The organism is Bifidobacterium subtile, from assembly GCF_000741775.1.
Classification (GTDB): Bacteria; Actinomycetota; Actinomycetes; order Actinomycetales; family Bifidobacteriaceae; genus Bifidobacterium; species Bifidobacterium subtile.
In genome coordinates, this window is the sequence record NZ_JGZR01000003.1 from 1 (window position 1) to 115343 (window position 115343).

Sequence of the window (115343 nt, forward strand, 5' to 3'; positions counted from 1 at the left end):
CTGGGGAGCCTGCCCGTTCGTGGGAACATGCTGACCTTGCTGGGGAGCATGGCCGAATTGCGGTCCTGCCGGCTGGAAAGCATTCGCACCGTATGCAGCCGTCGCCGGCTGGGAGGGTTGCTGTGGCTGTTCAGACGGCGTCTGTCCGAACGGAACCTGCGCAGGGCCGGAATCACCTGTCGGGTTCTCGTTATCGAATCGCGTCTAGTCCGTATCCGATGTCTGGTTTTCGTCGCTCATGGAAAGCTCCTTTCTTGATTGACATCTGCCCGCCTTGGCACCACATACAAGGCCCCCTTGCCAAGGAACTGCAACAATGCCGCTGCAAATATCTCTTCAACCCTATCAAACGGGGCACACTGCGTCAGCAACCGTCCCATAATGCAGCGCTTCTCGCACCGATTAGGTTTGCGGTGCCGAGCTGCGGTTTCGTGTAAAACTCAATCGCTTCAACCGCTATTCATGGCTGAACAACGATCTGTTCGCTCCCCGTTCCGCAAACGCCATGACTTATCCTATGGGAGCCTTGGTATGCATATGCCGCACGCTCGAAGACGTGCGGCATATGCATACCAACTTTGCTCATTGCCTGATATACCGCGACCTTACTGCTGGTCATCCTGTTCGTAGATGGCTTCGGTGATTCGCTCGCGCAGCTCTACGAAACGGGGATCAGAACGTACCTTCTCCATATCTTCCTGATTCGCCGTATCGCGAGGAATGTCGATGGGGATGTCCATTTTGATGGTTCCTGGATGCGCGCTCATAACGATGACCCGTGTGGCGAGGAAAATCGCCTCGTCGACGCTATGAGTGATGAAGAACACCGTGTTCTTATGATCCTCCCAGATGCGCAGCAACTCATTCTGCAGGCGCTCGCGAGTCAATGCGTCCAAGGCACCGTACGGCTCGTCCATGAGGATGAGATCCGGGTCGGTGGCGAGCACTCTGGCGATTTGCGCACGTTGCTGCATGCCTCCGGAGAGTTCGTAAGGACGACGATCGGCAGCATCTTTGAGACCGACCAGCTCGAGATACTGTTCGGCTCGCTCCTTCCGCTCATCCTGCTTCACATTCTGCATTTTCATGCCGAACTCCACGTTTCCGCGCACGGTGAGCCACGGATAGAGAGGCGGCTTCTGGAATACCACGCCGCGACGGGGGCTTGGCCCTTCGACCTTGGCGCCGCGGAAGATGATTTCTCCCTCAGTTGGCTTCTCGAATCCGGCCAAGGCGTTGAGCAATGTGGTTTTGCCGCAACCGGATCGTCCTACGACGCAGATGAAGTCGTGCTCTTTGATCTGCAGATTGATGTCGTGCAGCGCAATAACTTCATCTCCTTCCTGTGTGGTGAATCTCTGTTGGAGCCCTCGGATATCGGCAGCGATTCCTTGCTTGCTCATCGCAGTTCGCTCGGTCAGCTCGTCCCAAGCCATCGTCTGTTCACTCATCGTGACACTCCTTTCGTGCTGTGCGAATGCAGTCCTACTGCTTCGCCACCGCGTCGATCGCCGTTGTGTAGAGCGCTGGCGCGTAGTCCGCATTTACAGCGTCAAGATCGCCTTGGCCTTTGAGGAACTGCGCAGTCGCCTTGAAAATGCCGGGCAGTTGGTCGGAGAATATCTTGGACTGCTCGGCAGCGTCCGGGTAGGAATATCCCTTGAACTGAACTTTGACGTCCTTCGGGCTGTTACCGAGTTGCGCCGATATCGAGTCCGCGGCGTTATCGGGATCGCTGGCGATGAGGCCGATCGCGTAGTTCTCAACCGCAGTCCAAGTTTCGACGGCGCTGGGATTGGCTTTGATGAAGTCATCCGAAACCAGTTCCATGTCGAAGGTCGCAGCGCCGTTCTTCGCCGTTGCCGCGCTCGAAGTCACGACCGAACCACCGTCCGCTTTGAGTTTGGAAAGCACCGGGTCCCACACCCATGCCGCGTCTATCTCGCCACGCCCCCAAGCCGCAGCCATCTTATCAGGGTCGAGGTTGATGAGGTGGACGCTTGAAGAGTCCATGCCGGCCTGGCTGAGCGCGGACAGCAAGCTGAAGTGCGAAGTGGAACCGAATGGCACGGCAATGTTCTTACCAGCGAGATCCTTGATCGATTTGGCCGACGAGTTGTGGGCCACCAAGGATTCCGCCTCGCCGATGATGTCATGGATCCACAGAACCTTGACCTTCAGATTCAACGGAGCCGATACCGATTTCACGGCCGGGCTTGATCCGGCCAGCCCGATGTCGACAGAGCGCGAGCCGAACGCCTGCACCACATCGCCTCCGGAATTGAACTGATTCCATTGGATGGTTGCATTCGGTATGCAGGCCTCGAGCAGCTTGCGGTCTTTGACGACGAGATCGGCATTCGCAATGGCCTGCCAGGCGATGCGAATGGTGCCTTTGGCTTCCTTATTGACGGTGACGGGGCATTTCTCAGACGAAGCATTTGAAGCGCCGGAAAGCTGGTCGGCCTTTTGCATCGCTCCACATGCTCCAAGCGATCCGACGAGCATGGCACTCACCGCTACCGCGATGCCTTTGATCCATGCGCTGCGTGAATTCGCGAATAATATTGTCTTGCGTTTCATGATTGTGCCCTTTTTGAATCGATGAATAAACTGGTTTCGTTGGCCTGTTCCTTATTCCCTTCCGACCCATGGCGTGACCATCCGCGTGAGCAGCACGATCAGACCATCGAGGGCAAAAGCAGCGATGCCGATGACGATGATGCAGGCAATGGTCAGTGGCGTATTGAGCTGAGTGCCAGACAAATAGGCAAGTGCACCGATGCCTGGAATGCCGTTATTCAGCTCAGCTGCAACGACCGTAGTCCATGTGAATCCGACAGCCAGCCTGATGCCGCTCATAATCGACGGCAGTGTGCTGGGAAATACCACGTGTACAAAAGCCTGCAATGTGCCGGCACCCAATGACTTCGCCGAATTGACGCGATCAGTACTCACCCCGGAGATTCCCTCCACCGTTGCCAGCACGATGGGCGGGCATGCCGCAAGGAACAGCAGCCATATCTTTGAAGTATCGCCGATGCCGAACCAGACGATCAGCAGACCGATGTAGCCTAGCGGCGGCAGTGCTCGAATGAAATTTACATACGGCATGATGATGCGATTAAGCCAGGTCACCGATGCGAGAATAAATCCAAGCAGCACTCCGGCGATAATCGCGAATCCCATGCCGACGCCGATACGCTGCAGGCTGGCCAGCAAGTGCTGCCAGAGGAAATATTCCTGCTCGCCGCAGACGATTTTGTTGGATCCTTGAGTGATGGGATGACAATTGTTTGCCTTGACCAGCGCATTCCATACAGAGCCTGGACTTGGCAGGTAGAGAGGGTTCACCAGTTTCGCGGCAGTGACCGCCCACCAGACGACAATAAGCAGAATCAGCGAAAAAATCGACTGAAGCCTACGTGAACCATTTGCAATCGTTGATAGCATTCGCTGTTTCATTGTTCCCGTCTTTCTCATTGGATTGCTTCCTGTAAGATCGCCGGGCCGCTTGTTTCCTATCCCGGCAATCGGAGTTAACCGATGCCGGCCAAGCTGCGATACATTGCGTCAAGCATGTCATCGCTGATTTCAACCGGATTGTTGTACAAGTTAGGATGTCTGCTGATGCGCACCAGCTCGGCTATCTGCTCGTCGCCAAGGGACAAGTCGCTCAGATCGGTGCGCAGGCCCAGACTCGCCTTGAGCTTGTAGATTGCATCCGCCATGGCACTGGCGTTCGCAAAGCCGAGCGCCCGGGCGAATTCCTGTACTCGGCCGCCTTGGGCGTCCTGATTGATTCTGGCGAAATAATCCAGCGTCAGGGCGCAGGCCTCGCCGTGCGGGATGCCGTAGAGGTTCGTGAGTGGGAAGGAACAGGCGTGCGAGGATGTGGTCTTGGGAAGTGTGAATGCCAGGCCGGCGATGATCGAGGCCTCGCACATCTTCTCCCGCGCCTCTATGTATGCAGCCTCGTCGTCGGGATGAGCGGCGGCGATGGGCAGATACTGGAACACAAGTTTGGCCGCATGCAGCGCACAGGCGTCGCATATCGGCTGGTGGCCTTTGCTCCAGAATCCTTCGATCGCTTGGCTGAGCACGTCCATGCCCGTGCACGCCGTGACGTATGGCGGCACGGAATAGGTGAGCTCGGGGTCGACGATCGCCACGCTGGGGTAGAACCCGTCTGAGACGATCGGCGCCTTCTTGCCCAGCGCGCGGTCGGTGAGCACGGATACGCAGGTGACTTCGCTTCCCGTTCCCGCCGTGGTAGGCAGGGCAATCAATGGCAAATGCTCGCCCGGCAAGGTCTTGCCGGTGCCGTGGTATTGCGCAATGGACTCATCGCCCATGCAGATGCTGGCCGCCGCCTTGGCGAGGTCCATCGCGCTGCCGCCGCCCAGAGCGACCACGAATTCGCAGCCGTTGGCCTTGATCGCCGTGGCGCAGGCGTCGACTTCCGTGACATCGGGGTTAGGCGAGAACTGTGAGAACACCGTGGTCAGCATGCCATCGCGGGCGTCGACCAAACGCTGCGCCTGGCCGTTGCGCACGAAGGATGGCGTGGTCACCAGCAGACCATTATGCAGCCCCATCGAAGCGGCCACATCGTTGACTTCCGTGGCGCGGCCCTTGCCGAAACGGATGGCCACCGGCTGTGCATAGTCCCAGTTCATCATCTCACCTCCTTAGTTGTGGTGATCTCAACGTTGTCGTTGCTATTGGCCGTCAGTTGCACAGGTTCTCGTCGACCCATGTGAGCACTTCGTCCAGCTTGGGAAGCTCCTCGCGCAGCTGCTCCTCGGTGATGGTCAGCGGCGGGCAGATGTTGATGTTGCTTTCACGCCCGAAGGTGGCGAATCCTTTTTCCATGAGCTTGCCCATGATGGTGGGCATCACCGAATGCGCGTCGTGATACGGCGACATCAGCTCGCGGGTCTCCTTGTTCTTCACGATGGTGAGCGCCGCGAACAATCCGATGCAGCGAGCCTCGCCTACGCAGCGGTGCTTGGCCTGCATGCTTTCGAGGTAGGGCTTCAAGATGGCTTCCATCTCCAAGACATGCGCACACACATCGTGCTCAGCGTAGTAGTCCATCGTGGCGACTCCTGCGGCACAGGCCAGCGTATGCCCGGAGTAGGTCAGGCCGCATTGCAGCACGTTGTCGCAGAAGTAGTCGGAGATGGCCTTGGAGACCACCACTCCGCCCAACGGCACATAACCGCAGGTCACGCCTTTGGCGAAGCTGAACATGTCGGGCTGAATGTCGAAGTTCTGCCAGGCGAACATTTTGCCTGTGCGGGCGAAGCCGGACATGACTTCATCGCAGATCATCAGGATGCCGTACTTGTCGCACAGTGCGCGGATGCCTTCCAGATATCCCTTCGGCGGCAGAATCACGCCATTGGCGCCCACCACGCTTTCCAGGATGATCGCAGCGACGCTCGTCGGGCCTTCGTACTGCAGCTGCTCTTCGAGACGCTGCAGATAGTCGGCGGTCACCTCCGCATCATCGACGCCGCGCGTGTAGCCGTTCTCGTACATGTTCGCATTCATGAAGTGTACGAACCCCGGCAGCGATCCGCCCGTCTCGGCGGCGAAGCGACGCCAGTCGCCCGAAGCGTTCGATGCGGCATACGTGGCGCCGTGGTAGCTGCGGTAGCAGCTCAGGATCTTCGCGCGCCCGGTGACCATGCGGGCCATTTTGATGGCGTTCTCGTTCGCGTCCGCGCCGCCGTTGGTGAAGAACACGCGCTGGTAGAAGTCGGCTCCCGCCACTTCGACCAGTTTTTCGGCCAGACGGGATTTCGGCTCGGTGGCGTATGCAGGCGACATGAAGCACATCCGGTCGGCTTGTGCTTTTATGGCGTCGACGATCTCGGGCAGCTCATGGCCCAGATTCGAGCACACCAGCAGCGAGGACATGTCGGCGTAGCGCTTTCCCGCATAATCCCAGAAGTAGATGCCGTCGGCTTTGGAGATCGCCGTGACATCGCCTCCCTGCTTATGCCAGGGCTGCATCACATGCTCGCGGTGCAGCTGGGCCACCTGTTCTCCTGTCAGTTCCTCCATTGCGTTCCTTCCTTGCGAGAGCGGGCCGCGCCATCAACGAATATGTTGCCGATGCGCGAATGCAGTCCGTGCGAAGCGGTTGTCATCTGACCGTGAGGAGCTTGTGTTGCTTGCCTCCGTGGGTCTTATCTAGCAGTCTATGGAGGCGATGCTCAGCCAGCAATGCGCCAGCGCACGAGACTCTTTGTGCTCCAGCATAAAGAAACGAACGGTGCCACAGAGCTGGCAGCGGTCATGGTTGCCGCTCTGATTGCGGCTTTGGCTGCGCCCCTGAAGGCGGTTGCACGGGTCTGGAATGAAAGGAACGAGAAGGCTTGCGGCAGCTCCATTCAGCGGTCGTCTGCAGCTTGCGTTCAGGCTTTTTGGCTTATTTCAGCCGTTCCCGCCTGCTCTCAGCAGTCGAGCAGCTCCTTGACGTGCAGCCCGATGAGCAGCTCCATGCGCACCGAGAAATCGGAGAGGTTCACGCCCAGAAGATCCTGTATCTTGCTGATCTTGTAGTTCACGGTGTTTCTGTGCACGAACATGCGTTCGCTGGTTTCCTTGATGCTGCCGCTCGAACTCAGATAGTTGTTCAGCACCTGCGTCAGATCGCCGTCGTTCACCCGGTCATACTCAATGAGCGGGCCGATGCTGTTGATGTAGTAGTCCTCGAGGATCTCCTGATCATCGATTGAGAGCAGCAGCCTGTCGACGCCCGCCTCGTCATAGAGCAGCGGATCGCGCGGCTTGCCTCGATGCCTCTGCAGCCTGTCGAGCATAAGCCCCTGATGATAGCTTTTGCCGATGCACCGCGCGGAATGCGTGACCTTGCCGACCCCTGCGAAGATCTGCTCGTTCTTTGCAAGCGATTCGACGCAGAGCGCAAGTATCTCATGCACCATCGCGGCGGCAGCGTCAATCGCGTATCGCGCGAACACGAGCACGATGCGATGCTCGATCGTGAGCACCACCGAGCGCCATTGCCGCATCGTCATCAGGGATTCAATCCGGCGCACGAAAGCATCGAGCCGCGAATCGGGCACATAAGCCCCGGTAGCGACGCCACGCGCCACGGCGCATACGTCGAACACGGCGACGCAGTAGTTCCAGTCCTTGCCGAAACCGTCCTGCTCCATGTACTCCATGTACATCTCTTCGCGCGCGGGCCAGAAGATGGCGTTCTCCAAAGCCGCGGCAAGTTCGATGCTATGCTTCTCGCTCATCGTGATGTCGAGGCTGAACTGGTGCATGATCTGCGCCATATGCTCGCTCCACGGGACCCGGAACAGCGGAAAGTCGCGCTCCTTGCAAAATTGGATGACGTCGGGGCCTATCGAGTGGATGAACGGTCCGAGATTAATCACGATGCCGCTGGCCCCGCAGTGGTAGGCGCTGGCGACCAGCTCCTTAAGACCTGCCTGCGATTCCAAGCCGATGCCGGTGGTGAAAGCGATCTCCTGTCCTTCCAGGAAGCCGGCGATCTCCTCGTTCTCCACCATATGCACCCATCGCACCGGGCGCTCCAGCCCTTTCGAGCCGGTCACCAGCACGATGTCATGGCCCTGCGCCAGCGCCTGCTCGTACAATTCCTTCAATCGGACCGTCATAGCCAGATGCTCCTTTCATGCTCTTTTCGATGCTCTTGCCTGTCCTCCACCCGGCAAACGCTTTGCCGGCGCAAGGCACAGTCACGCACGTCTGCGTGCCTTCATATGCCGACTATTTCACACCTCGATGTACTGCTCATTACGATGCATTCCCGTATTCCTCCATGCCCCGCAGACAGGCACATTGCGCTCTCTTGCTGCCGCCCATCGCGCTATCTCATCCGTAGCACCCTACTCACAGCACACTCGCTTGCAGTGCGCTTCAACTTCCTGTGCGCAATCACATCACAATCGCTCACACCACAATCGCTCACACCACAATCGCTCACACCACAATCGAAATGCCGGAAACGATAAGCAGCACATAGGTCAGCAGCAGAAATGCGCGCTGGCTGATGCGCCGCTGCAGCCGATTGCCCACGACGATCGACACCGCAAGCAATGGCAGGCCTAACGCCGCCAGCACCAACGCATGTGGGGTCCATTCACCAGCTACGACCTGTTGCGCACCCATGAATATGTTCAGCGCAACCCACACGCAGGAGACCGTCGCTCGGAACTCGTCCTTGTCGCGCAGCACCGCTGTGGCATACACCACGAGCAGCGCCCCGCCGGACACGAACAGGCCGTGCACGACGCCCGCCATCAGCAGCACCGCAATCAGCACCCACTGGGGAGGATTGCTGTGCGCAGGGAAGAACAGACCATATAGTGCCACGAGGATGATGAAGATTCCGTATGCTTTCTGCAGCGGGGCGATGGGCAGCAGACCGTAGAGCATGATGCCCGCGACCATGCCGATAGCCATGAACCCGACCATGCGGGCAAGCTCATGCCAGCGAATATGCCGACGGTTCTGCACGCCAATCCACAGGCAGGATGCGAACGCCATCGCGTTGAGCACCACGCGGGCCTCGCCCGTGCCGATCAGCAGCATCGAGGCGGGCATGGCCAGCACCGTTCCCGCGAATCCCGTGATCGCCTGAATGACATTGGTAACAAACAACACCGCCAGGAACAACGCGTCGCGCATCGTCTCGCTCACATCCACCTCCTTTCATGGGGTTGTCCGCAGCCCTGTCTGCCCACGAAATCTCATTCGCAAACCCTTGGCCTTAGCCGGAAACGATGGCGGAATCTGCAGAAAACAGCAAGAGCCTTCGCTGTGAGGCCGCTTGCATGGCTACTCGCACACTTGCCCGCAAACTGCCTGCAAGCGGATTAGGCAGTCTCTCATGTCCGCCGTATCCATTGCGCCTCTCACAAGCCTCCTGCACGAATACGCACGATACAGACCCAATGTAAAAACGTGATTACGAGATAGCAGGCGTCTTCGTCTGCTTGTCTGCATACGCTCTGTGTGTCGCGGCGTACGCCCCTATGGCACCAAACATATGCACCTAGCGTCCTTAGAAGTACAAACAGCCCGCGAGATCAACCATGGCGCCGGACACATGTACATCTACAGTTCTCCCGTCTCGATGTATTCGAGCACTGTGCCGTCGGGATGCCCGAGCGATCAGCCGGGCGCCATTAGGCCCGGAAGCTGGCCCTTCCACAAGCTCGCCGCCTGCGGCCCGAATGGCGTCGACCACCGGTCGAATATCGCGGACATTCACTGTGACCGCATGGGAGCGAACCTCGTCCGACGCGCCCTGAACAAGCAGGAAAACGCCCACCTTCGCCAGCCGAACCTCGCCAAAATCGAAACGATGCGGAGCTTCGCCGTCAGCCAATTGCTCATATAATGGCAGCGCCTTCTCGATGTCGTCCACATAGATGCGCGCAAGCACGCTGACGATATTGCTGCGGTTCATGGTCGGCTTCTTTTCTCGAGCATTGTTGTAGGTTAGATCCGACATTCAGCATAGCGATAGTCCTAAATCCAAAAGTTTTACCAGTCTACTGATAGAACTTTCCGAATCAGAGAGGTTTTACCAGTAGACTGATAGAACTTTCCGATTGATGGCGCGCACAAGAGGATTGATGATTCAGGTCCGGATGGATGTGATAGCGTGTCGCCATGCATGAGAACTGGATTGAATACCGGCGCGAAGGCGACCATGAGCGCTTGGGATGGATTGTGTCGGAAGGCGATGGCTTCGTCGCCATTGATCTGCTGGGCGAGCGCCGAACCTGGCCTGTGGACTGGATGGCGGCCGAGCGGTGTCTTGACGAACTCGGCCTGTCGTATCTGTTCGAGCCATATGAAATGCTGACCGAGGCAGGCGCATGGGTTCCCGTTCGTATCGTCAACGCCTCCCCCAGCGCAATCGAGGTCAAATCCGAGGACTACGGTGCCATCGATGCGCCATCCACCGCATGGAAGTTGCCGTTCCCGAAACCAGCTGTGTTGCGCCCGACTGCGGGTACTCAGTGATATGCCGAGACGAACAATATGCCAAGATGAACGGTCCGTTTGCCTATATCGCGAAGAAAAATTCCGAATTTCGGACTCACGCGGACGCATCTCGCTTATGTGAGGCGTTATTAAGGTGCTGCGGAGGTCTATCTGCGTTATGTGAGGCGCTATTTCTTAAAGGGCCGAGTATCAGGAGGCCGGGAACCGCCGTTTTGGGCCATTGATACTTGGGGTGCCGTGGGATTAACGCCTCACATAAGCGAGATAGCCGCAATTATCAGGACTTCTTGTATCAATGTCGACAGCTCGCACCCGATATGCTTAAATTCGCTGCGAGGCGAACATACTAAAGCACTCCCCGATTCAGCAACAACGCAGCGGTATGCTTGTGAAGTTAACGTGTTGAAGTATGTCCACCCAAGGAAAGGCGGCATTGCATGGCGGACGTCTACGTGGTTCACGGCTTCGAATCGAATCCTCAAGCCAACTGGTTCCCCTGGCTCAAGCAGGATGTCGGCACGGCATTGGGGCTTGATGTCAAGGTGCTGAATCTGCCCGATCCTTTCCATCCGACGCCGCAAGCATGGGATGTGGCATGCGACGAGCAAATTCAGCGATCCGATGGGTTCACCATCGTCGGCCACAGCCTCGGCTGCATCCAGACCGTGCGGTTCGTGGAGCAGCATGACCTGCACGACGTCAACCTCATTCTGGTGTCGGGCTTCGACGAACCCTTGAGCACCATTCCAGCCCTCGACGATTTCACCAAGACGCCCATCGACTACGCCAAGGTGCTGCCGAAGCTCGCCCGCGCGGTGGTAGTCAGCGCCATGGATGACGACGAAGTGCCGTTCGTCTACACGCAGACGCTCGCTCGCCATCTGCACGCGGCCTTCATGCTGCTGCCCGAAGGCAAGCATCTGAACTGGGAGCAAGGCTACACAAAGCTTCCCATCGTCGAAACGATTCTGCGAGAGTTTATGACCGTTTCGGACGGGCAATAAGCAGCCGTACATTCACTGGGTTCGGCATCCTTCTCTTCGTCCGGAGGCTGCCGTTTCCCAAGCAGCCTCTCGTGGATAGCCGCACACAGCTAATCCCAATTTCGCATGGCACAATGGCCCTATGATATTCGCTATCCTTCAAAGCGCAGGCTCCCAGCTGGATGCCATGCTGCAGGCGATATGGGCCTCCTCAACGACCCGGCTGCCGCCGCTAGACGTGCGCGGAATCATGCTGTGTGCACTCATCGCGCTTGCTGCAGTGCTGCCCGGCCCGGTATGGCATGTGACGAGAAACGCCATCACCATCGCGCATGAAGGCGGGCACGCGCTTATAGCCGTGCTGACCGGCCGCAGGCTCGAATCGATTCGTTTGCACGCCGACACCTCGGGTGCCACCGTCAGCGCAGGCAGAAACCGTGGCCTCGGTCTGATGCTGACGACCTTCGCGGGCTACATCGCCCCTGCGCTCTGGGGATTGGGCTGCGCGGCGCTAGTCGCGAACAGATACGCGAGCGCCGCGCTGTGGCTGCTCGTGGTACTGCTGGCCTTCATGATCGTGCGGATCCGCAACGGGTATGGCTTCGCTGCCATCATCGTCGCGCTGGCATTGACCATCGTCATATCGTGGTGGGGTGCCGCAGCGTTGCGCATCTACGCAGGTTATACGCTGGCCTGGTTCCTGTGCTTCGGGGCGATTCGCCCCTTGTTCGAACTGTATCGCCAAAGAGCGATGCATGGCGCCCGCGATTCCGATGCCGATATGCTGGCGCAAAGCACCGGCGTCCCCGCCCTACTGTGGATGCTGTTGTGGCTCGTTCTCGATCTCGGTGCCCTGTGGCTCGCCACGCACTGGATGATACAGGATGCCGGCGGCATTGGCGCTGTGTTCTCCCCAACCGGATTCTGGAATCACTGAACGGGCCGGAGCAAAGCATTCAACGCTGATTATGCCGTCTGCTGCAGTAAATCGCATAAGGAAAGGTCCCGAAAAGAGCAGGAAATTGGGGGTATGGAACAGTAGGCTTTCTCATGACCTTTGCTTCATGTCATGAATTTGAACGATAATCCTACGACAAATCAAATCATCCACAGAACTCTCAAAAAAATATGGACATCGTCTGCGGCGATGACTATGCCCAGCGACGCACGCTCGTACATTGTATGCTGCTACAAACAGCCCACCGGACTTTCAAAAAAATGGAAACAGCCTGCGGCTGCCACATTGTTTAGCGACGTGCGCTCGTCAATCGCGCACTGCTACAAACAGCCCACCGGGCTTTCAAAAAAAACGGAGACAGCCTGCGGCTGCCACATTGTTTAGCGACGTGCGCTCGTCAATCGCGCACTGCTACAAACAGCCCACCGGGCTGTTTGTCGGGCTGACAGGATTTGAACCTGCGACATCCTGCTCCCAAAGCAGGCGCGCTACCAAGCTGCGCTACAGCCCGAATGCCCAAGGGCACAGCTATCTATTGTATAGCAACCTTGGACCGGCTATGACGCACGTGTTCTCTTGCACGAGGCCGTTCATGAGACGCATCCTCACCTGCTCGTACATACCGGCCGGATACAATGGGCACGCGAACGGGGGCAGCACGGCGATTCGCACCGCTGAACGCCCTGTCCGCGAACAAAAAAGAAAACGACCACAGGCACAACGGCAACGGCAGCGGCGACAAACTAAAAACACGGAACAGCACCACTATCCCGAAACAGCATAGAAAGACACGGAAAGAACGACTATGGGACGGCATCAGCATGCGGAATCGGCGGGACTTATGTCTTTCCTGTGCTGCGCCCTGATCGGCGGCATCGCCATGACGCTGTATCTGCAGCTGGCACCGGCGATCTGGCAAGTAAGCCGCAGGCTGTTCACCGTGTCCTCGGGCATCGTGGCCGCGTGCGGCGTCGTGTCGTTCATCGTGGCGTATGCTGGCAAATCGCGCTCGCTGAAGGGACGGAGCAGTTGGCTTATCGTCACGCGCAGAATCATCGAGATCCTCGCCTTGTCGGTCGTCTATGCCTCCACGCTGTTCCTGGTCACATTCATGGTGCTCGGCGTCATCAACGAGCTGATGGGGCGCTCGTTCATCAGCTACATCGCCGCGCTATGCGCCGGATTCGCTGGCGTGTCGGGCTATGTGACCTTTGTGCAGGCCTCGCTGATGGATGCCAAAACCATCGCCTCGCTGCTGCCCTTCTTCGTCGTCTCGGGCGTGAGCACAGCGGGGCTGACCAGCGATGACCCGTACTGGTACAACAATAATTTCTCGCAGCTGGGCGACCGCACGACCTTCGCGGCCCAGATGTTCAATTCGACGCTGATGCTGGCCGGCATCTGCATCGTCATCATCAGCTACTTCTCAATCTCCGAGCTGGTGACCACTTACCGGATGCGACGGCTCTGGCCGGACGGTCACGCCCCCGGGCATACGGAAAATATCAGCCATTTCAAGGTGCGCATTGGATGCTTGGCCGCTCTGCTCACGCTTTCGGGCATCGCCTTCGTGGGAGTTGGACTGTTCCGCTACACGCCGCATCCGATCATCCACAACATCTTCGCGCGCGGACTGCCCGGCATTATGACGGTGCTGCTCGTGGGTCTGCCATGGATCGCGCCGCAGCTTTCGCGCGCCATGTATCTGGTTTCCGATCTGGCGATCGTGGTATGCGCCGGCGCGGGAATCGAATGGTTGCGCGCGGACAACACGCTGACCAACGTCGAGGCTTTGGCTGGACTGCTGTTTCTGGGCTGGTTCATCGTCTTCTCGCGCCAGATCGCCGCCATCGAGGCCGACCGCATCCAGACGCAGCTGCTGCATCATCAAACGGACAACGCGCTCCCGGCCATCGCCTCATCAGCGCCGAGGCCGGAATCGCGGACAGAGCCAACTGCTGCGCAATCATCCGGCAACGACACGCCTGCACGGAACGACGAACTCGAGCCGAAGCCTTCGGCGAATCGCTGAACTCTTGTGAGTTCGCCTCGATAACGCGCGGCATCTGCGTTGCATGTAGCGCTATCGAGTGTTGCAGAGGTCTCTCTAACGTCATGTGTTAGCTGATTCGGGTTGCTGCTAGCCCGTGAATCAGCTAGCGGCAACCCGATCGCACGCGCAGCAGCGGCTCTATAGCCCCGTCTCTCAGAAGTTGAGCGGCGACTTGGGCTTCTTGGCGCTCATGAGCAGCAGGAAGCTGCGCGACTGCGCGGTGATGGAGAATCCCGCTTCATAGCTCAGCTCCGGACCCTTGGGGTTGTGCGTGTCCACGATCAGCTGCCATTTGCTGCCGTACTGCTCGTCGGGCAGCGTGAACATGATCGGCTCGTAGTGGGCGTTGAAGATGAGAATGAAATCGTTGTCGACCATCCGATTGCCATACCAGTCGGTTTCGGGGATGTCCGAGCCGTTGAGGAACAGCATCACCGAGAAGGCGTGCGTATTCGACCAGTCATCGATATCCATGATCGAACCAGTGTGGTCGAACCACTCCGCCTGCGGAATCGTGGAGCTGTCGTCGTTGGGGCCACGGCCGGTGAAGAATCGGCGCCGGTGCAGAACCGGATGCTCAAGACGCAGATGAACGAGCTTGGAGACGAATTCGAGCAGATCCTGCCGCGATGAATCAAGGTCCCAGTCCGTCCAGGAGATCTCATTGTCCTGGCAGTAGGCATTGTTGTTGCCCTGCTGGGTGCGCGCCACCTCGTCGCCGCCGCTGATCATCGGAATGCCCTGGCTGACCAGAAGAGTCGAGAACATATTGCGCATCTGGCGCTGGCGCAGCTCCTTGACGTCATTGATGTTGGTCGGCCCTTCGACCCCGCAGTTCCACGAGCGGTTGTTGCTCTCGCCGTCGCGGTTGTCCTCGCCATTGGCCTCGTTGTGCTTGGAGTTGTAGCTCACCAGATCGTTCATGGTGAAGCCGTCGTGCGCGGTGATGAAGTTCACCGATGCCACCGGTCGACGCCCATTCACTTGGTAGAGATCGGAGCTGCCCATCAGTCTGCTGGTGAATTCGGGCAGCGTGGAGGGCTGCGAGCGCCAGAAATCGCGCACGCAGTCGCGGTAGCGCCCGTTCCATTCGGACCAGCTTGGGGGGAAGCCGCCGACCTGGTAGCCGCCGGACCCCACATCCCAAGGTTCCGCGATCAGTTTGACGCGCGAGATGACCGGATCCTGCTCCACGATGTCGAAGAAGGCCGAAAGCTTGTCGACCTCCTGGAACTGGCGGGCGAGCGTGGCCGCCAGATCGAAGCGGAAGCCGTCGACGTGCATTTCGGTGACCCAGTAGCGCAGCGAATCCGTGATGAGCTGCAGGGCGTGCGGCGAGCGCATGAGCAGCGAGTTGCCGGTGCCGGTCGTATCGAAATAATGCCGTTTGTCATTGTCGACAAGGCGGTAGTAGGACTCGTTGTCGATGCCCCTGAAGCTCAGCGTCGGTCCCTTGTCATTGCCTTCAGCGGTGTGGTTGTAGACCACGTCGAGGATGACTTCCATGCCGGCGCGATGATAGGCCTTGACCAGGGATTTGAATTCGTTGACCTGCTCGCCGCGCTGGCCCGAGCTGGAATAGGAGTTTTGGGGCGCGAAGAAGCCGATGGTGTTGTAGCCCCAGTAGTTGCTCAGGCCCTTCTGCTGCAGGAAGGGATCGTTGACGAACTGGTGGATCGGCATGAGTTCGATGGCGGTGACGCCGAGCTTCTTGAGGTATTCGACGACGCTGGGATAGCCGAGGCCGGCATAGGTGCCGCGCAGATCCGGAGGAACATTGGGGTTGAGGTTGGTGATTCCGCGCACATGCGCCTCGTAGATGACCGAATCGTGATACGGGATGTCCGGCAGCTGGTCGCTGCCCCAATCGAAGTACGGGTTGACGACGGCGGCCTTCATCGTATGGTCGGCCGAGTCGAGCGTATTCATCGTCGCCAGATCGTCGGGATGATCGAAGGAATACGAGTACAGGCTTTCGTCGCCGTCGACGTTGCCTTCGATCGCCTTCGCGTAAGGGTCGAGAAGAAGCTTGTGCGGGTTGCAGCGCAGCCCGTTGGCCGGATCGTACGGCCCGTAGACGCGGTAGCCATAGCGCTGCCCCGGCTGGATGCCGGGAATGTAGTTGTGCCAGATATAGGAATTCTGTTCGGTCATCTCGACGCGAGTCTCGTTGTTGTTCTCGTCGAACAAGCACAGTTCGACTTTCTCAGCTACCTCAGAGAACAATGCGAAGTTTACGCCGGCACCGTCATAGCTTGCGCCAAGCGGATACATGGAACCTGGTCTGATTTGCATAGACACTAGTATGGCACAAGCCGCTGCTCCGCGTTCGAGGTTGCCTGATAAATCCCGGATTTTCGCCATTTCTTAACGTTGCCGCGTTAAGCCGACAGCGGCTTGGGCGAGCCGGCTCGTGCCTTGCGCTCCCCCACGGTCATGCGACGAGCCGCGGCTGGCCTGCCGGGACGAGATAGGCGGGAAAGCAAATAAGACTTGGCCTCCGCCCTTCGCCTTCAGCCTTTGCTTGAGGTTTCCTCGCGCAGGCGACGCAGCTCCTCGTGCTGGATCGCGATGACCGGATTCGACGAGGTGATGGGCAGACGGGAGAGCTCTCTCCAGCTCACCCAGGCTGATTCCACGTATTCATCGGCGTCGAAGTGGCGTTCCACGCTGTGCCAGCGGTCCAGATGCAGCACCATGACATGCGCGATTTCGTCGCACATCCCCTCGGAAGAGTGGAAGGCGCCGACGTGATCGATCCGAACGGCGCCCGCTTCAGGCTCCACGCCGGTCTCCTCGCGCAGCTCGCGCAAAGCGGCCTTCTCCATGTCCTCGCCCGGGTCGATCAACCCGGCAGGTATGCCGTAGGCGAAGACGTTCGACCCAGCACGATACTCGCGTTCGGCCAAATACCGGTCGTTTGCCGTGTCGTGCACCAGCATCACGACGCTGGGGGCATGGCATACCACCTGCCTGCGGAGGGCCACCGGCTCGCCCTCATGCGTGGAAAGCAGCACCGCGCGATCCTCAACCGAGAAGATGGCCCCCTGATAGACCTTCTTCGTGCCTATGATCTGCGCCGGCTTGTCCATATCGATGCGCGTGCCCTGCACCGCCTCGTCATCGTGGGCGGCTCCAAGCGCAGAATGACGCCCTTTTCTGGCCTCGACGTGCTTCATGTCGTCGTTCCCCTTTGCTGTTGTGGCCGGCTTGTTGTTCGACTCGACGGCGTCGCGAAGGATGGCAGACCGCGCCCCTCGCCGGGTCCGCTCGTAGGAAACCCTCTGCCCATCGAAAGACGGCATGTCAGAAGCGTGCTTATCGGAAGCGAGATCATCGTACGATATCGACAGCTCCCAAGGGTCGGTGCTGCGTTCGATGCGCCGCACTTCGTCGAAGCCCTGTGCGCCGCTGCGTTCCATGGCTTTCGGCACGTCTTCGATGGCGTAGCGCAGCCAGAGCGATTCGATGGCGCTGTGCGCGGTGTTGATCAGCGCGGGCCGGCCGGAGGAATTCCCCCGTCCCGCTGCAATCCCATCGGCGCGAAGCGAGGCCTCATAGCGCATCTGCTGCAGCGTGTCGGTCGCAGGGTGGTGACGCAGATCGCTGGTCACATACACGTCGGCGGCGCACTCGCGCACCTCGTCGAACATGGAGTCGCCGGAGCCGGGCAGCACGGCGACGCTGCTGACCAGCGCCGACGGATCGCCGCCCACCTGCACGCCCAGCTTCGTGGGCGGCAAGGCTGCGGCAACTCGGCGCGCGAATTCCTCCAGGCGCAATGGTTGCTCAAGCCGTCCGATGCGGCCCAAGCCCACCGGCTGCTTCGCCTCTGAGTCGGCCACCGGAATGAGGGGGCGCTGCTCGATCAGGCCAAAGGCATCAGCGGCTGCCTGCGCGACCCCGCGGTACGCGCAGTCGGCGTTGGTATGCCCGACCCACAGCGCACAATGGCCCCCATGCAATTCACCGACGATCGCACCGCGAAAATCAAGTCCGGAGACGGCGTGCACCGGGCGGAAGAACAGCGGATGATGGCATATCAGCAGGTCGGCGGACATGGCCAGGGCCTCGCGCACGACCTCCATGGTCGGGTCGACCGCGAAGGCGACGCGGCGCACCGGCGCATGCAAGTCGCCGACGATCAGCCGGGTGCGTCCCATTCCTCGGCGTATCGAAGCGGATACAGGTCTTCCAGCACATCAACGACTTGCTTGAGCGTAGGCATATGGGCGTCCTTTCTCGAGACTTGATGATGTCGGCGGCTGGAACTTGGGCTAGCGTGAGACGGAAGGCGCTGACGGCCGGTCGGCGATCAGTGGGCGGCGAGCTGCCAGTCCGCGCCGATGCCGATCGAGACATCCAACGGAACGGCGAGGTTCACGGCGTGCTCCATGGAGTCCCTGACGAGGTCGCTCACCTGTTCGGCCTCGCCCGGCGCGACTTCGATGACCAGTTCGTCATGAATCTGCAAAATGATGCGGCTGGCGACCCCGGCCTCGCGCAGGAGACGCTCGGCGCGTATCATCGCGAGCTTCATGATGTCGGCGGCGGAGCCTTGAATCGGAGCGTTCAGCGCACCGCGCTCGGCGGCGTCCCGCGCCACTCGGTTGGCTGACTTGAGCGCCGGGAAGTAGCGCCGCCTCCCGAAGATGGTTTCGGTGTATCCCTTGCGTTTGGCGGTCTGGACCAGCGATTCGAGATAGTCATGGACCTTGCCGAAGGTCGCGAAGTACTTCTCTTTGAGCACATCGGCCGCCGCAGGGCTGATCTTGAGCTGGTGCGCCAGACCATAGGTGCTCAGCCCGTAGGCCAGACCGTAGCTCATGGCCTTCACGTGACTGCGTTGGTCCGAGGATATATCAGCCACAGGCAGGTCGTAGACCAGACTCGCCACGTACTTGTGGAAATCCGTGCCGGAGCGGAAAGCCTCGATAAGCGCCTCGTCACCGGACAGGTCGGCCATGATGCGCAGTTCGACCTGCGAATAGTCGCAGCTGAGCAGCGATTCGTAGCCTTCTCCCGGCACGAAGGCGGAGCGGATCTCACGCCCTGCGGCATTGCGGTTGGGGATGTTCTGCAGATTCGGATCCACCGAGCTCAAGCGCCCCGTGGCGGCCACGGTCTGCTCGAAAGTCGTATGCACCCGCATATCGCGCTGGTTGGTGGCGTCGATAAGCGTCTGCACGATCTGCTTGAGCTTGTTGGTCTCGCGGTGGCGCAGCAGTGCGCCGAGGAAGGCGTTCGCCCGTTCGTTATTAATTGACTTGACGTAAAGATCCTGCAAGGAGGCGGCGTTGGTGGTGTAGGAGCCGGATTTGGTGCGACGCGTGGGTTTCAGGCCCATATCGTCGAACAGCACCGTCTGCAGCTGCTTGGGGCTTTGCAGGTTGACTTCGGTGCCGGCGGCCTGCCACGCGATCTCCTGTGCCTGGTTGGCTTCGGCGGAGAACTGGTCGCGCATCTCAGCCAGTCGCCGCACATCCACATGGGCGCCAGCGTGCTCCATGCCGTGCAGCACATCGGAAACAGGCATTTCGATGGAGCGCAGCAGCCCGAACTGCCGACGTTCGTCGAGTTGCGGCGCCAGCGTGTCAGCAAGTAGCCGCACGATGGCCGACTGCTCGATCACGCTGTCGAATTCGCCGCGTTCCGGCTGATCGTCATCCAAGTCGAGCTGGCCTTGAGCCACTGCATCGGACGTCTCCACCCGGATGTCGAGGAAGTGCTCCGCGGCCTGTTCGAGCCTGTCTGCATGGAAATCCGGGTGGACGAGGTATCCGGCCAGCTTCGTGTCGAAATATGGGGCGCTCAGACTGAGACCCGCCGCACCGAGGATATGCTTGTGCTCCTTGTATCCATGCATGACCAAGGAATTATGACGCTCGTCGAGAAGCGCCTGAAGCGCGTCATGGAGTTCATCGCCCATATCGCCATGCAGCACCGCCGCATGGCTGTCAGCCAGCAATACGATCATGTCCAGCGAGGCATGGCCCGGCTTGGGCGATCCCGAGGCATGCAGCACCCATGTCGCCGCCATGCCGGAAACGCATCGGACGGTGCCGTCTACGATCTTTTGGAAGTCCTCGGGCGATTCAGCCGACGCCTCGCGCGACGCGCCGTTTGGCGCCTTATCCGGCATGCCCGCCGGCTCAGGCGACTGCGATCTGGCAGCAGGCGTCTCGCCACTGCCTTCTTCGCCGACGGAGGCTGCCGGGCAATACCGCTGGACCCAGTGGCGCAGCGCTTCGGCGCCTTCGATAAGCTCCGTCTGCGGCTGCACAGGCAGCTGCGGCGCATCCTCGGCATCAGGGGAACTGGGAGTCCCGGAGCCGAGCGCGCCGAAGGTCCTAAGCACTCGCTGTTTGGTGCGCGCGCCGAATTCGAGTTGGGTAAACAGCTTGTCGAGCGCAAGCGCATCGACCTGGCCGAAGGTGCAGTCCTCGATTTTCACGCCGAGATCGAGATCGCGCACCAGCGCGTTGACCTTGCGGTTGAGCCTGACCTGGTCCAGATTGGCGCGCAGGGATTCGCCCTTCTTGCCGGAGATATCCGCCGCGTGCTCGATGATGTCTTCGAGTGAGCCGAACTGGTTGATCCATTTGGCCGCGAAACCGTCGCCCACGCCCGGCACGCCAGGGATGTTATCAGCGGTCTCGCCGCGCAGCGCGGCCAGATCGGGATATTGCTGCGGCGTGACATGGTATTTCTCCACGATCGCGTCGGATGTCATATGCTTGAGGTCCTTGAAATGATGCCCCGGATACAGCACGGTGATTGCATCATCGACCAGTTGGAAGGCGTCCCTGTCGCCCGAGAGCACCAGCGTGCGATACCCCCGCCGCTCCCCCATCGTCGCCAGCGTGCCGATCACATCGTCGCCCTCGTATCCGGGCTTTTCGATATATGTGACGCCCAGCGCGGCAAGCATGTCCTGAATGAGCGGAAGCTGGCTGAGCAGCTCCTCGGGCGCGGCGTCACGCGTGCCTTTGTACTGCGGCAGCATCGTGTTGCGGAAAGTGCCGCCCGCGACGTCAAAGGCGACGGCAAGATGATTGGGCTTCTCCGCCTCGATCACTTGGGCGAGCATGGTGGCGAAGCCCCATACCGCATTGGTGGGCTGGCCTGATGACGTCGAAAAATTCTCGACGGGCAGGGCAAAGTACGCACGGAACGCAAGCGAATGCCCATCGACGACCAGTAATGTCCCCTCCGGACTCTTTTCTTCGCTCATGTCCTGCCTATCGCTTGCCTATCGGACTTTGCCTTCCACGCTATCACGCGCGGATTTTCACTCGCTGGCCTCAGGCTTTTCGTCGCCGTATTTGGCGATGATGGCCATGGCCAAGCGCTTCTTCGGAATGCGCTGATCCATCGAGGTCTTCTGGATCCAGCGGAAGGCTCCCTGCTCCGAGAAGTCGGCCTTATCCATCAGGAGTCCTTTGGCACGATCGACGAACTTGCGCTCTTCGAGCGTGTCCTCAGCCTTCTTGAGCTTCTCTTCGGTCTTCTTGAGCTCGTCCTGCGCCTCCTGAAGGCGACCTTCGCTGCGCTCCACGCTGTCGAGCAGATCGTTGATCTCCGCGAAGCGCCCCATGGCGACCTCGAGGGCCGGCAGCAGCTTGGATTCCTCGTAGGGCTTGGTGACATAGGCCATCGCGCCCGCGCCCGTCGCCTGCTTGACCAGATCAGGCTGCGAGTAAGCCGTCAGCATCACCACCGGGGCGATGTTCTCGTCGCAGATGGTGCCTGCGGCGACGATGCCGTCCATGCGGGGCATCTTGACATCCATGCACACCACGTCAGGGCGGAATTTACGGGTGAGCTCGATGGCTTCTTCGCCGTTCGCAGCCTCGCCCAGCACTTGGTAGCCATTGTCTTCGAGCATCGCGACCAAGTCCATGCGGTTCACGGATTCGTCTTCGGCCACTACGACAGTGGGCTTGTGAGGCTTCTGTTCGCTTTCGGCGGATTTTTCGCTCGCTGCAGCCACATCGCCCTGCGCTACAGCCTTGAGTTCCTCGTCGGTGAGCACGGGTTCGGTGACATCGGACGCTTCCGTCCCCTTCTTCTTTGTAACCATCTGAAGCCTCTTTCCACAATCCATTGTCGCCCGGAATCCATCCATGATTCATTGCATCGAATACGGCTTGACCGGCCTGACGTGCCCTTGGTGGGACTCGAACCCACACTGCACAGATTTTGAGGCTGTTTCCTCTACCAATTGGGATACAAGGGCGTTGCATCGTTGGGCGCGACGCTATTCGCGTCTCACTGCCACATGGAAATTTACCATACTCAGGCGACCACGCAAATCGTGTGTCGCCGATCTGCCCAAAGAGACAGCTGCGAGAACGGCTGATGCTGCGAATGCCGGATAGCCTGCTATATGAAACAGGCTATCCGGCATTCGCAGCATCAGCCATCAGCTATGCCAGAAAAGGCTGGAAGAGCCGATATCAGTCGCAGGAGCCGACGGTGTGCACGTAGATGGAATCGGTGCTGCCCGACTGATGCGATCCCTGAGCGGAGCTGAGGACGACGATCTTATCGCCATCGGTGACCTTGCCGGCATCGCGCAGCGTCTTGTCGGTGAAGACCATGAGATCGGTACGGCTCATATCATGGTAATCGCCCGGCAGCAGGAACGCCTCGGTGCCCCAGCTCAGCGCGAGCCAATGATAGGTGTGCTCGCTGTTGGTCAGGCCGTAGATCGGCGCGACCGGACGCTCGCGCGAGACGCGCTGCGCAGTGTGACCGGTCTGGGTGTAGGCCACGATTGCCTTGGCGTTGAGCTTGTCGGCCAGATCAACGGCAGCCGAGGAAACGGCGCCGGTGCTCGACATGTCGAGGACCTTGAGCTTGGGGATGCGGTCGTATCCATGCTCGGTGGCATAGCCTGAAATGCGGCTCATGGTATCCACCGTCTCGGTGGGATAGCTGCCCACGGCCGTCTCGTTCGACGTCATCGTGGCATCGGCGCCATCGAGAATCGCGTTGGCGCAGTCGGAAGCCTCGGCGCGTGAAGGCACCGGGGAGTCGACCATCGAGCCGAGGACCTCGGTCGCGACGATAACCGGCTTGGCGTACTGACGAGCCAGCTCGATGCAGCGCTTGGTGACCAGCGGGACCTCCTCGAAAGGCATCTCCACGGCCATATCGCCTCGGGCGACCATGATGCCGTCGAAGGCCTTGACGATATCTTCGAGGTTCTCTACGGCCTGCGGCTTCTCGATCTTGGCGACCACCGGCAGGCGACGGCCTTCCTCGTCCATGATCTCGTGGGCGCGGTCGATGTCGGTCGCGAAGCGCACGAAGGACATGGCGAGCATATCGGCGCCGGTCTGGATGGCCCAGCGCAGATCCGCCTCGTCCTTCTCAGTGAGCGCCGGCAGGCTCACGGCCACGCCGGGCAGGTTGATGCCCTTGTGGCTGGACACCGGACCGGCCACGATCACCTTGGTGTATACGTTGTTGCCCTCGACCTTGGTGACCTCAAGGCGCACCTTGCCGTCGTCGATCAGAATCGGATCGCCGGGGTGGCAGTCGCCGGGAAGGCCCTTGAATGTGGTGGAGGTGATGCGCTCGTCGCCCTCGACGTCGTCGGTTGTGATGATGAATTCCTGGCCGCTCTCAAGCTGGACCTTGTCTTCGCCCGCAGTGTTCTTCTTGAACCATCCGCAGCGAATCTTCGGACCTTGCAGATCGACGAGCGCGGCGACGTTGCGGCCGGTCGTCTTGGAGGCCTGGCGGATGTTGTTGTACACCTTGAGATGGTCCTCGGGAGTGCCATGCGAGCGGTTGAGACGCGCGACGTCCATACCTGCCTCGACGAGCTTCGTGAGGTTCTCCAGCGATTCGGTAGCGGGACCGATGGTGTCTACAATCTTGGCTTTTCGCATGAATGCCTACCTATTCTTATATATGAATCATTGGGTCGTCGTATAACCCAGCTGACTTGCTCCTTAAGTCTACTAGTAAGGCCATGTCGAATCCATGACATGGCCTTGGCGTGTTGTGAGCGCTCACGACGACTCTGCTTCCGCAACGGCGTGCGGTTTCAGACGCTCTCGGACTCAGAGGGAAACCGCCCTTTATTTCGTCAGCTTCGCCTGCGCATCCGGTTCGCTGCGCATCTTGAGCACGCTGGCCAGCGCGGAGCCGCCGATAGCGACGACGATGACCGCCAGCGAGAGCCAAGTGGGCACTTCAGGCACCTGCTCAATGGGATGACCGCCGTTTATGAAAGGCAGGGAGTTGCCGCTCAACGCCTCCATGACGAGCTTTACGCCGATGAATCCAAGCACCACCGCCAGGCCGGCCGGCAGATAGACGAGCTTGTCGAGCAGCGCGCCGAGCAGGAAGTAGAGCTGCTGCAGACCGAGCAGGGCGAAGACGTTCGAGGTGAAGACGATGAAGGGATCCTTGGTCAGGCCGAAGATCGCCGGGATGGAGTCGAAGGCGAACATCACGTCAGTGGTGCCGATGGTGAGGAACACGATGAGCATCGGCGTCCAGAATCGTCTGCCGTCCTTCACGGTCCGCAGTTTCTCGCCGTCGAAGTCATCGGTGATCCTGACCACTTTGCGCAGGGCTCGTATGACGACGTTCTCGTGGTATTCCTCATCGTCGTCCTCGCCCATCACCAGCTTGACGGCCGTGAAGATGAGGAAGGCGCCGAAGATGAAGAACACCCAGGTGAAGCGCGAGATGATCGCGGCTCCGATTAGGATGAACAGCCCGCGCAGCACCAGCGCCACAGTAATGCCGATGCTCAGCACATATTTCTGCAGCTCGCGCGGCACGGCGAAGTTCGCCATGATAATGACGAAGACGAACAGGTTGTCGATGCTCAAGGAGTATTCGGTAAGCCAGCCGGAGTAGAACTCGACGGCGGGTTTCGCGCCAGCGAAGAACCACAGCAGGCCACCGAAGATCAGCGCCATGACGACGAAGAACGCGATGTGCTGCAGACACTCCTTGGTCGATGGCACATGCGGCTTGCGGCCGACGACGAACAGATCGACGACAAAGAACACCGCCAGTACTACGAAGGTGGCGATCATAAAGGCGAGGGGGGTTTCAGACATGGAGTCAAGCATACGGACGGCTGGTGACGGGGGCGCTTTGATCACTTCTGCGCCTCGGTGATTTGGCGCAGCTCCTTTTTGAGATCGCGAATCTCGTCGCGCAGACGGGCTGCGAGCTCGAATTGCAGCTGCTCGGCGGCGGTGTGCATCTGCTCGCTCATCTGCCGAATCAGGTCCGCGAGATCCTGCGCGGGCAGTCCGGCCTTAAGGATCTCCTCATGGCGCTTGTCGGCCTCGTCCTGGTTGAAGTTCGGCAAGCCCAGATGCGTGTTGCCCGCCTTGCCGGCATTGCGGTAGCCGCCTTCGAGCAGGGTCTGGGTGTCGACGTCCTCCTTGGCGAGCATGTCGTTGACGTCGCTGATCTTCTTGATGAGCGGCTGCGGGTCGATGCCGTGCTCGGTGTTGTAGGCGATCTGCTTGTCGCGCCGGCGATTCGTCTCGTCGATGGCCTTGTGCATCGCGTCGGTCATCTCGTCGGCGTACATGAGCACGGTACCCGACACGTTGCGGGCCGCGCGTCCGATCGTCTGGATGAGCGAGCGATAGGAGCGCAGGAAGCCTTCCTTGTCGGCATCGAGAATCGCCACCAACGATACTTCCGGCAGGTCCAGGCCTTCGCGCAGCAGGTTAATGCCCACGATGACGTCGATCTTGCCTTCGCGCAGCTCGCGCAGCAGCTCCACGCGGCGCAGCGTGTCGACGTCGGAATGCAGGTATTCGACCTTGATGCCGCGCTCCAGCAGGTAGTCCGTCAGATCCTCGGCCATCTTCTTAGTCAGCGTCGTCACCAAGGTGCGCTCGTGCCTGGCGACGCGGTCCTTGATCTCGGCGAGCAGGTCGTCGATCTGCCCCTCGATCGGGCGCACTTCGATCTTGGGGTCGACCAGACCGGTCGGGCGGATGATCTGCTCCACGACGCCGTCCGAAAGCCCCAGCTCGTAGTCGCCGGGCGTTGCGGACAGGTAGATGGTCTGACCGACGCGCTGCAGAAACTCAGGCCATTTGAGCGGCCGGTTGTCCATCGCGGAGGGCAGGCGGAAACCGTGCTCGACCAAGGTGCGCTTGCGGCTGGCATCGCCCTCGTACATCGCGCCGATCTGGGGCACGGTGACATGCGATTCGTCGATGACCAGCAGGAAGTCGTCCGGGAAGAAATCAAGCAGCGTATGCGGCGCGGTGCCGGGGTCGCGGCCGTCGAAATGCCGCGAATAATTTTCAATGCCGGAGCACACACCCACCTGCGTGAGCATCTCCAAGTCATAGGTCGTGCGCATCGTCAGCCGCTGGGCTTCCAATTCCTTGCCCTGCTTGTGCAGCTCGGCGACGCGGCCATCAAGTTCGTTTTTGATGTCTTTCAAGGCCCGTTCCATGCGTTCAGGGCCGGCCACATAGTGCGAGGCGGGGAAGATATGGACGGATGCCTCATGGGCGATCACGTCGCCGGTAAGCGGATGCAAGGTCGAGATGCGATCGATCTCGTCACCGAAGAACTCGATGCGCACGGCGAGCTCCTCGTAGACCGGAATGATCTCGACGGTGTCGCCACGCACGCGGAAGGTGCCGCGCGTGAAGGCGATGTCGTTGCGCTTGTACTGCATATCGACGAATTTGCGCAGCAGCGTATCGCGATCGATCTGCTGGCCCTCTTCCAGGAAGAGCATGCGGCCGGCGTATTCCTCGGGCGTGCCCAGGCCGTAGATGCAGGAGACCGTGGCCACGACGACGCAATCGCGCCGGGTGAGCAGATTGGCGGTGGCCGCATGGCGCAGCCGCTCCACATCGTCGTTGATGTTCGAATCCTTCTCGATGTAGGTGTCCGTCTGCGGAATGTAGGCTTCGGGCTGGTAGTAGTCGTAATATGACACGAAATAGCTCACGGCGTTGTCGGGCATGAGCTCGCGGAATTCGGCGCACAGCTGCGCGGCGAGGGTCTTGTTCGGCTCCAGGATCAGCGTGGGGCGTTGCAGCTTCTCGATAAGCCATGCGGTGGTCGCCGTTTTGCCGGTTCCCGTCGCGCCCATAAGGACCACGTCGTTCTCGCCGTTCTCGATGCGCGCCGCCAGCTCGTCGATGGCCTGCGGCTGGTCGCCCGAAGGATGGTAGGGCGATTTGACGACGAAGGGCTTGTCCGCGCGCTCGATATTGAATCCCATATCCATTCCGATCCTTGGCCGTCTGTGTCACTCGCACCGCATTATTCGTGCCGCGTCATTTCCAACGACGCATTCGACGCCGCACCGTCGAATCAACGCCTTGCCTGCTGCATGCCGCCATCAACGATACGACTCGTCGCGAAGTTCGCTCCGCCATTGCGCAACCAGCGTATCAACATGTTCGAACATTCGTTCGATAGGCTGCGTGGCGTCGATGACTTCATCGGCCAGCGCCCTGCGCTCCGCCTCGCTGGACTGGTGCCGGATGCGCCCCAGCGCCTGTTCGCGGGTCATGCCGCGCGTGCCCATCATCCGCGCAATGCGCGTTTCCGCTGGCGCTTCGACTGAAACGATATGCGCGAAGGAGAACGGCACGGCATCGATCACTTCGGCAAGCAGCGGCACGTCGTGAACGACGATGGCCCGCGTTGCTGCCTCACGCCCTCCTCGGCTTCTGCTGCCATCATATTTCCCGCGCCTCTCATGGTTCTCATCATCGTCGCATTTGCCGTCGGTTCCACCGTCATGCCCGCCGGTTTCGTGATTGCTGTCGACATCGGCCCCGTCGACTTCGCCATCAGTCTCGCACTCCCCGCGCATCAGACGCTGCTCGATGCGACTCGCCGCCTCGTAGATCAGCGGATGTTCAATCGCATCGAGCCGTTCACGCGCACCGGGAGCCGCCTGCTCTCCGAACACATGCCCGGCCAGCCAAGAACGATTCAGCCCGCCGTCTTCGCCGATGGCCTGTTCTCCGAACTCCTGCGCGATTCGCCGTAGCCCCTCGCTGCCAGGGGCTACAATCTGCCGGGCCAAAGCATCATAATCGATGACGACCAGCCCCAGGTCGTTGAGGCGCTGCGCCACCGTGCTTTTGCCGGCCGCGATGCCACCGGTCAGTCCGATCCTCATCATGCCTTCCATCGTATCGCGAAGCAGATCGAAAGCATTGAAGGGGTCGCTCCCCGCTGCTGGTCGGATTCGTGCGTGTCCAGCAGGGAAACGCACGAATCCGACCAGCAGCAGCTGCATAAGCGCTGTCACAAGAGAACCCGGCGGCAAGCCGGCAGCGGGCAGATACAGTTGCAGCCCGGCCCCTTTCGGGTGCCGGGCTGCAACGAACTCGTGGGGCTAGCGAGCCAAAAGACCACCTAGCCTCTTGAAGCTCAGTTCTTTTCGCTCAGCAGCTGCTCGCGAAGCGCGGCAAGCTGATCGGAACCGGCGAGCGTGCCTTCGTTTGCTGCGTCGGAGGAGTAGTTCGAGGTTTCCGAGCCGGCGGAAGCGGCGGAGTGCTCGTGGCGCTCGCCCTGACCGTCCTCGGCAGCCGAAGCGGCCGCGTTCTCGTTCTCCTTGGCGACGAACTCCTTGTGCTGCTCCCACAGGTCGTGGGCGGACGCGTACTGCGACTCCCACTCCTCGCGCTGCTGCTCGAAGCCGGCGATCCACTCGTTGGTCGTCGGGTCGAAGCCTTCGGGGTACTTGTAGTTGCCCTCGTCGTCGTACTCGGCGGGCATGCCGTAGAGCGCGGGATCGAAGTCCTCGGAGGTCGCGTCGACGGAGTCGTTGGCCTGCTTGAGGGACAGGGAGATGCGGCGACGATCGAGATCGACGTCGATCACCTTGACGAACACCTCTTCGTTCGGCTTGACGACCGTCTCGGGGTTGTCCACGTGGCGGTTGGCCAGCTCGGAGATGTGCACCAGGCCTTCGATGCCGTCCTCGACGGATACGAACACGCCGAACTGCACGATCTTGGTGACCTTGCCCTTGACGATCTGGCCGGGAACGTGGGTACGCGCGAAGCGCTGCCACGGATCCTCCTGGGTCGCCTTGAGCGACAGGGAAATACGCTCGCGGTCGAGATCGACGTCAAGCACCTCGACGGTGACCTTGTCACCGACCTTGACGACTTCCGACGGGTGGTCGATGTGCTTCCAGGACAGCTCGGAGACGTGGATCAGGCCGTCGACGCCGCCAAGATCGACGAACGCGCCGAAGTTGACGATGGAGGACACGACGCCCTCGCGAATCTGGCCCTTCTTGAGCTGGGAGAGGAAGGTCTCGCGCACCTCGGACTGGGTCTCCTCGAGATACTGGCGACGGGAGAGGACCACATTGTTGCGGTTCTTGTCGAGCTCGAGGATCTTGGCCTTGATCTTCTGGCCGATGAACGGCGTCAGATCGCGCACGCGGCGCATTTCGACCAGCGACGCGGGCAGGAAGCCGCGCAGGCCGATATCGACGATCAGGCCGCCCTTGACGGCTTCGATCACGGTGCCCTCGACAACGCCATCGGCGTCCTTGATGGCTTCGATGTCGCCCCAGGCGCGCTCGTACTGCGCACGCTTCTTGGACAGGATCAGACGGCCTTCCTTGTCCTCTTTGGTGACGACGAGAGCCTCGATCGAGTCGCCGACCTCGACGACCTCTTCGGGCTTGACATCCTTCTTGATGGAAAGTTCGCGGGAGGGAATGACGCCCTCGGTCTTGTAGCCGATGTCGAGCAGGACCTCGTCGTGGTCAACCTTGACGACGGTTCCCTCGACCAGATCGCCATCATCGAAGTTCTTGATGGTGGAATCGACTGCCTTGATGAAGTCCTCTTCGGTGCCGATGTCGTTGATCGCGACCTTGGTGACTTCCGTATTGTTCTCTGCCATTAATTAAGTGGTTTCTGTTTACTAGTGAGTGGATATTACCGGTTTTCAGTTATGGCGTGCCTTCGCAGGCACATACAGAGAACAGGATACAAGGAGCCATATCCAAAGAATCATGGACATTCCGGGCGTGTCATGCGTCATGCCGCACGGCGTGTCACGCGGTATGACGCGAAACCCGGCGCTCGGCCATTTCCACCACATTGGTCAGCAGCATCGCCCGCGTCATCGGCCCGACGCCGCCCGGATTCGGCGTATAGGCGCCGGCCGTCTCGTAGCAGTCCCTGTCGATGTCGCCCTTGATGCGATAGCGTCCCGACTCCTCGTCGAACACCCGTGCAATGCCTACGTCAACGAGCACGGCGCCGGGTTTGACGTCATCAGGCCCGACGAAGCCCGGCTGCCCGGTCGCGGAGACGATCACATCGGCCCGACGCAAGTGGCTCCGTACGTCTTCGGTGCCGGTGTGGCACAGCGTGACAGTCGCATCGACGCCCCGGCGCGTGAGCAGCAGCGGTATCGTGCGCCCGATGGTGATGCCGCGTCCGAGCACGCACACGTCTTTGCCGCCCAACTCGATATCGTAGCGGGCAAGCAGCGCCAGTATGCCGCGCGGCGTGCATGGCAGCGGCGTGGCGATATCCCCGGCGACGTGCAGCACCAGCTCGCCCAGATTGTACGGGTGCATGCCGTCGGCGTCCTTGGCCGGGTCGATCGCATCGATGATCGCGCCCTGATCGACGCCCTGCGGCAGCGGCAGCTGCACGATGAAGCCCGTGCAGTCCGGATCCTCGTTGAGCGAGCGTACGGCTTCGAATATCGCCTCCTGCCCGGCGTCGGCGGGCAGCTCGCGGCGGATGGAGCGAATGCCCACCTCGGCGCAGTCCGCATGCTTGCCGGATACGTATTTGGCCGAGGCCGGGTCCTCCCCGACCAGCAGCGTGCCCAGGCCTGGCTGCACGCCGCGCTCCCCAAGCGCACGTACGCGCCGCGCCAGATCGGCCTTGATCTCGCCGGCGACCTGCTTTCCGTCAAGCTTCAGCGGCATCGTCATTCGCTCTCCTTCATTCTCATCCGATTACTTGCTCGCGCGTATGCGGCACACCTTAGATTATCGTTAGGGGTATCGATTCCCATCGTCGCCGATGCATCGAGCGCAGGTGCGATACACACGCCACACCGGCAGTGGCGGCAACGGCAGCACGATGCGCAAGATTTAAGGGAGGATCGCATGGCTCTACGAATGAAGACCGCGAGAAGACTGGTCATGCTCATGCTCGCGGCGATGCTGACGGCGGCGATGGCAGCCTGCGACTTCGCCTCCTCCGACCCCAAGCACTCACCCGCGACGCCTGCGCCCACCGGGCCCATCGCCGTCGTCGCCTCGCTGAACCAGTGGGCCTCGCTCGCCGAGCAACTCGGCGGCAAGGACGTCAAGGTCACTGCGATCACGCCGCCAGCCACGCTCGATGCTCGGAATTTCGAGCCGAGTTCGACCGACATCGCCACACTGCAGCACGCCGACATCGTTGTCGCCAACGGGGCGGGGTACGACGACTGGGTGCTGAAGAACAGATCCAGAGGCAGCGCGGTCGTCTCCGCCGCGGAGACCGTAGGCGCGATGGATGGCGACAACCCTCAATTGTGGCTCTCCAAAGATGCGCGCGCCGGCATGGCCTCGGAGCTGACGGAAGCTTTCAGCAAGGCCCGACCTGCCAAGAAGAAGACATTCGCCGCCCGGCTCAAGACGTGGCACAGCGAGGAGGGCAGGCTTGAAGCCGCGTTCGCCGCATTCGCCAAATCGCATGGCAATCCGACCTATGCCGCTCTCGACGATTCGGCTTTCTATCTCATGTCCGATCTGGGATTCAAGGACCGCACGCCGCAGGACTACGCGCAGTCGGCTCTTGCGCAGCCCGAGAGCCCTTCTCCCCAATCCTCTCCTCCGGACATCAAGAACTACCAGAAGCTGCTTGAAGGCCGGCAGGTGGATGTGCTGATCGGCAACGGGCAAAAGCCGGATGAGACGGCTTCCGCCCTGATCGCTTCAGCCAAAATCGGTAACGTGCCTTTCGTCGAGGTTCCCGGGCAGATGCCAGCCGACGCTTCGTCTCTGGTCGATTGGGTCAAAGGCCTCGCGTCTCCCATCATCGCAACGGCGAGCGCGGATGATGAGTCCGGCGCTGGATCCGGCGGGTCGGAAGGCGCGGGCAAATCTCAATCGACCTCGCCCTCCGACTCCGGCCAAAGCTCCTCGAACAGCACCCCGCAGGACGCGTCGCCTCCGGCGCAGTAAAAATCGCACGTGGATCGACACCGATTTTCAATCGGCCGCATCTTCCGCAGCATCTGTTCGCAGCGGCTTTTTCGCCGGACCCATCGCCGCGACACGCTTTGTCATGAAGACATCGAAGCGAGAAATAATAACCCGCAATAATTGAGAATGGTTGTCACGCTCGTTTGCGATAATTTGTATTCTGCCTGCACATCTGCCGAGATGTGCAACGCGAGCCGCCGCAGCAAAACCGAGCGGCGATGCGACAATAGACCGGCAACGCGGCACCATGCAAAGGCCGGGGAAAGAGGATGGCATGCAATCACGACCCGTCGAAGCGGCCACGATCGGCGACGATGGCAGGAATGACAGCGCTGACGACGCGGCCATAGTCTTCCGCAACGCCTCGATCAGACGCGGCGATCGCATCATCTGGCAGCATGGCGACTTCTCGATTCCCGCCGGATCGGTCACCGCGATCGTGGGCACGAACGGCACCGGGAAGACCACGATGATGAACGCCGAGCTGGGACTTCTCCCGCTCGCCTCCGGTTCACTGAAGGTGCTGGGCAAGCCGGCCGGCGCGCTCAACCATCTCATCGGCTATGTGCCGCAGAGCTACACATCCGAAATCGATTCGAACCTCACGGCCGAGCAGTCGGTGCTGCTGGGGTTGACCGGAACCCGATTCGGCATTCATCTCATCACCAAGACGCAGCGGGCCAAGGCTTACGAGGCCATGACCTTCACCGGAATCGCGGACAAGGCAAAATATCGTCTTTCGCAGCTTTCCGGCGGTCTGCGCCAGCGCGTGGCCATCGCCCAGGCGCTGGTCTCGGATCCCAAGCTGCTCATGCTCGACGAGCCACTGGCCAACCTGGATCTGGCGAGCCAGCGCGCGACGGTGCATGTCCTGTCCAAGCTCAACCGCGAATTGGGCATGACGATCCAGGTCGTGGCCCACGATCTCAACATGCTGCTGCCGATTCTCACCGGCGCCGTGTATCTGCTTGACGGGCACCCGCACTACGCCGCGATGAACGAGGTGCTGGATGCCGATCTGCTTACGCATCTGTACGGCACGACGGTGCAGGTCGTGACAACCCCGCAGGGCGATATGTTCGTCACTCCGAGTCCCGACGAGCCCGACAGCATCGAGCAGGACACCCACGATCCCGCGGAAGTCGCGCACTTCCACCATCACCACGCATCGCGCAGCACCAGCCTCGGTGCCGAGGAGGAACAGGCATGAAGGCCGTGAATTTTACATATGATCCCAATTGGGTCGAAACGCTGCGCACGTCATTCATGACGAATGCCTTCGTCGCCGGGCTGTGCATTGCGCTGGCCGCCGGCATCATGGGGTATTTCACCATCGCCAGACACTCCACTTTCGCAGCCCATGCTTTGGCCCACATCGGCCTGCCGGGCGCGACCGGGGCGGTGCTGCTGGGCTTGCCCGTGTCGCTGGGACTTGGCGCGTTCGCCTTGGGCGGCGCCATCGTGATCGGCGCACTTGGCAAACGCGCCTCGCAGCGCGAAATCGCCACTGGCACCGTGCTCGCCTTCGCCACCGGACTGGGCCTGTTCTTCGCGCGCCTGTCCACTTCGGCCTCGCAGCAGATGCAATCCATACTTTTCGGCTCAATTCTAACCATCACCACCGGTCAGATCATCGGGTTCGCGATATTCGATCTGCTGCTGCTCGCCGTGCTGTCGATCATTTACCGCCCGCTGCTGTTCAGCGCCCTCGACGAGCAGGTGGCCCAGGCCAAAGGCGTGCCGATCGGGCTGATGAATCTCGCGTTCATGTCCATCATGGCCGGCGTCATCACCATCGCCGTTCCAGCCGTCGGCACGCTGCTGATCTTCGCGCTGGTCATCACCCCGGCAGCCACCGCCAACATTCTCGCATCCTCGCCCTTCCGCGCGATGGTTCTGGCCGGAGCGCTCTGCCTGGCATCGATCTGGGGAGGGCTGCTCATCTCGGCGATGTTCCCCGCGCCGCCAAGCTTCATCATCGTAACGATATCGACTCTGCTGTGGGCCATCGCCAAACTGGCCGCCTCACTGAGACGTTGAAGCATTCGCGCAGCCGCGCCATATGAGCCATGCGCGGCACCGCGCATGGCATAAAACAGCAGCGAATAACGAAACAGGCGTTGCGCACCCCAACGGGATGCGCAACGCCTGTCGCATATGCGTAAAGCCGTGTGTAGCGCGATGACGCTACTTCTTCTTCGCCTTCTTGCTTTCGCTCTCCAACCGGGCCAACGTCTGGAAGGCAGGCTCCTTAGGCGCTTCGGTATGATGCTTCTTGTCACCCGGCTCCGGGTCGGCGTATCCCAGGTTCACATCCAGCAGGTGCTGGGCCTCTTCCTCCTCAAGTTTCTCGGAGAGCGCAATCTCGGAGGTGAGAATATTACGCGCCCGAGTCAGCATCCGCTTCTCCCCGGCCGAGAGCCCGTGCTCATCCACGTCACGCTGGGCGAGATCGCGCACGACCTCGGCGATCTTGTTCACATCGCCGGTGGCGATCTTCTCGACGTTCAGCTTGTAGCGCCGCGACCAGTTCATCTCCTTCTCGATGATCGGCGTGCGCAGGATATCGAATACCTTGGCGACCTCGTCGGCGTCGACGATGTCGCGCACGCCGACCTTCTTGGCGTTCTCGACCGGAACGTTGATGACCAGCCCGTCGGACGACAGCACGGACAGCTGCAGGTATTCTCGAGTCACGCCCTTGACCGTGCGCTCGCTGATGGCTTCGACCTTCGCCGCGCCGTGACGCGGATAGACGACCATATCGCCGACCTTATACCCCATGAATCCTCCGTGAAAACAGCAATAAACCTGAACAATAATGCCATGTGGGCGCGACTTGGGATAATATGCACAATTTCATGCGACACGTCCCCGTTTTTCGCTAAAACACATGTCTATGCTTTTAGCATGGCTACAGAACCAACAATCAATGATGATCACGCAGCTCTCTCCGTCGATTCAGGCAAACTCGACAGCGTGAGCAACGCGCAGTACTACAATCCGCATGAGGTGCTTGGCGCCCATATCGACGAGGACGCCGGCACGGTCACCTTCCGCCTGCTGCGCCCCTTGGCGAAGTCCGTCACCATCCTCACGCAAAACGGCGAATACGAGGCCAGTCACGAGCATAACGGCGTGTTCGTGGCGCTCGCGCCCGCAAGCGAAGTCGAAGGCCATCCGGCCGTGCCGGACTATCGCGTGCGCACCGTGTGGGCCGACGGCCAGTCCCTGATCGAAGACGACCCATACCGCTACCTGCCGATGATCGGCGAGATGGACACCTATCTGTTCGGCGAGGGGCGGCATGAACGGCTTTGGGAGGCCTTGGGCGCCCACGTGTTCCGCTTCGACGATCCGATGGGCGCCGCCGACGGCACCGCAGGCGAGCCGCTCGTCGGCACCGCGTTCACCGTCTGGGCGCCCAATGCGCGAGCCGTGCGCGTCGTAGGCAATTTCAACGCCTGGGACGGCCGCCGTCATGCTCTGCGCGAGCTCGGCTCCTCCGGCGTCTGGGAGATCTTCGTTCCCGGCGTGCAGGCTGGCGACGTGTACAAATACGAGATACTCACCAATCACGGCGGCTGGATCATGAAGGCCGACCCGATGGAGCGTTCGCACGAGATTCCGCCGAGCACCGCTTCGGTCGTGGTCGATTCCACGCATGACTGGAACGACGGACAGTGGATGGAGCATCGGCGCAACACCAATCCTCACGACGGCCCGGTGAGCATCTACGAAGTGCATGCGATGAGCTGGAACCGCGAGCTGAAGACCTACCGCGAGCTGGCGGACAAGCTGGTCGACTACGTCAGCCAGGAAGGCTTCACGCATGTGGAGTTCATGCCGCTGGCCGAGCACCCCTTCGCCGGCTCATGGGGCTACCAGGTCACGGGATACTACTCGGTCGATTCGCGCATGGGCAGCCCCGACGACTTCAAGTACCTCGTCGACCGGCTGCATGAGGCCGGCATTGGCGTCATCATGGACTGGGTGCCGGCGCACTTCCCCAAGGACGACTTCGCGCTCGGGCGTTTCGACGGCGCGCCGCTGTACGAGGATCCGGATCCGCTGCGCGGCGAGCACCCCGACTGGGGCACCTACGTCTTCGACTTCGGCCGGCGCGAGGTGCGCAACTTCCTGGTGGCCAACGCCTGCTTCTGGCTGGACGAGTACCACATCGACGCGCTGCGCGTGGACGCCGTCTCCTCGATGCTCTACCTCGACTACAGCCGCAAGGACGGCCAATGGCGGCCGAACATCTACGGCGGGCGCGAGAACCTCGAAGCCATCGACTTCCTCAAGGAAGCTAACGCCACGGCCTACAAGAACAACCCCGGCATCATGATGATCGCCGAGGAATCCACCGCCTACCCGGGCATCACCGCGCCGACCGACACCGGCGGGCTTGGCTTCGGGCTGAAATGGAATATGGGCTGGATGCACGACACGCTGCAGTACCTGCACGAGGAGCCGATCAACCGCCGCTGGCATCACGGCGAGATCACCTTCTCGATGGTCTATGCCTATTCGGAGCACTACGTGCTGCCGATCAGCCATGACGAGGTCGTGTACGGCAAAGGCTCGGTCTTCGGCAAGATGCCGGGCGACGACTGGCAGCGCTACGCGGGCGTGCGTGCGCTGTTCGCCTACCAGTGGGCTCATCCGGGCAAGAACCTGACTTTCATGGGCAACGAAATCGCGCAGCTCGGCGAGTGGAGCCAAGAGGGTTCCCTCGATTGGGGTTCGCTCGACTGGGACGGGCACCGCGGCGTGCAGCGGCTGGTCGCCGACCTGAACGCCTTGTACAAGCGCTCCCCCGCGCTGTGGAGCCAGGACTTCACGCCGGACGGATTCCAATGGCTCACCAGCGACGACGCCGACCACAACGTGCTCAGCTTCGTGCGCGTCGGCTCGCAAGGCGAGCAGATGGTGGTCGTTGTGAACTTCTCCGGCGAGGCATGGCAGAACTACCAGGTCGCGCTGCCGAAGGGCGGCCGCTGGCATGAGGCGCTGAACACCGACGCCGAGCAGTATGGCGGATCGGGCATCGCCAACGCCGACTTCGAGGCGGAGCCGGAAGCGTATCATTCACGCGACTGGTCGACCAGGCTCACCATTCCGGCACTGGGCGCGGTATTCTTGGAACCGGAACTGTAGAAAGGCGGAACCTGCATGCTTAACACTTCGGCACATCAGACGAGTCCTCGCACGATTTTGGTCGTCGAGGACGAGCCGGATCTGGCTACGGCCATCGCACAGCGCATCACTGCGAAAGGGTGGACCGCGCGCGTGGCCTCTGACGGCGCAAGCGCGGTACGCGCAGCCAGCCAGCTGAAACCTGATCTGGTCATCATGGATATCATGCTGCCAGTGATGGATGGTGTCGAAGCGACCAAGCGCATCGTGGCCGAACGCCCGGTGCCCGTGCTCATGCTCACCGCCCGCGATGCCGAATCCGACAAGGTGATGGGCCTTGGCGCAGGCGCCGACGACTATATGACCAAGCCCTTCTCCCCGCGCGAGCTGATCGCCCGGTGCGAGGCGCTGCTGCGCCGCGTGGAGCGCGCCACCATCATCGCCAAGAACCTGGAAAACGAAAAGGTGCTCGACTTCGGGTCGCTGGTCATCGACCCGAGGCAGCGCATCGTCACTATGGACGGCGAGCAGGTGCATCTGACGCCCACCGAATTCGATCTGCTGGCGACGCTGGCGCGCAAGCCGAAGTCGGTTTTCAAGCGCGAGAAGCTGCTCGAAGAGGTGTGGGACTGGCCGGACGCCTCGGGCACGCGCACCGTCGATTCGCACGTCAAGGCGCTGCGTCACAAGCTCGGCTCCGACATGATTCGCACGGCGCATGGCGTCGGCTACGCCTTCGAACCTCCGCAGGATGGCGAAGCCAGCAGCGAACGATAAGCCGAGCGCTCAATCCATGCCATGCAAATCACACGATTCCAAGTCCTTTGAACCGAAGCCCTTTGACCCCATATCCTTGCGCCGCCGCGCAAGCTCGCTGAGGACAACGGCCAGACCTATCGGACTGTTCTCCTCGCTCAAGCTCGAACTGAGCGTGCTGATCGTCATCGCCACGGCCATCGCCTTCGTGATGGCATGGTTCCTGCTCAAAGTGGGCTTGAGCGGCTGGATCGCCATGCCGCTCACTCTGGCCGTGGCGCTGGGCATCACCTACTTCTTCTCGCGAGGCATGATCGCTCCCCTGCGCCAGATGCGCGACGCCGCCGAAAGCATGGCCGACGGCGACTATTCCGTGCGCATCAGCATCGGCACGGACAGCAACGACGAAATCGGGCAGCTCGCGCGTTCCTTCAACGAGATGACCGAGGAGCTGCAGCACGCGGACCAGATGCGGGCCGATATGATCGCCAACGTCAGCCACGAGCTGCGCACGCCAGTCTCCGCATTGCAGGCGATGCTCGAAAACCTCGCGGACGGCGTGACCGAGGCGACGCCGGCGAATCTCGAAGCCATCCTCAACCAGACGCATCGGCTCTCCGATCTCATCGCCTTCCTGCTCGACCTCTCGCGCATGGAGGCGGGCGCGGCGAGTCTGCAGATCGAGCGGTTCGACTTCGCGGAATTCATCGACGAGACCGTGGAGCCGCTGGAAATCGCGGACGCGGGGCATGCGCACGACATCGAAGTGCGCATAGCGCCCGACATCATGATCGAAGGCGATCAGGATCGGCTGCGCCAGCTGTTCACCAACATCATCTCGAATGCGCTCAAGCATTCCGCCGACGACACCACCGTGCTGATCGAAGCCCACGAGGACGACGAGCTGGGCACCGTGGTGACCAATGTGGTGAACTTCGGCTCGCAGATACCCTACGAAGCCCGCTCCGACATCTTCCGCCGCTTCGTCAAGGGCAAGACCGGTCCCGGCACCGAGTCGGGAGGCACCGGTCTGGGGCTTTCCATCGCCCGTTGGGCAGCGCAGCTGCACGGCGGCACCGTCAAGGTCGTGGACGACACGCGCGGCGCCAATTTCGAGATCACGCTGCCGAAGTATCACACGGCGGAGTAATGACCAGGAGGAACTGTCCGGGCTGTCCTTCATAATGGTTCGAACATATGTTCGAGTTTGAAGGAGTGGCCATGAGCACTGCATCCCTTGCCCGCACCGCAGCATCCGGCCGCGCCCGGCATGCCGTCAGCATTCGGCCTGCGCACGACCAGCGCGCACACGCCAAGTCTATGTGCGCTCATCCGCCTCGCACTCAGTCCTCTTTTGCTCAGCCTTCCCTCACCCATTGCGCTCGCGCCCATCGGCCTGCTGCGATTGAGCGACGCGACCGCTGCACGGCAGTGCTGGTGCGCTCCTATGCGCACCGACGGCCCACGCGACTGCCGATGGCTCTGGAATCGGTTCATGCCGGATTCCCCTCGCCTGCGCAGGATGATTTCGCCGGCGGCTTCAGCTTCGACGAACAGGTGACCGAGCATCCCTGCGCGACCTATATCGTCACGGTGGCGGGCGATTCGATGCAGGGAGCGGGCATCTGGGATGGCGATCTGCTCGTAGTCGACCGCTCGCTCGAGGCCCGTCACGGCGACGTGGTCGTTGCGATGCTCGGCGGCGAACTCACCGTGAAACGCCTGTGGCTGCATAGCGGCAGCCCGGTGCTGCACGCCGAGAACCCGGCCTATCCCGATTTCCATCCCGAGCCGCTTGAGGATCTAACGGTTTGGGGCGTGGTCACGGGCAGCTTTCATCCGCAGGAAGGCCGTCGCCTCATCTGACTGCGAGTTGGCGGCTGGGTCTGCGAAACGCCCGCTTGCGCCAGAGCGAGCGCAGTGAGGACGCCGGCGCCGCCATTTCGCAGTGCGCCGACGCATTGGCGCATCGTGGAGCCGGTGGTGACGATGTCATCAATCAGCATCACCAGCGATCCTTCGACATTAGCGCCCCGCCGCATGACGATATGCCCGCCGACCCTGCCAGCGCGTTGCGAAGAGCCCCGCATCTCCACGGATTTGCGAGCTACGCCGCGCATCGTCAGCACCGGTGCGGCATGCGCATTGATGCCCCTCTCGCGCAGCAGCCTCGCCAGTCGCCGCGCAAGCGGAAGCATATGCCATCGCCCGCGATGCCGGACGGAACGCCGCGAAGAGGGCGCGGGCACAAGAAGAAGCTCCCGGCCGCGTACAGCCTGCTCTGCTCCGACACGCAAGGCCAATACCGCAAGCGCCTGCGCGAATGCGCGCGTGCATTCCTCGTCACCGTGGTCCTTCCACGCCAGAATCGCCTGCCGCGCCGTGCCCTGATATGCTGCGCAGGCATATCCAAAGCCCGCTGCCTCTCCCTCAAGCGCATAACGCCTCAGGCAGTAGAAGCCGGCCTCGCACGAAGGGCATAGCACCATATCAGGCATGTCGCACCCCGCGCAGCCTCGCGGCAGCACCGCATTGAGCACCGCGCCAAGCACGCTGCGCATTATACGCCGCCCAGCCGCAGCTGACGTCCGTGGGAATCCGCCATCGCCGGCATCACCATCATCATCCATGACGCGAGCCTACGCACAGCGGCACCGCCGGCGCCAGCGAAATCGGGTCATGTGGTCGAAGGCCCGGCCAAACGACACGCCAGAGGCACCGTCACCGCCACGCGCCGGGGAACATACGCATCAGAAAACCCTGCATTACCCGATACTGGGCAGATCGCCGCGTTTCAACGCCCAAAACGCACGAAACCGTCCAGCAAGAACGCCAAGCTTCCTGATAGTGGTCAGATTGCCGCATTGCTAGCGCTGGAACGCGGCAATCTGACCGCTGCCTCCCGTTGCACCATTACGACAGCCGCGCGATCAGCTCGTCGCATACTTTGAGCGTGTCGTGGGGGCCGGAGACGCGAATCGCAATCGTTCCAGCCATGGCCGCCGGATAGTCGTTGCCGTCCGGATCCATGCGATCGCCGATGTAGACGATGGCGTTTACCGGCACATCGAGCATCGCGGCAAGCCGATTGATGGCGTAGGCCTTGTCGACGCCGCGTCGCGATACGTCAACGCTGGTGGCCCCGCCCGAGTGCACGGCAAGATGAGGGAATTCGGCAGCCAGCGTGGCGGCCAGCACGTTCTTCTTCGCATTGTCGGGGTCCCAGGCCTCTTTCTCCTCGATCGGCGCTTCCTGCCCAAGCGCGGAGAAGGTGATCTGGCTGCCGCGATCCTCGATGCGCTCGCCCCACGCGTGTTCGGCCCACAGACCCTGCTCGCGCGCATGCCGCTCGAACGCGGCGATCACGGCCTGACGGTCGTGCGCGCTGAGATCATAGGCATACTCGCGATGCCATTCGCTGCCGTTCCAGCGGTAGTATCGCGTGCCGCTGGTGGGCATCAGATGCATGTTGTCCCTGTTGGCGCTGGCGTCAAGCATGGAAAGCACCTGGATGTCGACGAGTTCGAAGCGCCCTCCCGTAATGATGGCGACCGGTATGAGACGAGTCAGCGCAGCTATGCGCCGGGCCATCTCGGCGCTCATCGGCCTCTTGGATCGCGCCAGCGTGTTGTCGAGGTCGAAAGCGACGACTTTGGCCTTGTCCCCTACCTCATCCATATCAAGTTCAGTCCATACCGGTACCCGGCTGACAGCCATGTCTTCCTCCCGATTCCGTTTACCTCAGTTCATCATCCTATCGCAAATGGCCTCGCCTCGTCCTATCGTGGAGGCCATGTCGCGCGTACCTTGGCAAGCCCATGTCTACCGAAACCGTCACGGGCGGGGCCTCCGCACCCCTATGTTCGGCGTCCGTCTGCCTCGATACCGCACCAAAAGCGGACTCTTCGACGATATCGTGGCAGCGCAGATCAGGCGTCTGTCCGCAGCGTGGCCGCAGCTGGTCAAACCCGTGCAATTCGCGGTCGAAGACGTGCCGCCCGTGCAGAGCGACGTATGGCAGGATGCGTCGAGCACGACATCGCGCGGCTTCCCCGCACAGCATGGCGTACCCGCCAGAATCGTGCTGTATCGCATGCCCTTGCAGATGCAGGTGACCAATCGCATGGAGCTGCAATGGGCGATCCGCGACGAGCTGGTGTCGCAGATCGCCGAACTCTACGGCCGCCGCCCCGAGGAAATCGATCCCGACTGGGGCATGTAGACCCCGGCAGGAAAAACCGCCAGCCCCGTCAGCGTACGGTGAGCAGATTCGGAACGGCGCGAACGCGCGCATGCCGAGGTTCGAGCGGTTGCGGACCCAGCCACGCCACGTCGGGAAGATCGGCATTGCGCACATCATCCTGCGAAAGCCTGACGCCCCATTGCAGGCCCGCGTTGTCGTCGAGCACGAACAGCCGGGCATTGTCGCCGTAATCCTTGGAGCCCAGCCGCGCCACGCCGTGCGCATCGATCTTCAGGGCATTGTCGCCCACATGCCGGCCATCGGCGTCGTACGCGGTCAGCGTGGCCTTGCGCAGTCCATCGGAGGGATTGCCGACGATGATGTCGCCGCCAACCTTGTCGGGCAGCACGATAGCCGAGGAGGCAGCGGCGGGAACGGCGTTCACCAGCGCGAAATCCTCGCTGTCGTCATGTCCGGAGCCGGTGATTTTCGCCGCGACCTGCAGCGCCGTATCCGAGGAGATCAACAGCGCGGAAGCACCCTTGGGCGCCTTTCCCAAGTCGATCGTGGAAACCTTGCCCGCAGTCAACTGGGCGGTGCGCGGCTTGCCGCGTCCCGAGCCGCCCATCCATGAGGCCTCAAACGTCGCATTCTCCTTGCTGAAGGCGAGCAACGCGACCGAATCCCCCGCACTGATGCCATCCAGCGTCGTCGTCTTCGTCGAGGAGCCCAGCGGCATGGCGAAATCCGAGCCCTTGGAGGTCAGCCCGTCCATATGCACGACACGCACCACTGCGGCGATCGGCGCTTCCTGGCTCGACACCGTGACGAACAGCGCATCCTGATCGGGAGCGCCCGCAGCCAGATCGAGAGTCGACTGGCCGTAGGCTGCGACATTGAGCGTTCTGCCGGTCGACAGCGTCATGGTCCCGGTTTGCTTGGATCCCCAGACGTCGACGCGCAGCGAAGTCGCCTTGGCCGAGGGGTTGGCCACGACCAGCTGCTGCGTGGTGCCCGTGGCGGTATCAGGCAGCAGGAACGACTGCTTGAGACCTGTGGGCACGCAGGATGCAGCGGACATGCCTTTAAGATCCCCCTTCGTCGCCCATGCGGCGATTGCGGCCGCGCTGCCGGTGCCCGACTGCGCCTGCAACAGCCGCGTGTCCACGAGCCGAGCGCCGTGGTCCGCATCCCCTGCGGCGACCTTCACATCCGCCTGGCCCTGAGCGTCGGCGTCTTCAAGCGACGTCTCATCGCCCCCATCGGCGTTCAGCGGCCCGACGCTCGACTGGTAGACCGCGCCGAACGCCGCGTAGCGCGCAGCGGAAGCGATGTTGCCCTGCGAGACGTGGTATTCGCTGTCGCCATATGTGGCATCGTCCGACAGCGCCATGCGCGCCGGACAGTACGAGGTGACCTGCCGCTGCGACACGTTATAGCCGCGCGATGATGCGGCCACGCCCGTGGAGTCCGTCCATTGCGGCGCAAGCTGGAACACGCTCAGCGCCGCGAACAGCGCAACCAGCAGCACTGTGGTGATCACGGCAAGTATGACGCGGCGAACCCGCCCGGCTCCGCGCGAAATGCGTCGAGGTGCTTCGCTCATGATTCCTCCCTGACCTCCCTGAGACGCCTGTCCGGCCGCGGCACGGCGACCAGGCAGTACAGCGCCAGCAGCAGACCGGCGCTCCATAGCCAGGCGCGTCGCCACACACTGCCTTCGATCGTCTGCTGCCGTGTCATATCAATGCCTTGGGATTGCGGTCCGAGCGCAGTGAGTCGGTAGTAGGCCCCTGAGGCATTGGACACCACGGCCTGCACGCCGTCAGAAGCGGTGATATGGGTGATAAGCGCCTCGCTCAGGCGGCTCTGGCTGCCGCCTTCGCCTGTGGCGACATAGATGCCGCCGAAGCCGAGCCGTCCGATGCGCGCGATTGCATCGCTGTCCATGTCGGCCAGCAGTCTCGCGCTCATTTCGCAAAGCGTTTCATCGTCGCCGTTGCTCACCCCTGAGACGACCTGCGTGCGCTGCGCTGCCGAGGAGTCGATGAGATCGCCTCGGCCGGTGCGTGCAACGCTGTACGACACGCTCGCCGCTGAGTCGACGTGCAATGCGAGGATGCGATGCCCCTCGCCTTTGCTCAGGTAATCGACGGCGACCGCTGGAAGACCCCCGTTGCTCACCGCCACCTGATGCGCGTTCGAGCTCGTCACGCCCAATCCAAGCCATAGCGCCGAGCCGAGGGCGAGCAGCCCGACAAGCACGGCGCGCCCCACGCGTATGGGCAACGCGATGGCCGACGCACTGCCAACAGCAGCCCGGCTGCTCGCCGCCGCCTGCGGCAGGAGTTCATAATGCTTGACGGCTCCCCCGGCCACCTGGCAGGCGCAGCACAGCACAGCGAACAGCGCCAATACGAATCCCGGCGTCACCGAACCCGCCACGGGACCATCGGCGTCCACCGCGACGACGACCCGCGACGAGACCAGTCCCAAAGCGATGCCGAAGACTGCGACCACCCACATCATGCGCGAGACGCGCAGCGCGAACGGCAGAAACAGCGCGACGACCGCCAGCGCCACCAGCACAGCCAGCACGATGAGACCGGCTACGCCCAGCCAAGTCTCCCAGCCTCGCATGGTTTCACCGGCCAGCGACACGCCAAAAGCCGAAGATGCCATATCGGCAAAATCCATCGCCCGCGGATGCCCGTTCGCCGCAGAGGATGGCAGCATGATATCGCCGAACAGCTGACGCCAGAAGCCCTGTCGGATATATCGCGCCGCATTGACCAGCGTCGGCGCGACCACGAAAGCGGCGGGCAGCGGAATAAGCAGCAGCATGGAGCGATGCCTCGGCATGAGCACGAGAAACACGAGGAATGCCAGGATCAGCGCCAGCAGCAGCTGCGGCTCGGCTGCCACCACGGGAATGAAGCACAGCGCGGAGCATGCGGCGGCTTGTGCCGAGGAATGCGGTTTCACCGGCTCTTCAGTGCGGTACACGCCCACGGCCCGGAAGACGAAGGCGAAGGCCGCAGGCAGGAACATCATCACCGTCAGCATCGCCAGATCGGCGCTGCCGTAGAATCCCAAAGCCAGCGCAGCCGCGAACCACAGCAGTCCGGAGACCACTCGGACCGCGTCGGAACGCGTGAAGACTCCCGCCAAGGCCCAGAATGACAACGCGCTTATCGGAGCGGAGGCAAAGAACAGCAAGGAAAGCGCCGGCGCGGCATGGCCCAGCGTCGCCAGCGAAGTCAGCAGCCAGACCAGCAGCCATGGCGCGGGAGGCGCGGGCACCCCGGTCGAAGCGCCGAACACCCATGGCGTCGTGGCGGACTGGACGAGCTGAAGGAATCCGGCCTGCGTAGGCACGAGATGCGGCGAATACAGCGACCCGCCGGATACCGCTGCACGTAGCACATCCCAGTACAGCACGGCGATCAGCGCGAAAGCGGCGAATGCCATCGCCCCCGCCGCGCCGAATCGCGCCAGCGCACGCCGCCGCAGATGATTCTTGGCCAACGAGCTGAGCAGCACGGTGCGCCGCTGGCTTTCCAGCGCCTCGCGTCGCTGCCGCCACTGCGCCAGCTGATGGCGGTCGGCCGTCAGCGTCGGCAGCCTCTTCAGCGTCGTGGCGCTCTGGCGCCTCACTCTGCCCCGCGCCTTGAAAGCCGCCGGCATATCGGCAAGCGCATACCACGGCAGCCGCAGCGCACACCATGCCTCATAGGGTCTTTTGCCGAAAAGATGGCGGACGGCCAGGCCCAGCACTCGAATCAGGCTCCACAGCCATAGCAGCGGCCACCAGGCGCGGTGCACATCCGTGTAAAGGTAGCGCTGATCGGCGCGCAGCACCGACATGGCGGTGTTCTGCGGGTAGCGCTCGTCAACGGGCTTGCCCTCCTGCGTGCGAATCCCTTCGAAGCGCACCCTCCGATGGGCGATGCGCGCGGAAGGAACCACCACGACGCGCGAACCTCCAAGACAGATGCGCCGGGAGAAATCAGCGGATTCGCCGTAGGTGCCGAACCACGGATCCACGCCATTGAGCATGTGCATCGTCCGCATCGGCACCAGGGCTCCAGCAAGGGAAACCGCGAAGACGTCCTGTCTGCCGTCGTACTGCTCCTGATCCGGCTCACCGTCCACAACGAGGCTTTCGACGCGATGCCTGCCGGCATAGGCGCCTACGTCGTGCAGATTTTCGGCCTGCCAGTCCAGCTGTTTGGCCCCGAGCAAGGCCGCCGTTGGCGCGTTGCGCCATGTTTCAAGCAGATTCTCTAGGCAGTGCGCGTCGGCTGGGCGTGAATCGTCGTGCAGCATCCACACGCCGCGCAGACTATTGCCCAGATGGGCATAGTCCAGGGCCTTGGACACCGCGTCGCCGAATGAGGAGGCATCGTCGACCCCGACCAGCCGCACGCTGACCGTTTTCGCCTCCGGCACTTGGCTGGCCAGCCCTGCGGGCGTGGGAATAACCTCGAATTGCGACTGCATGGGCTCCTTCACCCGATCCGCGCAGTCGGCGACGACGATGACCTGGGGCAGTATGCTTTGGGTCAGCACCGCGCCCATTGTGGCCTCGAAAAAGCGCATATCCTGCTCGACGGCGATGACTGCCGCCACGCCGGGCTCCACATCCTGGCGATGCGAATAGGGACGAGCCGCGATGACCCGAGCCAACACCTGTTGGATATCGACGTTGCCTGTTGCGTTCATACGTCCAGTGTACGCAGGCTTGCGATCGCGCTTCAGGCCCGCCTCCTGCGTTCTTTCTTGTAGCGTCGGCGCTCCCGCTCGCTCATGCCGCCCCATATGCCAAACCGTTCGTCGTGCTCAAGCGCCCATTGGAGACATTGCTCGCGCACTTCGCATTGCTCGCAGACGCGCTTGGCATCCCGTGTGGAACCGCCTTTTTCGGGGAAGAAGGCCTCAGGGTCCGTTTGCGAGCACAGCGCCCGATGCTGCCATGACAGATCCTCGTCCGGGCGGAACAATCCCCATAGCGCGCCCTTGGTCTGCGGTCCCTCCTCGGAATCATCGATGACACCCCACATGTCGTATCCTGCCTACGCTTGAATTCATGTCAGTTGTGCTAAATTACACACGTGCGACTTGGGCCTTGTCAAGTCTTATGCGTGTCAATACAGCGTTTTCACAGACTTTGTGATAATGAGCTCTAGCAATAATCGGCGCTCGTCTGTCGGTCTGCCCGCGTTGCAGCTGTCGCGCGTACATGGATTCGCCGCACAACCTCCGCAACCGCTGCTCATTCAGGCGCGGATTTCGTAAACGTATGGCCTTGGAAGCACGCGTTCTCAGTTTTTTTCAAGCTAGTGACATAGAATCTAGGGGTTCAAGTACTCACAGGCTCTCGGCTGGAACATGCACAACGCATATGCCGGACGGCAGGAAGGCAACAGCGTGACTTCTCATCGCAGCGATGACCGACTCCCCGATCTGCATGGCTGGCGCGATACGCGTCCACGTCACAGCCCCGGATATCGCGTGCGGCGCACGGCGCTCAGCATGGCGGCCACCGTGATCGTGACGGCTCTGGTGTTTCTCACGGCGGCCATCGCCCCAGCTGTCATCGACCTTGGCCACCAGTACAACGTGATACCGGTGCTCCCCCAGCCCAGCGGGAAGTCCGCCGAACCGATCGATCCGAATGCGGGCAAACCGATATCCTTCCTTCTGCTTGGCCAGGACACGCGCGACGGATCAGGCAATGAGGCCTTGAGCGGCGGCACCGCAGCCGACGCGGGCAGCCACAACGCCGACACTTCGATGGTGGTGCAGATCAGCGCGGATCGCTCCTACATCAATCTGGTTTCAATTCCGCGCGACTCGTTGGTGGATGTCCCCAGCTGCCAGACTCCAAAAGGCACGATTCCAGCGCAGTATGGCGTGATGTTCAATTCCATCTTCTCCACCGCTTGGGATGCGGGCGACGGGCTCCCGTCCGCGGCCAGCTGCACGCTCAACGCGGTCAACGCGCTCACCGGACTGGATCTGCAGCAGTTCGTCATCGTCGATTTCCAAGGACTGAAGGACATGATCGATGCGGTCGGCGGCGTTGACGTGTGCGTGCCGGTCGATACGCAAGATTCCTTCACCGAATTGGATCTGAAAAAGGGCCTGCAGCACCTCGACGGCCTGCACGCCACAATGTATGCCCGCATGCGGCACGGCACGGGGACCGACGGCACCGACGTCATGCGCACGACGCGGCAGCAGTATCTGGTCAAGCAGCTGATGAACGAGGCGCTGAGCAAAAATCTCTTCACGCAGACCGGCCAGCTCTATCAGCTGGCAAAAGCGGCGTTGGGTTCCCTGAACTTCAGCAGCGGGCTTGGCAGCATCTCCACATTGGTCGGCTTGGCAATCAGCCTGAGGAACTTGGATCCCTCGCATTTCTATGCACAGACCATCCCTGTCGCCGAGGCCCCCAGCGATCCCAACCGCAGGGTGTGGACCGCCGACGCCGACGCGGTGTGGGCCAAACTGCGCAACCATCAGCCCTTGACTCTGGCGGCTGCAAGCAGCAGCACCCCTTCGGCGACGCCAAGCGAATCGCCCAGCGCCACTGACGAGCAAACCACCGCGACGGACGGCACGACGCAAAGCCCGGCACCGACTCCGGATCCGAAGACCGGGCTGATCACCGAGTCGGACGGCACGCTGATCGATCCGAACACCGGCGGCATCGTCAACCCTGAAGACGGCACGATCACCGATCCGAATACCAGCGAATACCTCGGTATCGCGGACCGTTATCTCAACTCCACGGTATGTGCCGTTCCTGCGCAGAAGTGAGGCGAGACGCGCGAGAAGGTAAACCAGCCGAGTAGAAGTGGAACGGACTCGCGCATTGGAGGGGAATATGAGCCAGGAAACGGACGGAACGAACACGCCGGCTACACCGCCGAGCTTCGTTCCCGCTGCCACGCGCAAGCGCCGCTCGCCCCAGGATATGCCGCCAGCCAAGGAGCCCAGAGGCTCTCGGGAGTCGTCGGCATCGGTTCCCGAAGCAGGCGAGCCTGCGCGTTTCACTCCTCAGGCCAAGCGCCGGTCGTCCTCCTCGAAGCGTTCCGCTCAACAGGCTTCGCATTCCTCTCGACAGTCGTCACGGCAGACGCCGGATAAATCGTCGCAGCAGCTGCCGCATCAGACTTCGCCGCGTCATGACGACGCGCATGCGGCCCCGTCGGCGCCAAGTTTTCAGCCTGCACGCTCTTCGCGCACCGTGTCGCACGCTCCTTACCCACAGACTCCGCGCACGGCCCGACGTTCCGCAGGTTCTACGAGTCAAGCCGGATCGGCGGCTCAGCAAGCGTCATCGAGATCAGGGGCACGGCGCCCAGAGGCGCTGGATTCGGGATTGCGGGATGTCGGAGCACGCTCTTCGAGGCCCGGAAAGCATGGCGAAGCGCGCAATTCCACGCCATCGCCACATATCGCCGGAAGGTTGGGAAGCGTGGGTTCCGCACAGGCAGACGTGGTCCGCACACGGCCTCATCGCGGCCTTCGCCGACTGTTCATCGCCCTCGCGATAATCGTCGCCTTGCTGATTCTGGCGCTGTTCGGCACCTGGAACTGGGTCGACCGACAGCTCAACAAATCCGATTGGGTCACCAACCACGCCGACACGACAGGGGAGACCTGGCTGATCCTGGGATCCGACAAGCGCGACGGCACTACTGGCGATGACGGCACCGTGGGATTCCGCACCGATACCATCCTCGTGCTCACCAAGCCCAAATCCGGTCCCAGCTCGTTGATCTCCATCCCGCGCGATTCCCTCGTGAACGTCGGCGAGGACTACATGAAGATCAACGCGGTTGCGCAGGCCGCCGGCCAGAAGGCGCTGGTCTCGCAGGTCGAAGATATCACGGCCCAGCATGTCGACCATGTGGCGCTGATCCAATTCGGCGGACTCAAGGGAATCGTCGACGCTCTGGGCGGGGTGCGGCTGTGCTACGACCAGACGGTTAACGACGTGGACTCCGGGCTGAACTGGCAATCAGGCTGTCATGTTGCCGATGGGAGCACCGCGCTGGCATTCTCGCGCATGCGCTATTCGGATCCCCAGGGCGACTTCGGGCGGGCTTCGCGCCAGCGTCAGGTCATCGGGGCGATCATCAGCAAAGCGGCGAACCGCTCCACGCTCACCAATCTGGGCAAGCTGAACAAGGTCGCCACGGCAGCGCTCAAATCCATCACCGTAGACCAGAGTGCCAGCCCCTACACCTTGCTGCAGATGGCGCTGGCGTTCCGCTCGGCCACCGGCGCGAAAGGCATCAACGGAAGCGTGTACTGGAGCGATCCGGATTATTACGTCGACGGCGTCGGCTCTTCGGTGCTGCTCGACGACGCGAAGAACCATGCGCTGTTCAACGAACTCGCGCAGGGCACGCATGCGCCCGGCACTGTGGGCACATTGGCTGAAACGTTCCAGCAGTAGGCCTGGCCGCATCGGTGTCGGCGTGGCGCTGACTGGACGAAGGCATGAAGATCCGCGGTCAGGGGCATTCCCGCGTCTCCATACGGCTGATGCAGCGTGATATGCCCGCGGCATTCGCGGGCGAGACTTTTGCGGCAATAGCCCTTGGATGAGCCACATTTGCTTGCCGCAAGAATTCTTCATCGCCCTGACAAACCTCAAAAGGGCGAGATACAGCGCGACACGCCGACACCCCAAGCCTTCGACCACATCCCCCGGAACCGCTTGCGCCGCAGCTGCGCCTGCCTTCACACTGAAGACATGAACACACGCCGACATCAGGCTGGCCATCGGACAGCCCATCAGCGCCAACGGCATGGGCGCGAAAAGTCTTCCGGCATGCTCGTGCTGCGCTATGGCGCGCCGGCCCTCGCCCAAGCCATGATGGCAGCGGTGATGCTGGCAGAGCGCCGCTGGCTGTTCGCGCTGATGGTGCTGCCTGGTCTGGCGGCAACGCTGGTGGCGGTGCTGACCGTCATACGCACTAGGAAGATGGCGTCTGCAAAGACAAACGCTTCGGCGGTGCCGGCCGAAGATCGTGAGATGAAAACGCCTCGTGACGATATGCGCTCCTTAAGCTTGCGGACCTTGGAAGCACTGCTCGGCTTGGACGAGGATTCGTTGATATGGCGAAGCGTGGTCCGTCGCTGGCTGCAGCCGGGAAGTCTGCGGGTCCCGGTGGCCATGTCGGGCGAAGGCGTGCATGCTCTCGATCTCCGGCGACAGGGGCCGCACGCTTTAGTCGCGGGAACCACCGGATCAGGCAAATCGGTGCTGCTGCAAAGCTGGTGTCTGGCGATGGCCTTCGCCAACCCGCCGGAACGGCTGCATTTTGTCTTTCTGGATTTCAAAGGTGGTTCTGCATTCAATCGGCTCGAAGAGCTGCCGCATGCAGTCGGCAGCGTGTGCGATCTCGATCTGGGCCATGCCGCACGCGCGCTGCTAGCTGTCGAGCAGGAGCTCGAACGACGCGAGCGGCTGGTTGCCGAGCGACGTGCGGGCGATCTGCGAGCGCTGCACGATCGGCCTGCGGCGATGGTGATTGTCGTCGACGAATTCCACGCGCTGAGCAGCCAGCTTCCCGATTATGTCGACAGGCTCACGCGCATCGCTTCGCTGGGCCGCTCGCTTGACATGCACGTCATCGCCTGCACGCAGAACCCGATGGGGCAGGTCAGCGCCAATATGAAGGCCAATATGAGTCTGAACATATGTCTGCGCGTGCGCGACGGGGTTCAGTCCAGCGAATTGCTTGGAGACACCAGAGCCGCCACAATTCCCCCTGAGCTTCCCGGCGCGGCCTACTGCACGGATGGCGGCGAGCTGACCGCCATTCGCTGCGCCGCGCCGCGCAGCATCGAACGTCTTGTTCGAGCGATGCGGCTGGCTCATAGGTTTTGCGGTGGGAGTGCCGCTGCCGCGTTGTTCACCGCACCGCTGCCGCGCATGGTGCATGACATAGCCAAGCACCTAGGCCGCTCCCCCACGGCCTCGCGCTCAGCAGTGCCATTCGCGCTCGGCGACACCGGCGTGGCGCTCGACGCGGCGATGCTGCCCATCGGCTGCGGCAATATCGCCGTCATCGGCACGCAAGGCCGCGGCAAGACAACGCTGCTGCGAACGGTATACGAGCAGGCGCACGCTGTGGATGGGCTGGATGCCGTCTGGTTTAACGGGAATGCGGGCAGATCCGCCGGCGGAGCTTCTGCGCCTCCTGCGTCATCGCTCTCTGCGTCCTCGCCGTGCCGCGAGACGGCTGCATCATTAGAGACGACTACGACGGCTGGCTCAGCCGTCGGACGCCATTGCGCAGCCGACTCCCTCGAGCCCTCCCCTCAGCCCCATGCCGTCTGGCTGGTGGACGACGCCGACGCATGGCTTGAGCCTTTCTGCGCAGATCCCGTTGCGGGCGGATTCCAGTCAGCGCTGGCCGATTCCGCGATCACCGTGGTGTTCGCCATGCGCACCTCGCGGCATCTGCGCATACCCGAGCATTGCACGACCCGGATTGTGATGCCTACTGGCGAACGCGCCGTCGATCTCATGAACGGCATCCCGGCAGGCCTGCTTGCCTCCTTCGATGCCGGAGCTCTGGCAACGCCTGGCCGAGCCGTGTTCCTGCGTGACGGCAACGCGACACGCGTCCAATGTCTCAGCCCTCGGACGCGTGGTTCCTGAAACGCAGGCGACCAGGACAACCGGATAAGTTGAGCGAAAACCCTTGAAAATTCGATGCGTTCGTGGTTATCTAGTAGGGAACTCACAGCGATGACATCATGGCAGCACGTTCATGTGCCATGGTTTCAACAGGAAGGCGAATTTGATGAGCAGTGCTTTTGACTGGCGCGCGAAGGCGGCATGCCGCGACAAGGATCCGGAGCTGTTCTTCCCCGTGGGAAATACCGGGGCGGCGTACCAGCAGATCGAAGAGGCCAAGGCCGTGTGCCGGACCTGCAAGGTGATCGATGCCTGCCTGAAGTGCGCGTTGGACACCAATCAGGATTATGGCGTGTGGGGCGGGCTGAGCGAGGACGAGCGCCGCGCTTTGAAGCGTCGCGCCATGCGCGCCCGCCGTTCGCAGAACATGCAGATGCAGATCTGATTCCTTTGGCTTGTATAGCCTAGCCGCCGACTGCAAATCGGTTGGGATTGGGGGTTTCCGGGATTTCCCGGAAACCCCCAATTGCGTTGCATGCGCACATTGCCGCGTCACACCCGCACCCGGTGGGAGTCACGCATGGTGAACGGCCCTGAACGCAATTCCCGTATACAGGGCCGTAATAACGCGGGAAATGCGGCGTAGCACGTACGCGCATCCATGCCGAAAAACCTTTCAGATGAAAAGTTTTGGCTGGTTTGCGGCATTTGGTGCTTGTATGGGATGAGACATACGCGACTGCGCCGCTGAGCGCATAGGGCAGCGTATCGGGCACGACTGCTCCGGCAGCACAGGACTCTGGACGGGAGGTGGAGCATGGGGCGCATTCGCATCGGCGATGGCATACCAGAGCAGCTGGGATTGTACGGACTGCCGTCAGGCGAGTTCGTGTACCGGGTGAACTATGCGCGCCAGCACCCGTATGATTGGCGATTCGCGCGAAGCCGGCTGCTGCTGGGCCTGCCGCTATGTCTGGGCACGCTGCCGGTGGGCGGCTGGCATACCTGGTGGCCGCTGGCGGCGATGACGGGGACGGTGGCGTTCGCGCTGGTGGAGCTAGTGACGGAGATGGGCGACTGGTCGGCTCGGTGGCGCAGATTCCTGCGCATGGCCGGTTTGCGCTGGTGGTGGACGGCCCGAGATCTGCAGCTGCAGCACAATGTGCTGCTGAATGCAGGCGGCATCGTGGCCATGCTCTATATCGTGATTTTGTTCCCGACATGCATGATATGGGGCATTCTGCCATTGTTGGGCACAGGGTCATCGGTTGCTGCCGATTGGAGAGTGCTTGGCGTGTGGCTGGGAGTGACGCTCTACCAGATATCGCTGGCGCGCTCCTTCCTGTATGACACAGGTTTTTTGCAGCCGTCACGCAGTCGGATGTCCGAACGCTTCCGTATTTGGGTGCGCTGGCTCGCTGGACCGGCGCTCACGGGATGGCTGCTGGTGCAGCTTGCCGTGGGATTGCCCGGTGAGGCACGTCTTTTCACCGGTATGACGCCCGCGTTCTTACTGGTGGCGGGGCTGCCATTGCTGCTCATCGGCGAGGTTTCGTTGTTCAGCCGGCAGGTGATCGCCGAGGATCGGGAATACCGGCGCGCACAGGAAGAGCAGCGCAGCGAATTGGTTCGCCGTGCGCTCGACATCAGCGAACCCGTTCTCGCCGCCGCCATTCGCGAGCAAGGTGAAACGGACAGGGGCGTGGGAGGCCTGGATGTGCTTCCGTTCCTGCTCGGCACGCTTGCCTATGATCAGATCTCTCCTTCCGATCTGTCAGCTGAGGCGGTCGCCGAGGCGGTGCGTGCGCTGGCAGCCGGATATGGGGTCGACGCGCATGCGGATGTCACGTGCTCCGATGTCACTATGCCGGAATTGCGCACTATGCTGCGCGTGGTGGGGACCGTCCTCGCTGTCGGCTGCGCCAGGCAAATTGCGCATGAGACCGCACAGGCCAACGCAGCGTCGATGCTGACGGTCAGCATCGACGGCCAAGGCGAGCGGTCCCGGCAGCTGCAAATCACCGTGCATTGCACGGACAGTCGCGTGCGGCTGGAGCCTGGGTTGGATGCGGAGGCATTGCAGGCCAAACTGCTCGCCATGTATCCGGTGGTCGGACACAGACCCATGATCAGCGTCGAACGGCATGGAGACGGTGCGGCCGGATCGAGAGTGCTCGGCGTTTGCGTATCCTTCGGTCAGCAGGCCCGGCAGTAAAGGCTCGAGGGCCCATCCTGCTCCGATTCGATGCCGCTTCGATGATGCGAATCACCTTGTGACTGCATGCGTATCACGGCAGCGCGTGTACGACATAGCGACAGTGTCTAAGCGAGGTATCATCCCATTGAGAAGAATCGTCGGGGAAGGGCGGGGCACTATGGCATCGGCGCTCATGCACAGAAAGGTGCTGCTGGTGGGCAGTCCCTACCTGTTCCAGGATTTCGTGGCTGCCGGCATTCCCGAAGACTGCTACGAGCTGGCGGAAACCATCGAAGATGCCAAATCCTTCTGGGACGATCGCGGGGCTGCGCGTTGGCTGGCAGTCGTGGCCGTGCTGGACCCGATGACCGTGTATGGGTCCTCGAATGAGCAGATCCTGCGAGCTACGCACAAACTGCTGTCGGGAGTCGCCCTGTTCGACTACATTCGCGACCATCATGGCGTGAAAACCCCGCTTGTATGCTTGGTCAATGCAAGTCACCGCTGGGGGCCCGATGCCTTGTTCGCAATGGCCACCGTGCAATGGTTCGGTGGACAGGTCCTCGATCTGACCGACTCCGCATTGCCTCAGGGAATGCAGCTTATCGACTGGCTCGCACGGGGCGAGTCCGTCAGCACCATGGTCCGCGAACGGGTGCGCGAGCAGGCGCGGCTGGTGTTCAATCAGCTGGTCACCATCGAGAGGCAGGACTCCCGGCGCGGCCCGCACGCCAAAGTGGACAATGCGATCGCCTGGCTGCGGCTGATCTGCACGGACGAATTCAAACCCATGGACATCCACCGGCATTTGCAGGAGCACGCTGAACGCGAATCCTATGACGACCGTGCGTCCGCAAGCAACCACGTGCTCTCAGCGCCTACCATCAAGCTGCGCCTCGCACACACGCTGAACGTCATGATCGACATCGCCGAAGCCTTCCGCGCCGACCCATGGGAGCGCATCGACGGCGACGCTCACCGGTCCCGATTCTGGGAGGATTCCGCCCTGCAATCCGCCCGAGCCTTCATCGCCGAAGGACAGCAGTTCTACTCATTCGAAGACATCGACCCCGTCTGGCGCAAGGAATCCACCAGGCTGCAGCGCGAAGGCCCCGACGGCCGCCAGGCAAGCCACGGCAGCCACAGCGACGGTCAATAAGCTGGCTGCGCCGAGTCCTTTGCGTTGCAACGCCCGCATCACTGCAAAGATAATGCGGGCGCTGTGCCGTTTCAGGCCGGTTGCCGGTTATACGTCACGATTCCCGCATCACCTTGCAGATAGTGCGGGAGTCGTGACGTATAACCGGCTCCACATCATCGCAATCACGCATCCGGGAGCAGCTCAGGTCGCGGCGATGCGGGGTCTGCAACGTTTGCGCTCACGCATAAGGCTCACAGATCCGTGGCGTTGCTGTCCTCCTGAAGGTCCTGGGCCGCACGCAGGCGCATATCCAGAATGACCCTGGTGCCGCCCTCGCGGCGAGGCTCCCAATGCACGGTGCCGCCGAAATCGTTCGTGACGAAGGTGTTGATGATCTGCGTGCCCAAGCCCGACCCCGAAGAGCGGGCCATGCCGTTGTCCTCCTCGGTGTCCAAGCCGGATCCGTCGTCCTCGACGACGACGTTGAGATTGTTGCCGCCCCGGCCCACTGAAATGGTGATGCGCCCATCCTTGCGCCCTTCGAAGCCATGCTCGACGGCGTTGGTGATCAGCTCGGTGAGCACTAGCGACAGCGGCGTGGCGTCCTGGGCCGGCATCATGCCGAAGGAGCCGATGTAGTCGATGTGGATGTGCTGGTCGCGCATGGTGGCGAGATCCACGGTCATCTTGAGCAGATTCGAAATCACCTTGTCGTAGTCTACCATCTCGTCGGCGGTCTGGCTCAGCCCTTCGTGCACCATGGCTATCGTCTGCACGCGGCGCTGGGCCTCCGCCAGCTCCTTCTTGACCTCGTCGGATTTGGTCTTGCGCGCCTGCAGCCGCAGCAGCGCCGAAACGGCCTGCAGATTGTTCTTGACCCTGTGGTGAATCTCCGAAATCGTGGCGTCCTTCGTCTGCAGCTCCTGATCGCGCCGACGCAGCTCGGTCACGTCGCGGCACAGAATCAGCGCGCCGGACCGTCCGTTCGCGCCATACAACGGCAGAGAGCGAATCGAGATCACCGAGCGATTCGCATTCAGTTCGGAATCGACGGCGGCCTTGCCCGCAAGCACCAAAGGGAGGGCTTCGGGCACTGGATCCTTGGTGTGCAGCAGCTGCGTGCCGATCTCGCTGAGATACTGGCCCTGCATCGTGGTCACCGCGCCGAGGCGTCGGAAGCAGCTAATGGCATTGGGCGAGGAGTAGCGCACCACGCCGTCCACGGTCAGCAGGATGAAGCCATCGGAGACGCGGGCGTTGTGCCGCTGGTTCATCACCGGATCATGATAAGGGAACTGCTCGCGCGGAATCATCTCGAAGAGCTGCTTGCCGGCGTTGATGCTTTCGGACTCGTAGCGGCCGTTGGATTCTCGCGTGGACATATTCGTCTCGCGGATGACGACGCCGAGCGTTTTGCCGTTGTGTCGCACCGGCGCGTAGACGTTGCAGACCGTCGAACGGCCCACATCGCGCAGCACGGTGGAGCGCACGACGTCGTTCGAGCGCATCGTGGTGTCCAGCTCGTCGATCATATCGTCCTTGATCTCATTGCCCACCACGTCATCGATGCGCAGGGTCATCACGGTGGAGGGCCGACACTGCTCGGCGACGACGTAGCTTCCGTCGCCTTTTTGCAGAACAAGCAGCAGGTCGGCGAAGCTCAGATCGGCGATGACCTGCCAATCCGCAACAAGATGATGCAGCCATTCGCGGTCGCTGTCATCGAAATCAGGGCGCGTTGCGAGAATGTGAGTGAAATCAGCCATGGTCTCCATCATACGCAGGGCGCAGGCCTGCAGCGGATCGATGTGTTTCAGGTTGCCGAGCAGATCGCGGTGCGCGAAAATGTACCAGGCATGCATATGACATGCGCAAGGCTGGGCAAAACCGCGATGCGGCGTCGTCCAGCTTGACATTGACATCGGTTACGATATCGTAGGTTACGTTTGCGTAACATACGGCATCATACACGGCAACGGAGGATTATGGACAGCACGAATCATCCCGAAACCGAGGCAAGCGCGAAATCCGGAGACGCAGCCGCAGCCGTCATCGCGGCCCGCGAGCAGGCCGTGCGCGCCCGGGCCGAGGCGGCACGCGCCAAAGCGCGCAACAGGGCCGATTCCGTGCGCCGCACAGCCGAGCGGCGGGCGGCAGCCATCATCGCACAGGGCGAGATTCGCGCCGCGCGCATCGAAGGCGTGCCATTCGAAACTACGGAACGCCGGGTGCGTCTCGACGTGCATGGCCGGCCCAAGCCTATCCTGCGCGGCTGGATTCATGCGGTCTCCGCCCCCCTTGCGCTGGCGGCCGGCATCGTGCTGATCTGTCTGGCGCACGGCACGGGGCTGAAGTGGGCCTGCGCCATCTTCATGGCATGTTCGGCATTTCTATTCACGAATTCGGCAGCCTACCATCTGGGCGACTGGTCGCCGCGCGTCACCGACGTGCTGCGCCGCATCGACCATCTCAATATATTCCTGCTGATCGCCGGCACCTATACGCCGGTCTCCTTCGCGCTCGATTCCTTCTGGCGCACCGCGATCATCGTGGGCATGTGGAGCTGCACCTTCGTGGCCATGGTCATCCACGTGATCTGGATCAGCGCGCCTCGCTGGCTCTACGTCATCGTCTACATCGTCTTCGGCATATCCGGTCTGGTCTTCATGCGGCTGTTCTGGCTCTCCCCTGCCGCCGGCCCGGCCGTTGTGATACTGATCGCCGCCGGCGGGGCATGCTACATCGCCGGCGCCATCGTCTACGCCCTGCGCAGGCCCGATCCATGGCCGCGCGTCTTCGGCTTCCACGAGATCTTCCACGTCGGCACCGTCGCCGGATTCGCCTGCCACATGGTCGCCATCTACATGGTCATCGTCAATCTGTGGTGAGCGCCACGCAAGTCTATCCGACTATTCGCCTGGCTCCTGCGCATCCTGCGCCATATGAAGTTCCTGTAAACCCAAAGTTCCCCCTATGCCGGGCAATCTGGCATAGGGGGAAAACGTCGCCGCCGCTTTCGCAGCGTCACGACAGCGGCTGGGAGTCCTTGACCGTCACCGATATCTCGCGGCCGTTCGGCGTCTTGTAGCTGACGGTATCGCCCTTCTTGGCGCCTATGATGGCGGCGCCGATCGGCGATTCCGGACTGATGACGTCGTATTCGGTGGCTACGGCGATGTCGCGCGACCCCAGCACATAGACCACCTCGTTGCCTGCCAGGTCCAACGTCACCACGGAGCCGTTGCCCACGGTTCCCGCTTCGGGAGCCTCGAGTATCTTGGTGTTGCGCAGCTTGACGATGAGCTCATTGATGCGGCCTTCGTTCTTGCCCTGCTCCTCGCGCGCGGCCTGGTATCCGCCGTTCTCCGAAAGATCGCCTTCGGCACGCGCCGTCGCGATGCGCTCGGTGATCTCGTCGCGGAATTCACCCTCGCGGTAGGCGAGCTCCTGCTTGAGCTTGTCGTACGCCTCCTGCGTAAGCAGAATCGTTTTCTCCTCGGCCATAATGCCTCCTCCTGACCTTATCCTTAGGTTATATATATGACTGCGCCGGCCAAGCCCGGTACGCTATGTCTGCATGCGTACCAAACCTCGCCAGCGCTATACGTGTTGCTCTATAAGACTCGTCCGGCTCAGCGGGTCGAAATGATGTCGATGACGAAGACCAGCGTGTCCTCGCCGCCGATGCCCGCCTGCGGCATGCCCTGCGAACCGTAGCCGTACTCCGGGGGAATCGAGACCACGAGACGCGAGCCGATGTTGTGGCCCGGCACCGTCTGGTCCCAGCCCTTGATGACCTGTCCGACGCCGATGCCGAAGCTGGCGGGCTGATGGCGGTCGAAGCTCGAATCGAAGGGCGCGTCGCCGCCCCAGACCACGCCATGGTAGTTGACCGTGACGGTGTCGCCGCGCCGAACCATCGGACCGTTGCCTTCGACGACCTCGGCGACCTTCAAGCCGGCCGGCGGTTCGGGCGCGGGGAACGTTATCTCCGGCGCGGCGCCGAACTCGGCATTGACTTGCGGCATGCTTGCTGTCATATTGGCCTCCTTACGCACAATGTGACCCAGACTAGCACTTGTGGTTGATGGGGGCATTGCAGCGCGTCATTGTGAGCCGCCGCTGCGGTTCAGCTGCGAACCGACCGCGAATCAGCTGGAAACCTAGCATTCCACGACGTTGACCGCGAGACCGCCCTTGGAGGTCTCCTTGTATTTCGACATCATGTCCGCTCCGGTGTCCATCATCGTCTTGATCGCCTGATCGAGGCTGACCAGATGCGAGCCGTCGCCGAACATCGCCATGCGCACCGCGTTGATCGCCGTGTTCGCCGCCATCGCGTTGCGCTCGATGCAGGGAATCTGCACCAAGCCGCCCACCGGGTCGCAGGTAAGGCCCAAATGATGCTCGATGCCGATTTCCGCCGCGTTCTCGACTTGCCGCGGCGTGCCGCCCATCACTTCGCACAGTCCGCCGGCCGCCATCGAGCAGGCCGAGCCGACCTCGCCCTGGCAGCCGACCTCAGCCCCGGAAATCGAGCCGTTGCGCTTGAACAGGTAGCCGATGGCTCCGGCCGTAAGCAGGAATCGCACCACGCCGTCCTCGTCCGCGCCGTCGACGAAACTCCAATAGTATTGCAGCACCGCCGGGATGATTCCGGCCGCGCCATTCGTGGGCGCGGTGACGATGCGCCCTCCCCCGGCATTCTCCTCGCTGACCGCCAGCGCGAACAGATTCACCCACGCGGCATCGGAGGATTCCAGCGCGTCCAGCGCCGCCTCGCCACGGTGGTGATCGCGTCGCAGCGCGTCACTGCCCGGAGAGAGCCGCTGGTACATGCGCGGCGCACGGCGGCGCACCTCAAGGCCACCGGCCAGAATCTCCTTGGTGCTGGAGCACCCCGCCAGAATGCAGCCGTGCATCATATGCCAGATGTGCAGCAGCCGCTCGCGCACCTCGTCGGCCGGGCGCATCGCGGTCTCATTGGCCCAGACGATTTCGCTCACGCGCAGCCCCGTGCGCTCGCACACGGCCATGAGTTCGCCGCAGGACGAGAAATGATAGGGCACTTCGGGGCCGAAATCCACCTGCCCGCCGGTTTCCTGCTCCGCGAAAGTCATGCCCTTCGCAGGCCGCTCGTGGATGCCGATCATCGGATCGTCTTTGCCCCCGAGCCGGATGAACCCGCCGCCGATCGAGTACCACACCTGCTCGTCGAGCACATCGCCGGCGGCGTCGAACACCTGAAAGCGCATGCCGTTGGGATGCGCCGCAAGCCGCTGCCACATCTCGAAGACGACATCGTGCGCGTAGTCGAACGCAATCTGCTGTTCGCCGCCCAGCATCAGCGTGCCGCGCTGCTCGCATTCCTGCCGAATATTCAGCAGATGCTCGATATCGACATCCTCCGGCATGCTGCCTTCCAAACCGGCGACCACCGCTCGATCGGTGCCGTGGCCCATGCCGGTCATCGACAACGAGCCGTACAGCACCGCACGCACCCGAGCCACCTGACCAAGCACGCCGGATTTGCGCAGCGAGGACACGAAGGCGCTGGCCGCGCACATCGGCCCTACCGTGTGCGACGAGCTCGGCCCGACGCCGACGGTGAACATCTCAAGGACACTGAACATATCACGACCATTCTTCTCTTGTGTCTTACGCATTCATTGTGTTTGCGCCTTGGCTGTATCCGTTGCATATGCTGTTTGCGCCTTGCCATGACGCACGCGCCGACGACCGACGACCTCAAAGCTCCGGCAAACGCCGCAAACCCACGGATGGGATTATAGGCAAGCCATGATTACGCCGAGACGCGCTCAGCCGTCAGCGCATAAGCCGCAAACGGTCTTGGGCAACCCTCGTCGCAGACTCCCTGGCAGTGCCTCCTAGTACAGCACGCCATAAACCTTGGCGACGGTGAAAGCGCCGACCGCCGCGAACAGCAAGGTCAGCACGCCGATGGCGATCACCACGCCCCTGCGACGGGCCAATACTTTGGGCGCAATCGAACCGAGGAAAAACGCCGCGAAGCCCAGCGCCGCGCAATTCACGCCTATGCCGACGACCTGACCGTTGGCCAGTTCCGGCAGTCCCAGCGGCGTGAGCATGGAGTTGATGAACGCCGTGAACACCGCGCACCCCCAGATCGTGAAGCCGATCAGACCGGCGACCCCGTAGGCGACCGGCATCAGCGCGGGTCGCAGCTTGCCGCCCAGCGATTCGACGCACCACAGCAGCGCGAAGCCGACGGTATACGTGAACGCCACCGCCAGCAAGCAGGCGACCATAGCCCACGGAAGGAGCGCGAACCGGCCCTGCGTCATGCCGACGTAAATCGGCGCACACAGCAGCTCGCCCACGCACAGCACCGCCGCCGCAGAAACCGCCTGCACCGGCATGATCGGCAGCCCCGATTCCTCGTCGCGCGTGATATTGGTCCATTGTCGAGCCATAACGTTCCTTTGCTGTGCGTGCTTTGCCTGTACCGCCGTACTGATTGCTCACTCCATGCTATATGGGCATATGCCTAAAGCTTCAGAAGGCGCACTGCCCACGCTCGTTCAGTTGCTTCCTGGCATAAGCATGACCCGGCATTCGCAGAATACATAGATTATATGATTCGCGGATGCCGGGCCGTGCCGCAGCTATTTTGCCTGTACTGTTCGCAGTGCCTTAGACCTTGGTGACGTGGCCTCCAAATTGCGCGCGCATAGTGGAAATCGCGCGCAGAATATCGTCGGCTCCCCCGCGAGACATCTGTTGCATATGCAGGGCTGCTGCCGTGACTGGCGTAGGCACGCCGAGTTCCAAAGCGGATTCGACCATCCACTTCGCCTCCCCGGATTCGTTGGCGACCGGAGGCATGCCGCTGAGCGTCGGATCGTCTTCGAAAGCGTTGGCGAGCAGATCAAGCAGCCACGAGGATACGACCGAACCGGACTTCCACGATGTCATCACGGCTGCCGGGTTAGTGATGCAGGGACTTTTCGCCATAGTGGCGAATCCCTCGCCTAGAGCCTGCATCATGCCATATTCGATGGCGTTGTGCACCATCTTCGCATAATGTCCGGCACCAACGCCGCCGGCAAGCACAAGACCGTCAGGACCGCTCGGCTTCAGAGCATCAAGCACGGGCTTCACTCTTTCGAAATCCTCGAGCGAGCCTCCCGCCATCACGGCATAACCGCGCTCGGCACCCCATACTCCGCCCGATACCCCGCAATCCATAAAGCGGATGCCGCGCTGGTCAAGATACCGCGCATGACGGGTATCGTCGGCATATCGTGTGTTTCCGCCATCGACGACGAGGTCTTCGGCATCGAGCAGCTGCGCCAGAGTTTCGATTACCGAATCAGTCGGCTCACCTGCCGGAACCATCACCCACACCACACGCGGCGAAGACAATGCTTTGACGAGAGCTTCCATGCTGTCAACATCGCGATCCGACTGCGGCGAACTGTCGTAGCCGACAACCGCATGGCCTCCTTCGCGCAGCCGCTGGGCCATATGCCCGCCCATGCGGCCAAGTCCTATCATTCCAATATTCATATGTGCTCCTTATGTCACGTCTTTACATGTCACAGTCTCCATGCATGGATATTCCATTGGATATCCATGCATGGCCTTTCGCACCAGCACCCGCGCCTTAATCGCCTTACAGGAAGGATGTATAGGGCAAATCAACGGGGTGCGTATACCTATCGTCAAAGCCGCGATCGTGATAGTATTCCAACTTGTTCCGGTCATCCGGGTAGACGAAACGCCCGCCCGGAAGCCAGCACAGCGGATGGAATCGGTAGCCGAACCGCTCGCGTCGCATCTTCCATAGCGTTTCGACCTCGTGCGGATCTGCAAGCATATTGCTCCATACATCCCAATGCAGCGGTATCACCACGTTGGTGTTCAATGCCTCGCTGGCACGCAGCACGTCAACCGACGTCATCTTATCCTGCACCGATACTGGGTTCTCACCATAGGCGAGAAGCGCCACATCAATGTCGAAACTTGCGCCATGCTCCGCGTAATACGTGCAATAGTGCGAATCGCCCGCATGGTAGATAGTTCCAGCGGTTGTCTCGATGACGTAGTTGACGGCACGTTCATCCATATCGGGTATGTCTGCCGACCCCGAACTTGTCTCAACCTTGACCGGATCGGTGATAAGCACGGTTCGGTCGAAGGATTCAACGACATGAATCGTCACATCCTTGATTCGAACTTCGTCACCCGGATGCACCACGTGGCATCGTTCGGCAGGAACGCCCCACGCCAGCCATTGATCGACCACGCACTGAGGCCCGATAAGCGGGATAGGGCTTTCGACATTGTGAACGATGGCGGCCGCGACATTCATATCAATATGGTCATGATGGAAGTGAGTGACCAGTAAAGCGTCCAGAGTCCGAATCGCGAAGGGATCGATCACCATGGGCGTGGTGCGCAGATTGGGCTGGATTTTCCGGCCGCCAGTCAGCCGCGACCACTGGTGCCGCGCAGACATATCCGGCTTGTTATGCGTGGTTTTGCCAGTGCCGCACCACAAGTCAACGGCGATATTTGTCTGACGGTCGGTCTTAATCCACACGCCCATGTTGCCAAGCCACCACATGGTGAATTTGCCATGCGGCACTTCGGTACCATCTATCTCTTCGTTGAGCCAAGTTCCCCAGTCCGGGAACACCTCATTCATCCACGTTTCCCGAGTGACCTCGCTGATATTGCGTGCCGGCATGCCATTACCTTCTTCCATATACTGCTTTGGGCGTAAAAGCGGTCGTTTACTCTCCAAGCTCCTCAATACGCGCATCGAGATGCTTTTTGATATCGTCCCGGTCAACAAAATTGGTCAGCACGATGGTTTTTTCTTTACAGTCGTCCGGGAACTGATCGGCCAACTCTGTGGTGGTGATGTAAATATCGGCTGGTGCGCCCTGGATACTGCCTAGGTCGACGGTATCGACTGAAATATCATCTCTGCCTTCATCGGCAAGAATGCTTTCGATGTTCATTTTCGCGATGACGCTCGATCCGACGCCGAAACCGCAAACGCATACGATCTTCATGATAATTCTCCTTGAGTGAGTTGTTGTATTGGTTGATATAGCTGGTTACATCCATGATCAGAAGCCCAGGAACAGGCCTCTGACGAGCTTGAGCAGATACATGATCGGCATCCAGACCAAGGCATAGTCGATGTTGGACCAGGTGAGACCCGACCCGTACACTGCGCCAGTCAGCGGATACAGCGCGATTACTGCAAGCGAGGAAAGCGCGCCGGTCACGAAGCCCGCGGCGATGGCGCCGCGCCATCCGCCCGCCTTGTTGCCGAAGACCCCCATGACGTTGCCGTCGAAGTACATGATGATCGGGCTGGGGAACACGATCACCGGCGAGTGGAACACGATGGTGCCTATCGCCACGAGAATGCAGGCGACCGTGGAGCCGAGGAAGCCGAACATGCCGCCCATGGGCGAGTATGGGAAGAAGGTGGGCGCATCAAGCGCTGGAACGGCTCCGGGAAGGAACTTGTCGGATATGCCTTTGAAGGCGGGGACAATGGAGCCGACGAACATGCGCACGCCTTGCAGCAGGATGACGATGCCTGCGGTGAAGACGAATCCCTGAAGCACGAGCCATAATATCCAGTTGGTGTCGCTACTTCCCGTGCCCGACAGGACTTCGATGCCCTGACGGCCGACGGCGAGGCCGATTCCTACGAAGATGATCGGCATGAGGAAGAACATGACCACGGTGTTGTCGCGGAACATCGCGGCCCATTTGGGCAGCTTCATCCTATCGGCGTCCTGCTCCGGCTTGGCGCTGCCGAACCATTTGCCGACGAAATGCGCGACTATGGATCCCACCTGATCCATGAAGCCCAGCGTCGACACGTCATGGGTCCATGAACGGGCGATTCTGCGCGTGATGGCAGGAGAATAGGTGTAGTACAGGGCGTTAAGAACTGTTCCCACCGCTATGATCACCGCCGGGTTCGAAGTTTGCAGGACGACAGGCAGTGTTACCGCCATGAACGCGGAATGATAGAGCGCAAGATGCGCGGTGAGATATACGTTCTTGAAATCCTTGCCCGGTGTGATTCGCACCAGCAGCAGATGCAGGAAGAATGCCAGCAGGAATATGACCGCCGTATTCTTCGCCGCATCCTGGAATTTGAGCACAACGCCGAACACGGCATCATTGGTCGGCAGAACGCCTTCGACGTTGAGGGTATCATTCAACGATTTAACCACCGGCGACAGCGAATTCATCAGGATTCCCGCGCCGGCCGAAAGCACGGTCAGGCCGATGATGGTTTTCACGACGCCGTCAACGACCTGAGGGAACTTTTTTTTGCAGCAGCAAGCCGACCAAGGCGATTAAACCGAGAAATATGGTCTGATTGCTCAGAAACTGATATACGATAAAATCGAATATCTGCATCTCATTCTCCTTTATTTACAGTGCTCACGATGGCCTGGGCATCATCATTGGTGCGGGCCTCGCGCAGCATATCGAAACCATTCTCCTCATTGAGGAACGTGACCACTTTTTGCAATAGCGCAAGATGGGCGTCGTTGCTTGTAGAGGCCACGACGATGACGATATCGACCGGATCGTTCTGCTCGCTGCCAAATTCGACAGGCTCGTCGAGAGTTGCAATAGCCAGACACGGGCGGTGCACCGCCTCGCTCGGGCGCGCATGCCCCAGAGCAAATCCGGGAGCCAGCACGATATACGGGCCGAGATCCTGAACCGCTTGGATCATCTCGCTTACGTACTGCGATTCGATGCTTGCATCGTCGAGCAGTGGGTTGGCCGCGCGCCTGAGTGCATCTTGCCAATCATCAGCATGAATCCGCAGCTGCACATGACGAATCTGCAGCATAGGGTCGTCGTTCATCAAACCATCCTCCTTGAAGTAAATAATCATCATTAATTATTTAAATTTGATGATTATATTTTACATCATTGCTTGAGATGAAGCAAATCGAGCGACAGTGCCGCGAATACGCACTCAGACCGCAAATCACACGCGAAAAAAAGGTTATTCCCTTAGGATGGAATACGACGACAGCATGAGGGAGCGAACGCATGGATCTGAGCATCATCGAGCGAATCAAGGCCCGCTACCAGCGGCTGGGCGCAAGCAGTCGCAAAGTCGCCGACTACATCATCAACAACAGCACCAACGCCGCATCGAAGACCATCACCGACATTTCCCAGGAATGCGGCGTTTCCACCGCCACCCTTTCGCGCTTCGCTCGGACGCTGGGCTATTCTACTTTCTCCCAGCTGCGCTGGGCTCTCGCCAGCGAGATCAACACGCAAACCGAATCGGTGGAAGATATCGACATCGCGGACTCACCCAAAACGGTAGCGCGGAAAACGCTCGCAGCTAATATCGAAACCTTGACAGGAACCTTCGCTCTTATCAACGAACAGGATCTGGTTCAGGCACGCGACTACATTGTGCACGCACGCAAACTCGGATTCTACGGGTTGGGCGGCTCGAATATCGTCGCTTTAGACGCTTACCATAAATTCATGCGAATGCCCATCGCCGTGATTCATGACATCGAGTATCACATGGCTCTTATGCAAACCGCGCTGATGGACAAACAAGACTGCGCCATCGTCATATCGCAAACGGGAAACGATACCGATACGCTGGTGCTTGCTGAATCGTTGCGCAACAACGGTGTTCCAATTATCGTCATCACCAGCTTCGCCGATTCACCTCTGACCGAATACGGCGACGTGGTCTTTTATTCGATTTCGAAAGACTCAAAAACTCATTTGGAAGCTTTGGAATCCTTTACCTCGCAGCTGGCAATCAACGATTGCCTCTATGCACTGACCGCACAGTACTTCGGCAAACGCGGCGAAGCGAATCGCGACAGGATTCGGGCTGTGATATCCACGAAACATCCCTCGTAACTGTGGCATCTCAGGCATCGCTCACGAGCCGATCCTCACGATTCAGAGCCTATGCCCACATGAAAATGCGCATTCCCTTGCGCCGCTGTCCCCATTTATGGGGACATTCAGGGGAAATTCAGGGTGTTCCCGGATATCATGACAGCGGGCGATGTGCTGGAATGAATCATGAACGGATATTCGGCATACGCCTGCATGGTCAATGGGGGCGTTCTGGCGTCTTGCGTTTTCCTGGCGCGCAGCTACTTAGGGCGCTAGGCGACGGCAAGGTGCTTGGGGGGAAGCCAAAGGTGCCTCCTCGCGCCGCGCCCGCCCGGGAAAGGAACATAGCAATGCAAGACGCAAGGCCAGATCACGAATGGACACCGATTTCGCAAGCTGACGGCGATGATGCCACACAGCCGAAAGAGGCGCAGCTAGGCGATTTCGCTCAGGAGCAGGAGCCCGGGGAGGCGACACGCCAGCTGCAGCCAGTGGCCGGCCTTGAATCGGACAACGACGATACACGGGGCGCTGCTGCCGTCGGCATGCAAGACATCGGCAGCAGCGTGCTGTCCGGCGCCTCAGAAAGTTCTGAAGTCAATGAAAGCCGACTTCGGCAGGCTCATGCAGGAGCGCAAGGTGCGCAAGAAGAAGCGGCTGATCCGTCGCATCATCATAGCCGTCGTCATCGCGGCGCTGGTGCTCGGCTTCATCGTCTACAACGCATTGCGACCAGCAGCAGGAAGCGGAGCAAATGCCGCCCCCACGGCAACGGTCGAGCAGGGGCGTTTCATCGATCAGGTGAGCTCCACCGGAGCCATCGAGCCGATCTCCTCGACCGTCGTCGCACCGCAAGTCGACGGCACCATCGGCGAAGTGAAAGTGCAGGAGGGCGCGAATGTCAACGCCGGGGATGTGCTGTTCACCATCAACAACGACAAGCTCGATCAGGACGCGAATCAGGCCTATTTTGCGCTGCAAGCCGCCCAGTCGAGTCTTAACGCCGCACAGGCGCAGGTCGGCCAGATCAATACCAGCGTCGCTAACGCGAGACGGCAGGGTGGCGCTCAGGGCGATGCCGCGGCGTCTGCGGCCGGCGAGCAGCTGCCCGCTGCGCAGAGCGGCGTGGACAGTGCGCAGATCGCCGTGCAGCAGGCCCAGGCCACGTATGATCAGGCGGCCGCCCAACTCGACAAACGCACGGTGACAGCCCCTGTCGCCGGCACTATTCTGACCATGAGCGCGGTTTCGGGCGCGACCGTTTCCGCCGCCGGCACAGCAGCGGCCTCGGGAAACGGCAAGCCGCTGTGTCAGATATCCGATCTGTCACGCATGAAGGTCAACGTCAACGTCAACGAACTCGACATCACCAAAATCGCCAAGGATCAGGCAGCCAAGGTCACTTTCTCCGCTGTCCCCGGCCTCACGCTCGACGCGACGGTCGACACCATAGCCAGCACCACCTCCCAGGGCGATTCCTCTGATTCGGCAGCGGGGGCAGGCTCCCAAGGTTCGGGAAACACCGGGTATGCGGTGCGTCTGATCATTCCCTCCCCCGACCCCCGGCTGAAGCCGGGCATGACCGCGGGCGTGAAAATCACTACCAAGAATATAGACGACACGCTGATGGTGCCGATTTCCGCCATTACGGACGATAACAGGGGCGGAAGCTACGTGATGCTCGAGACCAACGCCGACACCCACGAGTTGAAGCGTGTAGGCGTCAAGGTCAAGGACAAGAACAGCACCAAGGCCGCAGTCGACGGCAACCTCAAGAAAGGCGATAAGGTCGTTGTGGCCGCTGGCGCGAGCGGCGTGGAAGGCTCGTCCGGCGCTGATGGGTCTGCGACCGTAGGCAGCGCGTCCGAAGCTCCGCTTGAGAAGGTGCGGTAGCCATGTCACTGCTTCATATTCGACCTTGTGCCAAGAACGGAAACGCTGCCGTCGATCACCGTATCAACGCTGACGCCGCTGGCGCTGCCGCATTTACCAACCCTGCCAACCCTGCCAACGCTGCTCAGCCAGGCAACGCCATCAACCCAGTCAGCACCGTGCAGCGCCCAGCGACCAGCGCCGCGATTATCGAAACCCACGGCATCAACCGCATCTTCGAGACGGGAGAGACCTTCACGCATGTGCTCAAAGGCGTGTCGCTGAGCGTGCGCAAAGGCGAATTCCTGGCGATTATGGGGCCGAGCGGCTCGGGAAAATCCACGCTTATGAACACACTGGGGCTGCTCGACCGGCCTTCCTCCGGCAGCTACCGGCTCTGCGGCATGGATGTGCACGACTTGAGCGACGACGAACGTTCCGACTTGCGCGGGCGGCTCATCGGCTTCGTGTTCCAGTCCTTCAATCTGCTGCCGCGCACCAGCGTGCTGCGCAATGTGATGTTGCCGCTGGCCTATTCCGACTGCCCGGTTCGCCAGCGCGAGGCGCGCGCCATCGAAGCGCTGCGTTCAGTGGCATTGAGCCCCATGCTGTTCGATCGCAAAACCAATGAGCTTTCCGGCGGCCAGATGCAGCGCGTGGCCATCGCCAGGGCGCTGGTGCGCAATCCACCGCTCATTCTTGGCGACGAGCCGACCGGCAACCTTGATTCCAAAACGGGCGAGGCGGTGATGCGCACCTTCGAACGGCTACGCGACGCGGGCAAAACCATCGTGCTCATCACGCATAGCCCCGAGGTCGCCGCCCGTGCCGACCGCTGCCTGCACATGCGCGACGGCGTGCTGCGTGAAGGGATGTACCGATGAAAGCTCGCGATCTGATAGCGGAGACCGGCTCCGCGCTCAAGGCCAACAAGGGCAAAAGCGCTCTGACGATACTCGGCATCGTCATCGGCATCACCGCCGTCATCACCATGACCTCGCTGGTCGGCGGCATCCGCGATGCGCTGGTAAGCGAAATGGGCATGAACGCGGCCCGCGCGATCAGCATCTACCCCTATAACGGCTCTGGCATCAACGATGATCAGCTGGCCGCAATGCGCGAGCAGCTGCCCGACTACGAATATCTCTCCCCCACGAATTACGGCTCCGCGCAGGAAATCGCCGCACCGACCACAGCCGAGAAGCTCTCGGCGTCCATCACCGGCGTCGACGAGCACTATTTCGATGTCTCGGGTCTGAAAATCGCCCAAGGGCGGGCATTCACCCAAAGCGAATCCGCCGAAGGCTCGATGTCGGTGATTCTCGACAAACAGGCCGTGCAGAAGCTCTTCGGCAGCTCAAATGAGAATCCAGTGGGCAAGATCGTGACCTTGGACGGCACCGAGGCGACTGTAGTGGGCGTCGTCGAGAACTCGGCGCTGATGGGTGGCGGAGGCGGAGGCAACGGCAGCCTGAATATCTACATGCCCGTATCCACCGTGTCGCTGCGATTCTCAAGCTCAGGCACCGGCTATCAGCAAATATTCGGACTGGCCAAACAGGGCGTCGATGTTGCGAAGCTCACTGAGCAGAGCAAGGTCGCCGCCGCGAAAATCCTCCGGATACTTGCCGACCAGATCGATCAGGAGCTGTCGGTGTCCAGCGCACAGTCCGTGATCGACCAGATGAGCAGCTTCATGGGCGCCTTCCAGCTACTGGCAGGAGCTGTGGCCGGCATCTCGCTGCTGGTGGGCGGCATCGGCATCATGAACATGATGCTGACCAATGTGACTGAACGTATCCGCGAAATCGGCCTGCGCCGGGCGCTAGGCGCGACCCGGCACGACGTGACCGCCCAGTTCCTCGCCGAGGCCATCGCCATCACCGTGATGGGCGGTCTCATCGGCACCGTGCTCGGCTACGGTCTGTCGATGTCATTGTCCGGCTTGGTCGGCGGCATGGTGGGCGGCATGGCGATCGCCCCCTCGGTTTCCGCGCAATCGGTCATGCTCGCGGTCGGCATCTGCATCGCCGTCGGCGTCATCTTCGGCAACTATCCCGCCCGCCGAGCCGCCCGCCTCGACCCAGTTGACGCCCTGCGGCATCAGTAGGGGCGTGCGGACAGCTCAGTGGTTGTCGTGGATCAGACACCCCGCAAAGGGATCTTATTGGTCGGATTGCTACGCTACAGCGGTTGAAACTCAGCAATCCGACCAGTATTCGTTATGCATTTGCCAATACTGAACAGATTTGCGATGCATATGGAGTCGTTCATGCTTGGCTGTGTGAGAAATGGAAGTTTCCTTGGTTATGATGGTTGCAAGTGGAATTAGGTGGAATCAAGGAGGCTCATGATGACTGTTTTGACGTTTGATGATGTGAAGTACGCCAAAGCTGAGGCTGAGGCTCATAGGCGAGGCGTTGATTTGCTGGGCGATTTCAAGCGGCGGATTGATTCGTACGCGCACGATGCGGACGTTCGCGAAAACAATCTGATGGACGACAATGAGATAGTCGCGGTATTCCACACGCATGAGGAGCTGCGCGCGTATTGTCGCGACATTATCAGAGAAGCCAAATCCCAATGATTGATATCATTTTTGCAAGCGGCTTCGACAGAGATATGCGTAGGATTGCACGCAGACGAGTTGATCTTGTCGAAGATCTGATCGCAATCATGGACGAAGAGCTGTCTGTGATGGCTCGGTATCAGAGTCATATGGGCCACATGTGCTGGATAACCCGGGCGGCGTGTACAACGGGTGCATGGAGTTTCATCTTGATGACAATGTGCTTGTTCTCTTTTCTCCGCCGTTCCCCAACAATTCAGTGACCATGCGCCGTATTTGCACGCATGCTGAACTGCTCTGCGGTCGATTTGGCGATGAATGGTCCGACGAATGACACATGATTGACACGCAGGCGATTGGCCTAGGAACGTGGCATAATAGCTACGGTCGGCTTGCTTGATGCAGGGTAGGCCATGCCCCCGTGGCGGAATCGGTAGACGCAACTGACTTAAAATCAGTCGCCTTTGGCTTGTGGGTTCGAGTCCCACCGGGGGTACGCATTCTAGTTCGGCAAAGTGGTGTCGAGCGTAGGTCTCGGGCTATTTCACATTTGCGCCAGCTCGCAAGGCAGTAATTTACTCACTCAGCAGCCGACGGCCGTAATCGAGCACGATGCCGTCGAGCAGACCGTGCTCGCTGGCGACGAAGGAGTCCAACGGCTCGTCGTGATCCTGCGCGGCTGCCTCGGAGACTCTGGCGAGCACGCGGTTCCAGACCAGCGCTCCCCCGCCGACCACGTCGATGCGACCGGGATGGATTGTCTTGTATTCACTGCGCTCAGCGCGGGTCATGTTGAGGAATTGGTTATCGACATCGAATGCCTGGAAGAATGGAATGCGCACACCGTCAACGGCCTGGTGATTGTATTCCTTCAAGCCCAGCGCCAGCGCGGTCATCGTCGTGACCGTGCCCGACACGCCGATGATGGTGCGCGTCTTGCCCGCAGGGACCTGCTGGAATGCCTCGTCGATATGCTCGTCGATATCCGTGGCGGCCTCGCGAATCTCCTCGGTCGTCGGCGGATCGGAGCGCAGATGCCGTTCGGTCATGCGCACCGACCCGATGTTCATCGAGAAGGCCGCCTGCACCTGCGTGTCCGGCGCGCTCACCCCATCGCCGCCGAGCACCAGTTCCGTCGAGCCTCCGCCGAGATCCACGACGAGATACGGCGCTGCGAGGTCATGCCGCGGCGCGACGCATGTGGCACCAAGAAAACTCAGCGCGGCTTCCTCGCTGCCGGGTATGACCTCCGGGCGCACACCGAGAAGTCGCTCCATCGAGGATTCGAACACCTCGCGGTTCTCGGCGTCGCGCGTGGCCGACGTGGCTACGAAGCGAATGCCGTCAACCGGATGCTCGGCCAGCACATCGGCGAATTCGCGCACCGCGGCATCGGCGCGTTCCAGCGCTTCATCGGCGAAGCGGTGGGTTTTGTCCACATCCTGTCCGAGCCGAATCACCCGGAGCATGCGGGGCACGATGTCATGCGTGCCATCGGCGTCGACGCGCGCGATTTTGAGACGAATCGAGTTCGTGCCGCAATCGATGCCTGCGACCGTCACCGCATCCCGTTGTGAACCTTCCATAGCCCTCGCTGCTCCTTCTCCGTGCCGATTGCCCGTGCCGATTGTCCGTGCAAGCGCGATCCTCATTAACAATTCCTCAAATAACAGTCTTCATAACAACTCGCCCGAGTATACGCCGCCGCACCGTCTCGCCGCCCGATTCAGTCCTCAATCTGCGTCGTGCATCGGCACACGGTCGGGCTGAATTCGCTACGAACCCGCTCCAAAGCCATGTCTCCTATGGGATTGGCTCCAGACCCCATGACCAGCGTCTGCGCCAGCAGTGCGTGCAGGCATTTGACACGCGTCGGCATACCGCCCGCGCTGGTGCCTGCGATATGCTCCTCGCTGTCGCCCAGACGCGTGGCGAGCTCGTGGCGGAATGCCAAGTACAACGCATGGGCGCGTTCATAGGCCTCATGCACCGCGTCGTCCGCGTTAAGCAGCTCGTTGTATTCACGCATCACGCCGTTCGCTTCCACATGCGAGATTGCCTTGACGGCCTCGGGACTGGTGAGGTAGCAAGTCGTCGGGAAGGGTATGCCATCGTCCAGTTCCGGCCGAGTAACGACCGCCAGCGGCCGGCCGCAGACGCACCGCGCGCCGACGGCGACCATGCCTCGGGGAAAGCGCCCCAACTGCTTGCGCACCATAGCGATATCGTGCTCATTGGCTGGGTCGGCGAGGCATCGGTCGACCAGCGCGGCGGCCTGCTCACGTGTCTCGGCGTCGGTTGCACCCTGCTGCAGTTTGACCTGAGACTGAATCATCTTGCTCTCCATCGTCGTTATCGTCCGTTGCCGTTGCGGCAGTCGTTACGAAGCCCCTGTTCTTTCGGGCTTTCGTGGCTCGTAGGCGATGTCTCGCCGTGACGCGCCTATGATTTCAGGCATCTGCCTTTCATCGGACGTTCGCCATTCACCGATATTCTCCATGAGAAACCAGAAGACTACTTGCCCGCTGTGCCGTCGTTCGACGTCGCATCATTTCCCTGCGCACCGCCAGCACCGTCTGCACCGCCGCTGGCAGGACTTTTCGCACCCTGATCTTTGGCGCTTTTCGGAAGCGGCGCGTCAGCCTGCTTGAAGGCATAGGACAGTTCGCCGTACCATGGCAGCGCCTTATGCTCGCCTTCTGAGGAGGACCCGTTCGCTTCGGCATCCTTGGGGTTGCCCGTAACCGCCTCGGGGTGTTCGACGCGAATCGCCTGCTCGCCTGGGAAAACGAAGCCCAAGCGCTCGCGCGCCTGCGCGGTGATGTAAGCCTTGTCGTTCCACCGGGCGATGTCGTTCTCCAGATCCTGCTTCTTGGCGATCAGCGCGGATTCCTGCCGTTTGAGGCCGTTGAGCTCGGCCAGATTCAACGCATATGAATGGAATGTGGAGACCAGCTGAATCGACCCCAGCGCCACGATGAACAACGCGATGAAGAACGCCACCGGGCCGCTTCCGCGTCTGGACGACGAAGTTCTTGCGGCACGGGTCGATTTGCTCATAGACATGAAAATACCCGTCGCATTCGACTTGGCCGAATGCGACGGGCCTTCCAAGCTCATGCGGTGTCGTGCAGCGTCACGCGCTGCACGACATCACGCGAACCACGCCTTACTTGGTGTACTGCTTGCAGGCCTTGAAGGCGCTGTAGCCGGCGTAGAGCGCGGTGGAGCCAAGCTCCTCCTCGATCTCGAGCAGGCGGTTGTACTTGGCGATGCGCTCGCCGCGGGCCGGGGCGCCGGTCTTGATCTGGCGGGTGTTCTTCGCAACGGCCAGGTCGGAGATCGTGGTGTCCGGGGTCTCGCCGGAACGGTGGGAAACCATGGAAGTGAAGCCGTTCTCGGTGGCCAGCTCGATCGCGTCGAGGGTCTCGGTGACGGAGCCGATCTGGTTGAGCTTGACGAGCAGCGAGTTGGCGGCCTTGAGGTCGATGCCCTTCTGCAGGCGCTTCGGGTTGGTCACGAGCAGATCGTCGCCTACGAACTGCAGCTGGTCGCCCAGTTCGGCGGTGATCTTCTGCCAAGCATCCCAATCCTCTTCCGAGTAGGGATCCTCGATGGAGACCAGCGGGTACTTGGAGACGAGCTCCTTGTAATAGTCCAGCATGTAGGCCGCATCGCGGTCGGCGCCGTCGAAGTGGTAGGTGTTGCTCTCCTTGTTATAGAACTCGGAGGACGCCACGTCCAGGCACAGGCCGATCTGCTTGCCGGGCTCATAGCCGGCAGCTTCGATGGCCTTGACGATGTACTTGAGGGAATCCTCGTTGGACTCCATCTTCGGCGCGAAGCCGCCTTCGTCGCCGAGACCGGTGTCGTGGCCGTCCTTCTTCAGGATGCCCTTGAGGGTGTGATAGACTTCGACGCCGGCGCGCAGAGCTTCCTTGTAGGTGTCGAAGCCGTAGGGGGAGATCATGTATTCCTGGATGTCGGTCGCGAAATCAGCATGCGCACCGCCATTCATGATGTTCATATTCGGAACCGGCAGGATGTGTCCGTTGGTGCCGCCGATGTAGCGGTACAGCGGCATGCCAGCGGATTCGGCCGAGGAATAGAGCGCGGCCAGGGAGACGCCGAGGATGGCGTTGGCGCCCAGCTTGCCCTTGTTCGGGGTGCCGTCGAGTTCGATCATCGTTTCATCAAGTGCGCGCTGATCGGCGGCGTCCATGCCGATGACCTTCGGCGCGATGACCTCGTTGACGGCCTTGACCGCATCGAGGACGCCTTTGCCCTGATAACGGGACTTGTCGCCATCGCGACGCTCCCAGGCTTCCGCCTCACCGGTAGAAGCACCGGAGGGGACGAGGCCGAGGCCCTGCGCACCATCATCGGTGTCGAGAACCACTTCAACAGTCGGATTGCCACGGGAATCAAGAATTTCGCGCGCGTATACGCTTTCAATTGCTGCCACAACTACTCCTTCAAGCGTTGGTTGTATGACACCGTCAAGAATAGTGTGTTTGTTGGACTACAGCGCGCTCTGACGGCACCGCCCGCTGGGAGCGTTCACATCCAACGATGGAAGGACGGCGTTTGCGTTGGGCGAATAGCTAGTCAAAGCAAAGAAAATTCGCCGCGCCGTGCTTATTGCATCACGATTACATTAATCACGATGCAATAAATCGTGATGCAATAAGAGAATTTCCGCCTGTTTACAGGGTTTTGAGCACGCTACTGATGAATTAGCATAACCTCAACTGATGAAATATCATAACGTCTACTGATGAAATTGCATATTCTGGTTGATGCACTATTACGCAGCACACAGCGACATGAGAGATTTCCGATGGATGGGCTCGTATTTTCGGACAACACTAAAAAAGTGCGGACGCATCCAGCATAACTCACCCCCGAGGCGTCCCCTTCCACGCCAAATCCTCGAGCAGCTGCTCGGTCCAGCGCATGATCTGCTCGCTGCTCATCGGCGCGGAGCCGAGCGAACCGGCGAAAGGCGCAGGGATGAGCATGGTGTGGGTGACAAGGCGGTACTGCATGCCGCGGTAGATACGCGACATGCGCATCTGCAGCGATTCGGGCGGGTCGATTTTGCCTACGCGCACGCGATTGCCCTGCGTCATAATTTCGCTGATGCCCAGCCCTCGTGCTTTGGCCCGCAGCCGCGCCACGTCGAAAAGCGTCTCGAACTCCTGCGGCAACGCGCCATAACGGTCGGCCAGCTCCTCGCGCAAATCGGCAAGATCTTGCTCGCTGCGCGCGGCGGCCAGCTTGCGGTAGGCCTCAAGACGCAGCTTGTCGGAGTCGATGTAATCCACCGGAATCGACGCCTCAATCGGCAAGTCGATGGTGACGGCGACCGGCTCGTGGCGCTCCGGCTCCTTGTACTGCTCCACGGCCTCGGAAACCATGCGCACGTACAGGTCGAAGCCGACGCCTTCGATATGCCCGCTCTGCTCGCCGCCAAGCAGGTTGCCGGTGCCGCGCAGCTCCAGATCCTTCATCGCCACGTCGAAGCCCGAGCCCAGCGCGGTGTTCTGCGCGATGGTCTCCAGGCGATCGTGCGACTGCTGAGTCATCGGCTTGGCCGGGTCGTAGAGGAAGTACGCATACGCGCGTTCGCGCCCGCGACCGACGCGCCCGCGCAGCTGGTGCAGCTGGCTGAGCCCGAAGCGGTCGGCATGGTCGACAAGCAGCGTGTTGGCGTTCGAGATATCGAGGCCGGTTTCGATGATGGTCGTGCACAGCAGCACGTCGACATCGCGATGCCAGAAGTCGCGGATGACTCCGTCGAGCTGCTTCTCCCCCATCTTGCCGTGGGCGACGCCGATGCGCGCTTCGGGCACCAGCTCGTGAATCTTCGCGGCGATGCGGCCGATATCCTCCACGCGATTGTGCACGTAGAATACCTGCCCGCCGCGCAGCAGCTCGCGGTTGATGGACGCCTTCACCTGCGCATCCTCATACGGTCCGACGTAGGTGAGCACCGGAAGCCGGTCCTCGGGCGGGGTCGCCAGCGTCGACATCTCGCGGATGCCAGTGACGGCCATCTCCAAAGTGCGCGGGATAGGAGTGGCCGAGAGCGAGAGCACATCGACGTTGGTGCGCAGCGCCTTGAGCGTCTCCTTGTGCTCGACACCGAAGCGCTGCTCCTCATCGATGACGAGCAGCCCGAGATCCTTGAACTTGATTTTGGGGTTGAGCAGCTTATGCGTGCCGATCACGAGGTCAACCGTGCCGTCCGCCAGGCCTTTGAGAGTCTCGTTGATCTCCTTGGTGCTTTGGAAGCGGCTCAGCGCCGCCACCTTGACCGGGAAGCCCTCGTAGCGCTCGGTGAAGGTCTCGTAATGCTGCTGCACCAGCAGGGTCGTCGGCACCAGCACAGCCACCTGCTTGCCGTCCTGAATCGCCTTGAAGGCGGCCCGCACCGCGATTTCGGTTTTGCCGAAGCCCACGTCGCCGCAGATGAGCCGGTCCATCGGCACGGACTTCTCCATGTCGGCCTTGACTTCGTCGATGGTCGTGAGCTGGTCGGCGGTCTCCTGGTAGGGGAAGGCGTCCTCAAGCTCCTTCTGCCACGGCGTGTCGGGGCTGAAGGCGAATCCGGCCGTGCTCTGCCGCGCCGAGTAGAGCTTGACCAGATCCTCGGCGATCTCATGCACATGCTTGCGCGCCTTGGCCTTGGTCGCCGCCCAGTCCGAGCCGCCCAGCTTGTTGAGCTTCGGGGCTTCGGCGCCGATGTATTTGCTGACCTGGTCGAGCTGGTCGGTGGGGATGAACAGCTTGTCGGGCGGAGCGTTGCGCTTCGAAGGCGCATACTCGATGACGAGGTATTCGCGCGTGGTCTTGTTCGCACCGACGCCAATCGTGCGCTGCCTCATCTCGACGAAACGCCCGATGCCGTGCTGCTCGTGCACGATGTAATCGCCGGTTTTGAGCTCCACCAAGTCGATGGCCTTGCGCCGGCGCTTGGGTGTTTTTGCCTGCGTCCCAGCACTGATGCGCCCGGTGATGTCGCGCTCAGTGAGCAGCGCGACTTTGGCGGCGTTGTCCACGAAGCCATCAATGGCGTGCGAGCGGATACACTCGAATTTCGTGATGCCGGTTTCGTTGATCACGCGCTTCAAGCGCGACAGCGTGCCCTGCGCCGGCGAGGTGACCGTCACCGCATAGCCGTCAGCAATCAGCAATTCGATGCCATGCGAGGCCTTGGCCTCATCGCCGCGGAACTGCGCGGGATCCTGCGCATCGAGCTGCACGTGACCCGGCCGGCTCGCATCCACGCCGAAGGACGTGAGCTGAATGACCTCGTGACGGGAGAATTCCAACGCGCTGATAGTCTCGTCATAGTCGAGGAAACTCGCCTGCTCGAAGCTGATCGGCGCGCCCGCGCCATGCCCGGCTGCTGCCACATGCCAGCTGGCGGCGAGGAATTCGTTCGCGGTTTTCGTCAGATCCTCAGCGGCACGGCGCAGCTTCTCCGGGTCGGAAAGCAGCATAAGCGCATTGTCAGGCAACAGCCCGGCGACCGGCTCCATATCGTCGATGAGCGCGGGCATGAGCGATTCCATGCCTTCGACCGGTATCGCGTTGGCGATCGATTCGAGCATGTCGTCGGCGTTGGGAATCCGGCCGATGAGCGACTTCGCCCGCTCACGCACCGCATTATTGAGCTGCAGCTCGCGGCAGGGCGTGGCCCAGATTCCGGGCATGTCGTCGCCATACGTGCGCTGGTCGGAAACGTGGAACTCGCGGATGGAATCGATTTCGTCGCCGAAGAACTCGATGCGCACCGGATGCGGCGCAGTGGGCGGAAAGACGTCGAGGATGCCGCCGCGCACCGCGAATTCGCCGCGATCCATCACCAAGTCGACGCGTGTATAGGCGTTTTCGACCAGTCTGCCTGCGGCCTCGTCAAGCGGCAGCTCTTTGCCTTGCTCGAAGACCAGCGGTTCCACGTCGCCGAGTCCGGCCACCACCGGCTGAATCAGCGAGCGCACCGGCATCACGAGTATCTGAATCGGCCCGAACATATCGCTGCCGGACTGCGGATGCTTCAACCGGCGCATGACGGCCATGCGGCTGGCCACAGTGTCAGCGCGGGGAGAGAGTCGCTCGTGCGGCAAGGTCTCCCAGGATTCGAACTGGGCGATGGCATTCGGGTCGTCCTCATACCAGGAGCGCAGCGATTCCACGGTTTCCTCGGCCTCGCGGCTGGATGCCACGACAAGCACAACCGCAGCATGCCGAGCCGCCGCAGCAGCTGCCGCGATCGCCGGGCGTAGACCGCTAGGTGCGCCGACGACGATGCTGGGGTCGGTTTTCGACTCAGGCTGCTCGATGTCGCCATTGACCAGAGACTTGAACGATGGGTCGCGTTCGAGCGATTCGAGGACGCCGATCAGCGACTGATGATCGGAAATGGGAGCGGCGTCTTTGCGCCTTCCGCCTGATGGTGCTGCTGCGCCTGCCGCTGCATTCTGCGTTGTGCTATCCGCCGCTACCCTATCCATAACCGCTGTTTCACCTACCATTAAAGTGTTCCTGCGCAGCGTTCAATCCGTCAACAATCACCGTTTCCGTCGCATCGGCCCCATCGGCCAGGAATTCCGGCAGCTGCTTGCGCTGGTCGGGTCCAAAACCGCCCAGCACCCAATCCACGGTATTGTCGTGGGCGCGAGGACCGCGCTGAGCATGGCCCACCCCCATGCGCACACGCGCATACTGGTTCGTACTCAGCGACCGGTCGATGGATTTGATGCCGTTATGCCCGCCTGCCGAGCCGCCCGCCTTGACCTTGATACGGCCGAATTCCAAGTCCATATCGTCATGAATGACCACGATATGATCGGCTTCGATGCCGTAGTACGCGCTGATGGAGGCCACGGCGTTGCCGGAGTCATTCATATAGGTCAACGGCTTGGCGAGGAAGAATTTGACCGAGTGCCCTTCGAGATTCATCATGCCCTTGCCCAATTTGGCAAGCCCCTTATGATCGGAGAGGGAAACGGCCCAGCGTTCGGCGAGCACATCCGCCGTCATGAAGCCCATGTTGTGGCGCGTGCCCTCGTATTTGCTCCCGGGATTGCCCAATCCCACAACCAGCCAGAACGCCGAAGCCATACCATTCTCTCTTTCCACCCGCACAGTTCACCTACATGGACCGTCATCATCATGCGACCCAAACCGGCCGCATTCGTTGCGCGTCATAATCGCGCATATCAGCCGATTCATGGTACCGAAGGTAAGAGACGAGAGCTGTACGTCCTCGGCTAAGGGCATATCGGCGGCGTGCTGAGTTATTCGGTTCCCGCACGGCTGCTCACCATGCTTGAAAATGCGAGACCCATCGACTTTTTCAACCGCCACAGCATCCAAAACGAGGTATCTGCGTTATCTGTAGCGTTATTCGAAGCTCGCGGAGATCTATGTGCGTTATGTGAGGCGCTAATCCCACGACGCCCCAAGTATCACTGGCCGAAAATGACGGTTTCTGGCCGCCCGATACTCGACCCTCCAAGAAATAGCGCCTCACATAACGCAGATAGACCTCCACCGCCAGCAATTAACGCATCACATAAGCGAGATAGGATTGTATGAGCTTCCAATATCACAATCAGTGCCGATATACTGACAGCTTCGACCTCAATCACCCAACTGGAGATAGTTCATGACACAAGCAATGCGCGTGGAATGTTTCGGAGATCCTTCCGCAGGCGTTCATATCCATTCACAGACGATTCGCCCAGCTCGCGGACGCGCAATAGTCCGTATAACGCACGCATCGGTCGGCAGCACGGATATCGCGGCGGTTCGGGGCGATTATCTGCTGCAGCCGTTCACGGGCTTCACTCCGGGCTACGATTTCGTGGGCGTCATCGAAAATCTGGAGTCGGTGCGGCATTCCGATCTGCAAATCGGGCAACGTGTGGCGGGAGTGCTGCCTCGCATGGGAACGCATGCCACGCATATCGCAGTCGCCCCGTCGCTTGTGGTGCCGGTCCCCGATGAACTCGATTCCGCGATCGCAGCCACGGCACCGTTGGACGCCGTGACCGCCCGCTTTGCTATCAGCTATGTGGGATCCGAAGAAGGATCGCTGCTCATCCAAGGTGCCGGAGGGGCCGTCGGCAGCTGGGCGGTGCAATTCGCCAAGGCGCTTGGATATTCCGTATTCGGCACCGCATCGCAGCGAACGCGCGGATTGGCGGAACGCTTGGGCGCAACAGTGCTTGATTATCACGACCCGGATTGGATGGACAGGCTTATGTCCGCAACGCATGGCGGCGTCACCGGCGCCATCGATCACACCGGAAGCCGTGCTTTGCGCCATGCCATGGCTCCCCGTGGGCGCATCGTCCGCATTGCCTTCGACGACGAATCCAAGCATCAGCGTCTTTCGACGGCAACGGGCTTCCTCGCCGCAGGCCTGCACCGATGCTCCCGTCCAAACGAACGAATGTGTTCGGTTCCTCTCATCGTCGCGACCCGCCGCGCAGCCTACCGCAACGTGCTCGCCTCAATATTCAGAGGCCTCGCGATCGGCTCTCTTGCAGCCCCTCGCGCAATCGAGCACCCGTTCGGCGGCTACGCGGACGCGCTTGAACATGCCAGCCACGGCGATCCCGGCACCAAAACCATTCTCGTCATGCCGTGAGGCATCTTCGCCAGTTTGAACGGCTTAGCCAGAGCACGTCTTCTCGCTGGGCACGCACCTTTTGCCCGCTAATGTGATGCTGCCATACAGAATGTAACGTTCTAGGAGCCGGTTTCGTTACATTCTGTACGGCAGCATCACATTAGCGTAGATCCCGGCAACATGTCGTTACCCTGCCGCTGCCTTACAGCTCCTTATACCAATACGACATGTCGATGTACCGCTTGCCGTCGTAGCAGGCCTGCGGCAGGAAGCCGAACCGAGTGAAGCCGAAGCGGCGCATGAGCGCGACCGAGCCGGCGTTGTCGGCGAAGATCAGCGCAGTGGCCATGCGGCAAGAACGTTGCCTGGCGGCGCCGAGCAACCATTTGACCATAGCCGTGCCATAGCCGTGATGCTGAGCGTCGCTGGCGATGTAGTAGCTCAGCTCGACCACGCCATCATAAGCTTTGCGCGGATGGAAGTGCGAAAGCGAGCCGAACCCGGCCACGCGGCCTGATTCGTCCTCGATCACAACCACCGGATAGTCAGTGCGCGGCGTGTGCGATTCGACCCACTCGCGCCGCTGCTCAAGCGTGCGAGGCTCAAGGTCGGCGGTGGACCCGCCGGCGATGACCGCCTCATTGTAGATGTCGGTTATCGCCTGCAAATCGCTGTCTGCGGCGTCGCGGATGACGAATGCGGAGTCTTTCGTCGTCTGCTGGCCTTGCACTGTCTGATGGCCCTCTGCCGGCTGCCGCTCCTGAGCAGCCTTTGCCGCCTCCGCCGTCACTGCGCGAGCTCCACGGCCTTGTTCAAGGCGTCGTTGAGCTGCTTCTGCGCATTGCCGTAGGCGGTCCAGTCGCCGGACTTCATCGCAGCGTCGGAATCCTTCATCGCCTTGGCGGCCTGGTCCAAAGTGGCCTTCAGCTCAGGACTCATCGAAGGAGCCGGCTGTTTGGCGCCACCGCTGCCTTTGCCTTCCGAACCAGTGTCCTTGGAGCTGTCGGAGCCATCGGCATTGGCATCCGCGCCGCCCTGATCGTCCGAAGCCGACCCGGTATCCCCTGTGGCGTTCTGCGCGTCGCCGGCCGATGCGCCCGAATCGCCGCCGAAGACCTGGTCAAGCGCCTCGTCCAAGGTGTTGGCGAAGCCGACCTGATCGCCGAAGGCGACAAGCACCTTCTTGAGCAGCGGGTAGCTCGTCGCGCCGCTGGACTGGATGTACACCGGCTCCACGTAGACCAGTCCGCCGCCGAGCGGCAAAGTAAGCAAGTTGCCACGTCTGACGTTGGTGGAACCGGTCTGTAGCAGGTTGAGCTCGCGCGACACCGTATCCTTGGCGTCGAAGTTGCTCTGCGCCTGCCCCGGCCCCGGCACGTTGGCGTCCTTGGGCAGCTCCTGCAATCGCAGCGTGCCGTAGTTAGGTCCGACGATGCCTTTCTTGCCGCCCGCATCGGAATCCACCGACAGGAATCCTGTGAGGATTTCGCGTTTCACGGTTCCTGCGGGGATGTACGACGAAGTCAGCGAGAAGATCGGTTCCTTGGATCCTCCGGTCTGCAGAGTCAGATAGTACGGCGGCTGCAGAATGTCGCGATTCTGGGCGGACTGCGATTCCGTCGGATCGGTCGGATTCTGCCAGAAGTCCTCGCCCGAGAAGAACTGCCCGGCGCTGCCGACGTGATACTGCGCGAGCAGCTGACGCTGGACCTTGAACAGGCTTTCCGGATAGCGCATATGGCTCATCAGCTGGCCATCGATGTCGGAGATCTGGTGATACTGGCCGGGGAATATCTTCTCCCAGGCCTTGATGACCGGGTCCTTCGTGTCCCATACATACAGGTCGACCGAACCATCGTAGGCGTCGACGGTGGCTTTGACCGAATTGCGAATGTAATTGGCCTTCTGCGAGCCTAAGCCCTGGATGGTCGAGCTGGTTTCGGTAGTCGAGTCCGCCGTGGCCGAACCCAGATCGGTCGTCTGCGAATACGGGTAGGCGTCCGAGGTCGTGTAGCCGTCGATGATCCACTTGACCCTGCCGTTGACGACCGCCGGATAGACACGGCCATCGAGCGTCAGGTACGGTGCTACCTTCGCCACACGCTCCTTTGGATTACGATTGTAGAGAATCTGAGAGTCCGGAGTGACGCGATCGGAGAAAAGAATCTGATCGGAGCCGAAACGGACCGCATACAGCAGCCGCGCGAAGAAGTTGCCGATGCTTGGGCCGCCATTGCCCTTGAAGGTATTGGTCGCTCCCTGCGAACCGGTCGGATAGTCGAATTCCCATGCCTTGGAGCCTTGGGGCGAGCCGACGATCGAGTATTCGGGGGCGTTGGGCGAGAAGTAGATGCGCGGCTCATAATGCTGCGTATCCGTGAGCTTGCCCTGCGTGGGAATGCCGTATTCGAAGAACTGCGGCTGACCGTCGGAGGTCACCTTGTTGCCGTAGGCGGCCACGACGCCGTAGCCGTGCGTGTACACGGTGTGGTCGTTGACCCAGTTGCGGTTGTCGTTGCCGGCGAGATTGAGCTCGCGCGCGGCGATCACCGTGTCCTGGCTGACGCCGTCGATGTCATACTTGTCGACGGACAGCGCATCGGCGAAGGAATAGTACTGCTTGGATTGCTGCAGCTGCTGGAAGGTCGGCGAGACGACTTGCGGGTCAAGCAGGCGAATCTGCGCGGTGCTCTCCGCAGCGGACGCCAGCGCACCGGATTTACCTTGGGTCGTCGCATTGTACGTATCGGTTTTAATGGCATCAAGCCCGTAAGCTCGCTTGGTCGCATCGATATTGCGCTGAATGTAAGCCGACTCCACTTCCTGCTCGTTCGGCGTGACCTTGAATCGCTGCACAAGCATGGGCCAGATCACGGTCAGCACGAGCGAAGCGGCCACGACAACCGCGATTGCGGTGATCGGCGTGCGCCATGCCCGGATCGCCGCCCCGGCCCGCGCCCCTACTGAAGCCGGCTCCTGCAGCGCGTGCGAGCGCATAAGCCAGACCGAAAGCACCACGCCGAGCGCGGCCACAAGCCCGGCCATGACGAAGGCGAAGGGAATGCCCGCATGCGTGGCCGTGTAGGCGGCGCCGGTGATGCGGCCGTCCTGCGCGGTGAGCTGGTCGAAGACGTGCAAGGCCATCCGCGCCGCGCCGAACAGCATGTTGAACAGCAGCCAGATGGCGACCTGACGTCGGGCCCGCTTGGTGATCGCGAACAGACCACGGCCGTTAAGCGGCATCGTCAGGCGGATGCCGCCCATCAGCACATGGGTCACAACGGAGAATATGATGCCCATGAGCAGCAGCATCGAAACGGCGGAAAGCACGAGCTTGAGCCCGGGCAGGATGAACACGTAGAATCCGTTGTCCAAGCCGAACTGGGGGTCGCTCACGCCGAAGGGCTGCGCATTGAACATCAGCAGAATCTGCGACCAGTTGGCGTTGAACTGCGCGCCGAACACCAGGCCGACTATCAGCGAGATCACCACGGCGACACGCCTGGCGTTTCTGGAACTCACCGACTTGCCGATCTCGACGATATCACCGCGAATGCGAATCGTGGAGCCGTCGCTCGAATCGGGTCTGGCCCGAATCGCCAGCGTCGCGGAACCGTAGCTCACCACGGCCATGAGCACCGCGTAGGCGACCCACAGGCCGATCTTGGTGAACAGCTGCGTCCATACCACACGCGCAAATCCCAGCTGCTGATACCACATCACATCGGTGATGAAGCGATCCAGCGCAAAGAACAAGCCGATGATAACCGCCAGCGCCACGACGACGCCGATGAGAATCTTCGAGCCGCGCGACGAGGGCAGCCCGGATCCCTTGGTGCGTTTGCCCGAACGTCCGCGCGGCGGGCGGGTGCCGCTGCCGCCCCTGCGGTTGGCGCTGGAGCTGCCGGCGTTCCCGGCGGATCCATGGGAGCTCTTGCTGCCTTGGGCATCGTCGCCGTCGACTTGCACGTCGATCACTACAGGATCGTCCTCGCCGGCGCGACGACGCGCTCTGCCGCGGCCTGATTGGTCTGGGCCGTTGGAGTCGTCAGGGTCGAACATCTGGCCGAATACATCGAAGAATGACATGCCCTCCACCCTACTATGAACCGGGAGCGCATGAGGACGCTGTGTGAGTCGCCGCCATAGCGTGCCGCCCAAAAGACAAGTCCTCCGAACGCATTAAGGCTCAGCGCCTCTGCTGTGCCCATACTGTGCAGGTTGTCTGATCGCTAAGCGCGGAAAGGCAACGCATATAGCCGATCTCATCAGCAGGAACCGCCCTCGGCCCGGTATTCTTCGCTGACCTTACCGCCCGCCGCCATCGGCCGGCAGCACCGAAACCATATGAGATAGGCATGTGCGGTAGTGAGATAATCGAGGAATGATCTCACGGCATACCCAGCATGATTCCCGAAGACACCGCATCCGCACCGCGATCATCGTCATTCTCGTATTCGCCTTGGCCGCCGCCGCTCTGGCATTGGCTGGCCTGCGTTGGAAGGCGAGTGACACTTCCTCGATGCCTTCAGCCTCGTCATCGACCTCGTCCATGTCTTCTGCCCTCAGCCGTTCGAAGGCCCCGAAGGCGTCATCTTCGCCGAGCCATGCTGCCGCTGACGACGCACCGGAGGAGAAGGCGAGCAAGGCAGTGGACGCCATGCCGCTCAAGGATCAGGTCGGTCAGCTGGTGATGGCACCGCTGTTCGCCGGCAGCGACCCATCGAGTCTGCATGATCTCGTTGCCGATCAGCATGTCGGCTCGGTGCTCATCATCGGCAATTGGAACACCGGGGTCTCCGGCGTGAAGCAGTCCACCGATGCCTTGCAAAGCTATGCGCCGCAAAACAATCGGCTGATCATGGCGACCGATCAGGAGGGCGGGCAGGTGCAGCATTTGCGCGGACCCGGATTCGATGCCATGCCTTCCGGCGTCGAGCAAGGCCGGCTGAGCCCGAATCAGCTTACTGATTCCGCATCCCAATGGGGCGGCCAGCTCAAATCCGCCGGCATCAACGTCGACTTGGCTCCGGTAGCCGACACGGTGCAGACCGATCGTGCCGGCAATGCGCCGATCGGGGCGCTCGACCGTGACTTCGGGCTGGATGCGTCGGGCAACGCGCAGCATGCGACTGCGTTCATCAATGGCATGCGGCAGGCGGGAGTCGAGACGACGATCAAGCACTACCCCGGGCTTGGCACCGTCAGCGGCAATACGGATTTCACCGCCAATGGCATCCTCGACACGACCACGACGCTGGACGGCGACGAAATCGGTGCGTTCACCACCGCGCTGCAGGCCAAGCCGGGCATGGTGATGATGTCGCTGGCCACGTATCAGGCGATCGATCCGGCGAATCCGGCGGCGTTTTCCAACGCGTTGATCGACGGGCATTTGCGCACGCAGAGCGGCTACGACGGCGTCGTCACCTCTGATTCGCTATCCGCAACCGCGGTGAACGGCATCGCACCAGACCAGCTTGGCGTAAGATTCATCGAAGCCGGAGGCGATTTGGCTTGCATCGGCGCAAACCAATACGTGCAGCCGATTCTCGACGGGCTGAACCAGCGGGCCGCCAGCGACCCAGCCTTCGCACAGAAGGTCAAACAGTCGGCAACGCGCGTCATGACCCTCAAATACCGCATGGGGCTGGCACAGTAAAGGCAGCGCCAGCATGCACAGCGCCAGACAGAAGGTGGCTCTGTCTTGTTTGCGACAGTTCTCAACGACAAATGGCAGGAGTAGGACAGAGCAGAGCGTGCTCTGTCCTACTCCTGCCATTACAGCGTGCTTACTGTCATGAACAAGACATAGTTGCCGTAATCAACCCATTCCGGCTTACTCGTCCTTGGGCACTACTCCAGTCACGTGGCCGATGGCCTTAAGGCCGTGGTACATGACCAGCACCGCGATGGTGGCAATGGCGATGCCGTTGAACTGCACGCCGGAGATCGCGAAGCCGAAGTTGGCGATGCCGATAATCATGGTGACGGCAGCCGTCATGATGTTGAGCGGCTTGTTGAAGTCGACGTGGTTGTCGACCCAGATACGCACGCCCATCATGCCGATCATGCCGTAGAGCAGCGTGGTGACGCCGCCGAGCACGCCGGCGGGAATCGTGTTGATGACCGCGCCGAACTTCGGGCACAGGCTCAGGATAAGCGCGAAGCCGGCCGCGCACCAGTATGCGGCGGTCGAATAGACTTTGGTCGCCGCCATCACGCCGATGTTCTCGCCGTAGGTCGTGGTTCCGGAGCCGCCGCCGAAGCCGGCGATCATCGTGCCCAGGCCGTCAGCCGCGAGCGCGGTGCCGATCTGACCGTCGTAGTCGCGCCCGGTCATCTGCGCCACCGACTTGACATGGCCCACGTTCTCGGCGACCAGCACGAGCACGACGGGCAGGAACATCGGCAGAATCGAGAAATCGACCTGCGGCAGGTGGAATTGCGGCAGACCGATCCACGCTGCCTCCTGCACAGGCTTGAAATCGACTTGGCCGCGCACGCAGGCGTAGATATAGCCGATAAGCACGCCGAGCAGAATGTTGAGACGGCCCAGCAGCCCCCTGAACAGCACGGCCACCAGCAGCACAGCCGCCAGCGTGACCAGAGCGGTGTCGGGCGCCGCCTTGAAGTTCGTCCAGACGTTCGGCGCCAGATTGAAGCCGATGATCGCGACGATCGCGCCGTTGACCACCGGAGGCATGATGATGTCGATCCATTTGGCCCCGGCGAAGTGCACCAGCAGGCCGACGAGTCCCAGCAGCAGGCCGGTCATCATGATGCCGAAGCTGGCCACCGCGATGCCTTTATGCGCTGATGCGACCGCCGCGATAGGGGCTATGAAACCAAACGAGCTACCCAGATAACTGGGTAGCTTGTTCATATTGATCAGCAGGAACAACGCCGTCGACAGCGCCGTGAAGAACAGCGTGGTCGACGGGTCGAAATGGGTGAGGATCGGGACCAGGAAGGTCGCGCCGAACATGGCGACTACGTGCTGCGCTCCGATGCCCGCCGTGCGCCCCCATGTCAGACGTTCCTCGGGGGCGATGACCTCGCCCGGTTTCAGCGTTTTGCCGTCCCCATGCAGTTTCCATGTGAATACATTGCTCATGGTTGTCCCTTTCCTTGTTCTCTCTTGGCTCTCTTGTGGAAATTACGCGCGTGGCACGCAGTCGGCCCGCGCATCGTGTGCCATTGTAGCCACGCCATGGCCAATCGGCGTTTCTGACGTATTTCCAAACGTTTGCATGAAGACATAGTCGGCGCATTTCCATGCATTTGCGCGAGGGCACAGGGCACAGTCGACGTATTTTCACACACTTGCGAAAGCATGGAGAAAAGCGCAGAACCGTGAGGAAAGGTGCATCGATTATCGACGTGAGCTGCGATGCAACAGCTCACGCACATTGAACACAGCGTGGCGGAGCCAAGTTTTAGGCAATGAGCACTCAGCGCGCCAAACCGGAGAGATGCGGATCGACCGAATGCACCACATCCACCAGATCGCCGTTGGAGAGCAGCGGACGCTGGAACTCGCGCCACGGCTCGACCTCGACCTCCCAGCGCCCGGTCTGCCGGTCGAGCACCGGCCGCGCGGTCTGCTCCCAGCGCACGCGGTGCGTGGTGCGACCGGTCTGCGGGTCACGGCGCGAATAATGCAGGCAGGTGCAGTTCGTGATGCGCCATTCGGGCGCATCGGCACGCTTGAGGAACTCTTCATCGGAAAGATCTTCGAGCGTGAGCATGAGCGCCTGCATGAAGTCGCCGTGGCTGACCACCACCACCGACTGCGCCTCCGCTCTGCGGTTGAGCGAAGTCAGCAGATTATGCACGCGATCCTCGGCCACGTCCGCGATGGATTCGCCTGCCGGCGGCCGCCAGTACAGCGGATCAGTGCGCTTGAAGATCCAGTTGCGCTGGTAATTGGTGCGGAACTCGTCTTGCGTGACCGTGCTGATCTCGCCCCAGGAGCGCTCGCGCAGCACGCGCGTCTCCTCCCATTTGGCCTTCGGCAGCGCCATGGTCGCCGCCGTCTCGCGCGTGCGCACATACGGCGAAACCAGGTAGCGGTCGAACAGCTGCTGCTTCGAGACCAGCCAGCGCCCGATGCAGTCGGCCTGCTTGCGCCCAGTAGCGGTCAGCCGCCACGAGCGATCGGGGACCGTGACGTTATCCTGCGTGAACAGGGAATTGTCGCCGGCTTCCCCCGCCTTGACGATGACATTCGCCTCCGACTCCCCGTGTCGTATCACATACAGATCCAATGGCATACCCATGCCCTAATTCCTCCTTGAAACCGCGCCCCGCGGCCATTCGTCCATTCATTCATAGCTATCCACTCCATACTGTACCGTCATCCGCCCGCATTCGGCCACTGGAGCATCCGACTGTTTGCGATCCTTCCTTCATAGCGCAGCCCGCCGTGAAGCAGCCCGTTATAAGCAGCCCATTATAAAAAGCCCGTTATAAAAAGCGCTGATAGCCCGAAGCAACCGGCGAAAAAGCCATTCAGGTAGCATTGGACGCGAATATTAAGGAGAGCATCATGACCATCACATCCCGAAAAAGCAAGGAGGCCGCTGCGCTTGCAGCGGTAATCGGCATCGCGCTGGCGCTCGGCGGCTGCGGGGCCTCGGGCGGCGGCAACGCCTCATCAGGACCGGCAGCCATCATCGTCAACGACTCCGAGCCCGCGGCTGGTCTGGTTCCCAGCGACACCAACGACTTGGCCGGATGGAAGGTGGTCACGCAGCTCTTCGAAGGGCTGGTCACCTTCAGCAACAGCGGCAAGCTAATCTACGCGGACGCCCAATCCATCACGCCGAATGCGGACGCTTCGCAATACACGATCAAGCTGCGCCCGGGACTGAAGTTCTCCAATGGCGAGGCGATCACCGCGAAGACTTACGCCAAGTCATGGTCCTTCGCAGCCAATGCGGCGAACGGGCAGATGGGCGCCTCCATTTTCTCGACTATCAAGGGCTATGACGCGCTGCAAGACAAAAACGTCGACAAGAACGCGCAGCTTTCCGGGCTTGACCCTCTCGATGATTCCACGCTCAAGGTGACGCTCGCCGCCCCGGACTCGTCCTTCGCCTACAAGGTCGGCGATGTGGCGTTCCTGCCGCTGCCATCAGCAGCCTACAGCGACATCAAGACGTTTGGCCAGAAGCCCATCGGCAACGGTCCCTACGGCTTCAAGTCATGGACGCATGACCGGCAGATCGAGCTGGTGCCGAACAAGACCTACACTGGGCCGCGCAAAGCTCAGAACGGCGGGGTGACTTTCCGGCTTTACACCGATCTGGATAGCGCTTACGCCGATCTGCAGGGCGGCAACCTCGACGTGCTCGACACGATTCCCAACTCCGCGCTGTCCACCTATGCCAAGGACGATTCGGTGCAGGCCTTCAACAAGCCCGGCCCCGGATTCAAATCCTTCACCATCCCTCAGAATCTCAAGCATTTCACTGGCGAGGAAGGCCGTCTGCGCCGAGCCGCGATTGCTCTGGCCGTTGACCGCGCCACCATCATCACGAAGGTGCTGCACAACACGGCCACGCAGGCGACCGATTTCACCGCGCCAACCATCGTCGGGCACAGCACGGGCCTCGCCGGAACCGACGTGCTCGACTACAATGCCGCCAAGGCGAAGGAACTCTGGAAGCAGGCCGACGCGATTGCTCCATGGGACGGAACCTTCCGGCTTGCCTACAGCGCCGACAGCGGCACCAAGCCGTGGGTCGAGGCGATCGCCAATTCCATCGGGAACGCGCTGGGAATTATGAGCCAGCCGTATGCCTTCCCCACGCAGAAGGAGCTGACCGGGGCGATTCAGAATCGCACCATCGGCGCGGCTTTCCTGCAAGGCCTGCAATCCGACTATCCGCATCCCGAAGGCTACCTCGTGCAGGCATACTCCTCCGCCGCAGCGGACGGCAAGGGCCTGAACAACGGGGACTACAAGAGCGCGGCCTTCGACAGTCTGCTCGCCCAGGCCGCCCGGCAGACCACGCTGGACGGCGCAATCGACTACTACCACCAGGCCGAAGAGCTCCTGCTCAAGGATTTGCCGGTAATCCCGCTCTGGTATGCGAACGTCAACGCGGCCGCCGGCAAGAACATCAAGAACATGTCGTTCAGCTACATGGGCGTGCCCGAATACCAGAAACTGCGCAAGTAGCAGTCTGCATCCTGCGGATTCGCTGGACTTTTTGGACTCTTTGGACTCTGTCTTGTTTGCGACACCGACAGGGGTCAGATGTCATAAACAAGACATGTCCGGCGAACTCTGTCTCGTTTGAGACATTTATCTGGGTTACTTGTCGTAAACGAGACAGAGTACAGAGGGCTCTGTCTCGTTTACGACACCCAGCCCCTGTTAGTGTCATAATCGGGACAGAGTCCGCAGGCCGCTACCATGCTTGCGGCACACACCCCGGCTTAGCGTCACGAAAGGGGCATTATCCGGGCAGCTGTGCCCCTTTTGTGCCTCTCAGCTCAAACAAGCGTCACGAAAGGGGCATAGTCATACTCAACGCTGCCCCTTTCGTGACGCAAGACGCAAACAGGAGGCCGTGTCGGCACAGGCAACCCCGTACCGACACGGCCTTTCGTGTGCAGCTCGAAAGCTGCGGTTCACGCATCAGCTCTCAATGGCGATCTGATGCTTGACTTCGACCTGCGGCTTCGGCTCGACCTTCGCAATCGCGAGACTCAGCGTGCCGTCCTTGTAGCTGGCGTGGATGTCGGACTCCTTCACCGCGTCGCCGACGTAGAAGCTGCGCGAGCACGAGCCGACATAACGCTCGCGGCGCAGCCACTTGCCGCTCTTCTCGTCCTTGTCCTCGTGGCTCTCGTCCTTGTGCGCGGACACGGTGAGATACCCTTCATGCAGCTCGATTGCGATATCGTCCTTGTTGAAGCCGGGCATGTCGATGTCGACGTCATAGGACTTGTCGCTTTCACGCACGTCGGTCTTCATCATGTCGCCGGACGCGGCCGCGCCGCTCACCCGAGACGGCAGCTCACGCCATTGCGAGAAGAAGGGATCATCGAAGAGATCCGTGAACATCGAGTCATTCATCAGTGACGGAAACATAGCCATAATCGATACTCCTTGCATTACGAGGGAAACGTCTGGTCAGGCGGCCGACATTGCTGCCGACCGCCTGACCAGACGTTTCCGGAGTCCCTTCAGGGGAGCTCCCGTGTGTTCCTTTCACTGTGTTCAACCGAGTCAGGAGCAGACATCTTCCCAAGTTTTACCTTGAGTGAACAAAACTTGAGTGCTTGAGGCTCAAGTTTTGGAAAACATGCATTGTGCAGTTAAGCCTGCCGACGGATGACCACTATCTGTCACTTGTCACCGTAAGGAAACACCCGGCTATGCTGAGCTTCGAACTCACGCACTCGGCACATGCGGCCTTCGTCATTGAACTCGATGATGGACACACCGTCGAATATGTAGGGCTCCTTTTCGCGCCCGCTAAATGTCCAGGTCACGCTCAACGCCGGCATCCCCAACGGATTCAGGCCGTGCATCATCTCATGGATATCCCACGAATCGACCACCTGCTTGGCGAGCATATCGCCAATCCATCGATGCATCTGTTGCAATCCCCGATAGACCGGCCCATAGCATTCCTCATACCGGCAATCCTGCGCGAACAGCTTGTCAAGATCGCTGAAATCGCAAGTCTCCCACATTGCGAAATACCGTCTGACTGATTGCTCGAGTGCATCCCATGACATCGTTGGGACGCTCGCTTCGGCACGGTCCTGCGGCATTTTGGAGTCGGTCGCGTCCGCGGCATGCATGCCGCCTGCGTTACCGGCGTCGTCAGCCACGTCAACCTCTGTAAGCAATCGAACTTCGGCAACGTGCGGCTCGTCAGTCGGATTTTCGGCGCCATCGCCGTTGCCCGCATCGCATGAATTCGAATTCATGGCATCATCGTAGCCCTTTTACCTCTTCGCCATATGCCTCGGAGTCTTATCATGACAACCGTGCGGCAAGATAGTCGCGCAGTATTACAGCCTGATTATGCTCCGGGTCTTTCGCCCCATACAGCAAGGTCACCGCATCGTGCGCTCTGCAGATGTCCAGCAGTTCGCCAACCGCCGGATTACCGTCCAGCTCTTGGAGATAGCGAGCGCGAAACTCCTCGAAACGCTCAGGATCATGCCCGAACCATGTGCGCAGCTCCGTCGAGGGGCCAATCTCCTTGAGCCACAGGTCGAGCCGCGCCTTGACCTTCGATATGCCCCGAGGCCAAAGCCGGTCAACAAGAACCCGATAGCCGTCGTCGTTGTCGGCGGAATCGCCTACATCGTCATAAATGCGCTTGATTGCAATACCCATGCTTCCATCTTCGTCGCCGCTATGACATTTACCGCTATGACATATAAGACTGCGACATGTACCGCTATGACAAGTAAGACCGTGAGATCCAAGGGTATGGCATTTGCCGCTACAACTTCCCTACGCACCCCCAGCCCTGACTTGAAGCCGCGTCAGCTCACGCCGAGCAGCATTCCTATAGCGAGCACGATGGCACCGCCCAAGGTGACCACGAGGAGGGAATTCTTCATGGGCACATGCAGGAAATGGTAGCGAATCCAAGCAATTACGAAGAGCTCAATGGCGACCACGATGAGCGCGATGAGCAACGACAGCCGCAGACTGGGAATGAGGAATGGCAAGGTATGGAAAACGCCGCCAATGGTCGTCATCCCGCCGGTTATGACGCCGCGCACGATGGCCGAACCGCGTCCCGTCGTCTTGCCGGTGTCGGAAAGCGCCTCGGACCAGCCCATGCTCACGCCTGCGCCAAGTGCCGTGGCCATGCCGACGAGGAACGCCGTTCTCGGGCTGGACGACATGGCGGCGGCGAAAATCGGCGCAAGCGAACTGACCGTGCCGTCGATAAGACCCACCAGACCAGGCTGCACATATTGCAGCACAAAGGCGTCGTGGCTTATGCCGTGTGGGAAATGCGTGTCCTGTGACATTGCACGCTCATCGCCCGTTTCGGCCTCGTACGCCGAAGTTGCTTCGTTCAATGCCGCTGCGCTCTCTTTATTTTCTTCGCTCACAGCGTTTGCTGAGTTTGTTGCGTTCGCTGCAGCATTGATCACCATTCCGTTGATTTCCTTGCCCTGCGCTTGCGCGGCACCGCCCATTGCGAGCGCACCCGCAGCTATCCCGTTTTCCATGACCATGTCGGTCCTCCAATCTTTATTCGTTCTTTATCTTAAGTCTTTTTTAATAAGATGCAAATTAAAGAAAAGAAACGCTGGAAATAAAGGAGACACGCTGGTACCCTTGGACCTTATGGACTTGGAACTGAAGGAACGGCACGGGGTGCGCGACCTCGATAGTCTGCTGCACGATCGCGGGCTGCGCAACACTCCGCAGCGCCAGCTCATCTACCGCATCGTCGCTTCCTCCCCCCAGCATCTGAGCGCCGTGGACGTGCAGCAGCGGCTCGAAGACACCATGCCCGGCATCTCGCTGCCGACTGTGTACGCCACGCTGGATCTCTTCGCCGAGCTGGGCATCGTGCGCAAAATGGCGCTGGCCGAAGGCCCTGTGCTCTACGACACCGGGCAGCGTCACCCGCACGCGCATATGGTGTGCCGTCAATGCGGCCGCATCTTCGACCTCGACATTCTCCCGGTCAATGACGCCGACGTCGCTGCCGCGGCGAACCAAGGCTTCCAGGTCGATTCCGGCGATCTCGTGCTGCACGGGCTGTGCGCTGACTGTCAGGCCCGCGGGCGCATATCAGCTGTTAATGCCGTCACCGCCGTCACCAAGGAGCAGCGCAAAGCGGCGTGACGCGAGTCGCTTCGGAATCGAAAGGCGCTTCATGAAACGCAGACGAATCGTTCTCGGCGTCGGTATCGTTCTGATTGTCGCCTTGGCGTTGAGCATCATCACACTGCATCGATTGAATTTTCGCTCTGTCGTCTACCATGAGACGCCAATGCAGACGTATCGGGTCATACATCCTCTTTCAACCACTCCGGTGAACGATTCACCAAACATCGCAGACTGCAAACCCGAGAACATCCGTGCCGTTGCGGAATATTTCAATGCCGCCATGGGAACCGGCGGAATGTCGATTCGGTTTGCGAACGTCAGCGACCAGCCCTGCCGCATCACTGGCGCAACGCCGAAGCTCACTATGGTTCGCGGCGGCACAAACATGAAGTTCAGACAGCTGCCGTTGCCCGACTATAGGTCTTCTGGCAACGACGAAACGAATCCGAAAATCGCATATATTCCAAACGGAAAGGCTGAGATACTGGCTTCGTACGAGTCCGCCACCGTTTCCGTGAACTGGCAGATCAGTCAACAGATCGATCGCACAGCCCCTATCTCTTTGACGGCTGCGCTGCCCCAATTGGGCGAAATCGCTATAGTGCCGGGAACTAACGCTTCGAATGGTGATGTCATCAGTACCGACCCCGGGCTTGATATCACTGTGAGCACGCTGACAATGCCTAGCTTCATCTCGCCTAACGACGACCCGTTGCAAGACAGCAGCCGCGTGGAACCATGCCGATTCGCCATCGAAGATTTCCGAGCGGACCCTCCAGCGTCCTCGTCATCAGGCGAAGGCTCAGGCCCGCGCTCATTGTCTCTGACCTTGCGCCATCTCGGATTGCAGCCATGCAAGCCCGACAGCATCATAGCCATTGCGGCTGCGAACAATCCGAGCTATCCGACGGAGCTTCTATCAATTTCACAATCGACTGTGGCGTCGCCTACGTTGTCGACGGATGGGGCCACAGCAAAGAAAAACCTTCTCGCTCCAGGCAAGAACATTATCTACAGCTATACCTGCGGGCAGGAACAGCCGGTTCGCAGGCCGCCGAGCTGGGTCGCAGAGCATTACGGCAGCTGGAAGCCAGCGCCAATCGACGTGGTGCCGCTGCCTGAACAATCCTCCAAATTACTGTCGTGCGCGTCGTAACCGATATCTGCCTCGCAACGGACACAAAAGTTATGCTGCACGGTTAGCCCAAAAATATTCCAGCAGATAACATCTAGTATGATAGCGATTATCCGAGTTTAACTAGAACATACCAGTGCTAAGGAAAAAACCGATGCGATACGTGCCTACTACCGTGAAACGCGACCTGCGCATCATCGGCGAACGGTTTTCGCAGCAGCGCAAACTGCTGCTGCTGACCATCGCCGACGTGGGGCAGCGCGCCGGAGTAAGCCCGACCACTGTGGCGAACCTCGAACAGGGCAAGGCGGTGCGTTCGGATTCGATGCTCGCCATCGCCCGCGTGCTGCAGCTTGCCGACGCCATTGTGACGGCAAGCGACCCCTACCGAACTGATCTCGGCCGGCTCCGTGCTAACGAACAGCTTCCTAAGCGCGTCCGGAGGTGAGGGATATGGCCACGCAGAAAACGCAACCGACCGACGCAAACGTCGATGAATTCCTTGATGCCGCGATCCCTGCAAGGCGTCGGGAAGACGGGCACGCACTTGCCGAAATCTTTCATGAGGTCACTGGCGTCGATCCAGTGATGTGGGGACCATCGATTGTGGGGTACGGAAGCTACCGCTATATTTCCTCAGCGAACCCTCACAATCGCGGTATATGGCCCAAAGTCGGGTTCTCGCCACGCAAGGCGCAGCTTTCGCTCTACGGCCTCAAGGATATGCCCGCCGGCGCCGAGCTGCTGCCGAAACTCGGCGCATACACCGAAGGCGCGGGCTGCGTCTACGTGAAGAAGCTCGACGATATCGATCTATCTGTGCTCCGCGAACTCATCGCCATCGCATGGACCCGCGAAGATGATCCGGAGCCTGAGTCTGTGAGCTGAGTCTGTGCGCTGACGATCCACAATCGGCGTTCGGCGTACATAACTGTCAGCCAGCAACCTCATTGTTTTCAGCATCATCGGCAACAAGCTCGATTTTGAAGCGCTCCGAGTTCTCCATATACGCGACGTGCCAGTCCTCGCCGCCAGCAAATGGATGGCGGTCTTCATACAAATGCCTCCAGCCGTGCGAAGGCCCCTTCTGCCACAACTGATCAACATCGCCGCGGCTTCCGGCATGGAAGGCAAAATGGCTGAGCCCCGGACGCCGCCGATCATTCGAACCGGTCAGCCGGGTCGAAGCGACGACGATATACGTGTCTCCTGATTTCCAACTGCGACCCTCATCCCAGCACTGGTAAGGAACCCAACCAAGTGCCTCGAGTAGCCAGCCCCATTCACCAATGGCAGGAGCAAGGTCACGAACCTGGATTTCGACATGGTTCAACGTTCCTCGCATACACAAGCTCTTATCGTCCTTATCGTCAGTCACATCATCCTCAAGGTTTGGTAGATGGCATTTGCGTCATGGCGGGCTCCATCAAATGCTGGCCATGTCGCCACGCCGTCTCCGGATTTGCGCGGGATGATATGTATATGCAGATGCGGCACGGATTGCCCGGCATCCTTCCCGCTGGCGTTAAGCAGATTCACCGCACTATATCCGCAATCGGACACGACATGATTGCTTACAAGCCTGACAGTGCGCATCAGTCGGGCAACCTCCACGTCAGGGCAATCGAGAATGCTCTCATAATGCCGTTTGGTAATCGCAAGCATGTGTCCATCCACATCGTTAGCAGTATCCATGAAAACCATGGTGTCGGCGTCTTCAAACACTTTCAGGCAAGGAGAATCCCCTGCCGCAATCGAACAAAACACGCAGACCATGCTCGTTATCGCCCTTAGTAACCCGAAACTGTTCGACCCATCGCAGATGCCAGACTGGGCAATATGGAACGACTCACTTGCTCACGTTGAATTTGAACTCCACGATGTCGCCGTCCTGCATGATGTAGTCGCGGCCTTCGAGGCGGAGCTTGCCGGCGTCCTTGATCTTGGTCATGGAGCCTTCGGCGGCTACGAAGTCGTCGTAGGAAACGATTTCGGCCTTGATGAAGCCTTTTTCGAAGTCGGTGTGGATGACGCCGGCGGCTTGCGGGGCGGTCCAGCCTTGGTGAATCTGCCAGGCGCGGACTTCCTTTTCGCCTGCGGTCAGGAAGGTCTGCAGGCCGAGCACGTCGAAGCCGACGCGGGCAAGCTGGTCGAGGCCGGATTCGTCCAGTCCGGCGTCGGCGAGCATCTCGCGGGCGTCGTCCTCGTCAAGCTCGGTCAGGTCTGCCTCGAACTGCGCGTTGAGGAAGATGGCCTTGGCCGGGGCCACAGAGTCAGCGAGCTTCTTCTTGGCGGCGTCATCTTGCAGCTCGTTGTCATCCACATTGAACACGTAGATGAACGGCTTGGCGGTCATCAAATGCAGGTCGTAGATGGCGTTTTTGTCGATTTTGCCCGCGGCGGCCGCGTGATCGATGGTTTCGCCGGCTTCGAGAATCGTCTTCGCCTCATTAACGGCGGCGACGTATTCACCGCTGACTTTCTTGCCTCGCAGGTCCTTTTCGAGCTTCGGCAGCGCGTTCTCGATGGTCTGCAAGTCGGCGAGAATCAGCTCGGTGTTGATGGTGTCGATGTCGTCCGCGGGGTCGACTTTGCCGTTGACGTGCACGATGTCGTCATCCACGAAGGTGCGCACGACCTCGCAGATCGCGTCCGCCTCGCGGATGTTGGCCAGGAACTTGTTGCCCAGCCCCTCGCCTTGCGACGCGCCCTTGACGATGCCTGCGATATCGACGAAGGTCACGGTCGCCGGGATGATCTTCTCGGTGTGCACCAGCTTGGCGAGCACTGGCAGACGCTTGTCGGGCAGCGGCACGATTCCCGTGTTCGGCTCGATGGTGGCGAAGGGGTAATTCTCCGCAAGCACGTTGTTGCGGGTCAAGGCATTAAAAAGAGTCGACTTGCCGACGTTGGGCAGGCCGACGATTCCGATAGTTAAAGACATGACTTCCAGTCTAGGGGAAACGCTGACATACCAGTGCGCACTACTCGTGATGCGTTGCGAGTAGTGCGCACGAATCTAACACGCACTGGCTGGCCAGCTGACGTGAATCCGCGCAATGGTAACGAGACCATCGATTTTCGCGTCCACATGCATGTTAATTTCATGCGCACTACGCAAAAGGCTTGGCGCGTAGTGCGCATGCACTACCCCTCTATCGCATTAATAGCGTCAATGACACTCCCGCGGAAGCCATCCTTTTCCAATTGCACGACGCCGCGGATGGTCGAACCGCCAGGCGAGCAGACGGCGTCCTTCATCGCGCCGGGGTGGGTGCCGGTGGCCAGATACAGCGCGCCGACGCCTTCGGCCATCGCAGCGGCCAGGCGGTAGGCGGTCGCGCGCTGCAGTCCGTGCTGCACGCCAGCGTCACCGAGCGCCTCGATGTACATGGCGGTAAACGCCGGAGCGCAGCCTGCGATATCGGTGGCGATGCCCAAATGCTCGCTGTCGACGCGCTCGATCTGCGCAATCGGCGAGAAAATCTCCTCGAAAATCTTGGCTTCCTCATCGCTGAGCGTATTCGACTCTTCGGTGACCAGAATGCCCTTGCCCACGGCGATGGGCGTGTTCGGAATCGCGCACTGCACATGCGCTCCGTCGCCCAGCAGCTCGCGGTACTGCTCCAAGCCCCAGCCACCGGCAATGGAGACGATGACCGGCTTGCCGCTCTTGAGCTGTTCGGACACTGGGCCGAGCACGCCCTCGATCTGATAGGGCTTGACGGCGACGACCACGATATCGGCGGCTTCGACGACTTCGGCGGCATCATGCTTGGCCTGTGCGCCGATGGCCACCGCGTTGCGCTCAAGCTTGTCGAAATGGCCGGCGCAGGCCACGATCCGCTCCCCTGGCACCACGCCAGCGTTGACCAGGCCTTGGGCGATGGCCTGGGCCATGTTGCCGTATCCGATGAATCCTATAACCGGCTTGTCCATGTACATTCCTTTCGTCGTCCGCATCTGCGTGCGGCGCTGTTCTCCAGTTGTTGCGATTGTTGTGACGGCTTATTTGACCATGGTAATGCGGACTATGCTAATTACATGTGATCACACGAATAAACCGGCCAGGTCGCCGCGATCAAGCGCCTCGCCATAGAGCCGCAGAAACACTGTGTCGCCATGCAGGCCATCGTGCTCGAACTCGTTGGTGACCCAGTAATGCGAGCGCCCGATGCGCGACAAGGTGTCGAGCTGCAGGCCCGAATCGACATACATATCGTCGAAGTAGACCGCCGACTGCAGCGGCACCTCGTTGCGCGCCAACTGCTCTGTGTCGTATATCGTGCCGAAATGCGTGTCGCCCATGAGTACATCCATCGCAGCGCGGAAGGGCCGCAGCACGCGCTCCTGCTCGAACATCCATGGGAACATCGCCTCGCCAGTGAACAGCAACGGCCGTTGCTCGGTGCCGAATTCAGGATGCTCGTCGCGCACCTGCTGCGCCGCCCAGTCGATCGGCCGATTCAGCTCGCCGTTAGCATAGATGAACTCCTGCAGCGGCCAGTAGAGCGGGTTCGACGCCGTGGCCGACTCGACAGCAGCCAGAAACTCGCTCGACAGCGCGGATTCGTCGCCTGGCTCGCCGTCGCCGTCGAGGAAGGCGCTGTCGAAGATCCAGTGCACACGCTCGAAGCTCGGCTTCATGCCGAAGCTGCCGCCCAAAGTCTGCAATTGTTCGACGCTCAGCGGGTCGCCGTTGGGCAACACGGGCAGCGTGGATAGCGTTGACTGCGTTATGGCATCGCCGCCACGCCCGAGTCGGTCGGCAACGGCCGCAACCCGCGTGCGATCCTGCGGATAGCGCTCGTAATATTGCCGCGTTTTGGCGGCCATACGCGGGAAAGTATGCTCATAGACCTCGCGCGCGTCGGCTGGCACATGCGGTATGCCGCCGCAGGTGAAACTCGCCGCAAGCCCTTGCGGGAACAAGGACAGATAGGTCAGCGTCAGGAATCCGCCATAGCTCTGGCCGAGCGTCACCCAAGGCGCAGCGTCGAATTCGGCGCGCCGCAGATGCTCGAAATCGCGCACGATCGAATCGGCCAAAAAGTGCTTGAGATACGCCGCCTGGTCTTCGGGCCGCTCGAAACGGGCCATGACCTGCGCATTGACATGCGAGGAGCGCCCTGTGCCGCGCTGATCGGGCAAAACGACGCGGAAATGCTTGATCGCTTCAGCTATCCAACCGTCGCTTGAAGGGCTGAGCGGCCTCGGCCCTGCTCCGCCCGGGCCGCCTTGCAAGTAGATCAGCAGCGGCAGATCGGCATCGTGCGCATGCTCAGGCGCACTGAGCACACGGTAGAACAGCGCGAGAGAATCCACCGATCGCTTCGCCACCGCGAGGACTGGAAGCCCCGGCGTTTTGCCGGACCAGTCGAGCGGCACCGCGATCGAATGCTCCTCGATATGTAGCCCCGGAACGTAATACTCATGCAGCAGCGTCATCGTTCTCTCCCGTCTCTCCCATCAGCACAAGCCGTATCGCCTTATTGTAAAGCCAACGTATTCACGAGCCTACCTGCAGGCTGCTGCAACCGCGTATCTGCCCATCCGCAGCTCGCCGCAGCCTTACCACAGCGTCGCCACAGCCATAATTTTCATTCGACGCACAGCCACCCGTCCACACACCTCCCAGCATCATCCGCCAGCACGATAGCCTTGTGCTTCCGCACGCGTTAGCCTTGAAGCATGAACTCAGCTTCACGATTCGGCGCATGGTGCCGGCGGTACATCCGCCCATCCGACGTCGTGCTCGCGCTGGGCTGTCTGCTCACCATCGGCATCAGCGGGTCGCTGTCCGATACGACGGGTCTCTTGGCCTTTTACGGGCAGACCGCCCAAGCGCTGTGGGGACTTGCGCTCATGGTCCCTGCGCTGTTTCGTCGATGGCGCCCGCAGGCCGCCGCCATCGCTTTCGTCGCGATCTGTGCCGTGCAACTCATAGCTGGCCCGGCGGTAGTGCTCAGCGACGCACTGGCGATGGTCATGCTCTATTCGGCGATCGTTTACGGCAGGCCAGAAAATACGCGGCGCTTCATTGTGCTGGCTCTCATCATGGGCGCCTTGGCGGCACTGGTGATGGCATGGTCGACCATCGGCCCGCTGCACAGCGCTCCCACGCGCTCCTGCTTGGCCAAGGGCACGATAAACTGCCTGAGACCATTTGCGCTGACCGCGGCGGCGGCGGCTGCAGGGATACTCATATGCCTTGGTTCGACCATCATCATCGCCTACTGGACTCGGGCGCGGCTCGCCACGGTCCGCCTGCTGCAGGAACGCAACGCCTCCATCGAGGCGCGAGAAGGCGAGGAACGGCGCATCGCCGCGCTTGCCGAGCGTGCCCGCATCGCCCGCGACATGCACGACGTGGTGGCGCATACGCTCTCGATCATCATCGTGCAATCAGACGGCGGACGCTACGCCGGCACCCATGATCCGGCCGTCGCGCGTTCGACCATGGAGACCATACGCCATGAATCGGAGCACGCGCTGCATGACATGCGGCGGGTTCTCGGAGCGCTTGGCGGGTCTGCGCATGCTGATTACAGCGATATCGGCACCCTGTTGACTCAGGCGAGAGCGGCCTCGCCGGACTGTCGTTTCGCGCGGCGGATTACGGGAATGCCAGCAGCTGAGAGGCTCGATGCCACGGCGAGCGTCGCCTTGTATCACGCCGTCCAGGAATCGCTGACGAATATCCGCAAATACGCCGGGCCGAAGGTCAATGTGCTCGCCACCGAGGCATGGGACGAATCGGGCGTGCACGTAACCGTCAGCGATGACGGGCGTGGCGCAGGAGCCGCACTCGACGGGCATGCGAGCGGCTATGGACTGGTCGGCATGCGCGAGCGCATCGAGGCGGCGCACGGCACGCTTTCGGCGGGGCCGCAGCTCGGCGGCGGTTTCGCCGTGCACGCGTTTGTGCCGTACGCCGGTTATACCGTCGCTCAGAGTGTTGTAAGTGGCGTCGAAACCGGCAATTCGAACATCGCGAGCCATTCATATGATTCCGATGACGCACACGGATTCCCGAACCCCGCTTTCGGAAAAAGCCACAGCGAATTCGGCGATATTCCAAGCTCTGAGACGCAGAGGACATACGCCAGAACCTTCGCCGATGGCAGCGGCGATGCTGGCGATGACCAGCCGCACGCTTTCAGCGGCACACCCGGCGACGTTCCTCCAAACGCTGGCACGAGCAGTGAAGCCAGAGACAGCCATATCGCTTATGGCACCGGCAATGGCAATAGCAATATGCGTCCTCGCGAACCGGATTTTTCGATTGTGCTCAAAACAAGGCTCAGCGACATCACGCATATGCTGCGCTCCAAGCCTATAGGTCAGGCCTCGTCCCAGGAGGAGGGGCGTTTTAACTGGGTCGAGCGGCTGTCGCGGTGGACCGAACGGCATTATCTGCTGATCGATATCGTCATTATGCTGTGTCTGATCGTGTTCTCATGCGCAGGCGATTCTACCGCCTCCCTCCGTTACCCCGACGAAAGCATGATGCTCTCACGAACGCTGAGCATCGTAAACCTTCTGCCGTTGGCCCTACGACGTCAGGCTCCGGAATTCAGCGCGGCCTGCGTAGCGATTTTCTCGGCGCTGCAACTGGCGCTCTACGCGCCTCTGCTGACCTCGAATATGTTCGCGCTGCTTTCGCTGTATTCGGTCGTCGTCTACGGCCGCGCACGCCGATGGGTATGGGCTGCGGTGCTGATCAATGTCGTGCTGTTTGGCGTGAAAATAGCCACTTTTTCCAGCGGTTACGAATCGATTGCCGATGTGCTGCTGGGCATCCGCGCCGGCAGCCGTTCCAACGGTTCATCGTGGGAGCCGCTGGCAGCCGGCGGCGGCTCCGCCATCGTTCTGGCCATGCTGTGCGCGGGAGTCATCGCGCTGGGACTCTGGGTGCGCGCCAGCGGCTCGAACGCCTTGGTGCTGCGTTCGCGCGAAGAGGCTCTGCGCGCCGAGCGCGAGCAGCAGAAGATCCTGGCGGCCAACCTCGAGCGCGACCGCATCAGCGCGTCCATTCAGGCCGAAGTCACGCATACCCTGACCGGCGTGATCGATCAGGCGGTCGCGGGGCTGCGGATGCTGGATGACCTTGAATCGCGCGGCGAGCGGCCCTCGCCGCAGGACCTGGCCTCGGCATTCGAGGATATTGGGGCGCGCGGGCGTTCAGCACTTGCCGATATGCGTCAACTGCTTGGCGTGCTGCGCGAGACCGGGTTCAGCGATGCTATGCATGGCGGTGCCGCTCATGGCGAGTCCAGCGATCATGACATGCAGCTCAAGCCCGCAAAGAATCTGGACGAGCAGTTCCAAACGACTGCGCGCACGGCTTAGCCTATGTCTGCCTGCGTCTTCAGTCAATCGTGCCACCAGTATGGTTCATTGCATACGATTCATTGCATACGGCACCCGCCGCAGAATCTCAATCACTCAATCAGGAGCTCGCGGCCGCTCACTGGAGTCGGTTGCTCGCTGAGCCCCTTAAGGTCACTGAACCTACTGAAATCACTAAGCTCACTGCGGAGATACGCTAAGCTCTTCCTTCTGCTCCTGCTGCTGCGCGGCAAGCGCACGCAACGTGACCTCGTGCGCGTCTTCGCAGACTATAGCGCCTGGGTCGGCGATCGCGCGGATGATGTCGCGGCAGCGGCAGTCGCCATCGGCGTCGACATGACGTGCCATGCAGCCGGCGCCGACCATCGGAAGCTCAGGCACATGCATGGCCTCGCAGATCAGGCGCGACACTACGGCACCCGTGGACCGGGCGTCGAACACCCCGTCCTCTTCGCTGGTGCCGGCCAGGCAGAGCGGCTCGTCGTCGAAGAAACGCTCCTCGAATTCGTCGAGTCCTACAGCATTGGCGATAGTGGCGATGCGCATGCCCGCTCCCCATTCGTTCAAGCTGAGCAAATCGTCAAGATACTGCGCGACTGGCGTGCCTTCGACGCCTATTGGCAGCGCGATGAGCACAATGCCGGAGCGGCCGCTCAGCTGTTCGAGCATTCTGGCGGCGTCATGTTTGACGGTGCAGGTCAGGCAGCAGTCGCTCACCGGGCACACCTGCGTGTCTGCGCTGCGCAGCCCGGTATCGCCTCCCGGCATGCTCACGATACGCAGCACCTCCATGTCGGAGACCGGCTGCCCGGGTTCGGCGCACTCGATCTCATCGGGGGCGTCTGCGCTGACACGCACATCGTATGTGATGCCATACGCGGCTTCGCAGGTGTCCATCAGCGAAAACGCCACGGAGTCCAGCGAGAGACGATCCGCACCCGTAAGCAGCACAATATCCAAGGCTGCCGTTTGCGCTGGATTGCCATTGCGCGATGCTTCTGGGCGCGATACCAAGGAATCAGACATGACATCCCTTCAACTTGTGATAACGATTCTCGTTTGTTATATTGGCAGACATGACCAAACAATGTCAAATTCAGGGCGCGCATGTCTCAACCGGCAACAACGTATCCCACTCGCATCGCAAAACCCGCCGCACCTTCAAGCCGAACCTGCAAAGCAAGCGCTACTGGGTGCCTTCCCTGCAGCGTCACGTCACGCTGACCGTAAGTACAAAGGGCATCAAGACCATCAGCCGCATCGGCATTGAATCGGCCCTTGCCCAGGCGCAGGCCAAGGGTCTCGTCGACCTGAAGTAAACGCGCTGGTTCACTGAGTCCCGGCCAATCGACATCTCGGCAAACGGCGACGCTTTCATTAGCGAGGCAACCGCTAATCGTCCGTGTCGCTAATTGAGCCAAGCCGTTAAATCAGCCGATGGCGAACGGCGGCGTCAATTGGCCGTCGTGTAGGACTGCCAACCGGCAAATGACCGGCAGCCGACCGCGCTTAAAACCAGAGCAGCAGCACACAACTTCACAGCAACAGAAAGGACCATGGCATGGCCAGCAAAGCATCGGTAGTCCGACCCATCATCACCATGCGTTCGACCGCAGGAACCGGATCGACCTACACCACCACGAAGAACCGCAGGAACACGCCGGACCGTCTCGAACTGCTCAAGTTCGACCCCGTCGTACGCAAGCGCGTGATCTTCCGCGAAACGCGCTGATTCGCGTCTTTCGCGCGAGTCTCGCGTTATGCGTTCGCGCGTGAACGTATCAGCGCATAACGCACCAGCAATCTCACACCATCAAGCAATCCTAAGGAATCCAAGCATGGCCAAGACCAGCAAGATATATCGAGAACGGCAGCGAAAAGAAACCGTCGCCAAGTATGCCGAACGCCGCGCCGAATACAAGCGCGACAGCGTCAACCCGCACTTAAGCGCCGAGGAGCGCGAGGAGGCCATGCGCAAGCTGCATGCGCTGCCCCGCAACGCCAGCCCGGTGCGGCTGCGCAACCGCGACAGCATCGACGGGCGCCCGCGCGCGTTCAACCGCAAATTCGGCCTCTCCCGCATCAATCTGCGCGAGAAGGCCCATCGCGGCGAGCTGCCGGGAGTCACCAAGTCCAGCTGGTGACCCTTGCGCAGTTCGGGCGCTGCTTCAAAGGCGCACTCAGCAATCAATTCTTCTGACCAATAAGGAATCATATGAAATCCGACATCCATCCCGCATACGGCTACGTCGTCTTCCACGACCGCTCGGCGAACCGCTCCTTCCTCACCAAGTCGACGCTGGTAGCCAAGGCCTCGCAGCTGCCGACGATCGAATGGGAGGACGGCAACACCTATCCGCTGGTGAACGTGGAGGTCTCCTCGTACAGCCACCCCTTCTACACCGGCAAGAACGTCGTGCTCGACACGGCCGGCCAGGTGCAGAAGTTCAACGCCCGCTACGGCAAGCGCACCAAGTCGCAGGCTTGAGCACAAGCCGCTGGCTGCGCTCCCCCTGTCGATGTAGCAATATTAATCCGAAAGGAATCACCCCATGAAAGTCAAAGCGTCGATCCGCTCCCTGGCGCACAAGGACGGCTCGTCCATCGTGCGACGCAGGGGCCACCTGTACGTCATCAATAAGAAAAATCCGCGTTGGAAAGCGAGGCAAGGCTGATGGCACTGCCAAAGTATAAGACATCACGAGCCAACACCCACGCGCGTCGCTCGCAGTGGAAGGCCGAAGTTCCGCAGCTCGCCACCGTACGCACGCCCGAAGGCGAAACCGTGCAGGTGCCGCAGACGCTCGCAGCCGCCGTGCGCAAGGGTTACGTGAAGCCGGAAGATCTGTGAGATCGTAAAGCCACGATAAAGCCATGAAGCCTATCGCGGTGAAACCGTCAGTGCTTTCCGCACTTTCCTGTTCATGCTGACGGTTTCATTGCCGTAGATAGCGTGTTGCGATAGGCAATATGCCGCGATAACTCAGGTTTCGCACACGATTGTGGGCTTGGCGATTCGATGAATCGCCAAGCCCACAATCGTTTCATCTGTGATAACGACTAACCCGACTCTTTTCTCTCCAAAAGCGCGGGATTCATATCTATCGTTCGCCCTCAGGATGTCTGGCAATGTCGCGACGCGCGTACATCACTGCCGCCACCGTGACAGTCCGCGATGGCTCGTCAACGCGGTAGAACATCAGATAATTGCCGACTGCTACTCTGCAGTACTCATGTGCAAGCGGGCGAAGAGGAGCATAGACGCGGTGCGAATACGGATACTCGCCCGAGGAGTCAGCCACAGCCATGAAATCATCCGCGAGACGCCCGGCAGCTCCCGGTTCGCCAAGCTCAGTCGCGATATAGCGAACCGCATCACTCATGTCGGCCAGAGCCGTGGGAAGCACAACGACGTCATACACTTCAGGCCCCGGCGATGGTGTCTTTGAGCATATTCAAAGTCTCCTTGGTGCTGAACCGGCGCTTGTCCACTGTGGCCTGACGCTCCGCCTCAAGCAGATGCGAATACACCTGACTGTCGAACTGCAGATTCTCGTAGACTTCCATGCTCAGCACGACCATGTCGCCAAATCCGTTTTTAGTCAGGAACACCGGCTCGCCCGTGTCATGAACCGTTTTCGAAATATCAGCAAAATTGTTGCGCAGATCCGAAACCGGCCTGATCTTTTCCTGATGCATAGTCATAGTGCCCGCCTCCACCAAAAGATTAGCAAAATTATGCTAAATTTTGATGTGTTAGGCGACCGTCCCTAGGCTCAGCAGCAGCCTGCCGTCGAAGAGCTCGATATCTGATTGTGTCATGCCTCCTCGCAGAGGAAGATAATCAAATCGTCATCCACCGCTGTCATGTGCAATGCCATATACAACAGATTAGCGCTGTCCGATTTTAACTAAGCAGATTTTGGTCTGATGGAGGCGAATCTGTGGTTTTTCAAGTTTTCGGACGCTCATGGAATGGCGGCATATCAACGTTTCCAAATTGCTGAATATCATCGATACTTGGAGAGGTGCTGAATAGACGAAAAAAGTGCTGAATAGATGCAAATAGATGATTGAAACAGTGCATATCGGCCAGATGCTCTTGCAAGGTGCGACGACTTGCATCTATTCAGCACTTTTTTCGTCTAATAAGCAGGTACGAAAGCAGACAGCCGAAACCCGCCGACTCACAATGGCGGGATTCTGCCGATTCGCAAGAATCGTTTTCCAATCACCATGCTGTTCTCGCTGTGATTCGAGCGAAATCTGCTTAATAGATGCGGTCAGCACGAAAAATGGTGGCTGAGAGGTCGCTGACGGCCTTTCAGCTCTTTCCAGATAACATCTTATTGTGCATAGACACAGATGATTGACAAATTATTGCACCACCTACTGCTGCTTGGTGAGATCCTTTTGCAGAGCGAGCAGCACGAGGGCCACGAGCAGCAGCGCGGCGATGGAGAGGACGCCTATCGAGGCGTTGCCAGTCAAGGCAGTGGCTGTGGCGACGAGGAAGGTGCCGAGGATCGAGGCGGTCTTGCCGAAGATGTCGTAGAAGCCGAAGTATTCGTTCGCGTGGTCCTTGGGGATGATCTTGCTGTAGTACGAGCGCGACATGGCCTGGATGCCGCCTTGGAACACGCCGACGGCGATGGCGAGAATCCAGAAATCGACGGCGGTACGCATGAAGAACGCGGCAAAGAAGACGATGAACAGGTAGGCGGCCGTTCCGACCATGATCATCGTCTTCGTACCGAAGCGCCCGGCGAGCTTCCCGTACCATATCGAGCAGGGAAAGGCGACGAACTGGGTGACCAGCAGCGCAATCACCAGCTGCGTGGAATCGATGCCGAGCTGCGTGGCGTAGGAGGTACTCATCGAAATCACGGTGTTGACCGCGTCGATGTAGAAGAAGAACGCGAGCATGAACATCCACAGCGGCTTGTTCCTCACGATTCTGGTGAAGGTGCGGGCGAGTTCGGAGAAGGTGCTCCGCACCGCCGGGCCGATGCGGTCGGCGGTGCGGAAATGGGTCTGCCTGTAGCTGGTCAGGAGCGGGATGGTGAACGCCGCCCACCAGATCGCCGTGATGATGAAGGAAGCCCTCGTACAGGCCGCTGTGCTCCAGCCAAAGGCCTTCGGGCCGCCGAAAATCAGCGCGATGCACAGGATGAACGGTACCGTCGAGCCGATGTAGCCCCAGCCGAAGCCGTGCGCCGAAACTCTGTCCATCCGCTCGTTGGACGTCGTGTCAACCAGCATCGAATCGTAGAAGGTCAGCGACCCGTTCAGGCCGATGGTGGCCAGCATGAAGACGATCAGGAACGGCAGCCACGCCAGTGGCACAGCCAGCGCGCAGCACGCCACCGCGCCTGTACCGAAGAAGCCGAGGAAGAAGCGGATTTTCATGCCCTGCACGTCGGCGATCGAGCCGAGCACCGGCATCAGCAGCGCGATGACGATCGAGACGATGGTCTGCGCATAACCCCAGGTCGATACGATATTGGTCTTTCCCGCCGCATGCAGCAGGGAGTTCGCGTAGATCGGCACTACCGCGGTCGAAAGCAGCACGAAGGCGGAGTTGCCGACATCGTAGACGATCCAGCGCTTTTCGGTTCCTGTCAGTTTCATTGTTGATCGCTCTGGCACATCAATCATCGCAAACCCCAGTGTTATGAACTGTTCTTATCGTATCGTCTCTATCGTAGAGGTCTGCACGGCTCAAGTCGCGGCCGCAGAATGAATATCACGTGAACATTATGGCGGCTGGCGCATCAAGCGCTGAGCTGGATGGAGGTGCCGGATAATGAATTCCTCAAGTCGCGGCCGCGCAAGAGCCACCCGGTTCGCTAGAGTGGAACCATGAGCGAAATGCGGCGGATACGGGTAATCATTGCGGACGACCAGGAACTGGTGCGAGCGGGGTTCTCGATGGTAATCGGCTCGCAGGCTGATATGCAGGTGGTGGCGCAGGCCGGCGATGGCGCACAGGCCGTGGCCATGTCCGAAACGCTGTATCCCGATGTGGTGCTGATGGACGTGCGCATGCCGGGCATGGACGGCATCGAGGCGACGCGGCTCATCAGCGCCATGAACACATCGATGTCGGAGCCGGGCGAAGATACGCGAGATCAGGAAAGAGATTGCGACTCGCGGGCGCCGCAGACGACGCGAGTCATCATCCTGACGACCTTCGACCTGGACGAGTATGTGATGGCCGCCATCAATGCCGGCGCATCGGGTTTTCTGCTTAAGGACACCGAACCGGAGACGCTGCTCAATTCGATTCGTACCGTGTTTCAGGGCAACGCGATCATCGCGCCGACCGCAACCAAACGGCTTATCGAGAAAATGCTGGATGGGGAGATCTCCGCTGCCGGTCCGAATATGCGCGATGGCCAAAACGGCTTGAACGAGCTGAACGGACAGCAGCATAGTCAGTTGCCGTACGGCGCACAATCAGCTGGAAACGCTTCGGCGCCAACTCGCTACACCGATCCGGAGCTGGACGACCTGACCGAGCGCGAACTCGAGGTGCTGATCGAAATCGCCCATGGCCTGTCGAATCAGGAGATTGCCGACAAGCTGTTCATCAGCCTGCCTACGGTCAAAACGCATGTGGCGCATATTCTGGCGAAAATCAACGCCCGCGACCGCGTTCAGGCCGTCGTGTTCGCGTATGAAAACGGGCTGATTGAGGCATAGGCGATTTTTGGCTCGCATTTTTGAATTCAGACGAGAAAGTGCGAGCCGCGCGAACAAGGAAGATGCTAGATTTCAGACATCATAATGGCGGATTCTCGATGTTCTTGTGAATAAAAACGAGCATGAAATGTTCATTGCGACTCACATTTTTTTCGGGAGGGAAGAGCCAAAAAGCGTGAGCCGAATTCGCCAAAACAACTCATTGAGACCCGCGCTAGCGGTTTGCGGAAGGCATCGCTCACGAAATTTCGGGGGCAAAATCCTTCCAAGACGCAGAAACGCGGAGTTGGGGCCCGATGGGTCCCAACTTCGCCTAAAGCGAGCGAATGTCGCAATCACGAACCGCCTGACGCGACACCCGTGGAACGCCGGCAGGCCTATGCCTCGGCGAGCGCCTCCACCGGAGCGGTCTTCAGCGCACGTCTCGCCGGGAACACGCTGGCGAGCAGTGCGGCGATGGCGGCGACCAGCAGCACGATGCCGTTCGTCTTCCAATCAAAAGGCAGCGCGACCTCTCCGTAAAGGCTGAAGACCATGTAGGAGCCCAGCCATGCGAACAGCGTGCCAAGCACGATGCCCGCCAAGCCGCTGACCAGCGCGATGAGCAGCGCCTCGATGGACAGGGAGCGCCGCAGCTGGCCGCGCGTCATGCCAATGGCCCGCAAGGTGGCCGATTCGCGTGTCCGCTCGATGACGGACAGACTCAGGGTGTTGGCTACGCCGATCAGGGCGATCAGCACGGCGACGGCAAGCAGTCCGACGAGGAGTTTGAGCATGGTGTCGATGATGCTCTCCCACTGCAGCCGTTCGGCGATCGGTCCAGTCAGATTCACCCCCATGTCGGAGCCCAGCGCGTTTTGCACGTTCTGGAAGGTGTCCGTGAGATTCGTGGCATTCGGATTCACGCTGGCCAGCAGCATATGGCTTTGCGCCTTGAGCGTCCCGGAGTCGAACAGTCCGGCGTCCACGAAGGCGGCGACGTCATACTTGTCGGATACCTGGCGGAAATCGCGCTGCCCGACGCCGAATTTCACTCCAAGGTCGTTGCCCGGCTTGGCCGAAGCGCCGGACGAGGTATCGGCGGAGGCGCCTTTCGAGCTGCTATCGGATTCGCCCTCAAGAGGTTGGAAGAGGGCCGTGTCGCTGAAGGTCAGCTTCTTGCCGCTGAGCGCTGAATACTGAGGGAGCAGCGCCTGCTCGCCTGCTATCTGCGCTCCCGCAAGGTCTGCGTGCATGACCGCTTTCAACTGGTCGGCCCCAGTGACGCCGATGAGCAGCGCCGAATAGTCATGGCCTTTCGCATCGGCGATGCTGCCCGAAGCCGTCGGCGCGTAGAGCGTGTGCGACACGCCGGAAACATGAGCCACCTTATCGGCCGATTGCTGACTCAGATGCGGTCCTGTGGCCACGAGATCAACGCTGTAGCGCGTGTCGAGCGCGTTGCCCATCGTCTGTTTGCCGCTTGCCGCACCAGTCGCGATGGTCGAGACGAGCGTCACGCCGATGAGCAACGCCAGTCCGGTGGCCGCCACACGGCGCGGGTTCTTCTGCACGTTGGCGTTGGCGATCGTGGCCGACGGGCCAGCCAGGGAAACCAGTGCGCCGATGCCCCTCATCAACGAGGGCAGCCAGGAGGACGCGGCAAACGCCAGTCCTAGGAAAATCAGCACGCATGAGGCGATCGCCATGAGCAGAATCATCGTATATCCGCTGTCATTCGAACCTTCGACATTGGCGGCCCCAAGGAAATCACGCATTCTGATGAAGGAGACTGCGGCAAGCGCCGCGCCGATCAGGGTGAGCAGAGCGCCGATAATCGTGCGGGCGCGGTGACTGGATCTGGCGCTCTCGCCGAGTTCCATCGGCCGCAGCGCCTCCAGCGGGGTGACTTTAGTAGCGGCGCGAGCCGAGCCGAGCGCAGCCAGCACGGTCATGACGATACCGAATACGAGCGGTACGACGACAACCGGCACGGTGATAATCA

The 115343-nt window shown here is 60.8% G+C and carries 97 protein-coding genes, 3 tRNA genes and 4 pseudogenes (1 of these 104 running past the window's edge); 42 read left to right on the forward strand and 62 right to left on the reverse strand.

The features are described 5' to 3' along the window. Positions 1 to 258, forward strand: a 258-nt coding sequence (locus BISU_RS13065) for a hypothetical protein (protein ID WP_233419498.1), incomplete at its 5' end; no start/stop codon positions are given. Between the two features lie 347 nt (positions 259 to 605). Here the strand turns inward: BISU_RS13065 and BISU_RS01825 are convergent. The 8 genes from BISU_RS01825 to BISU_RS01860 all read right to left on the reverse strand — a co-directional run bounded on the left by BISU_RS01825 (position 606) and on the right by BISU_RS01860 (position 9526). Further along, positions 606 to 1451 (reverse strand): ABC transporter ATP-binding protein, encoded by an 846-nt coding sequence (locus tag BISU_RS01825; protein WP_202805537.1) that lies wholly within the window; start codon positions 1449 to 1451, stop codon positions 606 to 608. 34 nt (positions 1452 to 1485) lie between these two features. After that, a complete protein-coding gene (locus tag BISU_RS01830; RefSeq protein ID WP_024462912.1) occupies positions 1486 to 2583 on the reverse strand; it encodes a taurine ABC transporter substrate-binding protein in 1098 nt (365 codons plus the stop codon). Positions 2584 to 2634: 51 nt separating this feature from the next. Next, positions 2635 to 3465 (reverse strand): ABC transporter permease, encoded by an 831-nt coding sequence (locus BISU_RS01835; protein WP_202805538.1) that lies wholly within the window; start codon positions 3463 to 3465, stop codon positions 2635 to 2637. Positions 3466 to 3539: 74 nt separating this feature from the next. Then, the gene (locus BISU_RS01840; protein WP_202805539.1) at positions 3540 to 4682 is read right to left on the reverse strand and encodes an iron-containing alcohol dehydrogenase family protein; all 1143 of its coding nucleotides are present in this window, start codon (positions 4680 to 4682) and stop codon (positions 3540 to 3542) included. Between the two features lie 49 nt (positions 4683 to 4731). Beyond that, positions 4732 to 6075 carry an aminotransferase class III-fold pyridoxal phosphate-dependent enzyme gene (locus BISU_RS01845; RefSeq protein ID WP_024462909.1) on the reverse strand — a complete coding sequence of 448 codons (1344 nt, stop codon included), beginning with the start codon at positions 6073 to 6075 and terminating at the stop codon, positions 4732 to 4734. A 392-nt stretch (positions 6076 to 6467) separates the two neighbouring features. After that, positions 6468 to 7664, reverse strand: a complete 1197-nt coding sequence (locus BISU_RS01850) for a PucR family transcriptional regulator (protein WP_024462908.1) — start codon at positions 7662 to 7664, stop codon at positions 6468 to 6470. 325 nt (positions 7665 to 7989) lie between these two features. Then, complete coding sequence (locus tag BISU_RS01855; RefSeq protein ID WP_081672607.1) at positions 7990 to 8709, reverse strand: sulfite exporter TauE/SafE family protein; 720 nt, start codon at positions 8707 to 8709, stop codon at positions 7990 to 7992. Positions 8710 to 9073: 364 nt separating this feature from the next. Continuing rightward, complete coding sequence (locus BISU_RS01860; RefSeq protein ID WP_202805540.1) at positions 9074 to 9526, reverse strand: VOC family protein; 453 nt, start codon at positions 9524 to 9526, stop codon at positions 9074 to 9076. A 161-nt stretch (positions 9527 to 9687) separates the two neighbouring features. On the opposite strand from BISU_RS01860, the gene BISU_RS01865 reads away from it, so the two are divergent. The 3 genes from BISU_RS01865 (at position 9688) to BISU_RS01875 (ending at position 11946) form a co-directional block, all read left to right on the forward strand. Next, positions 9688 to 10044 carry a hypothetical protein gene (locus BISU_RS01865; RefSeq protein WP_024462906.1) on the forward strand — a complete coding sequence of 119 codons (357 nt, stop codon included), beginning with the start codon at positions 9688 to 9690 and terminating at the stop codon, positions 10042 to 10044. A 419-nt stretch (positions 10045 to 10463) separates the two neighbouring features. Continuing rightward, the gene (locus BISU_RS01870; protein WP_024462905.1) at positions 10464 to 11030 is read left to right on the forward strand and encodes an RBBP9/YdeN family alpha/beta hydrolase; all 567 of its coding nucleotides are present in this window, start codon (positions 10464 to 10466) and stop codon (positions 11028 to 11030) included. A 121-nt stretch (positions 11031 to 11151) separates the two neighbouring features. Further along, entirely contained in the window at positions 11152 to 11946 is a 795-nt protein-coding gene (locus BISU_RS01875; protein WP_024462904.1) for a M50 family metallopeptidase, read from the forward strand. A gap of 458 nt (positions 11947 to 12404) precedes the next feature. Here the strand turns inward: BISU_RS01875 and BISU_RS01880 are convergent. Beyond that, positions 12405 to 12478 (reverse strand) — tRNA-Pro (locus tag BISU_RS01880). Between the two features lie 294 nt (positions 12479 to 12772). Between BISU_RS01880 and BISU_RS01885 the strand changes: the two genes are divergently transcribed. Beyond that, complete coding sequence (locus tag BISU_RS01885; RefSeq protein WP_024462903.1) at positions 12773 to 13999, forward strand: hypothetical protein; 1227 nt, start codon at positions 12773 to 12775, stop codon at positions 13997 to 13999. A 174-nt stretch (positions 14000 to 14173) separates the two neighbouring features. Here BISU_RS01885 and glgX read toward each other — a convergent pair whose 3' ends face one another. From glgX to BISU_RS01940, 13 genes and pseudogenes are all read right to left on the reverse strand, one after another. Continuing rightward, positions 14174 to 16315: a glycogen debranching protein GlgX gene (gene glgX, locus BISU_RS01890; protein ID WP_152599030.1), complete on the reverse strand. Its 2142-nt coding sequence runs from the start codon at positions 16313 to 16315 to the stop codon at positions 14174 to 14176. 218 nt (positions 16316 to 16533) lie between these two features. Then, complete coding sequence (locus BISU_RS11895; RefSeq protein ID WP_226839180.1) at positions 16534 to 17112, reverse strand: NUDIX hydrolase; 579 nt, start codon at positions 17110 to 17112, stop codon at positions 16534 to 16536. A 249-nt stretch (positions 17113 to 17361) separates the two neighbouring features. After that, positions 17362 to 18248, reverse strand: a pseudogene (locus BISU_RS01895) (Nif3-like dinuclear metal center hexameric protein); the annotation flags it as partial. A gap of 87 nt (positions 18249 to 18335) precedes the next feature. Beyond that, positions 18336 to 21254, reverse strand: a complete 2919-nt coding sequence (gene polA, locus BISU_RS01900; protein WP_024462900.1) for a DNA polymerase I — start codon at positions 21252 to 21254, stop codon at positions 18336 to 18338. Between the two features lie 57 nt (positions 21255 to 21311). Beyond that, on the reverse strand, positions 21312 to 22103 hold the full coding sequence (locus tag BISU_RS01905; RefSeq protein ID WP_024462899.1) for an ANTAR domain-containing response regulator: 792 nt from the start codon (positions 22101 to 22103) through the stop codon (positions 21312 to 21314). An 82-nt stretch (positions 22104 to 22185) separates the two neighbouring features. Next, a tRNA-Leu gene (locus BISU_RS01910) sits at positions 22186 to 22259 on the reverse strand. Positions 22260 to 22479: 220 nt separating this feature from the next. Next, positions 22480 to 23922 carry a pyruvate kinase gene (gene pyk, locus BISU_RS01915; protein WP_024462898.1) on the reverse strand — a complete coding sequence of 481 codons (1443 nt, stop codon included), beginning with the start codon at positions 23920 to 23922 and terminating at the stop codon, positions 22480 to 22482. A gap of 192 nt (positions 23923 to 24114) precedes the next feature. Further along, a complete protein-coding gene (locus BISU_RS01920) occupies positions 24115 to 25110 on the reverse strand; it encodes a TerC family protein (RefSeq protein WP_024462897.1) in 996 nt (331 codons plus the stop codon). A gap of 41 nt (positions 25111 to 25151) precedes the next feature. After that, on the reverse strand, positions 25152 to 27263 hold the full coding sequence (gene uvrB, locus BISU_RS01925; RefSeq protein ID WP_024462896.1) for an excinuclease ABC subunit UvrB: 2112 nt from the start codon (positions 27261 to 27263) through the stop codon (positions 25152 to 25154). Between the two features lie 120 nt (positions 27264 to 27383). After that, on the reverse strand, positions 27384 to 27863 hold the full coding sequence (locus tag BISU_RS13475) for a dephospho-CoA kinase (protein WP_404801789.1): 480 nt from the start codon (positions 27861 to 27863) through the stop codon (positions 27384 to 27386). Between the two features lie 9 nt (positions 27864 to 27872). Further along, positions 27873 to 28187: pseudogene (gene coaE, locus BISU_RS13480) on the reverse strand (dephospho-CoA kinase); the annotation flags it as partial. Positions 28188 to 28429: 242 nt separating this feature from the next. Then, positions 28430 to 29923 carry a 30S ribosomal protein S1 gene (gene rpsA, locus BISU_RS01935; RefSeq protein WP_024462894.1) on the reverse strand — a complete coding sequence of 498 codons (1494 nt, stop codon included), beginning with the start codon at positions 29921 to 29923 and terminating at the stop codon, positions 28430 to 28432. 154 nt (positions 29924 to 30077) lie between these two features. Next, a complete protein-coding gene (locus BISU_RS01940) occupies positions 30078 to 30968 on the reverse strand; it encodes a bifunctional methylenetetrahydrofolate dehydrogenase/methenyltetrahydrofolate cyclohydrolase (protein ID WP_024462893.1) in 891 nt (296 codons plus the stop codon). Between the two features lie 183 nt (positions 30969 to 31151). Between BISU_RS01940 and BISU_RS01945 the strand changes: the two genes are divergently transcribed. From BISU_RS01945 to BISU_RS01955, 3 genes are all read left to right on the forward strand, one after another. Continuing rightward, complete coding sequence (locus tag BISU_RS01945; protein WP_024462892.1) at positions 31152 to 32216, forward strand: metal ABC transporter solute-binding protein, Zn/Mn family; 1065 nt, start codon at positions 31152 to 31154, stop codon at positions 32214 to 32216. A 295-nt stretch (positions 32217 to 32511) separates the two neighbouring features. Then, entirely contained in the window at positions 32512 to 33447 is a 936-nt protein-coding gene (locus BISU_RS01950; RefSeq protein WP_024462891.1) for an ABC transporter ATP-binding protein, read from the forward strand. Further along, a complete protein-coding gene (locus BISU_RS01955; protein ID WP_024462890.1) occupies positions 33444 to 34277 on the forward strand; it encodes a metal ABC transporter permease in 834 nt (277 codons plus the stop codon). Before BISU_RS01950 ends, BISU_RS01955 begins: the two co-directional genes overlap by 4 nt. A gap of 147 nt (positions 34278 to 34424) precedes the next feature. On the opposite strand, the gene BISU_RS01960 is transcribed toward BISU_RS01955, so the two are convergent. Further along, positions 34425 to 35021 carry a CarD family transcriptional regulator gene (locus tag BISU_RS01960; RefSeq protein WP_024462889.1) on the reverse strand — a complete coding sequence of 199 codons (597 nt, stop codon included), beginning with the start codon at positions 35019 to 35021 and terminating at the stop codon, positions 34425 to 34427. Positions 35022 to 35147: 126 nt separating this feature from the next. Here BISU_RS01960 and glgB point away from each other — a divergent pair, with 126 nt between their 5' ends. From glgB to BISU_RS13070, 4 genes are all read left to right on the forward strand, one after another. Further along, the gene (gene glgB, locus BISU_RS01965; RefSeq protein ID WP_024462888.1) at positions 35148 to 37397 is read left to right on the forward strand and encodes a 1,4-alpha-glucan branching protein GlgB; all 2250 of its coding nucleotides are present in this window, start codon (positions 35148 to 35150) and stop codon (positions 37395 to 37397) included. A gap of 15 nt (positions 37398 to 37412) precedes the next feature. Beyond that, complete coding sequence (locus BISU_RS01970; RefSeq protein WP_024462887.1) at positions 37413 to 38153, forward strand: response regulator transcription factor; 741 nt, start codon at positions 37413 to 37415, stop codon at positions 38151 to 38153. Further along, positions 38128 to 39282 carry a sensor histidine kinase gene (locus BISU_RS01975; protein ID WP_226839077.1) on the forward strand — a complete coding sequence of 385 codons (1155 nt, stop codon included), beginning with the start codon at positions 38128 to 38130 and terminating at the stop codon, positions 39280 to 39282. Before BISU_RS01970 ends, BISU_RS01975 begins: the two co-directional genes overlap by 26 nt. Positions 39283 to 39353: 71 nt before the next feature. Further along, on the forward strand, positions 39354 to 39998 hold the full coding sequence (locus BISU_RS13070) for a LexA family protein (protein WP_226839078.1): 645 nt from the start codon (positions 39354 to 39356) through the stop codon (positions 39996 to 39998). Here the strand turns inward: BISU_RS13070 and BISU_RS01985 are convergent. Then, positions 39968 to 40762 (reverse strand): ComF family protein, encoded by a 795-nt coding sequence (locus tag BISU_RS01985; RefSeq protein ID WP_024462884.1) that lies wholly within the window; start codon positions 40760 to 40762, stop codon positions 39968 to 39970. The genes BISU_RS13070 and BISU_RS01985 overlap by 31 nt on opposite strands. A 283-nt stretch (positions 40763 to 41045) precedes the next feature. Then, complete coding sequence (locus BISU_RS01990; RefSeq protein ID WP_024462883.1) at positions 41046 to 41849, reverse strand: HAD-IIB family hydrolase; 804 nt, start codon at positions 41847 to 41849, stop codon at positions 41046 to 41048. Between the two features lie 76 nt (positions 41850 to 41925). Between BISU_RS01990 and BISU_RS01995 the strand changes: the two genes are divergently transcribed. Next, positions 41926 to 42354 (forward strand): metallopeptidase family protein, encoded by a 429-nt coding sequence (locus BISU_RS01995; protein ID WP_081672606.1) that lies wholly within the window; start codon positions 41926 to 41928, stop codon positions 42352 to 42354. Between the two features lie 28 nt (positions 42355 to 42382). Here the strand turns inward: BISU_RS01995 and BISU_RS02000 are convergent, their stop codons facing one another. From BISU_RS02000 to BISU_RS02010, 3 genes are read right to left on the reverse strand one after another with little or no spacing between them, the layout of a single operon-like run. Further along, positions 42383 to 43921 carry a DUF5719 family protein gene (locus BISU_RS02000; RefSeq protein WP_024462881.1) on the reverse strand — a complete coding sequence of 513 codons (1539 nt, stop codon included), beginning with the start codon at positions 43919 to 43921 and terminating at the stop codon, positions 42383 to 42385. After that, positions 43918 to 47040 (reverse strand): glycosyltransferase family 2 protein, encoded by a 3123-nt coding sequence (locus BISU_RS02005; RefSeq protein WP_024462880.1) that lies wholly within the window; start codon positions 47038 to 47040, stop codon positions 43918 to 43920. Before BISU_RS02005 ends, BISU_RS02000 begins: the two co-directional genes overlap by 4 nt. A gap of 32 nt (positions 47041 to 47072) precedes the next feature. Then, a complete protein-coding gene (locus BISU_RS02010) occupies positions 47073 to 47378 on the reverse strand; it encodes a WhiB family transcriptional regulator (protein ID WP_024462879.1) in 306 nt (101 codons plus the stop codon). Between the two features lie 328 nt (positions 47379 to 47706). Here BISU_RS02010 and BISU_RS02015 point away from each other — a divergent pair, with 328 nt between their 5' ends. The 6 genes from BISU_RS02015 (at position 47707) to BISU_RS02040 (ending at position 56340) form a co-directional block, all read left to right on the forward strand. Continuing rightward, on the forward strand, positions 47707 to 49140 hold the full coding sequence (locus BISU_RS02015) for an LCP family protein (protein WP_051245935.1): 1434 nt from the start codon (positions 47707 to 47709) through the stop codon (positions 49138 to 49140). A 343-nt stretch (positions 49141 to 49483) separates the two neighbouring features. Beyond that, positions 49484 to 50788, forward strand: coding sequence for an LCP family protein (locus BISU_RS13075; protein ID WP_428829333.1), 1305 nt, complete (start codon positions 49484 to 49486; stop codon positions 50786 to 50788). A 300-nt stretch (positions 50789 to 51088) separates the two neighbouring features. After that, the gene (locus BISU_RS02025) at positions 51089 to 53005 is read left to right on the forward strand and encodes an FtsK/SpoIIIE domain-containing protein (protein WP_081672604.1); all 1917 of its coding nucleotides are present in this window, start codon (positions 51089 to 51091) and stop codon (positions 53003 to 53005) included. A 145-nt stretch (positions 53006 to 53150) separates the two neighbouring features. Next, complete coding sequence (locus BISU_RS02030) at positions 53151 to 53429, forward strand: WhiB family transcriptional regulator (RefSeq protein WP_024462875.1); 279 nt, start codon at positions 53151 to 53153, stop codon at positions 53427 to 53429. Between the two features lie 372 nt (positions 53430 to 53801). Continuing rightward, complete coding sequence (locus BISU_RS02035) at positions 53802 to 55199, forward strand: hypothetical protein (protein ID WP_024462874.1); 1398 nt, start codon at positions 53802 to 53804, stop codon at positions 55197 to 55199. 160 nt (positions 55200 to 55359) lie between these two features. Next, positions 55360 to 56340 carry a hypothetical protein gene (locus BISU_RS02040; protein ID WP_024462873.1) on the forward strand — a complete coding sequence of 327 codons (981 nt, stop codon included), beginning with the start codon at positions 55360 to 55362 and terminating at the stop codon, positions 56338 to 56340. A gap of 233 nt (positions 56341 to 56573) precedes the next feature. Here BISU_RS02040 and BISU_RS02045 read toward each other — a convergent pair whose 3' ends face one another. Next, the gene (locus BISU_RS02045; RefSeq protein ID WP_024462872.1) at positions 56574 to 58088 is read right to left on the reverse strand and encodes a sensor histidine kinase; all 1515 of its coding nucleotides are present in this window, start codon (positions 58086 to 58088) and stop codon (positions 56574 to 56576) included. A gap of 219 nt (positions 58089 to 58307) precedes the next feature. Here BISU_RS02045 and trhA point away from each other — a divergent pair, with 219 nt between their 5' ends. Further along, complete coding sequence (gene trhA, locus BISU_RS02050; RefSeq protein ID WP_024462871.1) at positions 58308 to 59210, forward strand: PAQR family membrane homeostasis protein TrhA; 903 nt, start codon at positions 58308 to 58310, stop codon at positions 59208 to 59210. A 136-nt stretch (positions 59211 to 59346) separates the two neighbouring features. On the opposite strand, the gene BISU_RS02055 is transcribed toward trhA, so the two are convergent. The 9 genes from BISU_RS02055 to BISU_RS02095 form a co-directional block, all read right to left on the reverse strand. Further along, positions 59347 to 59826: a GreA/GreB family elongation factor gene (locus tag BISU_RS02055; RefSeq protein WP_024462870.1), complete on the reverse strand. Its 480-nt coding sequence runs from the start codon at positions 59824 to 59826 to the stop codon at positions 59347 to 59349. A gap of 128 nt (positions 59827 to 59954) precedes the next feature. Then, complete coding sequence (locus BISU_RS02060; protein ID WP_024462869.1) at positions 59955 to 60362, reverse strand: FKBP-type peptidyl-prolyl cis-trans isomerase; 408 nt, start codon at positions 60360 to 60362, stop codon at positions 59955 to 59957. A 123-nt stretch (positions 60363 to 60485) separates the two neighbouring features. Further along, entirely contained in the window at positions 60486 to 61955 is a 1470-nt protein-coding gene (locus tag BISU_RS02065) for an L-serine ammonia-lyase (protein WP_024462868.1), read from the reverse strand. A gap of 255 nt (positions 61956 to 62210) precedes the next feature. Beyond that, a complete protein-coding gene (locus tag BISU_RS02070) occupies positions 62211 to 62777 on the reverse strand; it encodes a hypothetical protein (protein WP_024462867.1) in 567 nt (188 codons plus the stop codon). Positions 62778 to 62997: 220 nt separating this feature from the next. Beyond that, positions 62998 to 63873, reverse strand: a complete 876-nt coding sequence (gene gnd, locus BISU_RS02075) for a phosphogluconate dehydrogenase (NAD(+)-dependent, decarboxylating) (RefSeq protein ID WP_024462866.1) — start codon at positions 63871 to 63873, stop codon at positions 62998 to 63000. Between the two features lie 106 nt (positions 63874 to 63979). Beyond that, positions 63980 to 65056, reverse strand: coding sequence for an L-ascorbate 6-phosphate lactonase (gene ulaG / locus BISU_RS02080; protein ID WP_024462865.1), 1077 nt, complete (start codon positions 65054 to 65056; stop codon positions 63980 to 63982). Between the two features lie 46 nt (positions 65057 to 65102). After that, the gene (locus BISU_RS02085) at positions 65103 to 65387 is read right to left on the reverse strand and encodes a PTS sugar transporter subunit IIB (protein ID WP_024462864.1); all 285 of its coding nucleotides are present in this window, start codon (positions 65385 to 65387) and stop codon (positions 65103 to 65105) included. Positions 65388 to 65444: 57 nt separating this feature from the next. Then, on the reverse strand, positions 65445 to 66644 hold the full coding sequence (locus BISU_RS02090) for a PTS transporter subunit IIC (protein ID WP_202805554.1): 1200 nt from the start codon (positions 66642 to 66644) through the stop codon (positions 65445 to 65447). A gap of 122 nt (positions 66645 to 66766) precedes the next feature. Continuing rightward, positions 66767 to 67258, reverse strand: coding sequence for a PTS sugar transporter subunit IIA (locus tag BISU_RS02095; RefSeq protein WP_202805541.1), 492 nt, complete (start codon positions 67256 to 67258; stop codon positions 66767 to 66769). A 158-nt stretch (positions 67259 to 67416) separates the two neighbouring features. Between BISU_RS02095 and BISU_RS02100 the strand changes: the two genes are divergently transcribed. The 6 genes from BISU_RS02100 (at position 67417) to BISU_RS02130 (ending at position 73181) form a co-directional block, all read left to right on the forward strand. Then, positions 67417 to 68262, forward strand: a complete 846-nt coding sequence (locus BISU_RS02100; protein WP_024462862.1) for a MurR/RpiR family transcriptional regulator — start codon at positions 67417 to 67419, stop codon at positions 68260 to 68262. A 582-nt stretch (positions 68263 to 68844) separates the two neighbouring features. Beyond that, positions 68845 to 70137, forward strand: coding sequence for an efflux RND transporter periplasmic adaptor subunit (locus BISU_RS02105; protein WP_051245934.1), 1293 nt, complete (start codon positions 68845 to 68847; stop codon positions 70135 to 70137). 2 nt (positions 70138 to 70139) lie between these two features. Continuing rightward, a complete protein-coding gene (locus tag BISU_RS02110; RefSeq protein WP_024462860.1) occupies positions 70140 to 71000 on the forward strand; it encodes an ABC transporter ATP-binding protein in 861 nt (286 codons plus the stop codon). Then, entirely contained in the window at positions 70997 to 72226 is a 1230-nt protein-coding gene (locus BISU_RS02115; RefSeq protein WP_024462859.1) for an ABC transporter permease, read from the forward strand. Before BISU_RS02110 ends, BISU_RS02115 begins: the two co-directional genes overlap by 4 nt. 240 nt (positions 72227 to 72466) lie before the next feature. Continuing rightward, complete coding sequence (locus BISU_RS02120) at positions 72467 to 72703, forward strand: hypothetical protein (protein WP_024462858.1); 237 nt, start codon at positions 72467 to 72469, stop codon at positions 72701 to 72703. A gap of 397 nt (positions 72704 to 73100) precedes the next feature. After that, a tRNA-Leu gene (locus BISU_RS02130) sits at positions 73101 to 73181 on the forward strand. Between the two features lie 79 nt (positions 73182 to 73260). Here BISU_RS02130 and BISU_RS02135 read toward each other — a convergent pair. The 6 genes from BISU_RS02135 to pth form a co-directional block, all read right to left on the reverse strand. Beyond that, positions 73261 to 74271: a Ppx/GppA phosphatase family protein gene (locus BISU_RS02135; RefSeq protein WP_024462856.1), complete on the reverse strand. Its 1011-nt coding sequence runs from the start codon at positions 74269 to 74271 to the stop codon at positions 73261 to 73263. Positions 74272 to 74411: 140 nt separating this feature from the next. After that, positions 74412 to 75020, reverse strand: a complete 609-nt coding sequence (locus BISU_RS02140; protein ID WP_024462855.1) for a DUF501 domain-containing protein — start codon at positions 75018 to 75020, stop codon at positions 74412 to 74414. Positions 75021 to 75199: 179 nt separating this feature from the next. Beyond that, a complete protein-coding gene (locus BISU_RS02145) occupies positions 75200 to 75745 on the reverse strand; it encodes an FtsB family cell division protein (protein WP_024462854.1) in 546 nt (181 codons plus the stop codon). 109 nt (positions 75746 to 75854) lie between these two features. Further along, on the reverse strand, positions 75855 to 77150 hold the full coding sequence (gene eno / locus BISU_RS02150) for a phosphopyruvate hydratase (protein ID WP_024462853.1): 1296 nt from the start codon (positions 77148 to 77150) through the stop codon (positions 75855 to 75857). A gap of 433 nt (positions 77151 to 77583) precedes the next feature. After that, positions 77584 to 81207, reverse strand: a complete 3624-nt coding sequence (gene mfd, locus BISU_RS02155) for a transcription-repair coupling factor (protein ID WP_024462852.1) — start codon at positions 81205 to 81207, stop codon at positions 77584 to 77586. Between the two features lie 10 nt (positions 81208 to 81217). Further along, positions 81218 to 81817, reverse strand: coding sequence for an aminoacyl-tRNA hydrolase (gene pth / locus BISU_RS02160; RefSeq protein WP_024462851.1), 600 nt, complete (start codon positions 81815 to 81817; stop codon positions 81218 to 81220). A gap of 547 nt (positions 81818 to 82364) precedes the next feature. Between pth and BISU_RS02165 the strand changes: the two genes are divergently transcribed. Continuing rightward, complete coding sequence (locus BISU_RS02165) at positions 82365 to 83351, forward strand: quinone oxidoreductase family protein (RefSeq protein ID WP_081672603.1); 987 nt, start codon at positions 82365 to 82367, stop codon at positions 83349 to 83351. Between the two features lie 184 nt (positions 83352 to 83535). On the opposite strand, the gene BISU_RS02170 is transcribed toward BISU_RS02165, so the two are convergent. Both BISU_RS02170 and BISU_RS02175 read right to left on the reverse strand, forming a co-directional pair. Then, on the reverse strand, positions 83536 to 84063 hold the full coding sequence (locus BISU_RS02170) for a GNAT family N-acetyltransferase (protein WP_051245962.1): 528 nt from the start codon (positions 84061 to 84063) through the stop codon (positions 83536 to 83538). Between the two features lie 56 nt (positions 84064 to 84119). Further along, positions 84120 to 87422 (reverse strand): UPF0182 family membrane protein, encoded by a 3303-nt coding sequence (locus BISU_RS02175; RefSeq protein ID WP_024462848.1) that lies wholly within the window; start codon positions 87420 to 87422, stop codon positions 84120 to 84122. A gap of 295 nt (positions 87423 to 87717) precedes the next feature. On the opposite strand from BISU_RS02175, the gene BISU_RS02180 reads away from it, so the two are divergent. After that, complete coding sequence (locus BISU_RS02180; RefSeq protein ID WP_024462847.1) at positions 87718 to 88995, forward strand: glycoside hydrolase family 3 N-terminal domain-containing protein; 1278 nt, start codon at positions 87718 to 87720, stop codon at positions 88993 to 88995. Between the two features lie 177 nt (positions 88996 to 89172). On the opposite strand, the gene BISU_RS02185 is transcribed toward BISU_RS02180, so the two are convergent. Further along, the gene (locus BISU_RS02185) at positions 89173 to 90450 is read right to left on the reverse strand and encodes a uracil-xanthine permease family protein (RefSeq protein ID WP_024462846.1); all 1278 of its coding nucleotides are present in this window, start codon (positions 90448 to 90450) and stop codon (positions 89173 to 89175) included. Between the two features lie 337 nt (positions 90451 to 90787). After that, positions 90788 to 91615 carry a histidine phosphatase family protein gene (locus tag BISU_RS02190; protein WP_024462845.1) on the reverse strand — a complete coding sequence of 276 codons (828 nt, stop codon included), beginning with the start codon at positions 91613 to 91615 and terminating at the stop codon, positions 90788 to 90790. Between the two features lie 269 nt (positions 91616 to 91884). Between BISU_RS02190 and BISU_RS02195 the strand changes: the two genes are divergently transcribed. Continuing rightward, a complete protein-coding gene (locus tag BISU_RS02195) occupies positions 91885 to 93522 on the forward strand; it encodes a peptide ABC transporter substrate-binding protein (RefSeq protein WP_024462844.1) in 1638 nt (545 codons plus the stop codon). 462 nt (positions 93523 to 93984) lie between these two features. On the opposite strand, the gene BISU_RS02200 is transcribed toward BISU_RS02195, so the two are convergent. From BISU_RS02200 to BISU_RS12765, 4 genes are all read right to left on the reverse strand, one after another. Further along, on the reverse strand, positions 93985 to 94446 hold the full coding sequence (locus BISU_RS02200) for an Hsp20/alpha crystallin family protein (protein WP_024462843.1): 462 nt from the start codon (positions 94444 to 94446) through the stop codon (positions 93985 to 93987). A 251-nt stretch (positions 94447 to 94697) separates the two neighbouring features. Continuing rightward, positions 94698 to 95288 (reverse strand): nuclear transport factor 2 family protein, encoded by a 591-nt coding sequence (locus tag BISU_RS11460; protein WP_024462842.1) that lies wholly within the window; start codon positions 95286 to 95288, stop codon positions 94698 to 94700. A 49-nt stretch (positions 95289 to 95337) separates the two neighbouring features. Then, on the reverse strand, positions 95338 to 95703 hold the full coding sequence (locus tag BISU_RS02210) for a DUF488 domain-containing protein (RefSeq protein ID WP_024462841.1): 366 nt from the start codon (positions 95701 to 95703) through the stop codon (positions 95338 to 95340). A gap of 152 nt (positions 95704 to 95855) precedes the next feature. After that, positions 95856 to 96563 carry a VIT1/CCC1 transporter family protein gene (locus tag BISU_RS12765; RefSeq protein WP_161787723.1) on the reverse strand — a complete coding sequence of 236 codons (708 nt, stop codon included), beginning with the start codon at positions 96561 to 96563 and terminating at the stop codon, positions 95856 to 95858. Between the two features lie 112 nt (positions 96564 to 96675). On the opposite strand from BISU_RS12765, the gene BISU_RS12770 reads away from it, so the two are divergent. The 4 genes from BISU_RS12770 (at position 96676) to BISU_RS02235 (ending at position 99190) form a co-directional block, all read left to right on the forward strand. Further along, on the forward strand, positions 96676 to 97182 hold the full coding sequence (locus BISU_RS12770; protein WP_024462839.1) for a Fur family transcriptional regulator: 507 nt from the start codon (positions 96676 to 96678) through the stop codon (positions 97180 to 97182). 31 nt (positions 97183 to 97213) lie between these two features. Continuing rightward, on the forward strand, positions 97214 to 98323 hold the full coding sequence (locus tag BISU_RS02225) for a DUF4232 domain-containing protein (RefSeq protein WP_024462838.1): 1110 nt from the start codon (positions 97214 to 97216) through the stop codon (positions 98321 to 98323). A gap of 133 nt (positions 98324 to 98456) precedes the next feature. Then, complete coding sequence (locus BISU_RS02230; protein WP_024462837.1) at positions 98457 to 98750, forward strand: helix-turn-helix domain-containing protein; 294 nt, start codon at positions 98457 to 98459, stop codon at positions 98748 to 98750. Between the two features lie 5 nt (positions 98751 to 98755). Continuing rightward, positions 98756 to 99190 carry a DUF1801 domain-containing protein gene (locus tag BISU_RS02235; protein WP_024462836.1) on the forward strand — a complete coding sequence of 145 codons (435 nt, stop codon included), beginning with the start codon at positions 98756 to 98758 and terminating at the stop codon, positions 99188 to 99190. 46 nt (positions 99191 to 99236) lie between these two features. Here BISU_RS02235 and BISU_RS02240 read toward each other — a convergent pair whose 3' ends face one another. The 5 genes from BISU_RS02240 to BISU_RS02260 form a co-directional block, all read right to left on the reverse strand. After that, entirely contained in the window at positions 99237 to 99680 is a 444-nt protein-coding gene (locus BISU_RS02240) for a VOC family protein (RefSeq protein ID WP_202805542.1), read from the reverse strand. After that, complete coding sequence (locus BISU_RS02245) at positions 99677 to 100078, reverse strand: HIT family protein (protein WP_033502464.1); 402 nt, start codon at positions 100076 to 100078, stop codon at positions 99677 to 99679. The genes BISU_RS02240 and BISU_RS02245 overlap by 4 nt, the downstream gene beginning before the upstream one ends. A gap of 73 nt (positions 100079 to 100151) precedes the next feature. After that, positions 100152 to 101246 carry a redox-regulated ATPase YchF gene (ychF, locus tag BISU_RS02250; protein WP_024462833.1) on the reverse strand — a complete coding sequence of 365 codons (1095 nt, stop codon included), beginning with the start codon at positions 101244 to 101246 and terminating at the stop codon, positions 100152 to 100154. Between the two features lie 203 nt (positions 101247 to 101449). Further along, positions 101450 to 102241: a pyrroline-5-carboxylate reductase gene (proC, locus tag BISU_RS02255; protein ID WP_024462832.1), complete on the reverse strand. Its 792-nt coding sequence runs from the start codon at positions 102239 to 102241 to the stop codon at positions 101450 to 101452. Between the two features lie 111 nt (positions 102242 to 102352). Then, positions 102353 to 103750 carry an alpha/beta fold hydrolase gene (locus BISU_RS02260; protein WP_024462831.1) on the reverse strand — a complete coding sequence of 466 codons (1398 nt, stop codon included), beginning with the start codon at positions 103748 to 103750 and terminating at the stop codon, positions 102353 to 102355. A 243-nt stretch (positions 103751 to 103993) separates the two neighbouring features. On the opposite strand from BISU_RS02260, the gene BISU_RS02265 reads away from it, so the two are divergent. Beyond that, positions 103994 to 106654 (forward strand): sensor histidine kinase, encoded by a 2661-nt coding sequence (locus BISU_RS02265; RefSeq protein ID WP_024462830.1) that lies wholly within the window; start codon positions 103994 to 103996, stop codon positions 106652 to 106654. A 180-nt stretch (positions 106655 to 106834) separates the two neighbouring features. Here BISU_RS02265 and BISU_RS02270 read toward each other — a convergent pair whose 3' ends face one another. Next, entirely contained in the window at positions 106835 to 107680 is an 846-nt protein-coding gene (locus tag BISU_RS02270; RefSeq protein WP_024462829.1) for a hypothetical protein, read from the reverse strand. A gap of 50 nt (positions 107681 to 107730) precedes the next feature. Between BISU_RS02270 and rpmB the strand changes: the two genes are divergently transcribed. From rpmB to rpmF, 6 genes are all read left to right on the forward strand, one after another. Beyond that, positions 107731 to 107973 carry a 50S ribosomal protein L28 gene (gene rpmB / locus BISU_RS02275; RefSeq protein ID WP_024462828.1) on the forward strand — a complete coding sequence of 81 codons (243 nt, stop codon included), beginning with the start codon at positions 107731 to 107733 and terminating at the stop codon, positions 107971 to 107973. A gap of 242 nt (positions 107974 to 108215) precedes the next feature. Continuing rightward, complete coding sequence (gene rpmG, locus BISU_RS02280) at positions 108216 to 108386, forward strand: 50S ribosomal protein L33 (RefSeq protein WP_024462827.1); 171 nt, start codon at positions 108216 to 108218, stop codon at positions 108384 to 108386. Between the two features lie 106 nt (positions 108387 to 108492). After that, positions 108493 to 108798, forward strand: coding sequence for a 30S ribosomal protein S14 (gene rpsN / locus BISU_RS02285; RefSeq protein ID WP_024462826.1), 306 nt, complete (start codon positions 108493 to 108495; stop codon positions 108796 to 108798). A 71-nt stretch (positions 108799 to 108869) separates the two neighbouring features. Then, positions 108870 to 109142, forward strand: a complete 273-nt coding sequence (locus tag BISU_RS02290) for a type B 50S ribosomal protein L31 (RefSeq protein ID WP_024462825.1) — start codon at positions 108870 to 108872, stop codon at positions 109140 to 109142. A gap of 64 nt (positions 109143 to 109206) precedes the next feature. After that, positions 109207 to 109329: a type B 50S ribosomal protein L36 gene (ykgO, locus tag BISU_RS02295; protein WP_024462824.1), complete on the forward strand. Its 123-nt coding sequence runs from the start codon at positions 109207 to 109209 to the stop codon at positions 109327 to 109329. Beyond that, entirely contained in the window at positions 109329 to 109505 is a 177-nt protein-coding gene (gene rpmF, locus BISU_RS02300) for a 50S ribosomal protein L32 (protein WP_024462823.1), read from the forward strand. Before ykgO ends, rpmF begins: the two co-directional genes overlap by 1 nt. A 250-nt stretch (positions 109506 to 109755) precedes the next feature. Here the strand turns inward: rpmF and BISU_RS02305 are convergent, their stop codons facing one another. The 3 genes from BISU_RS02305 to BISU_RS02315 form a co-directional block, all read right to left on the reverse strand. Then, the gene (locus tag BISU_RS02305; RefSeq protein WP_024462822.1) at positions 109756 to 110076 is read right to left on the reverse strand and encodes a type II toxin-antitoxin system RelE/ParE family toxin; all 321 of its coding nucleotides are present in this window, start codon (positions 110074 to 110076) and stop codon (positions 109756 to 109758) included. A 1-nt stretch (position 110077) separates the two neighbouring features. Further along, a complete protein-coding gene (locus tag BISU_RS02310) occupies positions 110078 to 110359 on the reverse strand; it encodes a type II toxin-antitoxin system Phd/YefM family antitoxin (RefSeq protein WP_226839080.1) in 282 nt (93 codons plus the stop codon). 684 nt (positions 110360 to 111043) lie between these two features. Then, entirely contained in the window at positions 111044 to 112285 is a 1242-nt protein-coding gene (locus BISU_RS02315; protein ID WP_024462820.1) for an MFS transporter, read from the reverse strand. 231 nt (positions 112286 to 112516) lie between these two features. On the opposite strand from BISU_RS02315, the pseudogene BISU_RS13485 reads away from it, so the two are divergent. After that, positions 112517 to 113011 (forward strand): annotated as a pseudogene (locus tag BISU_RS13485) (response regulator); the annotation flags it as partial. A gap of 165 nt (positions 113012 to 113176) precedes the next feature. Continuing rightward, positions 113177 to 113359 (forward strand): annotated as a pseudogene (locus BISU_RS13490) (response regulator transcription factor); the annotation flags it as partial. Between the two features lie 377 nt (positions 113360 to 113736). Here the strand turns inward: BISU_RS13490 and BISU_RS02325 are convergent. Continuing rightward, a protein-coding gene (locus BISU_RS02325) for an ABC transporter permease (protein ID WP_024462818.1) crosses the window boundary here: on the reverse strand, positions 113737 to 115343 show its 3' portion. It continues 1087 nt past the right edge of the window; 1607 of the gene's 2694 nt are visible here — the last part of the coding sequence; its start codon lies beyond the right edge, outside the window — the gene reads right to left on this strand; it ends in the stop codon at positions 113737 to 113739.

Excerpts from the sequence above, each read along its gene's own strand:
- BISU_RS01825 (WP_202805537.1), bottom strand. The coding sequence starts at position 1,451 with ATGAGTGAACAGACGATGGCTTGGGACGAGCTGACCGAGCGAACTGCG.
- BISU_RS01830 (WP_024462912.1), bottom strand. The coding sequence starts at position 2,583 with ATGAAACGCAAGACAATATTATTCGCGAATTCACGCAGCGCATGGATC.
- BISU_RS01835 (WP_202805538.1), bottom strand. The coding sequence starts at position 3,465 with ATGAAACAGCGAATGCTATCAACGATTGCAAATGGTTCACGTAGGCTT.
- BISU_RS01840 (WP_202805539.1), bottom strand. The coding sequence starts at position 4,682 with ATGATGAACTGGGACTATGCACAGCCGGTGGCCATCCGTTTCGGCAAG.
- BISU_RS01845 (WP_024462909.1), bottom strand. The coding sequence starts at position 6,075 with ATGGAGGAACTGACAGGAGAACAGGTGGCCCAGCTGCACCGCGAGCAT.
- BISU_RS01850 (WP_024462908.1), bottom strand. The coding sequence starts at position 7,664 with ATGACGGTCCGATTGAAGGAATTGTACGAGCAGGCGCTGGCGCAGGGC.
- BISU_RS01860 (WP_202805540.1), bottom strand. The coding sequence starts at position 9,526 with ATGTCGGATCTAACCTACAACAATGCTCGAGAAAAGAAGCCGACCATG.
- BISU_RS01865 (WP_024462906.1), top strand. The coding sequence starts at position 9,688 with ATGCATGAGAACTGGATTGAATACCGGCGCGAAGGCGACCATGAGCGC.
- BISU_RS01870 (WP_024462905.1), top strand. The coding sequence starts at position 10,464 with ATGGCGGACGTCTACGTGGTTCACGGCTTCGAATCGAATCCTCAAGCC.
- BISU_RS01875 (WP_024462904.1), top strand. The coding sequence starts at position 11,152 with ATGATATTCGCTATCCTTCAAAGCGCAGGCTCCCAGCTGGATGCCATG.
- BISU_RS01885 (WP_024462903.1), top strand. The coding sequence starts at position 12,773 with ATGGGACGGCATCAGCATGCGGAATCGGCGGGACTTATGTCTTTCCTG.
- glgX (WP_152599030.1), bottom strand. The coding sequence starts at position 16,315 with ATGCAAATCAGACCAGGTTCCATGTATCCGCTTGGCGCAAGCTATGAC.
- BISU_RS11895 (WP_226839180.1), bottom strand. The coding sequence starts at position 17,112 with ATGGACAAGCCGGCGCAGATCATAGGCACGAAGAAGGTCTATCAGGGG.
- polA (WP_024462900.1), bottom strand. The coding sequence starts at position 21,254 with ATGAGCGAAGAAAAGAGTCCGGAGGGGACATTACTGGTCGTCGATGGG.
- BISU_RS01905 (WP_024462899.1), bottom strand. The coding sequence starts at position 22,103 with ATGGTTACAAAGAAGAAGGGGACGGAAGCGTCCGATGTCACCGAACCC.
- pyk (WP_024462898.1), bottom strand. The coding sequence starts at position 23,922 with ATGCGAAAAGCCAAGATTGTAGACACCATCGGTCCCGCTACCGAATCG.
- BISU_RS01920 (WP_024462897.1), bottom strand. The coding sequence starts at position 25,110 with ATGTCTGAAACCCCCCTCGCCTTTATGATCGCCACCTTCGTAGTACTG.
- uvrB (WP_024462896.1), bottom strand. The coding sequence starts at position 27,263 with ATGGGATTCAATATCGAGCGCGCGGACAAGCCCTTCGTCGTCAAATCG.
- BISU_RS13475 (WP_404801789.1), bottom strand. The coding sequence starts at position 27,863 with ATGCGCGGGGAGTGCGAGACTGATGGCGAAGTCGACGGGGCCGATGTC.
- rpsA (WP_024462894.1), bottom strand. The coding sequence starts at position 29,923 with ATGGCAGAGAACAATACGGAAGTCACCAAGGTCGCGATCAACGACATC.
- BISU_RS01940 (WP_024462893.1), bottom strand. The coding sequence starts at position 30,968 with ATGCCGCTGAAGCTTGACGGAAAGCAGGTCGCCGGCGAGATCAAGGCC.
- BISU_RS01945 (WP_024462892.1), top strand. The coding sequence starts at position 31,152 with ATGGCTCTACGAATGAAGACCGCGAGAAGACTGGTCATGCTCATGCTC.
- BISU_RS01950 (WP_024462891.1), top strand. The coding sequence starts at position 32,512 with ATGCAATCACGACCCGTCGAAGCGGCCACGATCGGCGACGATGGCAGG.
- BISU_RS01955 (WP_024462890.1), top strand. The coding sequence starts at position 33,444 with ATGAAGGCCGTGAATTTTACATATGATCCCAATTGGGTCGAAACGCTG.
- BISU_RS01960 (WP_024462889.1), bottom strand. The coding sequence starts at position 35,021 with ATGGGGTATAAGGTCGGCGATATGGTCGTCTATCCGCGTCACGGCGCG.
- glgB (WP_024462888.1), top strand. The coding sequence starts at position 35,148 with ATGGCTACAGAACCAACAATCAATGATGATCACGCAGCTCTCTCCGTC.
- BISU_RS01970 (WP_024462887.1), top strand. The coding sequence starts at position 37,413 with ATGCTTAACACTTCGGCACATCAGACGAGTCCTCGCACGATTTTGGTC.
- BISU_RS01975 (WP_226839077.1), top strand. The coding sequence starts at position 38,128 with ATGGCGAAGCCAGCAGCGAACGATAAGCCGAGCGCTCAATCCATGCCA.
- BISU_RS13070 (WP_226839078.1), top strand. The coding sequence starts at position 39,354 with ATGAGCACTGCATCCCTTGCCCGCACCGCAGCATCCGGCCGCGCCCGG.
- BISU_RS01985 (WP_024462884.1), bottom strand. The coding sequence starts at position 40,762 with ATGGATGATGATGGTGATGCCGGCGATGGCGGATTCCCACGGACGTCA.
- BISU_RS01990 (WP_024462883.1), bottom strand. The coding sequence starts at position 41,849 with ATGGCTGTCAGCCGGGTACCGGTATGGACTGAACTTGATATGGATGAG.
- BISU_RS01995 (WP_081672606.1), top strand. The coding sequence starts at position 41,926 with ATGTCGCGCGTACCTTGGCAAGCCCATGTCTACCGAAACCGTCACGGG.
- BISU_RS02000 (WP_024462881.1), bottom strand. The coding sequence starts at position 43,921 with ATGAGCGAAGCACCTCGACGCATTTCGCGCGGAGCCGGGCGGGTTCGC.
- BISU_RS02005 (WP_024462880.1), bottom strand. The coding sequence starts at position 47,040 with ATGAACGCAACAGGCAACGTCGATATCCAACAGGTGTTGGCTCGGGTC.
- BISU_RS02010 (WP_024462879.1), bottom strand. The coding sequence starts at position 47,378 with ATGTGGGGTGTCATCGATGATTCCGAGGAGGGACCGCAGACCAAGGGC.
- BISU_RS02015 (WP_051245935.1), top strand. The coding sequence starts at position 47,707 with ATGCACAACGCATATGCCGGACGGCAGGAAGGCAACAGCGTGACTTCT.
- BISU_RS02025 (WP_081672604.1), top strand. The coding sequence starts at position 51,089 with ATGAACACACGCCGACATCAGGCTGGCCATCGGACAGCCCATCAGCGC.
- BISU_RS02030 (WP_024462875.1), top strand. The coding sequence starts at position 53,151 with ATGAGCAGTGCTTTTGACTGGCGCGCGAAGGCGGCATGCCGCGACAAG.
- BISU_RS02035 (WP_024462874.1), top strand. The coding sequence starts at position 53,802 with ATGGGGCGCATTCGCATCGGCGATGGCATACCAGAGCAGCTGGGATTG.
- BISU_RS02040 (WP_024462873.1), top strand. The coding sequence starts at position 55,360 with ATGGCATCGGCGCTCATGCACAGAAAGGTGCTGCTGGTGGGCAGTCCC.
- BISU_RS02045 (WP_024462872.1), bottom strand. The coding sequence starts at position 58,088 with ATGGCTGATTTCACTCACATTCTCGCAACGCGCCCTGATTTCGATGAC.
- trhA (WP_024462871.1), top strand. The coding sequence starts at position 58,308 with ATGGACAGCACGAATCATCCCGAAACCGAGGCAAGCGCGAAATCCGGA.
- BISU_RS02055 (WP_024462870.1), bottom strand. The coding sequence starts at position 59,826 with ATGGCCGAGGAGAAAACGATTCTGCTTACGCAGGAGGCGTACGACAAG.
- BISU_RS02060 (WP_024462869.1), bottom strand. The coding sequence starts at position 60,362 with ATGACAGCAAGCATGCCGCAAGTCAATGCCGAGTTCGGCGCCGCGCCG.
- BISU_RS02065 (WP_024462868.1), bottom strand. The coding sequence starts at position 61,955 with ATGTTCAGTGTCCTTGAGATGTTCACCGTCGGCGTCGGGCCGAGCTCG.
- BISU_RS02070 (WP_024462867.1), bottom strand. The coding sequence starts at position 62,777 with ATGGCTCGACAATGGACCAATATCACGCGCGACGAGGAATCGGGGCTG.
- gnd (WP_024462866.1), bottom strand. The coding sequence starts at position 63,873 with ATGAATATTGGAATGATAGGACTTGGCCGCATGGGCGGGCATATGGCC.
- ulaG (WP_024462865.1), bottom strand. The coding sequence starts at position 65,056 with ATGCCGGCACGCAATATCAGCGAGGTCACTCGGGAAACGTGGATGAAT.
- BISU_RS02085 (WP_024462864.1), bottom strand. The coding sequence starts at position 65,387 with ATGAAGATCGTATGCGTTTGCGGTTTCGGCGTCGGATCGAGCGTCATC.
- BISU_RS02095 (WP_202805541.1), bottom strand. The coding sequence starts at position 67,258 with ATGATGATTATTTACTTCAAGGAGGATGGTTTGATGAACGACGACCCT.
- BISU_RS02100 (WP_024462862.1), top strand. The coding sequence starts at position 67,417 with ATGGATCTGAGCATCATCGAGCGAATCAAGGCCCGCTACCAGCGGCTG.
- BISU_RS02105 (WP_051245934.1), top strand. The coding sequence starts at position 68,845 with ATGAAAGCCGACTTCGGCAGGCTCATGCAGGAGCGCAAGGTGCGCAAG.
- BISU_RS02110 (WP_024462860.1), top strand. The coding sequence starts at position 70,140 with ATGTCACTGCTTCATATTCGACCTTGTGCCAAGAACGGAAACGCTGCC.
- BISU_RS02115 (WP_024462859.1), top strand. The coding sequence starts at position 70,997 with ATGAAAGCTCGCGATCTGATAGCGGAGACCGGCTCCGCGCTCAAGGCC.
- BISU_RS02120 (WP_024462858.1), top strand. The coding sequence starts at position 72,467 with ATGATGACTGTTTTGACGTTTGATGATGTGAAGTACGCCAAAGCTGAG.
- BISU_RS02135 (WP_024462856.1), bottom strand. The coding sequence starts at position 74,271 with ATGGAAGGTTCACAACGGGATGCGGTGACGGTCGCAGGCATCGATTGC.
- BISU_RS02140 (WP_024462855.1), bottom strand. The coding sequence starts at position 75,020 with ATGATTCAGTCTCAGGTCAAACTGCAGCAGGGTGCAACCGACGCCGAG.
- BISU_RS02145 (WP_024462854.1), bottom strand. The coding sequence starts at position 75,745 with ATGAGCAAATCGACCCGTGCCGCAAGAACTTCGTCGTCCAGACGCGGA.
- mfd (WP_024462852.1), bottom strand. The coding sequence starts at position 81,207 with ATGGATAGGGTAGCGGCGGATAGCACAACGCAGAATGCAGCGGCAGGC.
- pth (WP_024462851.1), bottom strand. The coding sequence starts at position 81,817 with ATGGCTTCGGCGTTCTGGCTGGTTGTGGGATTGGGCAATCCCGGGAGC.
- BISU_RS02165 (WP_081672603.1), top strand. The coding sequence starts at position 82,365 with ATGACACAAGCAATGCGCGTGGAATGTTTCGGAGATCCTTCCGCAGGC.
- BISU_RS02175 (WP_024462848.1), bottom strand. The coding sequence starts at position 87,422 with ATGTCATTCTTCGATGTATTCGGCCAGATGTTCGACCCTGACGACTCC.
- BISU_RS02180 (WP_024462847.1), top strand. The coding sequence starts at position 87,718 with ATGATCTCACGGCATACCCAGCATGATTCCCGAAGACACCGCATCCGC.
- BISU_RS02185 (WP_024462846.1), bottom strand. The coding sequence starts at position 90,450 with ATGAGCAATGTATTCACATGGAAACTGCATGGGGACGGCAAAACGCTG.
- BISU_RS02190 (WP_024462845.1), bottom strand. The coding sequence starts at position 91,615 with ATGGGTATGCCATTGGATCTGTATGTGATACGACACGGGGAGTCGGAG.
- BISU_RS02195 (WP_024462844.1), top strand. The coding sequence starts at position 91,885 with ATGACCATCACATCCCGAAAAAGCAAGGAGGCCGCTGCGCTTGCAGCG.
- BISU_RS02200 (WP_024462843.1), bottom strand. The coding sequence starts at position 94,446 with ATGGCTATGTTTCCGTCACTGATGAATGACTCGATGTTCACGGATCTC.
- BISU_RS11460 (WP_024462842.1), bottom strand. The coding sequence starts at position 95,288 with ATGAATTCGAATTCATGCGATGCGGGCAACGGCGATGGCGCCGAAAAT.
- BISU_RS02210 (WP_024462841.1), bottom strand. The coding sequence starts at position 95,703 with ATGGGTATTGCAATCAAGCGCATTTATGACGATGTAGGCGATTCCGCC.
- BISU_RS12765 (WP_161787723.1), bottom strand. The coding sequence starts at position 96,563 with ATGGTCATGGAAAACGGGATAGCTGCGGGTGCGCTCGCAATGGGCGGT.
- BISU_RS12770 (WP_024462839.1), top strand. The coding sequence starts at position 96,676 with ATGGACTTGGAACTGAAGGAACGGCACGGGGTGCGCGACCTCGATAGT.
- BISU_RS02225 (WP_024462838.1), top strand. The coding sequence starts at position 97,214 with ATGAAACGCAGACGAATCGTTCTCGGCGTCGGTATCGTTCTGATTGTC.
- BISU_RS02230 (WP_024462837.1), top strand. The coding sequence starts at position 98,457 with ATGCGATACGTGCCTACTACCGTGAAACGCGACCTGCGCATCATCGGC.
- BISU_RS02235 (WP_024462836.1), top strand. The coding sequence starts at position 98,756 with ATGGCCACGCAGAAAACGCAACCGACCGACGCAAACGTCGATGAATTC.
- BISU_RS02245 (WP_033502464.1), bottom strand. The coding sequence starts at position 100,078 with ATGGTCTGCGTGTTTTGTTCGATTGCGGCAGGGGATTCTCCTTGCCTG.
- ychF (WP_024462833.1), bottom strand. The coding sequence starts at position 101,246 with ATGTCTTTAACTATCGGAATCGTCGGCCTGCCCAACGTCGGCAAGTCG.
- proC (WP_024462832.1), bottom strand. The coding sequence starts at position 102,241 with ATGGACAAGCCGGTTATAGGATTCATCGGATACGGCAACATGGCCCAG.
- BISU_RS02260 (WP_024462831.1), bottom strand. The coding sequence starts at position 103,750 with ATGACGCTGCTGCATGAGTATTACGTTCCGGGGCTACATATCGAGGAG.
- BISU_RS02265 (WP_024462830.1), top strand. The coding sequence starts at position 103,994 with ATGAACTCAGCTTCACGATTCGGCGCATGGTGCCGGCGGTACATCCGC.
- BISU_RS02270 (WP_024462829.1), bottom strand. The coding sequence starts at position 107,680 with ATGTCTGATTCCTTGGTATCGCGCCCAGAAGCATCGCGCAATGGCAAT.
- rpmB (WP_024462828.1), top strand. The coding sequence starts at position 107,731 with ATGACCAAACAATGTCAAATTCAGGGCGCGCATGTCTCAACCGGCAAC.
- rpmG (WP_024462827.1), top strand. The coding sequence starts at position 108,216 with ATGGCCAGCAAAGCATCGGTAGTCCGACCCATCATCACCATGCGTTCG.
- rpsN (WP_024462826.1), top strand. The coding sequence starts at position 108,493 with ATGGCCAAGACCAGCAAGATATATCGAGAACGGCAGCGAAAAGAAACC.
- BISU_RS02290 (WP_024462825.1), top strand. The coding sequence starts at position 108,870 with ATGAAATCCGACATCCATCCCGCATACGGCTACGTCGTCTTCCACGAC.
- ykgO (WP_024462824.1), top strand. The coding sequence starts at position 109,207 with ATGAAAGTCAAAGCGTCGATCCGCTCCCTGGCGCACAAGGACGGCTCG.
- rpmF (WP_024462823.1), top strand. The coding sequence starts at position 109,329 with ATGGCACTGCCAAAGTATAAGACATCACGAGCCAACACCCACGCGCGT.
- BISU_RS02310 (WP_226839080.1), bottom strand. The coding sequence starts at position 110,359 with ATGACTATGCATCAGGAAAAGATCAGGCCGGTTTCGGATCTGCGCAAC.
- BISU_RS02315 (WP_024462820.1), bottom strand. The coding sequence starts at position 112,285 with ATGAAACTGACAGGAACCGAAAAGCGCTGGATCGTCTACGATGTCGGC.